The organism is Thalassovita gelatinovora, from assembly GCF_001458355.1.
GTDB lineage: Bacteria > Pseudomonadota > Alphaproteobacteria > Rhodobacterales > Rhodobacteraceae > Thalassobius > Thalassobius gelatinovorus.
In genome coordinates, this window is record NZ_CYSA01000015.1 from 5,001 (window position 1) to 118,494 (window position 113,494).

Genomic DNA, 113,494 nt, shown 5'->3' on the forward strand with positions numbered 1-113,494 from the left:
CAACTTGTCCGGTGTTTTCCATATATATGGTGACCGGGGTCATCCCGTCCCGCGCCGTTACCAGACCGCGTTCAATCGCAAAGGGGCCGACACCGGCAAGGATATTTCCGCAATTCTGCGCATCGGTGACGATCGGCTGATCGACGAAAACCTGCAAGAACAGATAATCAACATCGACGCCATCACGGTCCGATTTGCGCACCACCGCAACCTTTGAGGTCAGCGGATCGGCCCCGCCCATACCGTCGATCTGGCGCGGATCCGGCGATCCCATGATCCCCAGCAAGGCCGCGTCGCGTGCGGCGCTGTTTTCGGGCAGATCGGATGCCAGGAAATAGCCGCCCTTGGAGGTGCCGCCACGCATCCACATCACCGGTATTCCATTTGCCATGTCTTGCCCTTTCCAAACGTCCGGCAGCCCTCGATTCCGAGCGCTGCCGGTTGCCGATCCGATCCGGATCAGACGTATTTCAAGCCTTTGTCAGCCAAACGCCCGCGCATATCGTAGATGTCGAGACCCAGTTCGCCCGCCTTCAGCCGGGCGCGCTTGAGTTCTTCATTGGCTTCGCGGGCGCGGGATTTTTCCAGCACCGCTTCGGCTTCGTCGCGGCGGACGACACAAACGCCATCATCGTCGGCAACGATAATATCGCCCGGGTTGATCTGTTCATTTGCACAGATGATCGGCACATTAACCGATCCCAGCACTTCCTTAACGGTTCCTTGAGCAAAGACTGCCTTGGACCAGACCGGGAAATTCATTTCGGTCAGGTCGCACACGTCGCGCACACCCGCGTCGATGATCAAACCGCGGCAACCGCGCACCTGCGCCGAGGTCGCCAGCAGGTCACCGAAATACCCGGCGTTGGACGGCGAGGTCGGGGCCAGAACCAGAATGTCGCCCGCCTGTAACTGTTCGATGGCGGCATGGACCATCCAGTTGTCGCAGGGCGCGGTGGAAATCGTCACCGCCGACCCGGCAATGCGGGCCCCGGCATAGATCGGCCGCATGTAATCGGCCAGCAAACCCTTGCGGCCTTGCGCTTCGTGCACCGTGGCAACGCCACATTCGGCCAGACCGTCGATGACCGCCTGATCGGCACGGGCGATGTTCTGGACGACGACGCCCTGTGTTCCGATGGGATATTCGCTCATGACAGTTCATCCACGCAGGTCGGAAAGATCGATTCGAAGCCTTCGGCATATTCTGCCGTCCGTCCGCCCGCCATGCCGCCGGAATTGCGGCGGAAATGGTTGGCGCGGTTCTTGGCGACGTTGGTATAGAAATCCCACAAATGGTGCTGACCTTCCATGCATTCGATGGCGGCGCGTTTCTTGTCCCAGACATCGGTGATGTCGAGGAAGACATTGGGCTTCCAACCCATCTGTTCGGTCTGGTGCGGTTCAAACAGATACAGCTGCGGCGCACCCAGCACTTTTTCACCCGGATTGTGCCCCCAGGCTTGCGCGATCATCCGGCAGGTCAGGGCGAATTCGGTCGTTTTCATGTGGTCGGTGTTATAGGGATCCCACTTGGAATGCGAGAACATGAAATTCGGCTGCACCTTGCGGATGATGTCGACGACCTTTCCTTCCGCTTCTTCACCGAAGCGCAGCGGGTAATCGCCCATATCAAGGAATTGGATATCATGCACATCCAGCGCCTTGGCGGCATTTTCCGCTTCTTTCTTGCGGATCGATTTGACCTCGTCGAGCGTCTTGCCCTCTTTCCAAAGACGCGCACTTTCGCCGCGTTCGCCGAAAGACAAGCAAACAACGGTCACGTCATAGCCCAGTTTCTGATGCTTGGCGATGGCGCCACCGCAGCGCCAGACGAAGTCGGCGGCATGGGCGCTGATGACAAGAGCGGATTTCTGTTCGGACATGGCAGACCTCTGAGGTTTTGAATTGGCCTTACTATACGCTTAGCGCGGGCAAACTTGCTATTTCGTTTCATCGCAGCCACTATTGATTTTCGCTATAGCGTGTACGAACGGCTAAAAATGAACGGTCAGGATTTCAATTTGCGCCATCTGCGCGCCTTCACCTTGGTCTGCCGTTTGGGCGGGGTTACGGCGGCGGCGGGTGCCGTGCATATGTCGCAACCCGCGATCACTCAGGCGATTGCCAAGCTTGAAGCGATCCTTGCTGAGCGGCTGCTGGTACGTAGCAGTCGGGGTATGTACCCCACAGAGGCGGGTAACATTTTCGCCCGACGCAGCGAACGGGCGCTGAACATCCTCAAACAAGGCTGCCTCGACGCCGCCGGACGACAAAAATCGGGGACAACGGCGCAATTCGACACAAGGATCACCAGCACCCAGCTCCGCGCGCTGATCGCGGTGGCCACCTACGGCAATTTTTCCGTCGCGGCACGGGCCAATGGCGTATCGCAGCCCTCGTTGTATCGTACGGCGCGCGAACTGGAAAAAGTTTCCGGGCTGACGCTCTATCGTGAATCCGAAAGCGGTTATGAACCGACGGCGGCGGCCCGCATTCTGATCCGTGCGGCCAAGCTGGCGTTTTACGATCTGGATCAGGCGCTTGATGAACTGTCTTCTTGGCGCGGCGCAAAAAGCGGCCGGATCGTGGTCGGTGCCCTGCCGTTGTCGCGCAGTGCCCTGCTGCCGCAGGCGATCAACCGAATGACCCGGGTCTACCCCGATATCGACATTCATGTGATCGACGGACCTTATGGCGATTTGCTGAACGGGCTGCGCCATGGTGAAATTGACCTGATGCTGGGCGCGTTGCGCGATCCGACGCCCGCTGATGACGTGACACAGACCCGGCTTTTCGACGACCGGCTTGGGATTTTCTGTCATCCCGGCCATCCACTGGCCGACCACCACGATATCCCGCTGGCTCAACTGACCAAGTACCCTTGGGTCCTGCCGCGTCAGGGCACCCCCACCCGCGAACAGGCCACCGCGTTTTTCCGTACCCGGTCCCTGCCGAACCCGACCCGAGTGATCGAAACCAGTTCGATGGTGCTGGCGCGCGGGTTACTAAAGGGCAGCAACCGGCTGACCATGATGTCGGTTTCGCAGGCACAGGTCGAAATCGAACATGGCGCGATGCAGCAACTGCCGATTGAAATCGGAGATACGCCGCGCCCGATCGGCATCACCCGGCGTCTCGACTGGCAACCGACCGAGTTACAGGAACGGTTCTTGACTGTGCTGAAAGATGTGGCTGTGCCCAGCCCAAAGTAAGGCCCGCGTACATTGTGGCCAGCGAAGCCGGGAAAAGATCAAAGGCATTGGCCCGCCCGGTCTCAGAGCACACACAAGGAAACCGCCTTAATGCGGTTTTTGCATCTGCCGTTCAATTTCGTCCAACGCGTCCTCGGCCTCTTCGGGATCGTCGGCGGGGATCGCATATTTTCCGCTCATCCAACGGCCCAGATCGATATCGGCGCAGCGCTTGGAACAGAATGGGCGAAACTTGGGATCGGATTTTTCCGAACAGATCGGACAGCTCATTTCAGAACCTCTGCCAATGGCAACCGGTCGCGTTTGCGCTGCAATTCGAAATGGCCCAGCGGCGTCCAACCGGCCTGAACGGTTTCAATCGGATCCGTCTTGAACGCAGACCGCAGCGACATTTCGAATGCGCGGCGGTCCTTCTTTGGCATCGGAGCCAAATCCAGCGTGATCTGCCCGCCTAAACCGCGCAGCCGCAACTGCCGCGGCAAGTCCTTCACCGCAGCGATATTGGCCTTCATCCCCGCTGCCGGAGACGTATCGCTGCCGGTATTCACATCCACAGCGACCAGCGCACGGGTGGGTTCGACATACATGAAAGCCCCCCCGCTCAATTGCACATGCGGTTGTCGCGCGGCGTCGATCATATCCAGCACGCCATGTCGTTCGAACCCGCCCGGGTCGGTCACGATCTCGGCCGGATCAATCCATTCGCGCCAAGCCAATTGGTGCGGACCATAGCCTTCGGTCAAGGTTTCGAGGTCGCCATCCCGATCAGCGATCACATTCGCCGCAAGATCGACCATGTCGGCAATATCTTCGGCGATTTCCTCCGCTTCACCCTCCGCGCAGGAGGACCGCAGGATCAGCCCCATTTCAGTCTCGCCCATCACGTCATGGGCAATACCCATCAGCATGTCGCGAATATCATCATCCTTGATCCGGCGGCTTATATTCAGCCCGGGTGCGTCGGGGGTGACAATCGCATAGCGACTTTTGAACAGCAGTTTCTGAGTGACCGGCAGCGCCTTGCCATCTTCGGCATAGCCGGTGACCTGCACCAACAACCGTTCGCCCGGCGCGATGCCCTTGACCTGACGCAGGAACGCCTTGCCGTCGGGTGTTTTCACAAACAACCCGCCCTGCCCCTTCATCGGACGTTCAGCCACGGCGCGATAGATGGTACCGACGCGCGGCTGATCGGAATCAATCAGAATATCGTCCAGCTTGCCATCGACAACCAGGGCCGCAGCTTCGCGCCCGTCGATATGATCGAGGATGATTTGACGGCCTATCATGCCTGCCTCCATAGCGGATATCCCGCAGCCTGAAGCAACCCGGCGGTTTCCGCCAGGGGCAGCCCTACCACCGCGGTGAACGATCCCGAAATCCATGGAATCAATGCACCTGCAGGCCCCTGAATGCCATAAGCCCCAGCTTTGCCCTGCCAATCCCCGGTCGCCAGATAGGCGTTCAATTCTTCATCGGACAAGTTTTTCATCCGCACCGATGTCACCACGTCCTTTTCCCAAACCTTATCGCCCCGGCGCACCGCAACTGCCGTGATCACCCGATGCCGCCGCCCTGACATGGCCAATAGGAATTGCGCCGCTTCACCCGCATTTTCGGGCTTGCCAAGAATCCGCCGCCCCAAGGCAACGGTGGTATCGGCGCACAGCACGATATCGTCGGGATCGGCGGTGACCGCGCGCACCTTTTCAATCGCCATACGCGCGCAATAGGGGCGCGGAAGTTCGTTTTTCAAAGGGGTTTCATCGATATCGGGCGGGCGGATATCATCCGCCACCACCCCGATTTGCGCCAGCAGCTCTTTGCGCCGCGGGCTGCCTGACCCGAGGATCAGGCGCACTTATTTAAAGCGGTAATTGATCCGACCCTTGGTCAGATCGTAAGGGGTCATTTCGACCTGAACCCGGTCGCCAGCCAGAACCCGGATGCGGTTCTTGCGCATCTTGCCTGCCGTATGCGCGATGATTTCATGGCCATTCTCAAGCTCGACCCGAAACGTCGCATTAGGCAGGAGTTCCTTCACGACACCGGGAAATTCGAGCATCTCTTCCTTGGCCATGTTATCTCCTTGCTATTTCGACCCGTCATGTGCGGGACGCGCGTTAAATGATCCCATTCCACCAGATTTTCAAGAGGGAATCGCCCTTACAACAGAATGCTGACCGGTTTTTCGCTGCGCACGCATTGTTCGTCCCAATGGGTTTTGTTCAGCACATGGCCATCGGCCCTCACGGCGCGGATCTGGTCAAGGTCAATCTCGGCATAGCTCCAGCCCGGTTGCCCAAGCGTGCCTTCTGCCATCACCCCGGTTGCCGGAAAGCCCATATCGGGTGGGCCGAAAACACCGCCCATGCCGGTATTTTCTTCAACCGCATAGATTTCGGGACGTGCACCCACCAGCGATGCCATGACGGTAACGCATTGTCCTTCCAGCGCCCGCGCCATCGCCCCGATCCGAACCCGCCAATACCCTTCCAATGCCTCGGTACAGGACGGTACGAGGATCACCTCGACCCCGGCTTCGATCAATGCCCGGCCCAGCAGCGGGAATTCGCTATCATAACAGATCAGCACCCCGATACGCCCCAGCGTGGTGTCGAAAACCTTCAACGGGGCAGCCCCGACAAGACCCCAGTCATCGCGTTCAAACCGGGTCAGAATCTGTTTATCCTGATAATCCATCCCCCCGGACGGCGCGAAAAACGGTGCGCGGTTCATCACCTTGCCACCCTCTTCCACCGGGGCAGATCCACCCAGGATATAGACGCCGAATTCTTGCGCCAGCGCAGAAAGAAGCGCATTTGACGCCGCCAAGCGCTGCGAAACGGCGCGAACCGATCCGTGCAGATCGGCGGCATCTTCCGGCCCCGCCAGGGAGGCCAGTTCCATCGCTCCGAATTCAGGAAAAAGCAGAAGGTCCGCGCCCTGCCCCGCCGCCTCGGCCACCCAAAGCCGCATCTTGTCCTCGTACCCGGCCCAATCGGAAAACCAATCCAATGGATAAGCCGCCGTTGCAACTTTCATGATTTTTCCTTTCTGCGCCCCAACCTCTTGGGTGGGTCTTTCTGAAAAAGGCGGCGGTTTCACGCCTGCCGCGGTGGCCCCCAACGTTCGATCAGTCGCTCGACGATCTCGTCGCGGCTTCTGCGATAAGCTTGCAGTTTCGCTTCGCGGACTTCACCCTGACCACTGGGATCGAAAATCGGCCAGTATTCGACTTCGAGATGAAAAATCCGGGTCAGTTCTTCTGCCTGCTGCTTGCTGGCCGGGGTCAGCGCCACGATCAGATCGAAGGAAGACAGATCTTCACCACATTCACTCAACTCATCGAAGTTCCGCGCCTTGTGGCGCGACAGTTCGACCCCCAGTTCCTGACACACAGCAATGGCAAATCCGTCGATTTCCATATCGCCTTTGACGCCGACGGATTGCACATAGGTGCCGGAACCGTAGAACTTTTTCATGATCCCTTCGGCCATGGGCGAGCGGATCGAATTGTGGTCACAGCAGAACAGGACCGATTGAGGCAGGGTATCAACCATGCCATCAGCCTCCGAAATGCAAGACGCAGATCAGGGTGAACAACCGCCGCGCGGTGTCTGTATCGACAGCGGCCTTGCCCTCTAGCCGTTCCTGCAAGATGCGCGCGCCTTCGTTATGAATCCCACGCCGCGCCATATCGATGGTTTCGATCTGGCTCGGCGGCATGTTTTTCACCGCATCGAAATAGCTTTCACAAATCGCCCAGTAATCCTTGACCACCTGACGGAACGGGCTGAGGCTGAGATGAAATTCGGCCGCCTTCTGTTCATCCTCGGTGGCAATATCGAAAACCAGCCGCTTTTCCTTGATCGACAGGTCAACATGATATGGCCCGTCGGGCACCGCCCGGTCATCGCGCTTGGGCAAGTCGAAACTGTTGTTTTCCAACAGGTCGAACATCGCCACTTTGCGTTCCTGTTCGATCTCCGGTGTCGGCGGTGGCAGGTTGCGGTCATCCAGATCGATATGGCTGATATGGGACATGGGCTTTGGGTCCTCATTCATTCAAATGGGTCAGGCGGGCGCGAACAGACAGCCCATGGGCTTGCAGGCTTTCCGAATTTGCCAGCGTTTCAGCCGAAGGTCCAATAGCGCGCAGCGCGGCAGGGGTCATTTTGGCCAATGTGGTGCGTTTAACGAAATCCATCACGCTCAGCCCAGATGAAAACCGGGCCGACCGCGCGGTGGGCAGCACGTGATTGGGGCCGCCGACGTAATCGCCGATCGCTTCGGGCGTCCATCCGCCTAGAAAAATCGCACCGGCATGGGTGATTTTTTCCGCCAAAGCGTCCGGATCGGCAACGCAGAGCTCGAGATGCTCCGGCGCCACCCGGTTCGACAATGCTGCAGCGCGGTCAAGATCGTCGACCACGATCACCGCCCCGTAATCGCGCCAGCTCGCCGCGGCGATCGCGCGCCGTTCCAGCGTTTCAAGATGACGTTCCACCGCCGTAGTCACCGCCTCGGCCAGTACCGGGCTATCGGTGATCAGAATCGACTGGGCGCTTTCGTCATGCTCGGCCTGACTCAGCAGGTCCAGCGCGATCCAATCGGGATTGCCGTCACCATCGGCAATGACCAGGATTTCCGACGGACCGGCGATCATGTCGATACCAACCTTGCCAAACACCCGCCGCTTGGCCGCAGCGACAAAGGCATTACCGGGTCCGGTGATCTTGTCCACCGGCGGAATCGTTTCTGTGCCATAGGCCAGCGCCGCCACCGCCTGTGCCCCGCCAATGCGGTAAATCTCGTCCACCCCGGCGATCTGTGCCGCCAGCAACACCAGCGGATTGGCCACGCCGTCAGGCGTCGGCACCACGATGGCCAACCGCTCCACCCCGGCAACCTTGGCCGGGATCGCATTCATCAGCACCGATGACGGATAAGATGCCAATCCGCCCGGCACATAAAGCCCCGCCGCCGATACCGGCGTCCAGCGCCAGCCCAGTTCGGCGCCGCTTTCATCGGTCCAATAGGCATCTTCGGGCATTTGTCTTTCGTGATAGGCGCGGATACGATCAGCGGCCAGTTCCAACGCATCACGTTCGTCGCCGGGCACCTCGGCGATCAGCGCCTCGATCTCGCTTTTCGAAAACCGCAGCGTTTGCGGTGTCAGCTGCAGCCGGTCGAACTTGGCCGTCAGATCGATCAGCGCCGCGTCACCACGGGCGCGCACATCGGCGATGATCCCGGCCACGATGTCATCGACATCGGGGCTGTCTTCGCGCTTGGCCCCCAGCAGCTCGGCAAAGGCGGTTTCGAAATTGTCATCCGAGGCGTTCAGAAATACAGGCATGGTCCCTCCGGGTCTTGATCCGACATACAAGGCCCGCGCGACAGGCTCAAGCACCCGATGACAGCACGACAACGGGCTTTGCCCCTTTTGGGCTGCCTGCCAATTCACCTTATTTTTTTAGGACCGTGATGAAACATCAATGCCGCAAGCTTCAGCTTGCTGAAAATACTCCCGCGCAATGCACGAAAACCCGAATGAATTTGGCAAAGACAAATTCGTGAGATATCCAGCGCACCCGGAACAGGCGCGCAATCAGATCACGTCGCGTCGGGATGTCCCGGTGCCTTGCCCGAAGGCGCACGATAAGGCCGTGTCACATCCTTCAACGTCACTTCCAGCGCTTCAACCTGCAACCGGATCGCACCATCCCCCGCCAATGTCAGCTCCACCGTGCCACCCGGGGCTTCTGCAGGATGCCAGTCCAGCGTCAGCAACGACAGAATCATATCCTTATCGCCCCGCTCCACCCCTTGCGACGCGATTTTCTGAACGTTGTCAAAAACCAGCACCGACTGCACCCGTTCCGCGCCGTGCCGGTCGCGACCGCGATCTTCCCAACGGAAGCGGTTCAACAAAACGGCGAATCGGCGGTCCTGCCGCCGCCACGTCATTTCCGAAGCCGGAAACACCGCATCCTGCACCAGCGTCGAAATGACCTGCAGATCTTCGGGTTCCAGCGCCCCAAGATTCAGCGGTGCCTCGCGCCCGTCTTCAAATCGCGCATCTTCGCTCATGATCCGCTCACCCGTTCAATTTTGGCGCCAACATTGCGCAATTTCTCTTCGACCCGTTCATAGCCACGATCAAGATGGTAAACCCGGTTGACGATGGTTTCGCCTTCGGCTGCAAGCCCGGCGAGGATCAACGAAACGCTGGCGCGCAAATCGGTCGCCATCACCGGCGCCCCTTTCAGTCGTTCGACCCCGCTCACGGTAGCCGTTCCGCCCTGCACGTCAATCCGTGCCCCCATGCGCACCAGTTCGGGCGCATGCATGAAGCGGTTTTCGAAAATGCGTTCTTCCAGAACCGATGTACCCTCGGCGGTACACATCAGCGCCATCATCTGCGCCTGTAGATCGGTGGGAAAGCCCGGGAAGGGTTCGGTCACCACATCGACTGCCCGGACCCGCCCGTTCTTGCACGCGACCTTCAGTCCGGCCGCAGTTTCTTCCACCGCGATCCCGGCCTGATCCAGCTTTTCGCAAAAGGCTCCGACCAGATCGATACGTCCCCCCAGGAGCTCGACTTCGCCGCCGCAGATCGCCGGGGCCAGCATATAAGTGCCCAGTTCGATCCGGTCGGTCACGACCGGGTGGGTGGCGCCATGCAGCCGATCGACGCCCTGAATGGTGATGATGGAAGTGCCTTCACCTTCGATCTGGGCCCCCATCTTGCGCAGGCACTGGACCAGATCAACGATTTCGGGTTCGCGCGCTGCGTTCTTCAATACAGTGGTCCCCTTGGCCAGCGTCGCTGCCATCACCACGTTTTCGGTCGCCCCTACCGACGCAAAGCGCAACTCGTGCACTGCACCTTTCAACCCGCCGGGTGCCTTGGCGTGCAGATAACCGTCGCGCAGATCAATCTCGGCACCCATCGCTTCCAGCGCGGTGGTGTGGATATCCATCGGCCGCGCCCCGATGGCGCAGCCGCCGGGCAACGACACTTCGGCATGACCTTCACGTGCCAAAAGCGGCCCCAGCACCAGATTCGACGCGCGCATTTTGCGCACGATATCGTAATCAGCCCGCGTGGTGGTCAGGTTATGGCTCGACATTGCCTGTACCTGACCGTCTTGCATGCTGGTGACCTCGGCGCCCAGCGATTGCAGCAATTCGGTCATTGTCTTGATGTCGCTCAGCCGCGGCGCATTGGTCAGGGTCAGGGGTTCTTCGCTCAGCAATGTCGCCGGCATTAGCGCCAGACAGGCATTCTTGGCCCCGGCGATCGGGATTTGCCCCTTCACGGGACCGTTGCCCGTTACGATAATCGAATCCATCAATCCTGCCCCTTGTCGGCTTGTGTGCTGGCATCAACGGCACGCGCACGCGCCTGCGCTTTGCGTTTGGCCATATTTGCCTTCAACGCGGCCTTCAACCGGTCCTCGCGCGGATCGGACTTTTTTGGTTGTTTTTTGCTGGGATTATTCTGCTCCATAAACCTGTCTTACATGAGGCGGGAAAAACCGTCCAGATAACGCTTGCACCCGGAATCAATTCCCGTTAATCAGCCCCCCACGGTCGGACAGGACATAATCCTGCGACCGGAAAACGGCGCTGCTGTAGCTCAGTGGTAGAGCACTCCCTTGGTAAGGGAGAGGTCGACAGTTCAATCCTGTCCAGCAGCACCATATTCCAATTCAATCCGTCGTCGCACCGCACCGCCAAGCCGGTAGCGGTCAGTCATGGCTGGCAAGCTTTGCCAGACCAGCGATCAAGTCGTTGCTCATACCGCTTTGCTGCATGTGGTTGCGCAAGAGCTGATTATAGCCACCGGGTGTGTCGATCGCCCCGAGCATTGCAGCGCAATCAGAACCTTGCAGGCTGGATCCAACCAGGTGGCGCAGGAATGTCTCGGCCTGATCCGGGTCGGACACCCGCGCACCAAGCCATCGGGCGGCGTCGGACACCAGTGTCACCGCCGGTGACAAAACTGCCTGTGCCGCAAGGTAGGCGGCCATTTCCCCAGCGTCCCGTATTTCATAGACGGTATTGCGGCCCCCGAATATCGCATTCACCAGTCCGATCTCGCCCTGCGCCATGATCGGCGACCCGCCACCGACTATGCCGGGAAATGGCATCATGATCGCGACGGCATCGGCCGGAGCGACCATCGCTGCGACCTCGCCCAATGATGCACCGGCCATCAGGGTAATCACCTGCTGATCGGCGCGGAATGTCAGCCCAGGCAAAATTTCTGACGCCGCATCGGCCAACAGCCCGAGAATCACCACCTCGCTATCTTCCAACACCTGCTGATTATCAGCGACAGAAACATTGTCGAACCTGTTCGACAGCCGTTGCGCATGTGCGGCACTGCGCTTTGATACGGTGATGGTATGACCATCGCCCGCAATGCCTTCGACCACCGCCGACGCGATGGTTCCCAACCCCAAAACCCCGATTCTCATTCCACGCTCCTTACACCTTTGGACCAGCATTGCGTGTTGATGAACGGCAATCCAGCCCACCCTTACAATATTGATCGTGCCAGAACGCATTAAACAGAAGTCTTGGATCAATCGCGGCTGGGTGCTTTCTATCAGGGCCGGCACCCGAATTGGATTTCAGTACCACGCATCCGCCATGGATGCCTTTTTGCGCGCGATGAAGTCTTTTAGTGCCAAATCGGTATCCTCTGCCATTTCTGGTGGTTGATAAGTTTCCAATACCTGTTTCCAGCGCCGGTTGGCCCGAGTGGCCATGTCGATGCCGCCCTGTTCGGACCATGTTTCGAACGGCTGATCGTCATTCAGCGCACTATCCCAATAGGCGGTTTTATAGTGGCGCAACGTATGCTGCGTGCTGAACAGGTGCTGGCCCGGCCCCTGTTCGGCCAAGGCCTCGACAGCCAGCGCATCATCACTGACATCGATCCCGTGCAGATAGGAATGCAGCGCGCCGCACATGTCGCAATCCATCACGAACTTTTCATAAGACATCGACAGCAGACCATCGAGGAACCCGGCCGAATGCAGAATGAAATTGGCCCCGCCCTGCACTGCCGACATCATCGACATCATCGCCTGCTGCATCGCCTGCCCGTCCGGTAGTTTCGACGTTGCAAAATTGCCCGCACAACGCAGCGGCAGCTTGAACCGCCGCGCCATCTGGCCCATCACCAACGATCCCAGCGCCGGTTCCGGGGTGCCGAATGTGGGCGACCCCGAACGCAGCGCCATGGTGCTGAGAAACCCGCCCAACACCACCGGAACACCGGGGCGGACCAGTTGAGCCAGCGCACAGGCAGCCATCGATTCAGCCAGGCATTGCGCCACGCCCCCCGCCATGGTCAACGGTGCCACCGCGCCCCCCAGCAGGAACGGCACATGAATCGACCCCTGCCCGGCCCGGGCATAGGCGGTGATGCCCTGCGTTGTTACCCCGTCCAGAACCAAGGGCGATGTGGTGTTGAAATTACCCATGATCACGCAGTTCTGGTCGACGAAATCCGCGCCGAACAACAGGCGGCACATCTCGATCGAATCCTCTGCCCGTTCTGGCGCTGTGATCGACCCCAGAAAGCCGCGGTCGGAATAGCGCATATGAGCATAGACCATATCCAGGTGCCGCTTGTTCACCGCCACATCGGTCGGTTCGCAAATGGTGCCGCCGGAATGGTGCAGCCAAGGCGAAGATTGCCCCAATTTCACAAGGTTTTCGAAATCCTGAATCGTGCCATATCGGCGGCCCTGATCCAGATCCATCACAAAAGGCGATCCATAAGCCGGGGCAAAGACCATCGCATCGCCGCCGATTTCCACGGATTTCAGAGGGTTGCGCGCATGTTGAGTGAACCGTTCGGGCGCGGTCTTCACGATCTCGCGGATCATCCCGGGTTCAAATTTGATGTTCCAGACATCGTTACCGATGGCGCTCACCTGCCCGCCGGCGTGGCGGAACAGGTCGACCGCAGCAGGATCATCGCGAAATTCGATCCCGATCTCGGCCAGAATGCGATCCATCGCGGCCTCGATCCGGTCCAGGCTTTCGGGGCCCAGCAAGTCATAGCTGGGAATCTGGCGGGTAATGAAAGGTACCTGAAGATGCAGGTTCTGGCCGGCTTCATTCCTTCGCGTTGCCCGGTCTTTGCTGCGGCGATTGCGCCGCCCGCTCCGGGCCGGTTTGTTTGCCTCCATCAACATGGCGATCTCCCTCGTTGCGCTATCTGCGATGACAAACCCTGCGAATCCGGCGGTCGGTTGACAACCGCAATAAGACTCATCAAGACTTAGTTAAACTAATCCAAAAACACGGTATTTCCCTATTTCACTGGAGATTGAGATTAATCAGGACCAATCAATCTATGGCATTTCATCCCTATAACCTGCCCTCCCTCAGCGCGCTTATCAGCTTCGAAGCAGCCGCCCGCCATGTCAGTTTCAAAGCCGCAGCGCAGGAACTGAACGTCACTCCGGCGGCGGTCAGCCACCAGATCAAGGCGCTGGAAACCGAATTGCGTCAGGTGCTGTTTCGCCGCAATCACCGCGGGGTGGAATTGACCGAAACCGGGGCCTATCTGCTGGTTGCGCTGCAACGCGGGTTCGAAGAAATTTCCGATGCGGTGGCGCAATTGCGGTCGGACGCTTCTGGCGCAGGAGTTACGATCCGGGCCTCGAACGCGGTCAGTTCGCAATGGCTGGCCCCGAAACTGGCCGAATTCTGGCAAAGTCACCCGCATATCCCGGTATCGCAGAATGTCACCGATTTTCCCGATCATGCCCCAGCCTGCGATCTGAGCATCGAATACGGCCTGATCGACGATGACAAAGGCGATGTCAGGCTGTTGTTTCGGGACCGTATTGCGGCGCTTGGCAGTCCGAGTTTTGCGGCCCGGCACCGGATCGACACGGTTGCCGATTTCGCGCGCACACCGCTTATTCACATGGACATGCCCGCCACTGGCTGGACCCACTGGTCAGACTGGTGCCGGGCGCTTGGGTATGACGGGCCACTGGGCGGCGGATATCGGGTCAATAACTATGTTATCGCGTTGCAGGCCGCACAGGGCGATATGGGCGCGGTACTGGGCTGGGGTGGATTGACCGGGTCGCTATTGACGTCCGGTGCATTGGTTAAACTCTGGTCCGAAGACCTGCCATCGCCACGGGATTTTTATATCAAGCTGCATCCGGGCGCGACACGCCAAGCGGTGATCGTGCGCGACTGGCTGCTGAAATTTGCGGATCGGGGAAATCCGAACATGGCTCCGGCCTAACCTGTGGTCAGAACCGAAAAGGCCCCTGCAAGCAGGGGCCTTCGTGAACAATAGTGGCACTTATTCGGCCCAGTCCCACGGCCGGGTAAAGGCCCCCAGAACATGACCGACCTCGTCGTCATGCACCACACCGGTGCGTTCGACCCGTGCCACCAACCCGCGCTTCTTGTCGTCGAATACCTCGATCACCTTGGCGTTCAGCTTAGCTTCGTCCAGGGCCGCGTTGTAAACCCGGGTGATCGCACGTTTACGCAGATCGGGTTTGAACACTTTGCCGACGGCAGTTTTAGGCAATTCATCCAACACTTCGACGAATTTGGGTATCGCAGCGCGTTCATGCACGTGAACCTTGCAATGTTTCATCAGTTCTTCGCTGGTCACGCTGGCCCCTGCGACCAGTTCAACATAGGCGCAAGGCACTTCACCGGCATGGGCATCAGGCTGTCCGATCGCCCCGGCGAAAGCGACGTCGTGATGCACCAGCAGCGCTTCTTCGATCTCGGCCGGGTCGATATTGTGACCGCCACGAATGATCAGATCCTTGGCCCGCCCGGTAATCCAGATGTAATTGTCAGGATCGATCCGACCCAGATCGCCGGTGCGCAGATATTTGTCATAATGATATAGCTGCTTGTTCTTTTCCGCCTCGGTATAGGTATTTCCGGACCAGACGCCGGGGTTCGAGATGCAGATTTCGCCCACTTCGTCGGCAGCGCATTCAACCGGTTCGCCATTCACGTCCTTGAAAATACGGACATCGCTGTAGGGGAAGCGAATACCGACCGATCCGATCTTTTTCTCGCCACCGACCGGATTACACGACACAAGGCAGGTCGCCTCGGTCAAGCCATAGCCTTCGATGATCGTCACGCCGCTGGCTTTTTCAAAGCGGTTGAACAATTCCTGCGGCAACGGCGCGGACCCTGAAAAGGATGTTTTCACCGAAGACACATCGGCATCAACCGGGCGCTGCATCAGCGCCGAAATCGCCGTCGGCACGGTGATGATAAAGGTGATTTTCCAGCGTTCGATCAATTTCCAGAAATTATCGAACACGCCTTCGCCGCGATACCCGGCCGGTGTCGGGAAAACCACATGCGCACCGGACGTAACCACCGCCATCAGGATCACATGACAGGCGAAAACGTGGAACAGCGGCAACGGACAGATCACGTTGTCTTCGGATGTATAAAGCAGCGTTCCGCCCAGCCAACCGTTATAGATGATACCGGAATAGCGGTGCTGCGCCACTTTCGGCATGCCGGTGGTGCCGCCGGTATGGAAATAAGCTGCCACCCGGTCCCCGGTTGAATCGGCAAAAGCCAGCGATCGGGGATATTTCTTCATCGTCTTGTTGAAATCAAGAACATCCGCATGATGCTTGCCACCCTCGCTTTTGGGCCGCACCAACGGCACGATCCAGCTTTTCGGCGGGGTCAGATAACGGTTCAGATCAATTTCCAGAACCGTATGTACACCCGGCGCGTGGCGCACCGCTTCGGCGGTTTTCTGTGACACGTCGGATTTGGGGAAGGATTTCAGCGTAACAACAACCTTGGCGTCGGTTTCACGCAAAATCGCGCCGATCTGTTCGGGTTCCAGCAGCGGATTGATCGGGTTGACGATCCCGGCGATGGCGCCCCCTAGGATGGTCAGGACGGTTTCGTTGCAATTGGGCAGGATGCAGGCCACCACATCGGTTTCACCGATGCCCAGATCGCGGAACATGTTGGCCGTCTGGCAAGTGCGGGCATGCAATTCCGTCCAGCTCAGCGTTTCGGCCGGGTCCTTGGGGCCGCTCTGCAATTGAAAAGTGACCGCATTTCGTTTGCCATGCGCGTCTTTTGTGCGGGTCAGCAACTGATACAGCGTTTTGGGGACATCGCGGTCTTCCCAAGACATTTCCTGTTCGATGGCGATGGTATCTGCAATGGACGCAAACTGCATCTTGTTCTCCTCCCTCAATCGGCCTGCGCGGCCGTTATCCCCTAGCGCGCAATGTGAAAGGGTTTGTCGCGACAAACAAGACTGCGAAGCGCCCCTTTGCGCAACGTCAAAACACGAAAAAGGGCGCAAGATGCGCCCTTTTGCCTAAGTTTTCGGGTGACTTAAGGTCAAATCAGACTTCGGCCAGCGCCCCGTCGGTAAACTGCAACCGCGCCAACCGGGCGTAAAGCCCGCCTTCGGCAACCAGTTCATCATGGGTGCCCTGCGCCACGATCTGACCATCCTCCATTACAACGATCCGGTCCGCTTTCTTCACCGTCGCCAAACGGTGCGCCACGATGATCGTGGTGCGGGTTTTCGACAATTCGTCTACCGCTGCCTGTACCGCGCGTTCGCTTTCGGCGTCCAATGCGCTGGTGGCTTCATCCAGCAGCAGAACCGGCGCATCGCGCAGGATCGCGCGGGCGATGGCAATCCGCTGTTTCTGTCCACCCGACAGCATCACGCCGCGTTCACCGACCTGCGAATCGTACCCTTCGGGCAGCTTCACGATGAACTCATGCGCGGCGGCGGCTTGCGCGGCCGCCTCGACCTCGGCGTCGCTGGCATCGGGGCGGCCAAAGCGGATGTTTTCGCGCGCCGTAGTGGCGAAGATTACCGGGTCTTGCGGCACCAGAGCCAGATGTTTGCGGAATTCTCCGCGTGTCATATCCTTCAAATCTGTCCCGTCCAGCTCGATCCGGCCCGATTGCGGGTCATAGAACCGCAGGATGGTCTGAATGATCGTAGTCTTGCCTGCCCCCGAAGGCCCGACCAGAGCCACGGTTTCGCCCGCACGGATATCCAAATCGATCGCATCCAGCGCCGACACATCCGGGCGCGAAGGATAGCGGAAAGAAACCTTGTCGAACCGGATATGGCCGGTCACCGGGGCAGGCACCGGTACAGGTGCCGCCGCATCTTCAACACTGTCCTTGGCGTGCAGCAGTTCGACAAGACGTTCCGTCGCGCCCGCCGCGCGCTGCAATTCGCCCCAAACTTCGGACAGCGCCGCAACCGACCCGGCTACCATCACCGAATAGATCACGAATTGAACCAATGCGCCGGCACTCATCGTGCCCGACCGCACATCGTTGGCACCGATCCACAGCACACCAACCACCCCGGCGAAGACAAGGAAGATAACGATCACGGTCATCACCGCGCGGGTGGCGATCCGGCGGCGGGCAGAAACATAGCTGGCTTCGGTCACATGGGCGAAATCACGTTGTGCGCCGTGTTCATTGGTAAAGGCCTGAACCGTCTGCACGCTCAACAGAGCCTCGGAGGCATTGCCGGAGCTTTCCGCGATCCAGTCCTGATTTTCCCGGCTGAGCTTGCGCAACCTGCGCCCCAGCGTCAGGATCGGCACGATCACCAGCGGCACGATCAGCAACACCAGACCGGTCAGCTTGGCCGAAGTGAACAACATCAGTGCCATGCCGCCAACCACGATCAGCACGTTGCGCAGCGCCACCGAAATCGACGACCCGATCACCGACAGGATCAGCGTGGTGTCGGTGGTGATCCGGCTCAGTACCTCGCCGGTCATGATGTTTTCGAAAAACGCCGGGCTCATCCGGATGATGCGGTTGAACACCGCCTTGCGGATATCGGCCACCACCCGTTCGCCCAGCAGCGTCACCAGTGAATAGCGCAGTCCGGTGCCCAGTGCCAACAACGCCGCAAGCGCCAGCGCCGCGCCGAAATACTGATCCAGCAATGCGCCATCTGCACCATTGAAATTATCCACGACCCGGCGCACCGCCAAGGGCAGGGTCAGCGATACGCTGGCGGTCAGAGTCAACGCCAGAATAGCGCCGAAAACCATCCACTTATAAGGGCTTAAAAACGGCCAAAGATCGCTCAAAGCACCTACATGTTTGGATTTCTCGCGATCCTCATTGACCGTGGTCGGGGTCCGGGCCATCGACGTTCCTTTCCTGTCCTGCGCCGCCGGGTTTATGCGACACGGCCCGCGCGGGCAAGCGGCCCGACTGTCGCGGGTCCGACATCGAACCATAAATTTTTACAGTCGAATTTACGGCCAAAGCAACAATTAGCTGTATTTTTTGCCGTAAAATTATAGGAATCATTATTTTTTCTTGTGCTATTACGAATTAGCCATATTTATTACTGACTCATATTTGAATTCCGGGACCTTTTCTCATGCTCGACAGTACCGACCGAAAAATCTGTGCTTTGCTGCAAAACAACGCCCGCGCATCCAGTACAGAGGTGGCACAGGCGGTGGCGCTGTCAGTTTCGGCAGCCAATGAACGGATCCGCCGATTGGCCACGACCGGGGCGATTGCCGGTTGGCGTGCGGTGCTGGCACCGGATCAGTTTGACGCCAATCTTTGCGCCTTTGCGTTGATCGACTTGGATTATGACGGTGAAGCCGAAGCCGTCGCGGCGCTTTGCGCCCGCGACGAGGTGCAGGAACTGCATCACATCAGCGGTCCGCATTCCTATCTGATGAAGCTGCGACTGGCCGACACCAAAGCGCTGAATGACTTTCTCAATAATGTAGTGAAACCGCTGCCTGCCGTATCGCGGACCGAAACGATCATTACGCTCGACACCGCCAAGGAAACCTCGGCCATTGCGATATCAGAGGGTGCAAATGATTGACGTGTTTCTCAAGGGCCTTGGTGTCGGAGTGGCGATTGCCGCCCCAGTCGGCCCGATCGGATTGCTGTGTATCCGCCGCAGCGTTGCTCAGGGCCGTGCTGCGGGTTTGGCCACCGGTTTTGGTGCAGCGGCGGCGGATGGCACTTATGGGCTGCTGGTGGCTGCCGGTATTTCTGCGTCCGGCCTGCTGACCCGCTACAGCACACAGATGCAATTATTCGGCGGGGTGTTGATCGCCTGCTTGGGTCTGTTGACTCTGCGTGGCTTTTTCACCGCCCGTCCGGCAGAAATCTCTGGCCCGCCCGCCACATCAATCCTCGGCGCCTTTGGCACGACCTATCTGCTGACGCTATTGAACCCGGCGACGGTTCTAGCCTTTGCCGGAATGGTTGCCGGGCTTGGCGCAGCGGCGTCGGGGGCGTCGAACGCGGCCTATTGGCTGGTGATCGGGGTCTTTCTGGGGTCGGCCCTGTGGTGGCTGATCCTTGTTCATGCCGCGCTGTGGGCGCGGGCGCGAATCGCGCAGGATACTTTGCGCTGGCTTGACCTGATTGCGGGGGCGGTTCTAACCGTTTGGGGGATCGGTCTTACCTGGGGCGCAATCTGAGGGGCATGACACAACCTTTTTCGCTCCGGCTTTTGCCGCGATATCTCTGGGCCCGATTGCTTGGCCCCCATCAAAGCGGCAGACTCAATCGATTTGAATGGATTTGAAGAAAGCCCCTATTGCGACGTTGTCATTCCAATTGATATCGGGGGCATATCTCACATTGCTTTCACATCAAAAACAATGAATTAGATGGATAACTATTGGAGCGGGCGGCGGGAATCGAACCCGCGTCATTAGCTTGGAAGGCTAAGGTCTTACCATTACACAACGCCCGCTCAACAGGGTCACTTCCTATGTCATCGGCATTTTGACGTCAAGACCGCTCGCAGACAGTTTCATCTCTGTTTGATGGACCGGTGCGCCTAAAGAGCCGGGCAAACTTTCCAATCAACTGTTGCGCCGTCCCGCCGACGGGGAGTGGTTACCTAAACATGTCTGAAAATTGTCCGTTGTTTAGAATACAGACGATTGATCCACCACGCCCAAGCTTAGCGCGGTTTTTCCTCCTCCCTGGCTGCGCCGGATTGATCTCTCCCCGTACCCGACTGGCCGCGCGAGCAATCGCGCGGTCTTTTTCCGACCGCAACGGTGAAACGCAAAGACTAAAATGTTGCCGCTCATCCATCCTGCGGCATCGATTGGGTCCCGAAACGACGGCGGTATTCGCCCGCAGACAGACCCGTGATCGCCTTGAAAACCCGGGCAAAGGCCGAAGGGTCGCCATAGCCCACCTGCCAACCGATCTGCGACACCGGCAGACGACTGCGTTCGAGCAGGCCACGCGCCTTTTCCACCCTCACCTGCTGCAGATAGACTGAAGGCGACAAACCGGTCGCAACCTGAAAACGGCGCAAAAAGGTGCGCTCGCTCAGTTGTGCATGGCCGGCCATGGCTTCAACCGTCACGGCGTCGCCCGACCGCGATTCGAGCCAGGTTTGCACCTGCAGGATCGCCGCATCGCCATGCTGCCGCCGGGGCCGGAAGCTGCGGTAATTTCGCTGTTCGCGGCCCGACGGATCGATCAGCAGGTGCCGGGCCACCTGTGACACCAGATGCGGCCCGCCCCACAACCCGACCAGAAACAATCCCAGATCCAGCCACGCCATTATCCCACCCGCCGTGACGATATCGTGGTCATCGACAAGGATCCGTTCGGGGACCAGTCGCACCTCAGGGAATGTCGCGCAAAATTCTTCCTCAAGCGCCCAATGGGTTGTGGCGGGCCGGCCAGTCAACAACCCGGCATGCCCCAGCCAGAATGCCCCGGCACAGACCGAACAGACCCGGGCGCCGCGCCGGTGCTGATCCGCGACCCAATGGGTCAGCGGATGGTCGGCATCACCGCGAGCACCGTCCAGGCTGGGAGGAAAGATCACCACATCGAACAGTTTCGGTTCCGAGACCTTGATCTGAACGGCTTCGATCCGTCCCTGCCCGCCGGCATATCGGCTGGCCACCTTGAGCAGATCGCTCAGCCCATAAAGCGCGGCAGCCTGCGCACCGGGAAAGTCCACCAGCGCAACACTCAGATCGATATTTGGCGGATTTTGCATAGCATTGGTCATATACGCCAATCGTCCCCCTGATCAAGTGGGCGCATATAGCCCTCACATGATCGAGAGGAATCGAAAATGAGCAAAACCGCCCTGATCCTTGTGGATATCCAGAACGACTATTTCGCGTCCGGCACTTGGCCTGTGGCTCTGATGGACAAGGTGGCGGAAAATTCCGCCAAATTGCTGGCGCGGGCGCGCGATACCGGCATGACGGTGATCCATATCCGCCACGAAACTGCCCCCGGTGCCCCGTTTTTTCAACCCGGCTCTGAAGGGGCTGAAATCCATGACAGCGTCGCCCCGAACATCGGTGAAACGGTGGTGACAAAACACCGCCCCAATAGTTTTCACCAAACCGGGCTGCTGGACATGCTGCGCCGTGACGGGATCGAAACGCTGATCCTGTGCGGGGCGCAAAGCCAGATGTGCATCGATGCCACCACCCGGGCGGCGGTGGATCACGGTTTCAAGGTCGTGCTGCCGCATGACGCCTGTGGCGCGAAAGAAGCCACGTTCGGTGACGTTACCGTGCCGCCCGAAATGGTTCAGGCCGCCTTCATGGCACCGTTGGCGATGTCATATGCCAAGGTGGCGACGACGACAGAGGTTCTGTTGCTGATCTGACCGCAGCAATGCTGCCGCCAAGGAAAAACGCGCGCGGTCCCCCGCGCGCGTCTGTTCAATCTTGTGCCGAACCGCTTACTTCGCGACGATCCGGTCGTCCGTGTAGGGCTTGAACGGGCTGTGTTTGGCCAGATATTCGGCGGTCACATCGGCCAGGTCGGGACCGAAATCATAGACATTCATCGCATCACGGAACATCGCGTAGCCGTCGCCACCGTTGCGAACGAAGTTGTTCGATACCACGCCGTAAACCTTTGCCATGTCCAGCGGTTCGCCACCGACCATCACGTCTGAAATCCGGCTGCCTGCTGGCTGCGATTTATCGAAGGCAAATGTCATCCCCGCTACCTGCGGGAACCGCCCGGCGCCATCCTCGATCTGACTGACCCCGTTTTCCAATGCTTCAAGCATGGTTGCACCGGTGACCTGAAAGGTCGACAGCGTGTTTTGGAACGGCAGCACGGTCAGCACTTCGCCCATGGTCACAGGGCCCGCGTCGATCGAAGCGCGGATGCCGCCGCCATTCTGGATGGCGATCTGAATACCCTGTTTCTTCACCCGATCCAACATCGCATCGGCGATCAGATTGCCCATGGCGCATTCCACCGCGCGGCATTCGGTTTTCGCACCGATGATTTCGTCGGCGGTTTCGGCAACGACCTTGTTGCGGATTTCGTCCAACGGAATGGCCGCCTCGGCGATGCGCGACTTGGTCGCCTCTTCTTCGGCGACGGCGGCATCCATGATGATTGGTTCGCCGGTCGCTTCAACAATCGCACCAGCATCGTCGAAGGTGACGTTCAATTCGCCCAGAAACTTGCCATAGGCATAGGCCGACACAATGGCGGTATTACCGACCATGGTCGGGTACGGGCCTTCGGCGCGGTCCGAGGTGTTGGATAGCAAGGTGTTGGTATGACCGCCGACGATCACGTCGACACCGGTGGTTTCGGCGGCGACCTTCTTGTCGACATTATATCCAGAATGCGACAGCACTATGATCTTGTTGATGCCCATTTCGGTCAGCTTGTCGACCTCGTCCTGCACCGCGTCGACCGGATCGGTGAAGACGATGTTGGCGCCAGGGCTGGACAGTTCGGGAGTGTCGTGCGGGGTCAGGCCGATCAGGCCCAGCTTTTCGCCGCCACGTTCGATCACCGTGGATTTGGCCAGCTTACCAGCCAGCATGTCTTCTCCCGACACATCGGCATTGGACATCAGCACCGGGAAATCAACCGCATCCATGAAGCCGCGCAGAACTTCGGGGCCATCGTCGAATTCATGGTTGCCCACGGTCATCGCATCATAGCGCATCTTGTTCATCATCTCAGCCGCCAGCTTACCCTTGTAATAGGTGTAAAACAGGGTGCCCTGAAACTGGTCGCCACCATCGACAAGGATTGAATTGTTGGTCCGCGCCCGGGCCGAGTCGATCGCGGTCACCAAACGGGCCGAGCCGCCGAAACACTTACCTTCGGTATTGTCTTCTGACGAACAGCCCGAGTCATATTTTGAAATCGGTTCGAACCGGGCATGAAAATCATTGGTATGAAGAATGGTCAGCGCATAATCGGCGCTGGCTGCCCCTGCGGACAAAGCGACAGCGGCTGTGGTTGTGAAGATTTTTCTGAGCATGATCTGCCCCCCAAATTGGACTGATGATAAATACCCTGCAAAGCTTTGGTCAAAGAGTCAAAGCTATGATTCCAATCCTCCTTACTTGCCCGACGTCAACCACAGGTTACGCGGAATGAAGAGCCAGACCGTTCAGGGGCAACGATAGCCATACAAACCAACCCGAAAGCCACATGTTTTCGATTTTGATTGGCCCTGCCAGCGCTCTTGTCGTCCTCAGCCCGCAGCGCTATCTATTTCAATCAACGGCCCCGCTTTTCCGGGTCTTCAAGAGACAAGGCAAACCGTATGATCAGAACGATTGCCCACCTGATTTTCGCGGTCGTTATTGCGACCCTGCCGCAGACCCCCTCCGCCCAAGAGGTCCAATTCGGCGCCAACCTGCGATCATTGGATTTTGCCAAGGTGTTTGACACCGCAGCATCGCCCGAACGGATGAAACGCTGGGATGCGCTTTATGCCACAGGCGTCACCGATCTGGTCATTTCACAGGCCTTGGTTTCCCCCTACTCCCCGGCCCGGACCGCCCGCAAATCCGGCACCTATCTGTCCGACATGGATCTGGAAAACCTGTCTGGCGTATTGAGTGACGGGGGCAATCGGGATTTCGAACTGACCTATGTCAGCGGATACGGGCTTTCGAACGACGCCTGCGCGTCAAGCCCTGACCCGACCGAAGTGGGGAAAAACGCCGCCAACTGGGAATACAAAAACATCGTTTCCCGGCTACTGGATAAGGGCATCCCGATCCACGCGGTGAATGTCGACGGCCCCTTCCTGAGGGTCATTGCAGGATCAACCAAGGGGTTCAGCTGCGGTTTGGGGCGTCATGGCGGGTTCAACGCGGCCCAAAGTGCCCGGATCGTCATTGTCTACATGAAGCAACTGCGCAATCTGATCAACCTGCACCCGGCCAACCACGGTGTGGATGTCCAGATAGCGCTGCTGATCAATCTTCCGAACTGGGCAATCGCGGGCGATCCCGCGATTCCATCGGCGGGGCTGACCGGTGATCTGGTCCATGATGTTCTGGTCAAATTCGGTGCTGAACTGCGCGCGGACGCCACATCGGTCAAACCCTTGGTCGTGGACGGGGTGGTCTTTGATTATCCTTACACTCTGGTGACTGCGAACGAACCGGTCTTCAAGCGTAAAACCATGCATGTCCTGAACCGGCTCAAGACCTTTCCACCTCACGCCATAAATCCGGTTTTGACCTTCATCACAAACACCGCCTATCGCCATCCCCAAAGCATCCTACAGGGGGATTTGCAGGGCACTGCGCCATGCGTTTGGCAGACCAACAAGATCATATCGATCAAGCAGATTCCCTACCTGCCCTACGAAGGCAAAAACGGGGCTACAATGCCGTCGAGCTGCGTCGACGAACAGCAAGCGGTCGATCAGGGATATTGGAACGATTCCTTCGAATATGCCGATCGGTTGCGCCGGCCGTACACCGACCCCTCGAGCCTGCGCGCCCGCGATATGCAGGACAGCGATATCCGCGCGACGATGTTCCTGTCCTGGTTCGCTACCCCCGTCAGCACGCTTTCCTCGATCGAAAGGACCATCGGTTATGTTGACAGGTTGCATCCGAACTGATCCGGTCCCAGACACAAGCCCCTTGACCAAATGTCCGTCACGCGGCATCTCCCCGTCATGCTGATATTCAAGATTTTCCGTGCCGAAGAATGGCAATCACTGGTCGAAAACGGTGCAACCGATGGCGCACCCATCGATATTGCCGACGGGTTCGTTCATTTTTCCACCGCCGAACAAGTGGCCGAAACCGCTGCGAAGCATTTCGAAGCCGAAAACGGGCTGGTGCTGCTGGCGTTGGAAAGCGAAGCTTTGGGCGAAGACCTGCATTGGGACGTGTCGCGCGGCGACGCACTGTTCCCGCATCTTTACCGGCAATTGCGATTTGACGACGTGCTGTGGTCGAAACCATTGCCGTTTGTCGATGGCGAACATCTGTTCCCCGAGGGGGTGCTATGAAACTGATCGAAAAGCTAGGCCTGACGGCGATGCACCGGATCGACCCGGAAACCGCCCACGGGCTGGCGATCAAGGCGCTGCAGTTGGGGGCAGTACCGCTGTCGGGTCTGGTCACTTCGCCCCGGCTGCGCACCCAAGTGGCGGGGTTGAATATGGCCAACCCGGTCGGGATCGCCGCCGGGTTCGACAAGAACGCCAGCGTTTTACTGCCGCTGTCGCGGGCTGGTTTCGGTTTCGTCGAGGTTGGCGCCGCAACCCCGCGCCCGCAGCCGGGCAATCCAAAACCGCGACTGTTCCGGCTGACGCAAGACCGCGCCGCGATCAACCGGTTCGGGTTCAACAATGACGGGATGGAAGAGATCAGCGCACGGTTGTCGAAACGGCCGCGCGACATGGTTCTGGGGCTGAACCTTGGCGCCAATAAAGACAGCGAAGACCGGGCCGGCGATTTCGCCCGGGTGTTACGTCATTGCGGGGCGCATCTGGATTTCGCCACCGTCAACGTGTCGTCGCCCAATACCGAAAAGCTGCGCGATTTGCAGGGGGCTGCCGCCCTGACCGGGTTACTGACCGGGGTGATTGCCGCGCGCAACGCGCTTGACCGGCCGATCCCGGTTTTCCTAAAAATCGCTCCAGATCTGACCACGACGGAAATCGGCGATATTGCCGAAGTGGCTTTGTCCACCGGCATCGACGCGGTGATCGCCACCAATACAACATTGTCGCGCGACGGGCTGCACGGCCCGCACGCGTCCGAGGCGGGCGGGCTGTCCGGGGCACCGTTGTTCGACAAATCCACCCGCGTGTTGGCGCAGTTGTCAAAACGGCTTGACGGGCGGCTGCCGTTGATCGGTGTCGGCGGCATTTCCAGCACCGAAGACGCCTATGCCAAGATCCGCGCCGGGGCGTCGGCGGTCCAGCTATATACCGCGCTGATCTATCAAGGTTTCAGTCTGGGGGCCGAGATTGCCCGTGGCCTTGACCGGCTGCTGGAGCGTGACGGGTTTTCCAACGTGGCCGAGGCCGTGGCAACAAAAAGGGAAGACTGGCTATGATCACGATCTGGCACAATCCGCGTTGTTCGAAATCGCGCCAGACACTGGCGCTGATCGAAGAACGCGATATCACCATCCGCAAATACCTTGAAGACGCGCCAAGTGCGGATGAAATCCGCGCGGCGCGCGACGCCTTGGGTGTCGCAGCGATCGAAATGATGCGGACAAAGGAAAACCTGTTCAAGGAACTTGGCCTATCGAAGACCGACGCCGATGAGGTACTGATCGCAGCGATGGCGGACAACCCCGTCCTGATCGAACGGCCGATCGTTTTCAGCGACACCAAAGCCGCCATCGGCCGCCCGCCCGAAGCGGTATTGGATATCCTGCCCATCTGACACGTAGCCTGCCAAAAACGAGGCCTATTGCTGAATTTTCCACAGCTTATCCACAGGCCCTACGATGTGGACAAGATGGAATTATCCATAATTCACAGCATATTGCTGCTAGCGAATGCCTGCACGCCGTTCCAGCCCGGGATAGCGCAAGGCCAAAGTCACGCCACGGGCGATAAAGGATATCAACAGCGCCATCCACAAGCCGTGATTGCCAAACATCGGCAGCAAAGCGACCAGCGCAACAAGGTAAATCCCGAAGCTGACCACCATCATGTTGCGCATATCGCGGCCGCCGGTCGCCCCGATGAATATGCCGTCGAACATCCACGCCGCGACACCTGCCAGCGGTGCCAGAACCATGTAAATCAGATATATCCGCGCCTCGGATCGCACTGCATCGGACGTAGTCATGATGTCGATGATCATCCCGCCGAAAACCGCAAACAGCAGTGCCATCGCCAACACGATCACGATGGCCCAGCCCCCTGTCAGCAGGGCGGCGCGGCGCAGGTTTCGGCCGTCCCTCGCCCCCATATACTGCCCCACCAAGGCTTCGGCGGCAAAGGCGAACCCGTCCATGCCATAGGACGTGATATACAGGAACTGCAGCAAAACTTGGTTCGCCGCCAAAGTCACATCCCCGAAACGGGCCCCCAACAGCAGAAAGGACACGAAGACGACCTGCAACAGCAGCGACCGGATCAGAATATTGGAATTGAGCGCCATCATGTGACGCAGTCTTTCGCGGTCGAACACCCGCGGCCAGTCGCGCCAGGCCGGAACCGCAAAGGCATCCCGGCACAGCCACAGACCCAAGGCAACGGCGCTCCATTCCGACAGGAAGGTGGCCCAGGCCACCCCGGTCACGCCCCAGCCCAGCCCCAGAACGAACCACAGATCCAGCACGATGTTCAGCCCGTTCATCCAGAATTGGATCAGAAACATGCCGCGTGTGCGTTCCTGCGCGATCAACCAGCCGGTCAACCCGTAGATCGAAATCGCCGCCGGAGCACTGAAGACCCGGATCTGCATATAGTCCCGCGCCAGGGATTCGACCTCGGGCGTGGCGGGCGATACCCAGAAGGCGACGGAAAAAATCGGCATTTGCAGCAGGATGATCGCCATCCCTGCCCCCCCAGCGATCAATAGCGCCCGGGTCAGCAGCGCCGCCACTTCGCCGGTTTGCCCCGCACCATGCGCCTGACTGACCAAACCGGTCGTGCCCATGCGCAGGAACCCGAACATCCAGTAAATCGCGGTCAGCATGATCGCGCCGACCCCCACCGCAGCGATGGGTGCGGCTAGTCCCATCTGGCCCACAACGCCGGTATCCACCGCGCCCAGCAACGGCACGGTTGCATTCGACAAAACGACAGGCAGGGCGATTTTCAGCACCCTGCGATGCGTCACCGGGGCGGCAGCCAATCGCTTATTCCCCGGGTTGAGGCATCAAGAAATGCCCGGTGGCTTGGGCAAAGGGGCGTTGCCGGTTGTCCTGCCAGGCTTCGACATGGACGCTGGCATAGCGGCGACCGGACCGGTTCACCTGTGCCCGTGCATAGGCGTCGCGCGGCAGGCCCGAGCGTAGGTAATCCACGGTGAAATCGATGGTTTTGGGTAATGCGGGTAAATTCCCCCCCACCAACGCTTCGGCGTCGATTTCGCCGCTTTCGATCTTTTCCCAAAGAATTGACCAACTCAGCCCGATGATTGAGGTCACCTCGAGAAAGGCCGCCGTCGCGCCGCCGTGGATCGCTTGCAACAGCGGGTTGCCGATCAGCATTTCCTTGAACGGCATAACGGCGGTCAATTCATCGCCGCGTCGGTCGAATTCGATACCCAAGAATTGAATATAGGGCACGCCGTGGACCAGCGCATTGAGCGCGGCATCGCGGCGTTGCTTGACCACTTGCATCGGTTCTGGCGGTTTACGGCCCATCAGTTGCCCCCCACGGTAAAGGTTCCGGTGGCTGTTGCCACCGGATGTTCATCACTATCATCCAGCGCCTCGGCCCGCACAAAGGCGACCGACCGTGTCATCCGATAGCAGGTGGCGCGGGTGCGGATGGTTTGACCCGGTGTTGCCGGGCGCATGTAGTCGATGCGCAGATCTATGGTTGCGGTGTGGCCCTTCATCTTTGGATGGCTCATCACTGCCGCGCCACAGGTGGTATCGAGCAGCGCAAAAACCGCACCGCCATGGATGACCTTGGTCTGCGGGTCGCCGATAAAACGGGCGTCATAGGGCATCTGCATCGCGGCGAACCCTTCGTTCACCTCTGTATATTGCATCCCCAATTCGTTGGCATGAGGAATCGCAGCAATGAACTGCTGGGCCATTTTCATCTGATCGACCGCCATCAAAGACTCCTGATTTTTCACGTAACGTTTATGGGCTTCATTCGAATGAAATCGCAAGAGCACCTGTTGCCCTCGCCCGCGCTTGATCCTAACTTGCGCGGCAAGGGAGCTAAGAAATGTCCGAAACACGCCTGTCATTCAAAGAAATGTGCGCCAAGTTCGATGTGACGCCGCGTACCTTGCGTTACTACGAATATATCGAACTGCTGCAGCCGGAACGTGAAGGCCGGTCGCGATATTACGGGCCGCGCGAAGTGGCGAGGATGACATTGGTACTTCGGGGACGCCGTTGGGGATATTCATTGGAAGGAATTCGCCAGTGGCTGCAAATCTACGACAAGGAAGGCACCAAGGCGCAGATGGAAGCATGGGTCAAAAGCGCAACCCGTCAGCTGTCCGAGTTGGAAGAGCAACGCCGCCAACTGGATGAAGCTATCGATGAGCTAAGCCATTCCCGCGAAGAAACCGAAAATGCCCTGAAGTCCATATGACTTAGATCAAATCGACATTCAGACAGAGGCGGGATTTCCCGTCTCTTTTTGCGTTTTAGGGCCCTTCCCCGTCCGTCCCCAGGCACGGAAATTGGGTCAGCCTCCAGATTACCTTGATTGATCTTACGTCACCCTATAAAGTGACGCAGCGTCCCACTTACGTAAACGTCAATCCCTGTTGTAACCAAGGGTCACGGGTCGCATCCTTGGTCTGCTGACGACATTCGCGAGCGAAAAAATGACCGAAAAAACGATGACGATCCGAGAAATGTGTGATGCGTACGAGGTCACCCCGCGCACCTTGCGCTTCTATGAAGCCAAGGAACTGCTGTTCCCGATCCGCGAGGGTCAGAAACGGCTGTTCACCAAACGGGACCGGGCACGCCTGAAACTGATTTTACGGGGCAAGCGGTTTGGCTTCAGCCTCGAAGAGATCCGGCAGCTTCTGGATCTTTACAATATGGGGGATGCCCAGCTGACCCAGCTGAGCCGAACCTATGAAATTGCGCAGGATCGTCTGCGCGACATGGAAGCGCAGCGCGATGAGCTGAATGAAGCCATCGACGAGCTGAAGGAACAGATGAAGTGGGGGGCCGAAATGGTCGCATCACTTCAGACCAAGAAGAAAGCCGCCGAGTGATCGCGGCCTGAAAGGGAGAGAAACATGCCCAGCTATACCGCCCCCACCAAGGATATGCAGTTCGTGCTGCACGATCTTCTGAAGATCAGCCAGTCGGACATTCCCGGCTACAGCGATCTTGATGCCGATTTCACCTCGGCCGTACTAGAGGAAGCTGGCAAGATCACTTCCGAAGTTCTGGCCCCGCTGAACATGGTTGGCGACACCGAAGGCTGTGCGCTGGAAAATGGTGTGGTACGTGTTCCGACCGGGTTCCAGGAAGCGTTCGACCAAGTCCGCGAAGGCGGCTGGACCGGGCTCGACATGCCCGAGGAATTCGGCGGTCAGGGCCTGCCATATGTGATGGGCACGGCGATGGGCGAAATGTTCAGCTCGGCCAACCAGGCATTTACCATGTATCAGGGCCTGACCCATGGTGCGGCCTCGGCCATCTTGGCGCATGGTAGCGACGATCAGAAAACCACCTATCTGCCGAAAATGGTCAGCTGTGAATGGACCGGCACCATGAACCTGACGGAACCGCAATGCGGCACCGATCTGGGTCTGATGCGCACCAAGGCTGTGCCGCAGGATGATGGCAGCTATAAACTTTCGGGGCAGAAGATCTTCATCTCGGCCGGCGAACATGAAATGTCGTCCAACATCATTCATTTGGTTCTGGCCAAGATCCCCGGCGGCCCCGACGGGATCAAGGGCGTATCGTTGTTCATCGTGCCCAAGTTCATCGTCACCGAAGACGGCGCTCCCGGCGCACGCAACGGTGTCAGCTGTGGCAAGATCGAAGAAAAGATGGGCATCCACGGCAATTCCACCTGCGTCATGAATTATGACGATGCGACTGGCTATCTTCTGGGTGAGGAACACAAGGGCATGCGCGCCATGTTCACCATGATGAACGAAGCCCGCATCGGTGTCGGCATGCAGGGGCTTGCGCAGGCCGAAGCGGCCTATCAGAACGCGCTGATCTATGCCAAGGATCGGCTACAGGGCCGCGACGTGACTGGGGTGAAAAATCCCGAGGGCCCCGCTGACCCGCTGATCGTGCATCCCGATATCCGCCGCAGCCTGATGGATCAGAAAAGCTTCATCGAAGGAGCACGGGCCTTCATGCTTTGGGGGGCGCAGATGATCGATCGCTCGCACCGCATGGGCGATAGGGATGCCGATGGGCTGATCAGCCTGCTGACCCCGGTGGTCAAGGGGTTCCTGACCGATGAAGGCTATCAGGCCACGGTGCAGGCGCAGCAGGTCTATGGCGGTCACGGCTATATCGAAGAAACCGGCATGTCGCAATTCACCCGCGACGCCCGCATCGCGATGATCTACGAGGGTGCCAACGGCGTTCAGGCGCTTGACCTGGTAGGTCGCAAACTGGCGCAGGACGGCGGCAAACATGTGATGGCCTTCTTCGATCTGGTGAAAAATTTCATCAAGGACAACGGCGATAACGAGGCGCTGAAAGCCGATTTCCTAGAACCGCTGAAACAGGCGTCCAAGGATTTGCAATCGGCCGGCATGTTCTTCATGCAAAACGGCATGAAGAACCCCAATGCAGCGCTGTCGGGATCTTATGACTTCATGCATCTGTTCGGTCATGTCTGTCTCGGCCTGATGTGGGCGCAGATGGCCAAGGCGGCGCAGGAAGCGCTGGACGCGGGGGCCTCGGACACCGCGTTTTATGAAACCAAGTTGGCGACAGGTCGCTATTACATGGCGCGCCGCCTGCCCGCGACGGCGATGCATCTGGCGCGTATCAACAGCGGCGCCGATCCGGTGATGGCGCTGGACGTCGATCAGTTCTAAATGCGGTAAACCCGATGGTGGGACCGGCGCGCAGGATCTGCGCGCCGGTTGCCCCCGGCAAGGAGGATCAAATGCCCAAACGCTTCCGGCTGACCCGGCGCATGCCCATCGCGATGACCGAAGACGCCTATCGGCGGCTTAAGAAATTTGCGCGAGAGGCCGGGCTAGACGAGGGCGAGGCGATTTCTTTCATCTTTGAAAATTTCGACGGCGTGATTGATCACGAAAATTTTGACCACAAGCTGCGGCTGTTCAATGCGACACTGGATGCACGCAAACGCTGAGCAAAAGGAGACTTTGGACGCCGCGCTGTTCCCCAAGCTTTAGGCAGACGAAATGTCGTGTCATTTTGAGTATTTTCAGCAAGATGAAACCGGAAGGGGTGCCCCGCCCCGCAGGCCCGCAATCGGCAAGCAGGACGGGATTTCACCTTGTACGTCCATCGGCTCTCCAACCTGTAACGCGACGTAATGCTTAATGGATTAACCTTAACGGCGCGTTATTTGGAAAGGCATAGCTTTTCATCTTGCTAAAAATACTCACACTCAAATCTGACGACATGCACATGATCGGGAGGAAACGCGCATGACAATCAAACTCTATTGCTTCGGCGAAAGCGGTAATTCCTACAAGGCGGCACTGGCATTGCAGCTCAGCGGATTGGAGTGGGAACCTGTCTTTGTCGATTTCTTCAACGGTGAAAACCGCACCCCCGAATACCGCGAAATCAACGAAATGGGCGAAGCACCGGTGATGGTCGATGGCGACCTGAAGCTTAGCCAATCGGGGGTGATCCAGCAATATGTCAGTGACACATCGGGCAAATTCGCAGGTCAAACCCCGGCAGAGAAATACGAAGTGCTGCGCTGGGTGTTTTGGGACAATCACAAGCTCAGTTCACAGGCTGGCATGACCCGGTTTTTAATGAATTTCCTGCCCGACAAACACCGCAGCCCGGATGTTATCGGGTTCAATCTGGGCCGCCTGAAAGCCGCCTATCAGATACTTGAGCAGCATCTTGAGGGCCGCGACTGGATCGTCGGCGATGGCATCACCAATGCTGACATCTCTTGTTGCGGTTACCTCTATTATCCCGAACCGTTCGGATTCGACCGCGCCGACTGGCCCAATATTGACCGCTGGCTGAACAACATCAGCAAACAGCCCGGTTGGAAACACCCATACGACTTGATGCCCGGCTCGCCAGCCGACCGGGCCTGAACCAGAGAGGAAGGCAAAATGACCGAAGCCTATATCTATGACGCTGTGCGCACCCCGCGCGGCAAGGGCCGCCCGGACGGTAGCCTGCACGAAGTCACCTCGGTGCGGATGTCCGCGACCGTTCTGAACGCGCTGAAACACCGCAACGGCTTGGACGGCCACGCGGTCGAAGACGTGATCTGGGGCAATGTCACCCAAGTGATGGAACAGGGTGCCTGCCTGGCGCGGACCGCTGTTCTGGCCTCGGACCTCGATGAATCGATCCCCGGTCTGGCGATCAACCGCTTCTGCGCCAGCGGGATGGAAGCGGTGAACCTGGCCGCCAACCAGATTAAAGGCGGTGCGGGCGATGCCTATATCGCTGGCGGCGTGGAAATGATGAGCCGTGTGCCGATGGGCAGCGACGGCGCCGCCATGGCGATCGATCCAACCGTCGCTCTGGATCAATATTTCGTACCGCAGGGCATTTCAGCCGACATCATCGCCACCGAATATGGTTTCAGCCGGGATCAGGTCGACGCGCTGGCGGTTGAATCGCAACGCCGCGCCAAGGCGGCCTGGGACGCCAACCGGTTTGAAAAATCGGTGATCCCGGTCACCGACGTAAACGGGCTGACGATCCTTGACCATGACGAATTCATCCGCCCCGGCACCGACATGCAAACTTTGGGAGCGCTGAAAGCGTCCTTCAAGGACATGGGCGAAGTGATGCCGGGCTTCGACAAGGTGGCGATGCTGAAATACCCGCATCTAGAAAAGATCAACCACATCCACCATGCTGGCAACAGTTCAGGCATCGTTGATGGCTCTGCCGGGGTTCTGGTCGGCAACGCGGAATTCGGTAAGAAATACGGGTTGAAACCGCGGGCGCGCATCCGCGCCACCGCCAAGATCGGCACCGATCCGACCATCATGCTGACCGGCCCGGTTCCAGCGACGCAGAAGATCCTTGCCGATAGCGGGCTGAGCATTTCCGACATCGACCTGTTCGAAGTGAACGAAGCCTTCGCCGCCGTCGTGCTGCGGTTCCAACAGGCGTTCGATGTCGATCCCGCGCGGGTCAACGTCAATGGCGGTTCGATCGCGATGGGTCACCCGCTGGGCGCCACCGGCGCGATCATCATTGGTACGCTCTTGGACGAACTCGAGCGGACAGACAAGGAAATGGGTCTGGCCACGCTTTGCATCGCATCCGGCATGGGTGCGGCAACCATCATCGAACGCGTGTAACCCGGGCAGGAGTGAGAGATATGACTGATTTCACCATGGAAAAGGACGCCGACGGCGTCGCCATCGTCACCTGGGACTGCCCCGGCAAATCGATGAATGTAATGAGCGGCGAAGCTCTGATCGAGTTGGGCGACCTGATCGACACCGCCCTGACTGACGACACCGTCAAGGGTATCGTCATCACCTCCGGCAAGAAAGATTTCGCCGGCGGCATGGACCTGAACGTGCTGGCCGACATGAAAACCGGGGCTGGTGACAACCCGGCACAAGGCCTGTTTGATGGCATCATGCAGATGCATGGGCTGCTGCGCAAAATCGAACTGGCGGGGATGGATTTGAAGACCAAGAAAGGTGGCAAGCCGATCGCAGCCGCCCTGCCCGGTACCGCTGTGGGCATCGGGCTAGAACTGCCGCTGTCGACCCACCGCATCTTTGCCGCCGAGAATCCCAAGGCCAAGATCGGCCTGCCGGAAATCATGGTCGGCATTTTCCCCGGTGCCGGCGGCACCACCCGTCTGGTGCGCAAGCTGGGCGCGATGGCCGCGTCACCCTTCCTGCTGCAAGGTAAACTGGTCGATCCGAAGAAAGCCAAGGGCGCGGGTATTATCGACGAAGTGGTCGCTGATCCGGTCGCCGCAGCCAAAGACTGGGTACTGAATGCCAAGGATGCCGATCTGGTCAAACCGTGGGATGCCAAGGGCTACAAGATGCCCGGTGGTGCGCCTTATCATCCGGCCGGTTTCCCGACCTTTGTCGGCGCCTCGGCGATGGTCAACGCCAATACCAATGGTGCTTTCCCGGCGGCCAAGGCGCTGCTGAGCGCGGTTTATGAAGGTGCGATGGTGCCATTTGACACCGCACTGAAGATCGAAGCGCGTTGGTTCACCCATATCCTGATGAACCCGTCGTCATCGGCGATGATCCGGTCGTTGTTCCTGAACAAGGAAGCGCTGGAAAAAGGCGCGGTGCGGCCGCAAGACATCCCCGATCAGTCAGTCAAGAAACTGGGCGTATTGGGCGCAGGCATGATGGGCGCGGGCATCGCGCTGGTCTCGGCGCAGGCGGGCATGGAAGTCGTGCTGATCGACCGCGATCAGGCCGCAGCCGACAAGGGCAAAGCCTACTCCGAGACCTATCTCGACAAGGGCATCAAGCGCGGTAAGGTCACTGCCGAGAAGAAAGAAGCGATGCTGTCTCTGATCACGGCAACCCCGGATCTGGACGCGCTGAAAGGCTGCGATCTGATCATTGAAGCAGTGTTTGAAGACCCCGGCGTCAAGGCCGAGATGACCAAGAAGGTCGAGGCGATCATCCCCGAAGATTGCATCTTTGCCTCCAACACTTCGACTCTGCCGATCACCGAGTTGGCCAAGGCTTCCAAACGGTCCGAACAGTTCATCGGCATCCACTTCTTTTCGCCGGTCGAAAAAATGCTGCTGGTCGAGATCATCAAGGGCAAGGAAACCGGGGACCGTGCCGTCGCCAAGGCGCTGGATTACGTGCGCCAGATCCGCAAGACCCCGATCGTGGTCAATGATGCGCGGTTCTTCTACTGCAACCGTTGCATCATTCCCTACATGAACGAAGCGATGCGAATGGTGACCGAGGGCGTGTCGCCGGTGCTGATCGACCATGCGGCACAGCAGCTTGGTTTCCCGGTGGGACCAATCCAGCTGACCGACGAAACCTCGATCGATCTGGGAGCCAAGATCGCCCGCGCGACCAAGCTGGCGATGGGCAACGCCTATCCCGAAAGCCCGTCCGACGATCTGATCTTCTGGATGGAAGGCGAAGGACGTCTGGGCCGCAAATCCAAGGCCGGTTTCTTCGACTATGACGAAAGCGGCAAGCGGCAGGGTTATTGGAAGGGCATGGTGGACAAATACCCGCTGACCGATCCGCAACCCGACCTGATCGAGGTCCAGGAACGTCTGATGTTCGCACAGGTGCTGGAAGCGGTGCGCGCACTGGAAGAAGGCGTTCTGATGGACATCCGCGAAGGTGATGTCGGCGCTATTCTGGCTTGGGGCTTTGCCCCATGGTCGGGCGGCCCGCTGAGCTGGATCGATATCATCGGCACGCCCTATGCCGCTGAACGCTGTGACCAGTTGACCGAAGCCTATGGCGACCGCTTTGCCTGTCCGCCGCTGCTGCGCGAAATGGCCGAGAAAGGTCAGACTTTCTATGGCCGGTTCGGCAAGGAAGACAAAGCGGCGGCCTAACGGCCCCGCCCAGTATTACCGAGTGCGCGCGTCCCTTCGGGGGCGCGCTTTTTAGTCGTCATGAAGAGAGGACGGATAACAGTGCCCTTCGGGTGTATTGTCCCGGTCGTCGTCCTTACAGCACCACCGGCGTTTTTACCGGATCGAAGCTATAGCCGAACCGTTCGATATCCTCGGCGCAAATATCGGCCAGAAACGCCGCATCGGTGTCGCTATAGTAGCTGCGGTAATCTTTCAGGCGTCTCGATTCATTGACCCGAGGCAACCGCAGCGAAAACCCCAGATGTTCGACAAGCGGTTCGACATCCTCATCGACGTTTTCCAGTCGGATATAGCTATCGCAAATCTCGTTGCCGCGTGCATCTGTCATATAAAACCGCGCCGGGGTTTCCTGAAGTGTCCGCCAGGTCAAGGGATGGCTGAGAAAACCACTGAAGGCTTCGCCTTTGGCCAGCTTCACTGCCGGGTGATCGAAGGTTTGATCCCTGAGCCAATGATAATAGCTGACCACCCGATCCCACGGGTTGCGCACCATGGCAAAGGTGAAATAGCGCTCAATCTCGTCGGCACCGACCAAGCCTTCGATATCTGTCAGGGTGGAATGTTTCCACAGCCGCCCCTTGCAATCGGAACTTTGATACTTGCGCCGACGTTTGGCCGCCTTCGGCGTGTCGCCGATCAGGATATCGTCCTTCTTCGCACGGTCTTCCAGCGCCAGCGCCATCGAAGTGCCGCCGGTTTTGGGGATATGGATAAAGATATATTGTCGACCATGCGAAATGAACATGGCGCGATGCTAGCTCAAAGGAAGCATTGCCAAAAGGCCTAGCACACGCAAGACTCAGGAAATTTTCAAGCGGAAAGAAATTTGAGAGTAAAAGCATGACACAGCAAGGCGTACCTCCCGAAGACATGCCCGAACGCATTGACGCAGTTCAGTGGCCCACATCCTATGATACCTATCACACGGCCGCAGCACCACCGCTTCAGATCAGCTATAGTTTTCAGAATGACCGCCCCGATGATTTGCGCGAAACCAGTTGGACCGATGTCGGCGGCTGGGGCACGTATACCGACGCCGAACGCGATGCGGTGCGCGCCGGCCTGAGGGAATATGAACGTGTTCTGAACGTACAATTCGTCGAAACTCTGGACGAAACCGCAGTCGACATCACCTTCTTGCGCGCCTCTTCTGGGCTATCTGGCGGGCGGGGGCGGTTTCAATACGACAGTTGGCCCAGCCTCGAATATGACGGCTTTGTCGTGTTCAACAGCAATCGCGATCTGACCCAGCCCGGTGAAAGAAACCTGATCCTGCACGAGATCGGTCATGCCTTTTCGCTGAAACATCCGGGCAATTACGATGTGAATCCACTGAATGCGCCGCCCGGGCCATATTTGCCCGAAGAGGAGGACAATTACCAATTCACATTGATGTCCTATACTCCGAACCCGGATCTTGGTCAGGAACCGGAAAGCCTGATGCTTTACGACATCGCCGCGCTGCAGGAACGGTGGGGCACCAATACGGATTATAATGCCGGGAACAATGCTTATGGCATGCGCGACGACGGCAATCTTTACGTCATCTGGGACGGTGCAGGCACCGATACCCTGACCGCCGAGGGCAGTACCACCGCAGCGGTTTTGGATCTCAGGGGCGGCCGGTTTTCGGAACTTGGCCACGCATCGGGCGGGGCACAGGCCCGGATCGCGGTCGCGTATGGCGTCGAGATCGAAAATGCGGTCGGCACGGATCGAAACGATCTGATCGAAGGCAACGATCTGGCCAATCAGATCGAAGGGCTGGATGGCAACGACACCCTGAACGGGCGCGGTGGCGATGACAGCCTGACCGGGGGAGACGGTTTGGATTCGCTGATCGGTGGCGATGGCAATGACACCATCATTGGCGGTCTAACCGATGCAGACCGCCGTGATGCCGCCTTCGGCGGAACGGGCGACGATTATATCGATGGCGGTTACGGCAATGACGAATTGCGCGGGGATGACGGTCAAGACACCTTGATCGGTGGCTTTGGCGCCGACACGGTCATCGGCGCAAACGGGGATGACAACCTGACCGCGCAAGCTTGGGGCGACCTGCTGTATGGCGGCGCGGGCAATGATTTCCTGAACGGTGGTTTCGGATACGATCAAGCCAATGGCGGCGACGGGGCCGACCGGTTCTTTCACCTTGGGATCGCCGATCACGGGTCGGACTGGATTCAGGATTACAGCGCCTCAGACGGCGATATCCTGCAATTCGGAAACACCGGGATGCGCGAACAGTTTCAGGTCAATTTTGTTGAAACCGCAGGCGCAGGTGTCGCCGGAGTAGAAGAAGCCTTTGTCATCTACCGACCTAGCGGACAAATCCTTTGGGCCTTGGTGGATGGGGCGGCGCAATCGGAAATCACGCTGTGGCTGAACGGAACCGAACACGATCTTCTGACCTGACCGACCTGAACCGAGCGGGGCCGGGACAAAAGATCGTTTGGTGTTCTTACGGACTGTTCAAGCCCCTCTCTGCCGCGCAATATGCGCCTTGAAAATGGGAGGAAATCATCATGGGTTGGATGGCCGACGAAACCGGACTGGGCAAAACTGCGGCGAACTATGTGCCGTTGACCCCGCTCTCTTGGCTGGAGCGGGCCAAGACCGTATTTCCAGACCTCCCGGCGGTGGTCTATGGTACGCACCGCAAAACCTATGTCGAATACCATGACCGGGTGACCCGGCTGGCTTCGGCCCTGACCAAGCTGGGGGTCAATCCCGGCGATGTGGTCGCCACCGTCCTGCCCAACATTCCGGCCCAGGCCGAAGCGCATTTCGGCATACCCGCCAGCGGCGCGGTTTTGAACACGATCAACACACGACTGGAAGCCGACACCATCGCTTATATCCTTGATCACGGGCAAGCCAAGGTGGTGCTGGTCGACCCGCAATTCCTGCCGGCATTGGCGCAGGCGGTCGAAATCATGGACGGCCCCGCGCCGATCCTGATCGAAGTGGCCGACGATCAGGCCGGGGTCCATGCCCATGGCCATTACATGGAATACGAAGCCCTGCTGGAAACCGGTGACGCGAATTTCCAATGGATCATGCCCGAAGACGAATGGGAAAGTATCGCGCTGAATTACACCTCCGGCACCACAGGCCGGCCCAAGGGTGTGGTTTATCATCATCGCGGCGCCTATCTGAACGCGATGGGTCAGGTGATCAGTTGGCGGATGACATTGCACCCGCGCTATCTGACCATCGTGCCGCTGTTTCACTGCAACGGTTGGTGCCACACTTGGATGATGCCGGTTCTGGGCGGCACCGTGATCTGTTGCCGCGACATCACCGCCAAGGCCATCTTCGACGCCATCGCGGAGGAAGGCGTGACTCATTTCGGCGGTGCCCCGATCGTGTTGAACACGCTGGTCAATGCGCCCGCAGCCGACAAGCGCGATTTCGATCACGTGGTCGAGGTCTTCACCGCCGGGGCCCCGCCCGCTCCCGCGACCCTGGCCAAGATCGAACCGATGGGGTTCAACGTCACGCAGGTTTATGGCCTGACCGAAGTGTACGGCCCGGCCACCGAATGCACCTGGAAATCCAAATGGGACCCGTTGCAGGGTGATGACCGCGCCGCGATCAAGGCGCGGCAAGGCGTAGCAATGCCGATCTATGAACATATCACCGTGGTTGATGAAAAAATGCAGCAAATACCGATGGATGGTACCACCCAAGGCGAAATCATCATGCGCGGAAACGGGGTAATGAAGGGCTATCTGAAAAATCCCGACGCTACTGCCGAAGCCTTTGCCGGCGGCTATTTCCATACCGGCGACATCGCGTTGCAGCATCCCGACAGTTTCGTGCAGATCGCCGACCGGGCCAAGGACATCATCATTTCGGGCGGTGAAAACATCAGTTCGGTCGAGGTCGAAGGCGTGCTGATGGCACATCCCGATGTGTTGCTATGCGCGGTGGTGGCGAAACCGGATGAAAAATGGGGTGAAGTCCCCTGCGCCTTTGTCGAATTGAAGGACGGGCATCAGGCGGATGAGGCCGATCTGATCGGCTTTGCCCGCGAACGGCTGGCCGGGTTCAAAACGCCGAAAAAGGTGGTGTTTCAGGAATTGCCCAAGACCTCGACCGGCAAGATCCAGAAATTCGAATTGCGAACGCTGGCCAAGGAACTCTGACCGGTTCACCTCTTGCATCGAACTATAATATTCCATATATGGAATATCAACGCACCCACCGGGATTGGGCATATCGCCGTTTTGCGGTTTCTTCGCCGGATGTGCTTTATACAAGAGGATACAGAAATGACCATCAATCAAGCCGTCACCGCCTTTGCGGGCTTCATGGTTCTTCTTTCGTTGGTGCTGACCTACTGGGTTCACCCGGCCTTCGTCTGGTTTACCGTCTTCATAAGTATCAACCTGATTCAGTCGGCCTTCACCGGGATGTGTCCGGCCGCGTACATCTTTCGCAAAATCGGATTCAAAGCGGCATGATCTGCTTAAGGTAGGTTTTCCACTCCTCTGCTAGCCAATTGCCGCCCTGCCCCATGGCGTGCTATTCAGGTCTCGAAGAACGAGGCAGAGCAGCGCCCGCATGACAGCATTGACAAAATACCAGCGGATCGAGGCATCTGGCCTTTGGCGCGCCTCGCCCGAGGAACAGCGGCGCGAAGTGATCGTGTCGATCGGTGACGCGACGCTGATCATTTCCGACCTGCGGGACCGGGCCCTGACCCATTGGTCTCTCCCCGCCGTGATGCGCGCCAATCCGGGCGACTGGCCCGCAATCTATCATCCAGATGGCGACCCCGGCGAAACCTTGGAACTGACCGAAGGCGAAACCGAAATGGTCGCCGCAATCGAAAAGCTGCGCAATGCGATCGAACGGCGGCGGCCAAGGCCGGGGCGGCTCAGAACCGCGATGATGGCAGCTTCGCTGGCGTCGGTTCTGGCGGTCGGGGTATTCTGGTTGCCCGGTGCGATGGTCGACCACACGCTCAGCGTGGTACCCGCAGCCAAACGGCTGGATATTGGTCAGCGCCTATTGGCGGATATTCAGCGGTTGTCCGGTCCATCCTGCAATTCCGCCTCCGCGCGCCTTGCGCTGGATCACTTGGCAGAACGGCTGACCGACGACGATCTGCACCTTACCGTGGTGAAGACCGGTGTGCCCGACAGCGTCATGTTGCCGGGCAATATCATGGTCCTGAACAGCGCCTTGTTCGAAGATTACGAAGTTCCCGATATCGCTGCTGGCCACATCATTGCAGCAACCCTGCGCGCCCGTGCGTCGGACCCGCTGGATCGGTTGCTGCGCCACAGCGGCATGTTCAGCAGTCTCAGGCTGCTGACCACGGGAACGCTGCCTGACGAGACGCTCAAGGCCTATGCCGAAGCTCTGTTGACCCAGCCCGAAACCGAATTGCCCGTCGAAACTCTGTTGCAGGGGTTTCAGGAGGCCGGGGTGAAATCCAGCCCCTATGCTTATGCTTTGGACGTGTCGGGCGAAGCGACGCTGCCTTTGATCGAAGCCGATCCCTTTCCCGGCGCTGCGCCCAGCCCGGTTCTGTCCGATGGTGACTGGATCAGGCTGCAAAGCATCTGCGAAACTTAAAAGACCCCCACCGATATGGCAGGGGTCCATCATTCAAAGCCGTTCGAAATGTCAGCGGCGCAGGAATGCGTCGCTGAACCCGGAACGGCGCACCGCACCCAGCGCCTGTTGCGCCCCGGCATTGGACGGGAACGGACCCGCCACCACGATCTGATAGGCTTTGCCGTTGCGCTTGGCGCTCCAGATCCTCACCGGCAGGCCTGACTGTTTCAGCCGCAGGGCGGTTTTCTGAGCGTTCGATGGCACGCCGAACATGCCGACCTGCACAAAGCTCTGACCGCTGGGCTGCACCGTCGGTTTGTGCGCGGGCTTGGCGGGCACCGATTTCACCGGGGCACGGGATTTTGTCGACATCACGCCGGTCGTGCCACCTGCGGCATTGTCACGTTCGATCTGTGCCAAGGTCTGGGTCTGCGTCGTCAGGTCGGTGAACGGATAGAGCAGCCCCGGATTCATCCGAGTCACATTCTGCCCGGTCGCGCGATCAATCAGTTGACGCGGGATCGTGTCGGTCCAAACCAGCGCCATCTGCGCCTGCCCGGTCCGGGTCTGATGCGCCCGGTACGGATTGAGACGATCATCATCCCAAACCTGCCGGTATCCTTTGGGGATCGGGTTGGCCAACTTGGCGTTGAGTTGCTGTTCATAGACGTGACGGGGCACGATACGGGCATTGGGCGACAGCGTGGCCACCTGTGCCGATGCTGCGGGCGTAGCGGAGCGAACCTGTATCTTTCGGGTGTAGGTCTGCACAACCGGTGCGGGCGCGGCGATCCGACGTTTGCCACTGTTCCCCGTGGCGTAAGATACTGGCGATTCCGCCTGCGGACCACAGCGTACGCCCGACCCTGTCAGATATTTCTGACTGATCGCCGACGCCCCAGCACAGGCTGTTGCCATCGCCGCCGGGACCGGAACCGGAGCCGGCTTCATCTTCATCGCCCGCGTTTTCGGCGCCGGTTGCACCGGTTTGATCATTTTGGGCGGGGTCGCGATGGATGCGATCGTGGTCATCGGTTTGCGCACCGTCCGCGGCGCGGGCTTCGCCGCGGGGGCCTGAACCACTTGGCGCTGCCTGACCACCGCCTGCGGCTTGACCGCTACCGGCTCCGCTTTGGCCGTCGGAGCATCGGCAATCACCGGCAGTTTCTCTGCCGTCGCCTGCGCAAAGGTCGGCTTGGCGTTGCAAATATGATCCCGTCCACGCGTCACCCGCGGCACCCAAGTCACATTTCCATCGATCCCGGCGCGGATATAAACGCAGCCCCGGCTATCGACATATTGATTGCCTTTGTAGCTGGAGGGTGGAAATTCCGCCGGTTCATCCGCCCCCCGAAGGGTGGCGGCCTGAACCATTCCAAACCCCATCGAAAAAGCGACAGCGGCGCTTGCGGCTACTCTAAAAAACTTCATCTGTGCCCCCACACGAAATGTAGACGCACTGTGCACGAATTGTTTCCCTGAGTAAAGCGAATGACAGCCTATTTTGTGCCAAACATCCGGTCGCCCGCATCCCCTAGTCCCGGAAGGATATACCCTTTTTCATTCAACCGTTCGTCCAGAGACGCCGTGACGATCGGAACATCGGGATGCGCCTCTTTCATCCGTGCGACGCCTTCGGGGGCGGCCAACAGGCACATGAAGCTGATGTTATTAGCCCCTGCCTGCTTCAGCAGATCGACTGCCGCGACCGATGAATTGCCGGTCGCCAGCATCGGGTCGACGACGATCAGATGGCGATCTTCCAAGCCTTCGGGAACCTTGAAATAATACTGTACCGGTTGCAGCGTTTTTTCATCGCGGTATAGCCCGACAAACCCGACCCGGGCCGAAGGGATCAATTCCAAAACACCGTCCAGCAACCCGTTTCCGGCCCGCAGGATCGATATCAGCGCCAGCTTCTTGCCCTTGAGCACCGGTGCTTCCATTTCCTGCATCGGGGTTTCGATCCCGCGCGTGGTCAACTCCAGATCGCGGGTGATTTCATAGGCCAACAACTGACTGATTTCACGCAGCAGGCGACGGAATTCCCCGGTCGACGCTTTCTTGTCACGCATCAAAGTCAGTTTGTGCTGAACCAGTGGATGGGTAACGATGGTCAGATGCTCGGTCATGCGGCTTGCTCCAGTTTTTCCTTGATGCCTGTGCGGGTGCCTTCGTCGCAGAAGGCCGCGTCAATGGCAATCGCGTTCAATGCGGTAAAATCCTCTATTCCCCAGCGAAAGGCGCGTTCCAGTTCTTCGTATTCCCGCGTCATGGTAGTATTAAAAAAGGGCGGGTCGTCGGTAGATACCGTCACCTTGACCCCGGCCTCGCGCAGTCGCGCGATCGGGTGGGCCCCGTAGCTGGGATAGAGGCCCAGCGCCACATTCGAACCGGGGCACACTTCCAGTACGACGCCGGTTTCAGCCAGAATATCGACCAGTGCCGGGTCTTCAATCGCGCGCACGCCGTGGCCGATCCGTTCGACCTTCAGATCCTGCACCGCCTGCCGTATCGATTCCGGTCCGCCGAATTCCCCGGCATGGGTGGTTAGCCGCAATCCTGCTTCGCGGGCACAATCGAAGGCCCAGGCGAAATCGCCCTGCCGGCCTAATCCTTCGTCGCCGCCCATACCAAAGCCGGTGATCCAGCCCCCGGCGGTTTCAGCGGCGCAGATCGCGGTTTCCCGCGCCTTGTCCGGGCCAAAGTGACGAATGCAGGTGACAATGCCGCGCAGGGTGATGCCCATCTGCGCTTCGGCCTGTTGCGCGGCTTCCTTCATCGCGTGCAGATATTCCTTCCACGCGATCACGTCGCGGCCACCGCAGAAATCGGGGCTGAGAAAGGTTTCGGCATAGATCACGCCGTTTTCGGCGCACTGTTCCAACACAGCCAAGGTTAGCCGACGGTAATCCTCGGGCGTTTTCAAAACCTGCGTAGCGGCCTCATAGACCTGCAGAAAATGGGTGAAATCACGAAAAGCGTAATTGCCCCGCTCATCGAACACCCGATCAAGGTTGATCCCCTTTTCCTGTGCCAGCCCGCGCACGAATGCCGGCGGCGCGGCACCTTCGAGATGCAGATGCAATTCGACCTTGGGAAAATCTTTCCAACTCATAAAAAACTCCGTCCCGGCCCATGCGCGGGAATATCCAGATGAGCGGCCACGCTGGCCGCGATATCGACAAAATTGACCAAGCCACAGCTGCCCGCACCCTTGCCCGCGATCAGCACCGGCACCCGTTCGCGGGTGTGATCGGTGCCGCTCCAGCTGGGATCATTCCCGTGATCGGCGGTGACCAGTACCAAATCGTCGGGCCGCAAGCGCAGCAGAATTTTTCCCAATTCCGCGTCGAACCATTCCAATCCGCGGGCATAACCCGAAATATCCCGCCGATGACCATAAAGGCTGTCGAATTCGACGAAATTGGCAAAGGTTAGGCTTCCGTCTGCGGCGGCGTCGATTAGATCGTTGAGATCAGCCATCAACTGCGCATCACTGCCTTTGCGCACCTCGTCGATACCCTGCATCGAAAAGATATCCCCAATCTTGCCAATGGCATAGACGGCGCGTCCGGCCCCCTGCGCCCAGTCGCACAATGTCGGGCTTGGTGGCGCAATGGCATAATCATGCCGGTTAGTGGTGCGGGTAAACCCATCCGCCTCGGTGCCGACAAAGGGCCGTGCGATAACCCGGCCCACCTTCATTGCATGCACGATCGGCGCGATATCCTGACAAAGCTGCAACAAACGGTCGAGCCCGAAATGGGCTTCATGCGCAGCGATCTGCAACACGCTGTCCGCCGAGGTATAGCAAATCGGCCAACCGCTCCGGATATGTTCCGCCCCCAGATCCGCGATGATCTGGGTGCCGGAGGCATGGCAGTCGCCCAATATGCCGTCGGTCCCGGCCAGTTCGGCCACTTTGGCCGATAGGTCTGGTGGGAAGCTTGGTGTGGTATCCGGGAAGTAATGCCAATCCCAAGGCACCGGCACACCTGCCAGTTCCCAATGCCCCGACGGCGTATCCTTGCCAGGGCTGGTTTCCGTTGCCGCTCCCCAAATACCGGTCAGAGCCCCCACCCCCAACCCAGCAGCCGCCTCGCCCGAGGCCAGCTTGACCGCAGCCCCGAGCCCCAAGGCGTCAAGTGTGGGCAGATGCAATGGCCCGCTGCGGCCTTCTTCGGCCTGCCCTGCGGCACAGGCGCGGGCGATATGGCCGACCGTATTCGCCCCGGTGTCGGGCCGGTCGCCATTGAAGAACTTGTCGGCATCCGGTGCGCCGCCGATGCCGACGCTATCGATCACGATCAGGAAGGCGCGCGCCATCAGCCAATCCTTTCATGGATAAGCGGCGGCAGATCGGGGGCCTTGGACGACAGTGTTACGGCCCCCAGCACGGTTTTACAGGCGACATCCGCCGCTTCTTCGCGTGCCGCATGAACCCGCGCCACCGGCTGACCTTTTTGCACTTTGGTGCCAAGTGGCAGCATGTCGGAAATCCCGACCGCCGGGTCCACCACATCGCTTTCCACCTGACGTCCGCCACCCAGCCCAACCACGGCCAGTCCCAGCGCCTGACCGTCCATCGCGACGATGTACCCATCGGTCGGAGCAACCAATTCACGGATCACCGGGGCTTCGGGCAGAAACCGCTGCCAATTTTCGACGAATTGCACCGGCCCGCCCTGCGCCGCCACCATGCGGCCAAAACAGTCTGCCGCGCTGCCATCGGCGATTACCTTGGCGATCTGTTCCGCCCCAGCCTCGGCATCCCCGGCCAGTCCGGCATTGGCCAGTGCCACCCCACCCAATTGCGCCGTCAAATCCAGCAACCGGCCCTGAACCTGCCTGGTCAGAACCCGCATCGAACTTGCCACTTCCAGCGCATTGCCCAATTCCGGGGCAAGCGGTTGGTTCATATCGGTGATCAGAGCCGAAGTCTGACATCCCGCAGCATTCGCAGTATTGACCAAAGCCTGTGCCAAGGCGCGGGCGTCTTCGGCGCTTTTCATGAACGCGCCGGTTCCGACCTTCACATCCAGCACCAGCCCTTCCAGCCCGGCGGCCAGCTTCTTGGACAGGATCGACGCAGTGATCAGATCAAGGCTTTCCACTGTGCCGCTGATGTCACGCACCGCATAAAGCCGTTTATCCGCCGGGGCGATATCGCCGCTGGCCGACACGATGGCACAGCCCACCTGCCCGACCACTTTGCGAAACTGCGCCTCGTCCAGATCGGTGCGGTATCCGGGGATTGCTTCCAGCTTATCCAGCGTCCCACCGGTATGGCCCAACCCGCGGCCCGAAATCATCGGCACATACGCGCCGCACACCGCCAAAGCCGGGGCAAGTATTAGACTGACGCAATCGCCGACCCCGCCGGTGGAATGTTTGTCCAGAACCGGCCTGTCCATGTCCCAGCGCATCACATCACCGGAATCCCGCATCGCAAGGGTCAGACCGACCCGGCCTTTCTCCCCCAACCCATTCAGCAGCGCGGCCATCGCAAAGGCCCCAGCCTGCGCATCACTGACGCCGCGATCGGCCAGTCCTTGTGCGAACCAGTTCAGTTCTTCTTGCGTAACCGACTGATGGTCGCGGATTTTAACGATGATGGCGCGGGCATCCATAGCGGTTCAGCTCCGATCCATCTGGCTTTTGTGGAAGGCACCGGGCAGCAGTTCGGCCAGTGTCATGGTCAGTTCAGGCCCGTCAAGCGTCGCCATCCGCACTGTCACTTCGCCTTTGCCGAATTCGGCAAGCTTCTGACGGCAGCCGCCGCAGGGGGTGACCGGGGTTTCCGCATCCGCGACCACGCAAACCTCCACCAGTTCGGTTTCCCCCGAAGCAATCATTGCGGCAATTGCACCGGCTTCGGCGCAGGTGCCCTCGGGATAGGCGGCGTTTTCCACATTGCAGCCTTGAAAAATCGTTCCCGATTTCGACCGTATTGCCGCGCCGACCTTGAAATTGGAATAAGGCGCATAGGCCCGTTCGCGCACATCCCGCGCCGTATCCAGCAATGACATTGAAATACCTCCTGAACTCTATGCGATCCGGTTTCGGTCCGAAGACCGTTTTGACCGTTTTGAAAACTCTGACCCGACGCGGTGTCATTTGCAAGCATGCGCCCGCCACCAGCCTAAAAACAACGGCTTTCATCCTGCGAAAAATTAGTTTAGCATTAAACTAACTAGATCGGAGGAGTCGCATGGCGGATAATCAGAACCCATCGCTGCGCCAATCGGCGCTTGGTTACCACGAATTTCCCAAACCAGGTAAGCTTGAGGTCCGCGCCACCAAACCCTTGGCAAATGGCCGCGACCTCAGCTTGGCTTACAGTCCAGGCGTGGCCGAAGCCTGCCTGGAAATCAAGGCAGATCCGTCCAATGCTAGCCGCTATACCGCGCGCGGTAATCTGGTGGCGGTGGTGTCGAACGGCACTGCGGTGCTGGGCTTGGGCAATATCGGTGCGCTGGCGTCGAAACCGGTGATGGAAGGCAAGGCAGTTCTGTTCAAGAAATTCGCCAATATCGATTGTTTCGACATCGAACTGGACGAATCCGACCCGGAAAAGCTCGCCGATATTGTCTGTGCGCTGGGGCCGACCTTCGGCGCGATCAACCTTGAAGATATTAAAGCCCCCGATTGTTTCATCGTCGAAAAATTGTGCCGCGAACGGATGAACATCCCCGTTTTCCACGATGATCAGCATGGCACCGCCATCGTGGTCGGGGCCGCGGCCACCAATGCGCTCAGGGTGGCGGGCAAACGTTTCGAGGATATCAAAATCGTTTCCACCGGCGGCGGCGCGGCAGGGATTGCCTGCCTCAACATGCTGCTGAAATTGGGCGTGAAGCGGGAAAATGTCTGGCTTTGCGACATTCACGGGCTGATCTATCAGGGCCGGACCGAAGACATGACACCGCAGAAAGCGGATTATGCCCAGAGCAGCGACAAGCGCACGCTGGATGACGTGATCGAAGGTGCCGACATGTTCCTTGGCCTGTCCGGTCCCGGTGTATTGACACCCGCAATGGTCGCCAAGATGACGAAGCAACCGATCGTCTTTGCGCTGGCCAATCCGACGCCCGAAATCATGCCGGACGATGTCCGCGCGGTCGCCCCGGATGCGATCATCGCCACCGGCCGGTCGGATTTCCCCAATCAGGTCAATAACGTCCTGTGTTTCCCCTTCATTTTCCGCGGCGCGCTGGATGTCGGCGCAACCGAAATCAATGACGACATGTCATTGGCTTGCATCGCGGGCATCGCCGAACTGGCCCGCGCCACCACCAGCGCCGAAGCCGCCGAAGCCTATAAGGGGGAACAGTTGACCTTCGGGGCCGATTATCTGATCCCGAAACCCTTTGATCCGCGTCTGGTCGGGGTGGTGTCCGCATCCGTCGCCAAGGCGGCGATGGACAGCGGTGTCGCCACCAAGCCAATCGAAGATCTGGGTGCCTACAAACACCGGCTGAACCAGTCGGTGTTCAAATCCGCACTGCTAATGCGGCCGGTATTCGAAGCCGCCCGCGCCGCGTCGCGCCGCATCATTTTTGCCGAAGGCGAAGACGAACGCGTGCTGCGCACCGCCCAAGCAGTGCTGGAGGAAACCACCGAAACACCAATCCTGATCGGTCGCCCCGAGGTGATCGAAACTCGCTGCGAACGCGCCGGTCTGACCATCCGCCCGGATCGCGATTTCGAAGTGGTGAACCCGGAAAGCGATTCTCGCTACCGCGATTACTGGCAGTCGTATCACGAATTGATGCAACGCCGAGGCGTCACCCCGGATCTGGCCAAGGCCATCATGCGCACCAACACCACTGCCATTGGCGCGGTCGCGGTCCATCGTGGCGATGCCGACAGCCTGATTTGCGGAACTTTCGGTGAATATCGCTGGCACCTGAATTACATCACCCAGATCCTTGGCAGCGACACCCTGTCACCGCATGGGGCGCTGTCGCTGATGATTCTAGAAGATGGGCCGCTTTTCATCACCGATACCCAAGTGCATGAAATGCCCACCCCGGACAGTATCGCGCGGATTGCCGAAGGTGCAGCCCGCCATGTGCGCCGGTTCGGATTGGCCCCCAAGGTCGCGCTGTGTTCGCAATCGCAATTCGGCAATCAAAGCGGAGGGTCAGGCGAACGCCTGCGCGAAGCCTTGTCGATCCTCGACAGCAAACCGCGCGATTTCGCCTATGAAGGGGAAATGAACGTGGAATCGGCGCTGGACCCGGATCTGCGCCACCGGATTTTCCCCAATTCACGGCTGGAGGGGGCCGCCAATGTTTTGGTCTTTGCCCATGCCGACGCGGCGTCGGGCGTGCGCAACATTCTGAAAATGCGCGCGAACGGATTGGAAGTCGGGCCGATCCTGATGGGGATGGGAAACCGCGCCCATATCGTGGCCCCATCGATCACCGCGCGCGGGTTGCTGAACATGGCCGCCATCGCCGGAACCCCGGTGGCGCATTACGGCTGAGTCCGAAAAGGTCGGGCGCTCAACCGCCCGGCCAAAGTTTAAAAATTTGCAAATCCAAGCTCATTCCCTTTCTATTCGGAATATTTTCAATGATTTTGCAAATTTCTATTGGTGAATTTCGCTAATTCTGCAAACTTTCTGCGTAAAACGGTCGCTGTGACCGGTAACGCGCTTGCGAAGAATCTGGCCGCTCCGATACACCTGTTACATCAGTTCAGGAGGAGGCATGTGATGTCGTATAAAGACGTTTACCAAGGCTGGCAGAAAGACCCCGACGCATTCTGGCTCGAAGCCGCGCAGGCGATCGACTGGGACACCGCCCCGAACAAGGCGCTGTCGGATGAAAATGCCCCCCTCTATGAATGGTTCAAGGACACAAAGGTTAACACCTGCTGGAACGCCGTTGATCGTCATGTGGAAAACGGGCGCGGTGATCAGGTCGCAATCATCCATGACAGCCCGGTAACGGGATCGAAAAAATGGATCACCTTTGTCGAATTGCGCAATCGTGTTTCAAGCCTCGCCGGTGCCCTGCGCGCCAAGGGGGTCGAAAAAGGTGATCGCGTCATCATCTATATGCCGATGATCCCCGAAGCGCTTGAGGCGATGTTGGCCTGTTCCCGTCTGGGCGCGATCCATTCGGTCGTCTTTGGTGGGTTCGCCAGCAATGAGTTGGCGGTTCGGATTGATGACGCAAAGCCCAAATGCATCATCGCCGCGTCTTGTGGCATCGAACCAGGCCGCGTGGTCCATTACAAACCTCTGCTCGATGAAGCCATCGATCTGGCCCATCACAAGCCCGCCTTCAATGTGATCTTCCAACGTGAAAACGAAGTGGCGGAATTGAAAGAGGGGCGCGATTACAATTGGCACGGCTTCCAATATGGCACGGATCCCGCCGATTGTGTGCCGGTTGAAGGCGATCATCCCGCCTATATCCTTTACACCTCTGGCACCACCGGTCAGCCGAAGGGCGTCATCCGCCCCACTGCGGGCCATCTGGTCGCGCTAAACTGGACCATGAAGAACCTTTATAACGTCGATCCCGGCGACGTGTTCTGGGCCGCGTCGGATGTCGGTTGGGTCGTGGGACACAGCTATATTTGCTACGGGCCGCTGATCCATGGCAACACCACAATCGTTTTCGAAGGCAAACCGATCGGTACCCCCGATGCTGGCACGTTCTGGCGGGTGATTTCCGAACATAAGGTGAAAAGCTTCTTCACCGCCCCCACCGCGTTTCGTGCGGTAAAGCGCGAAGACCCCAAAGGGGAATTCGTCAAGAAATACGACCTGTCCTGCCTGAAACAGGTTTATCTGGCTGGCGAACGCGCCGATCCCGACACTATCGAATGGGCGCAGCAACAACTGAACGTGCCTATCATCGACCATTGGTGGCAGACCGAAACCGGTTGGGCCATCGCCGCCAACCCGCTGGGGATCGAAGAATTGCCGATCAAGCTGGGATCGCCGTCGCTACCGATGCCGGGCTATGATGTGCAGATCCTCGACGAAGGCGGCCATCCGGTCAAAAACGGTGAACTGGGTGCCATCGCAATCAAACTACCGCTGCCGCCGGGCACCCTGCCGACGCTCTGGAATGCTGAGGACAGGTATCGCAAATCCTACCTGAACACCTTCCCGGGCTATTACGAAACCGGCGATGCGGGGATGAAGGACGAAGACGGCTATCTTTACGTCATGGCGCGGACCGATGACGTGATCAACGTCGCCGGTCACCGGTTATCGACGGGCGGTATGGAAGAAGTGCTGGCCAGCCATCCCGACGTTGCCGAATGCGCCGTGATCGGGGTCAGCGACGATCTGAAGGGGCAATTGCCGGTCGGTTTCCTGTGCCTCAACGCCGGATCGAACCGCCCGCATGAAGACGTGGTCAAAGAAGTCGTGAAGCTGGTGCGCGAAAAAATCGGCCCGGTTGCAGCGTTCAAACTGGCCGTGGTGGTGGACAGGTTGCCCAAAACCCGGTCGGGCAAGATCCTGCGCGGCACCATGGTATCGATCGCCGACGGCAAGGAATTCAAGCTGCCCGCCACGATTGATGACCCTGCGATCCTTGATGAAATCAAGGGTGCTCTGAAAACCATCGGCTACGCCAAGGGCTGAGGCCCGCTTGGGAAGCGGGACCACTGGCGCCCCTTGCGCGCCAGTCCTTAGCCATTGATCAAATACCCCAACCCGCTTACGCTGGATGGGCGAGAGGGGCCGGTATGACTCAACTAATCCTGATACTGCATTTCCTTGCCATGGCGGTCGGTGTCGGTGGTAGCGTAGCGAGCATGATCACCGGGATAACGGCTGGTGGCTTGCCACCCGAAGCGCGCCCCTCGGTCGGGCTGGTCCAGCGACGGATCGGCATCGCCGCCGCGATTGCGCTGGCCCTGCTGTGGATCACCGGAATCTGGCTGCTGTTCCTGCTTTATGGCGGTATTTCCGGCTTATTTCTGCTGTTCGATCTGAAAATTCTGGCTGCCGCGGTGCTGACCGGTATTTCGATCCGGATGCAGTTGCTGTCGATCCGAGGCCGGAAAACCGGTATTCCGCCGCCGCCTGCCACTACCCGCAAACTTGGCATCGCAGGGTTGATCACGTCCCTGACCGTCGTCGTTCTGGCCGTGTTGAGCTTCAACTGACGCGCCGCAGCTGAGTTTTATGAACCTGTCGTCCTGCCTGCCCTCGATCGGGATGGATCAGTCGTGCCCATCTGATTTGAATCAATCCCATCCCCTGCCCGTTCGGATAGTCTGAGCTTATTTCGTACAATCAGAGGCCCCCAAGATGACCGAGGATTCCAAAGACAATAAAACCTGGAAAGAAGAAATCGAAATTTCCAGTGATGCCCTGATCGGCAAGATCAAGGATCTGGCCGCCGAAGCGCAAGTGCGCCGGGTGCGCATCATCGAACCGGATGGCGACGTTGCCGTCGATATACCGCTATCGGTGGGCGCGATTGCCGGTGGTGTTGTGGTGCTTGCCGCACCCGTTTTGGCCATCATCGGCGCGATTGCCGCCTTTGCAACCAAGGTAAAGATTGAAATCGTCCGCGAAGAAGAAAGCAAGGGAGAAGACGACACCGACTAGAGCGACACCGCCGCGCTACTTCGCCACCTCGTAGCGCTGCGCCTGATCCCCCCTGCCCGCACGTTCCAGTTCGGCGCGGAATTCTTCGCGCATCGATACCGCCGCAGGTTCAATGTCGAGTCCCGTCAGGTACGCCTTGATCGCAGCATCGGCATTACCCTGACGCGCCTCGATCCGGGCCAGAAGCCGCCATGCCTGCCAATGGGTGTGGTGCAGTTGCGTCACCCGTAGCACCTGTTCACGCGCCTGTTCCAAACGGTCCGTGCCGAAATAAAAGGCCGCAAGGTCATATTGGGCAAGGGTGTAATTAGGGTGATCAGCGATCAGCGCCTGCAACTGCGCAATCGCATCGGATTGCCGCCCCAAAGCATAAACAGAAACCGCTTTTTGCAATCGCAACTGCGCGATGTCCGGGGCCAGTTCCAAACCCCGCTCAGCCGCAGCCAAAGATTTGTCATATGCTTTTTGCGCGTAAAAGGCGCGCGAAAGCGATATCCAGGGTTCATACTGGGCAACCTCGCCCGACGCCATGACATCTGCCATCGCTTCGGCCGCATAATCCGCCTTGAAGTTCTGATTGAGCAGAACCCCATTGGCCTTGGCCAGCAGCTTTTCGGCAGCACTGAGCGGTGTGTCGGGATAGAGCAAGCTGACCCCGACAATCTCGGCCGGAACTTTGGCGATTGGTTGTTTCAGCGACTGGAGCGGCCCCGGATCGCGCACAATCCGGTGATCCGTCATGGTGACATGGATCACATCCTGCGTGCGGCGTTCGGGCATATGACAGGTGGTGCAATCAGCATCGGGCGCGATATCGGGGTGGATCAGGCCGCTTTGCATCGCGGGCAATCCCTGCCCGTTGCTTTCATGGCAAGACAGGCACGCCGCCCGGTAATGCGCGGCGCGCTCATCCGGTTTGATTTTCACATGCGGGTCGTGACAACTGAGACAACCAAGCTGTCCCTCGCTTTCGATAAAGCAGCGGCTTTGTTCCATCCGGAACGGATGGTGGTTGATGTCGAACCGGTCTTCGCGCATCCGCAACGCGTCATCGACATCCAAAAACACCTTGTAATCGCTCAAGCTTTGTCCGGGCCGGAAGGAATAAACCGAACGGCCCAGCCTCAGTTCTGGCGTCACCGCCACACTTGGCTGCATATGGCAGCCATAGCAAATGCCATAAAGCTGCGCCTGCGGCAGCTTGCCGGGATGCACGATGGCGGCGCGGATGTCTTTCAGATCGCTATCCCCGCCCAGCACCTTCTCGACATGATCCGCACCCGGCCCGTGACAGCGCTGACAACCGATCCCTTCAGGCAGATGCACCGGGAACAATTCGGGCATTCCCAGACGATCACTGCCCTCTGGAACGTCGGGAAACGCATTGTGACAAGCCATGCAGCGTTGCCGAACCGGCCGGTTGACCCCCAGATGATTGGAAAATTCAAACCCCGGCGCCATTTCCCATTTGCCGCCTTGCTGACTGTACCAGGCCAAGGGCAGCTGAAACAATTCGCCGCTGGTGGTCTGATACAGGTAGACCCGGGAGTGATGGCCCGATCCGAGGATCCAATCGACCTTCTGTTCGAACTTATGAATCCGGACACCCGCTTCATTCAACTGATAGCGGGTGAACCAATAGGCCCCATCGCGCTGTTGCATTTCATAATGCCGGTTCGAAGCCGCGTGAAAAAAATGTGCGTTGTCGAAATCTTCGATGACATTATCCGGCGATGGCCTATAGAAACTCTTCGCCATCCCCATTTCGCTGAAGCTTTCGGCCTTGTCTTGGTGGCATTCGGCGCAGGTAGTGTCGGGGATGTAACCGGCCGCCGCGCCTGTGGTGACGGGGATGCCGTATTCTTTCAGGATATCCGACGCCGCAGCGGGACGAACAGACAAAACGGCCACTCCGAAAGCCGCCAATAGAATAGTAAATCGGGTCAAAAACATGCTAGGCCCTGAAAATTGCAGCAATGAATTGACGCCATGCTAGGTCACCCCGGCAGCCGCGGCAAGAAAAGCCCACAAGCAGCGCGGTATCAGCGGAATCGCTGCCCCGATCAGACGAATTGTTCGCGGATCAGCCGTTCTTCCAGCCCGTGGCCCGGATCGAACAATATCCGATGTTCGATATCAGGTTCGGACTGGATTTCAACGCAGACGACGTTTTCCACCAGATGACTATCGGCTTCGGCCATCACCGGGCGTTTGTCGGCTTCCAGCACGTCAAAGCGCACATTTGCGGTCTTTGGCAACAGCGCCCCACGCCAGCGGCGAGGCCGGAACGGTGCAATCGCGGTCAGCGCCAATACGTCGGACCCGATCGGCAAAATCGGCCCGTGGGCGGAATAATTATACGCGGTCGACCCGGCTGGCGTGGCGAGCAAGGCACCGTCGCATACCAATTCTTCCATCCGCAACCGCCCGTCCACGGTAATTTTCAGCTTGGCGGCCTGCGGCCCGCTGCGCAGCACCGACACTTCGTTCAGCGCCAGCGCCTCGTGTTTGGTGCCGCCGGCACAGGTGGCGTGCATCGACAGTGGATTGATCACTTCTTCCTCCGCCGCCTTCAGCCGGTCCATCAGGTCAGTTTCGGAATACTCGTTCATCAGGAACCCGACAGTGCCACGATTCATGCCATAAACAGGAACATCCAGATGCTGGGTCCGGTGCAGCGTGGTCAGCATGAACCCGTCCCCGCCAAGGGCAACGATTACGTTCGCATCGCTTTCAGGAGCCTGACCATAGCGCCCGACAAGGGTCGCACGGGCGGTTTGCGCCGACGGGCTGTCGCTGGCGACAAAGGCGATACGAAGACTCATAGGCGACCTGTTTCCGATTGGGGTCATTTTGCGCCAATCGAACCACAAGTTACGGGGCGGCGCCACCCCTGCCGCGACTGTTCGCCGTTGCGTCGCAATAGGGCCTTCCCCATCTGCCCTATTTCCTTTACCTAGCGGCCAATCCAACATCCCATCACGGAGTCCCCGATGTCCGATACCGGTTTCTTCACCGAAGCACTGTCTTCCCGCGATCCCGAGCTGTTCCAGTCGATCACCGACGAGCTTGGCCGCCAGCGCAATGAGATCGAACTGATCGCCTCAGAGAACATTGTCTCGGCTGCCGTCATGGAAGCCCAAGGTTCGGTCATGACGAACAAATACGCCGAAGGCTATCCCGGCCGGCGTTATTATGGCGGTTGCCAATTCGTTGATGTGGCTGAAAATCTGGCCATCGAACGGGCCAAGGAACTGTTCGGTTGCGGCTTTGCCAATGTACAGCCCAATTCCGGCAGTCAGGCCAATCAGGGTGCCTTTATGGCGCTGATCAAACCCGGCGATACCATCCTCGGCATGAACCTGGCCTCGGGCGGGCACCTGACCCACGGCGCTGCCCCGAACCAGTCGGGCAAGTGGTTCAACGCCGTCCAGTACGGTGTACGCCAGCAAGACAACCTGATCGACTATGACGAAGTTGCAGCCTTGGCTCAGGAACACCAACCCAAGCTGATCATCGCCGGCGGCTCGGCCATCCCGCGCCAGATTGATTTCGCCAAGTTCCGCGAAATTGCCGACAGCGTCGGCGCCTACCTGATGGTCGACATGGCACACTTTGCCGGACTGGTTGCGGCGGGTGAACATCCTTCGCCTTTCCCCTATGCTGATATTGCCACCACCACCACTCACAAGACCCTGCGCGGTCCGCGCGGCGGCATGATCCTGACCAATGACGAAGCGATCGCCAAGAAGGTCAATTCCGCCATTTTCCCCGGTTTGCAGGGTGGTCCGTTGATGCATGTGATCGCCGCGAAGGCGGTCGCATTTGGTGAAGCGCTGCGGCCCGAATTCAAGACCTATCAGAAACAGGTGCGTGCCAATGCCGTGGCGCTGGCCGATCAACTGATGAAGGGCGGTCTGGACATGGTCACGGGTGGCACCGACACCCATGTGATGTTGGTCGATCTACGCCCCAAAGGGGTGAAGGGCAACGCCACCGAAAAGGCATTGGGCCGCGCCCATATCACCTGCAACAAGAACGGTATCCCGTTTGATCCGGAAAAACCGATGGTAACCTCGGGTATCCGTCTGGGCACGCCTGCAGGCACCACCCGTGGTTTCGGTGAAGCCGAATTCCGCCAGATCGCCGACTGGATCGTCGAAGTGGTCGACGGGCTGGCCGCCAATGGCGAAGAAGGCAATGCCGAGATCGAAGAAAAAGTGAAGGCCGAAGTCGAGGCGTTTTGCGCCAAATTCCCGATCTACCCGACCCTGTAAGGCCGGACCTGAAGCAAAGAAAACGCCGCCGTGGAATGGGTTCCGCGGCGGCGTTTCCTATTGCGGATTATGATCTTGTGGATTGGAAACCTTACAAAAATCCGCGCCACATCAGAAACGCCAGCAGCAGCGCCAGCACCAATAGCAGATTGAAGGACAGCCCACCCAGCAGGCCCAGCACCGCGCCTTTGCGCCGGTCGGCCACGTCGATGGTTTTCAGGTGATCGCGGATGTCCAGATAGGCCCGGTTTACCGCAGCGGCGTCGATGAATTGCCGCAGCTTGGGATGACCCGCCATTGCCTGCGCTTCGATAATCACCTTGGCCGCTGCATGAAGCCGCTTCGGCACCCGACGCCCGACTTTGCGCATACGGTGTTGCAGATCGCCCGAGGACGCGCCAAAAGTTTCGGCCAGAAGCTTTGTCAATTCGGCCTGTTTTTTTTCAAGCTCTTTCGGGTCGATCACCGATCTTGCTCCGTTCCGATCTCAAGGGTACTGGTCTGTTAACGCCGCCTGCTCTATCTAGACCCCATGCTGAACCAGATTGTCCACGGTGAAAAAACCGATCGTCCTTCGCTTTTGATCGTTCATGGCCTTTATGGGTCGGGGCGCAATTGGGGAGTGATTGCCAAACGTCTGTCCGACGGTCGTCAAGTGATTGCCGTGGATCAGCGCAATCATGGGTTCAGCCCTTGGCATGACAGTCACAGCTATGAAGACATGGCCGAGGATTTGGCGCGGGTGATCCGTGCCCAAGGCGGCCCTATGGACGTTCTGGGCCATTCCATGGGCGGCAAGGCAGCGATGGTGTTGGCGTTGAAATATCCCAATCTTGTCAATCGCTTGATCGTTGCCGACATTGCCCCTGTCGCCTATGGCCATTCCCAGTTGCAATATATCGAGGCGATGCGCGCGGTGGATCTGGACAAGGTGGAAAAACGGTCCGATGCCGAGGCGCAATTGCGCGATCTGGTCGACGATCCGATCCTGCCGACCTTTTTCACCCAATCGCTTGACGTGGCGCAGAAACGGTGGCGGCTGAACCATGACGCACTGGAACAAGATATGGAAAAAATCCTTTCTTTTCCGGATCTTGATGGTCAATTCGGCGGGCCTACCCTGTTTTTGTCGGGGGCGAAATCAGACTATGTCAAACGCGAAGACCGGCCCCACATCAAGGCCCTGTTTCCACAGGCAAAATTCGCCAAGATCCCCGATACGGGGCATTGGTTGCATGCCGAAAAACCGCGCGAATTCGAAGCCGCAGTGCGGGCCTATCTGACTTGAAATAACTGGTGGCAACGACACGCGGGGGACCCCTTCCCTTTGCGCCGTCACCACCATAGCCCGTTTGCAACGGGATTCTTACTGGCTGCTATACAACGCCCGCGTGACAAGATAAGTCACTGGAAACGCAACGATAAACCCAGCCAACGCCGCAAGCAGAAGCGGCTGCATCGTGTCCATCCCCATCACCAGCGCGGCGATCATGGCCGACCCTGCAAGGGTCGAGCCGATAAAGAGATGCAAAATAAAACCAAGTCTGAGCATGGGACCCTCCTGTGGTGATGTGCGATCCTTCCTGATTAATATAGCATATTTTGAATATCATACCTTTGATTTGCATCAATACGGTCGGAAATCCGGGCCGGAATGCCCTGCCTGCTGTAGCGTTAAGTGCTGATATTTGTAGCATTTGTAGCGCCAAAGACTGCATATGCCCCGGCCCATCGCGCGGCGGGTCAGCACGGCGTTAACCGACCCGCCCGAGGATGGGGCCGAAAGGATCGCCCATGGACCGACTTGCCCCCTATCGCATCGTTTCCGTCACCGAATTTCGCCGCGACGCCACCCGGCTTTCGAGTTGGGTGCAGCACCGCGGCGGCCGGGTCTGGATCACCAAACACGGGACCTCCACCTGCGCGGTGGTTCCGATGGAGCAATGTGAATTGCTGGAAAAATGGGAAGGCCGCAGCCTGGCCGAGGAACGCCGCAGGCTGGACCGGCTTTACGCCCAATGGAAAGCCGTCAAGGCGCGCGATCCGCGGGCAGATTTGCCGCTGCCTTGGGATTGGGACAAAACGCGATGAGCGGCGGGCTGCGCGGCCCGGTCGACCGTTCGCGATCGACGTCTGAGTCGAATTTCCGGGCCATCCGGGGTTGGATGTTTCAGGATGTAGGCCGGGCTTAAGCCCGGCTTACCCCGGCTCATTGCATTTACCATCGGCAATACCGACGGAGTGGAAATGGCGGTGTGCCGGGTGGGATTATGTCGATCCGTCGTGATCGGCAAGTTTCTGGCCGGTCTTGGCCGCTGTCAGCAGCCGCGGGCTGATGGCCCAGGCGACCGGGTCTTCGGGGATTAGCGCCTGCAACCGCTCAACAATATGCGCGGCGCCCAAGCTGTCGGCATAGCGCATCAAACCGCCGCGCGACGCGGGAAAGCCAAGCCGGTGGATCATCACCAGATCGATGTCGCGGGCGGTGGCCGCAGTGCCGTCATGCAGAAGATCGGCAGCTTCGTTGATCAGCGCCAGCAGCAACCGATCGCGGATCTGATCGGCGCTGTAATCGGTGCGGGTGCGGCGTTCGAAATGCGATTCTTCCAAGGCGAGGTCGGCGACGATGGGATCATCCACCTTGCCGCCGCCACCGGGATAGCGATACCAGCCCGCGCCGGTCTTGCGGCCCAGCTTGCCCAGTTCGATCATCCGGTCAAGGATGGGGATATGGCGGCGGTTTGGGGCGCGATTTGCATCCCGACGGCGGCGTTGGACAAATTCGATATCGAGGCCGGTCAGGTCCTGTGCTTCGTAAGGACCTAGGGCAAAGCCGAAATCGACCATCGCTTCGTCCACTTCCCACGGGGTGGACCCATCCATGAAGACGGTGTCGGCGGCTTCGTGATAGCGGGCCAGAAGGCGATCAAGGATAGCATCGCCGCCCTCTGCCACGGCAGGTTCACCATCGTCAGGGCCGGTCGGGGGGAGCAGTGCCGCCATTTTGCGTTCCAATCTTCTGCGCTATAATGCAAATGCCGGGCATTGACTTCGAACGTCATCGCCACCGCTCGGCATGATGCCGACTTTTCAGTCGATGAAGCCGTTATCGGAAATCAGCGCCAGCAATCGACCCAAAGCAGCGTCTTCGCTGACATCGGAGGTGTCCAGCATCGCTTCGGCCCGTTCATAGAGAACTTCGCGGCTTTGCAGGATCGACTTGAGTTGCGCCATCGCTTCGGGATTGCCGGCCATCGGGCGTTCATCGCCTTGGGCGCGGACCCGGTCCATATGGTCTTGCGGCGTTGCCTTGAGCCAGATCGTGTGGAACCGCGACAGCAGCTTGGCATAGGTGCCGGGTTCGGCCACGATACCGCCCGCAACGGCCAGAACGACCTTGTCATGGGTGGCCACGACCCGGTCCATCGCGTCGGATTCCAGCTTGCGATATCCCTCTTGGCCGTACAGCGCCATGATTTCCGACACCGGCATCCCGGCGTGATCTTCGATTTCGCGGTTCAGTTCGAGAAAGGGAATGCCCAATGCTTCGCCGATCCGCCGACCCATGGTGGATTTCCCGGCGCCGCGCAGACCGATCAGGCAAATCCGCGACGCGCGCAGGCTGCCTTCGGTTTCATAGCTCAGAAGCCGGGTCACCGCTTTGCGGGTTTCGCGGTCGGCAGAGCGGTAAAGTTCGGCCATCCGCTGCACGTCGGAATTCCACGGATCTTCGTCGCCGACCAGCCATTCGATCCGGTGATCCAGCGCGTCGGCCACCCGTTTCAGCAAACCGATCGAAATATTGCCTTCGCCGCTTTCCAGTTGCGCCAGATAGCGCGGTGACACGCCGGACAATTCGGACAGGACCCGGCGCGGAATGCCTTTGCGTTCGCGCACCCGGCGCACCCGCAGCCCGACCTGTGACAGCAGGTCGGCAACGGCGTCTTCAGCGCTTTGCGACCCGCCAATTTCGGTCACTTTTCCACTGAATGTGGTAATTTCCGCCATGCTGCCCCCGCGCTGCCCCGCGTATGTAATATAATGCATACCATACGGGATTACCGGTGTGAATCAATCGCCGAAGTCAATTATCCCCGTTCGGATCAGCGGCGCGTGGCGCGGTGGGAATCCGGGCCTGAACGATCTTGCGTATCGCGTCGGGAGGCGGGGATTTACGGAACTGGTCGGCGATGGTGAACACGTTGACGAAGCGGCCCGAAAAGCAAAGCGTGCCGTCCTGAAACCCGTCAACGCGAAATTCGACCGAAGTGTCGCCGAGCCGGGTCGGCCAGACCAGACAGATCAGCCGGTGGCGCGGAGTGATCGGCGCGAAGAAATCCAGCGACATATGCACGAAAGGCGTGCCCATGTTGCGATCCAGTTCCATCTGGAACCAGCCGTCACCGCCAAGGTTGAGTTCCCACCAGCCATTGATCGCATCCAACGCAAACCACGGGATGCGGGCGGTATAGGCGATCTTGGCCGGGTCGCAATCGCCCCATGTGACCCGGATGACATGTTCATACGCGTCATCGGGGCGATCTGATTCAGTAGGTTTCAACGTGGTATCTGCCTTCTTCGCGCATGGCGTCGCGCAGGGTTGTCCATTGTTGTCCGAGGCTTTCCGCGATCGACCCAAAGGCAAGGTCCACCCCTTCTTCCATGCCACGCAAGCCGCAGATGTAGATATGGGTTTTGGGATCGAGCAACAGATCGGCGACCTTGTCTTGTTCCTGCACGATGCGGTCTTGCACGTATTCGCGCGGCTGGCCTTCGACCCGGCTATAGACCAGATGCTGATCCAGCAAATCCTGCGGCACCTTTTTCAGCGGTCCGAAATAGGGCAAGGTTTCGGGGGTGCGGGCACCGAAAAACATTGTCATGCCGCCCGATTTGCCGCCCGCGCTGCGCTGTCGCCGCATGGTGAAGGCGCGCATTGGGGCCGATCCGGTGCCGGTGCAGATCATCAGCAGCCGTGCCTGTGGATCGTCGGGCATCAGGAAAGTGGCCCCGAACGGGCCGGTGATGCGGACTTCGTCGCCCGGTTTCAGATCGCAGACATAGTTGGAACACAGCCCGTTTTGTTCGCGTTTCACGGTCAGCGAAATGTTGTTGAAATTCGGCCGTTCGCCGTCGCGCGGGCTGGAAATCGAATAGAGCCGCGGCAGGTGCGGGTTGCCGTTTTCGTCGGTGCCTGGCGGGATGACCCCGATGGATTGCCCTTCCAGCACCGGAAACGGGGTCGCGCCCAGATCGAGGATGATGTGATGCACGTCGTGATCGGGATCCCGGGTCAGGCCGTAATTGCCCTGCACCCGCGCGGTCGCGGGTTTGCCGAGATTGTACATGTTGACGCTGGGCTTGGCGGCGGTGGCGGGGGCCTTGGCCTTGCCGCCTGCCCCTTTATGGGCTTCGGCCAGCAGTTGCGCGACGGAATCGTCCAACGCTTCGACCGAGGTGGCGGCTTCGTCGGCACCAAGGTCTTCCTGATCCGGCAATTCATCCCATGAATATTGATCGTCCATCGAATAGGGGGTTGTCACCACCCGCCATTCGTCGATCGACCCGGTCGGGCAGACCGGAATGCAATCCATGCAGAAATCGCAGGCTTCGGCATCGACGATGACGTTGTTGTCGTCGTGATGGATCGCCTCGACCGGGCAGGTCATTTCGCAGGTATAACAGCGGATGCAGATTTCGGGGTCGATCAGATGTTGTTTGATCGGCTTGTTCATGCCGTGGTCTCCCGGTGGAGCAGGATGTCGGGGATCGTCACCATATCGATCAGCACCCGGCACAGGCCCTGACATTCCGAACACCCGATGCAAGGCCCGTTCAGTTGGGTCAGTTGCTGGCCAAGCGCGGTGGTGCGCGGAGCGTGGCCGGAAAGTCGTTGTGCTTCCATTTCGGGTCTCCTGCTGTTGGTCTTCGGTTTGGACAAGGCGGCGTACCGCCTTGTCCGGAACGTTATGATCGGGCCTTAGGCCTGATGCAGCTTAACATATTCGAAATCGCCCGGCTTGTTATCGATACCGACCTTGGGGGCGGCGATCCAGCTGGCATATTGGCCCGGTTCCATCACCGGATTCATCAACGACTGAATATAATCGCCATCGGCATGGGTCGGCAGCCATTTAGTCACGCCTTCATCATATTCCGCACCGGAAACCAGAATGCCTTCGGGGTTGAAATTATGCCCCGAGAACACGCCGATCTGACGGTGGAAGGATTCATGCGGCAGCTTCAGTTCGAACTGAATGCCCGACTTTTCGATGATCTTGTTCCAGCGGCCAACCCCACCCGACGCGTCGCGGGTGTAATCGTCGCGCAGGCGCATGTTGATCGCGGTCAGGGCCGGGACATCCTTGCGCACCACTTTGCCGTCTTCCAGATCCCACACCGTGTAGGTATCGTTTTTCAGCATGTGATCGTCGTCGATCCGGTGTTCCTGATAGCGCCCCTTGATGCCGGCGTTGAACGCGTTGGCGGCGTTGGTCGAAACTTCCTGACCGAACAGATCAAGCGACAAGGTGTAATGCAGGTTCAGTTTCTTCTGGATCGTCGGCAGATCGATGACACCGTAAGAGCGGATTTTTTCCACATCATAAGGATCGTCGATGCCGTGTTCCTTCATCACTTCGCAGGTTTTCTGAATCGTGCGGCCGACGCCGGTTTCACCGACGAACATGTGATGCGCTTCTTCGGTCAGCATGAAGCGGCAGGTGCGCGACAGCGGGTCAAAGCCCGATTGTGCCAGGCTTTCGAGCTGCATCTTGCCATCACGGTCGGTGAAATAGGTGAACATGAAGAAAGACAGCCAATCGGGTGTTTCTTCGTTGAACGCGCCCAGCATCCGCGGCGCTTCTTCTGACCCGGACGACCGGCGCAGCAGATCATCGGCTTCTTCGCGGCCATCGCGACCAAAATATTTATGCAGCAGATAGACCATCGCCCAGAGGTGGCGGCCTTCTTCGACATTGACCTGAAACAGGTTGCGCATGTCGTAAAGCGACGGCGCCGACAGGGCGAGGAACCGCTGTTGTTCGACCGAAGCCGGTTCGGTATCGCCCTGAATCACGATCAGACGTTTCATCAGGTTGCGGTATTCGCCCGGCACTTCCTGCCAGACCGGTTCACCGGCATGTTCACCGCAGGGAATCCGGCGGTCTTCGACTTCCGGGGCCAGCAACACGCCCCAGCGGTATTCGGGCATTTTCACATAGTCGAATTTGGCCCAGCCTTTAGGATCGACCGAAACGGCGGTGCGCAGATAGACCAGCGATTGCTGAAAATTGTCGGGGATCAGGTCACTCCACCAGTTGATATAACCGGGGTGCCATTTTTCCAGCGCCTTGAGAACGCGCTTGTCTGAACTCAGGCCGACATTGTTCGGGATCTGGGTGTCGTAGCTGACATTGATGAGATCGATCATTTGATTCCTCCTCTGGGAGATGGGTTCAAAACCCACCCTGCGGGCTTGGGTAGGGTGGGGGTTTCACCCCACCATTCTGTTACACACGTTCCATGTTGTAATCGCCGCGAATGCCGGTGCCGTAGCGTTGCAGCGCACCGTCCGGGCCAACCGCGTTGGGGCGGTTGAAGATCCAGTTCTGCCACGCGGTCAGGCGACCGAAAATGCGGGTTTCCATGGTTTCCGGTCCGGCAAAACGCAGGTTGGCTTCCATTCCGGTCATCGCGTCGGGCGAGAAGCTGGCGCGTTCTTCCATGAAGACGCGGATTTCGTCTTCCCAGTCGATATCGTCGAGGATCATCGTCACCAGACCCAGTTCGTCGGCGTCTTCTGCTTCGAGCGCCTTGCCCTTGGCGGCTTCGGCTTCGGTTACCGACTCGGGTTCGCCGAGGAACCGGGTTTGCAGCCGGGTCAGATCGTTGCTCATCGGGAAGGGGCCGAAATTGGCATCGGTCAGGGTGACGGTGGCGAGAGGACGATTGTCGCCCTCGAATTCGTCTTCCATCATGTAGCTGCGATCGACCGAGAACAGGATTTCAGCCAGAATACCGGTGAAGCAGGAACCGTGTTCGACCAGCGCCACCATCGAGCGCGAGGTCACGTCGATCCGTTTCAGGATCCGTTTCCAGTATTTCAGTACCTCATTGGCAAGCCAGTGATCGGCGTTGGCCATCAGCATTGCTTCGTGTGCGGCCAGTTTCACCGGATCACCCTGAGTGCGGAACACCAGCAGGCCCAGTTCCATTTCGTTCAGCCGCAAATGCAAGATGGCGTCATCCAGTTCCCGCGCCATGCGCAGCATATAAGCCTGATCGCCCTGCGCGGTGAACGCCGCCATATCGGCCGGGGCGTCGGTATCGGGACCATGAATGGTGATCGTCGCCTTGCGACCGTTGCGATCCACCGCGACTTCGACCGTGGAATAGGTGACAGAGCCGTCTTCGCCGATGGCGCGGTTCAGCGGGGTCAGCGCGATGCCGGTTTCGACATCCGCCTTGGCCGAGGCTGCGGCGAATTCGCGGGCGCGTTCCTGCACGGTTTCGTTGAATTTGGAATTCGGGATGACTTCGTCGACCAGCCGCCAATCCTTGGCCCGCTTGCCGCGCACGCCTTCTTCGATCGAACAGAAGATATCGGCGCGGTCGCGGCGCACCTTGCGTTTGTCGGTGACGCGGGTCAGCCCGCCAGTGCCAGGCAGCACCGCCAACAGCGGCACTTCGGGCAGCGCAACGGCGGAGGTGCTGTCATCGGTTAGCATGATGTGATTGCAGGCCAAGGCCAGTTCATACCCGCCGCCAGCGCAGGAGCCTTTGACCGCTGCGATATATTTCTGGCCCGAATCCGCTTCGGCAGCTTCGAACGTGTTGCGGGTTTCGTTGGTGAATTTGCAGAAATTGACCTTGTGGCTGTGGGCAGCACCGCCCAGCATGCGGATATTGGCCCCGGCGCAGAACACTTTATCCTTGGCCGATTGCATCACCACGGTCTTGACCTCGGGATGTTCGAACCGCATCCGCTGCACGACATCGGCCAGTTCGATATCGACGCTCAGGTCATAGGAGTTGAGTTTCAGCTTGTAGCCGTCGAACAGGCCACCATCTTCGTCAACATCCATGAACAGGTTGGCGACGGGGCCATCATATTCAACCCGCCAGTGGCGGTATTTGCTGGGGTCGGTCTGGAAGTCGATGACCTTGGTCATGACGGTCTCCTTTTTGTCTCTTTGATTGCAATATAATGCTAATTTCATCTCAGTAAAGCATGATATTGCATATTGTAATTTATACCATTGTTTTTCATGACTTATTTCAGAAGTCAGCCACGGATTTTATGCATTTTATGCATTATATTGCACTTCTATTTACGCTTTGGGGCACCGATACGGTCTTGGCGATCCGGACTAGGTCATCCCGGCGCAGCCCGAGAATCACTTCGCCGCCGCGCCCGAAAGCGTCCTTGCCCAACCCTTCGGCCAGCCCCAGAAGCCGCGTCGCGGCAGCAGGCCGGTCCATTTTCCGTTTCAGACCGGCATTGGCGTATTGGATAATCGCCTGCACCAGCCGCCTTTCGGCACTGTTGGGCGGGCAGACCATCCAGACGGATTCAAGCAGTTCATGCGCTTCCCAGAAATAACCTTCGGTCAGGAAATCCAGCCCGACGCGCCAAGCCTGACTGTCCGGCAGCGCCGCGATGTCAGCTGGCACCGTTGCCTTGATCGGATCAAACAGGGTGTCGCCGTGGCGCGGCGTGCGGCCCGGCACATAGGCATGGGCCGGGCGCCACGAGGACGCGCCCCCTACCCCGTCCGCACCGGATATGGTGCGCGCCGGGGTCACGTGATTTCCACGCTTTCGCGTTCGATGCGGATCAGCCGGGCGGTGAAATCGGTGATCGCCGCCAAGGTTTGTTTCGGTTGATCGAAATGCGGGGAATGGCCGCAATCGTCAAGGATCGCGGTTTCAAGCGGCGAATAGATCCGGCTGTCGATTTCATCGATCTGGGCCAAGGTGCCGTATTGGTCCTGACGACCCTGAATGGCCAGAACCGGAATCCGCAGGTAATCGATCACTTCGCCCACGTTCCAGGATTTGAACCCCGGCGCCAGCCAGCTGTCATTCCAGCCGCGGAAGGTATTTTCCGGGTCGCGGTGATATTTCGCCATCTTCTGCTTCAGCTCGCCGGTTTCGAACACCGTTTTCGCCTTGGAAATTTCGGCCAGCCCCATGTCTTCGGTGAAGAAATGCGGCGCCATCAGGATCAGTCCACGAACCCGGAAATCTTCCACCGATCCGGCATAGATCGCGGCGATGGTCGCGCCGTCGGAATGGCCCATCAGGATACCGTTCTGGAACCCGAACCCATCGAGCACCTGCGGCAGCACATCGACCGCTTCGCGGGTCATGTAATCCAGCGGGCGCGGCAGATCGGCCAGATCGGATTGACCGTAGCCCGCGCGCGAATAGACGAAAACGCCGCAGCCGGTGGCCGCAGCCACCCGTTGCGGGAAATCGCGCCACAGCGCCAGGCATCCCAGCCCTTCATGCAGCATGACGATGGTCGGGGCCTGATCCGGCGCGGGGCCGAAACAGGCATATTCCAGCGACTTGCCCCCGGCGGTCAGAAACCCGGTTTTACCGTCTGTCCAATCCACCTGCATCACGCTGATTCCCGTAATTTGAAGCGCTGGATTTTACCCGTCGCAGTTTTCGGAAGATCGGAGACGAGTTCGACCCAGCGGGGATATTTCCACATACCGATCCGGTCCTTGACGAATTCCTTCAGGTCACCGATTTCGGCCTCGGACTGACCGTCCTTGAGCACCACATAGGCTTTGGGTTTTTCCAGTCCCTTTTCATCAGCCCACGGCACCACCGCCGCTTCGAGCACGGCGGGATGTTCGATCAGGGCCTGTTCGACTTCAAACGGCGACACCCAGATGCCCGACACCTTGAACATGTCATCGGTGCGACCACAGTAGACGAAGCGGCCTTCGGCGGTGCGTTCATATTTGTCGCCGGTGCGGGTCCAATGGCCCTGAAAGGTCGATTGGCTATTGTTGCGGCGGTTCCAGTAGCCATCGGCGGAAGAGGGGCCGCGCACCAGCAATTCACCGACTTCGCTCGTGCCGACCTCTTCGTCATGTTCATCGACCAGCCGGACTTCGTATCCCGGCACCGGCAGGCCCGAGGTGCCATAGGCGATATCGCCGGGCCGGTTGGACAGGAAGATATGCAACATTTCGGTCGAACCGACCCCGTCGATGATATCGACACCGAATAGCGACTTCCAGCGTTCGCCAACATCGCGCGGCAAGGCTTCGCCGGCAGAGGTGCAAAGCCGCAAGGGGCCTTTATTCGCCCCGCCGCGTTGTTCCTGCGCCGCGACCAATGCAGCGTAAAGCGTTGGCACACCGCAGAAAATCGTTGGTTTATGCGCTTCGAAAATGTCGAAAACCACGTCCGGCGTGGGACGACCGCCAAGCAGGATCGTGGTCGCGCCAACCGATAGCGGGAAGGACATCGCATTGCCCAACCCGTAGGCGAAGAAGATCTTGGCAACCGAATAGACAACGTCATCTTCGGTGATGCCAACCACGCCATGACCGAACAGTTCGGCGGTGGCGCGCATGCTGGAATGGACGTGACGCACCCCTTTGGGCAATCCGGTAGACCCCGAAGAATAGAGCCAGAAAGCCAATTCGTCTTCGTTGACATCAACCGCGTCGACCGGATCGGCCCCTGCGGTAAATGCGGTATAGCTTTCGGTGCCGCTGGGCGCGTCGCCGATGACCAGAACCGCGCGCAGATATTGATTGCCCTGAATGGCAGGTTCGACCACGTCCCACAGATCCTGTGACACAACGAGGATCGACGCGCGGCTGTCGGTCAGGATGGTTTCATAGACCTGACTGGACAGCAGCGTGTTGATCGGTACCGGGATTGCGCCCGCTTTCAGCGCGCCCCAGAACACCACCGGGAATTCGATCTGATCGCGCACGATCATAGCGATACGTTCTTCGCGGCGCACCCCGTGGCGATACAGCGCGCCAGCGAATTGCGACGTTTCGCGGGCCAGACGGCCATAGGTCAGATCGCGTTTGTCACCGTCTGCTTCGCGGAAGGCGACCTTGTCGGCACGACCTTCGGCGATATGGCGGTCAATGAACCAGACCGCTGCGTTTTTATTTTCTGTCATGAATGGCGTCCTCCCCCGCCCCGGCTATTGGCCGGTGAATTCGATTGCGCCCTCTGGCAACAGATACAGGATATAAGCGTCGCCGCCGGTGACGGTCGGGTGATGCTGTGATCCGGGGCCGTAGACATACCAGCCCGCGGCTTTGCCATCGAAACGCGGCGCCCCGTCAAGCGGCATGATTGCGCCGATTTCGCCTGTGGTATGGATGTGATGCGGGCCGCGCACGTCTTTCATGCGGACAACATCGACACTGAACGATCCGGCGGCCGATCCCGGCTTGACTGCGCGGCCGAATTTGATGCCGCCCGCTTCGCGCGCCATCAGCCAACCTTCGGCTTCGCCTTCGGCGCAAAGCCGCGACAGGGCTTGGAAATCATCGGACCCAACGGCGAAATCGGCGTTCAGCCGATCTTCGAGCGCTTGATCCAGCGGCAGCCCGGCGATGCTGTCGGCCAGTTTTCCCATCAATGTGTTGAATTGCTGCTGTGACACGCGATCCTCCCAAATACGAGTCGTATTGTGCGTTATCCTGCATCAATCGCGACGGTATTGCAATTATTTTGCGGAATTTTGTGCAGTTTAATGCACAATACAGTTCAGCTTCCAGCCGGAATGCCCGCCCCCGAGGTGCCAATCCCGAACCGCCCGACAAGGGTCGGGCACGGGTTTGCAATTTCCGGCAAAAACGCAAAAGGGCCGCGACGCTGAACGCCGCGGCCCTTCTTTCGCAACGACGTGCGATCAGTTGCCGGGATATTCGGCCATCAACTTGCGAGCATTGTCGATCAGCGCCTGACCGTCGATGCCTTTGGAGTCCATGTCGGCGACCCAATCCGCATAGATCGGTTGCGCCAACTTTCCCCATTCGGCAGCGTCTGCTTCGCTGACGGTGATGATGTTGTTGCCCAGACCCACCGCGATTTCACGCGCGGGGCCATCGGAATCCGACTGAGTGCCACCGGCGAAGACCGAGAAGTCCAGACCGGAATTGTCGTCGATCACCTTTTTCAGATCGTCGGGCAGGGATTCGTACTTGTCCTTGTTCATCGCCAGAACGAAGGTCAGGTTATACAGCGCCGGGCCGTCAAATTCGGTGTGGTTATGCACCAGTTCAGACACTTTCAGCGCGGTGGTCACTTCCCACGGGATGGTGGTGCCATCCAGAACGCCCTTGGACAGACCTTCGGGGATCGAAGGCACCGGCATGCCGACCGGGGTGGCGCCGACACGGGACAACAGATCGTTGGCCAGACGCGAACCGCCGCGGATTTTCATGCCCGCCAGATCGCCGGGCACGGTGACCGGCTTGTTGGTGTGCAGCAGACCGGGACCATGCACCCAAGTGCCGAGGATTTTCACATCCTTGAAATCGGTATCCTTCATGTCGGATTCGAACAGTTTCCAATAGGCGTAGGACGCTGCGCGGGCATCTGCGACAAAGAAGGGCAGTTCGAAGACTTCGGTACGCGGGAACCGACCCGGGGTATAGCCGACCACGGTCCAGACAACATCGGCGATGCCATCAATCGCCTGATCCATCAGCTCTGGCGGTTTGCCGCCCAGCGCCATCGACCCATAGCGTTCGACTTCGATCCGGCCGCCGGAGTCCGCTTCGACCTTATCGGCCCATACGTCCAGCACCAGCTTTGGCACATTCGCCTGCGGCGGCAAGAACTGATGCATTGTCAGGGTTACATCCGCCGCCTGAGCGGGGAGCGCGGCAAAACTGGCCGCTGCCGCAACCGCAGCCGCACCAACAAAGCCGAAAAGCTTTCTACGTGTAGTCATATTTCCTCCCGTTACTTCCTGTTGGAAGCATTGTATTGCCAGTATTGCACCGGACCATAGCGCGTCATTGCTGACTTGCTAAGATTCTTTTTTCACAACTCGCACTATAATGCAATTTTTTTCAAATTCATCGGCGGGGCTTGGGCGCTTTTGCCGCTAATCCGGTTTGTCTTTCCAAGCGGAGAGGGAAATCGAATTTGCTACCAGGGAGGGAATATCGACAAAAACACTGGCAATTCGCACCGTTACGGTTCATCCACCGACTGTGCTGTGACCGGCAGGGCCGACGTGCATTATTATGCATTTTCGACCCATGTTTTTGCCACGCTCCGCCCTGACCTTCGGCCAAAGGAAAGCCCCGTCATGTCGCCCGAAGATGTCTTGATGCCATAGAGGGGCATTTTCGCGCCAAACGCGGCAAAGCGATCACAGGTCAGGAATACCACACTGTTGCGGTATGTGCTTGGCAGATAAATTGCAATCAGCCCTGCTCGTAACCGAAGACCTAACTCCGAAAGGACGAACGATGCGATTTCTGCCGATCGTATTGGGCTGGATTGTTGCGGCCTCGGCCATGTCTGCGTTGACATGGATACCCGATTCCGAAGCAAGTTCGCTACCACAGGTGACTGTGGGATAAGCCCGAATCCTGACCCGGCGCCAGTTTATTTCAAGGCGCCGGGTTGTTTTGAAAAGTGAATTTGAAGATGCGTATGATTACCCTGATCCTGGGCGCAGCCGTGGCCATTACCGCGCTGTCGCTGCTGATGTAGACACCCGTTGCCCCGGTGGCTTGGTGCGGCCCGGTTTCCCAGACCTTAAGCAAATGCGGGAGCAAATACGGGCTGGACGAAGCACCGCGCGCCATGCCTAATCGGCCCATGCGTTTTGTTTGGGTTCTTTTGCTGTGTCTTGCCGCCTGCGGCCGTCCGCTGACGCCGGGGGAAGTGTCTTTTGCCTCTACGATTTACGGTGATCAGCTTGACCCGAGCCGGGTGCGACTGATCAATGGGCATTTCGCCCGTAGTTTCACCTTCCGCTATCCCAAGCGGCCCCGGGTGACCTGTCAGGAACGGGTATTCCCGCCGGTGGAAGATGAATTCGTGACCTCGTCACCCGCAGCGACGACACTGTTCAACCGGATATTTCTGCGCCAGGACCTGTTTTTGGAAGATTACACCGAAGAATTCGTTCCCGGCACCAATCTTTATGCGCTGATGCTGTTCGCGCATGAAATAGCGCATGTCTGGCAATGGCAGAACCGCAAGCGGACCCATTACAACCCGTTGAAAGCGGCGCAGGAACATGGCGGCGGCGCAGATCCCTACCTGTTCGATCTGCAAAGCGATGCGCGGTTCCTAGATTATCCCTACGAGCAGCAAGCCTCGATCGTGGAAGAATTCGTCTGTTGCCGGGCGCTGGCCCCCAAGGCGGCGCGCACCGGGCGGCTGCATGATCTATTGGCGCAGGAATTGCCGGTGGCGCTGTTGCAAAGCCGGGTCGATGCCTTGGCGGTGGTGCCATGGCGCGACGCGCAAACGCGCGGGATTTGCGACTAGGCCCTGGCCGCCGGTTGTCATTGCTGAATGGATTCGAGATAGACCAGCAGCGCGGCCAACGGACGCGGCACCGGAGAAAACGTACCATCGCCGATATCGACCGGCACGGTGTCGCCTTCCAGCAGCAGCCCGAATTCCGGCATGTCGTCACCGGGATTTTCCATCCTTGTATAACCGTCGATCACCGACAGCACATGGGCGCGGGGAAAGGTTCCATAGCGCCGGGTGATGGCAGTCAGATCAGAGGGCGCCGGGCGCAGCGATTTGGCCAATTCGCCGTCGCCGCGTCCTGTAGAACCATGACAGATGGCGCAATTATTGGCGTAAAGCGCCGCCCCTTCATCGGCTTCGGGCATGCTGTTTTCAACGCAGGCGGTCAGCAGGGCCGATGCGGCCAGTGCCGACAAGATCACTTTGGGTTTCATCCGCGACTCCCCTATCTGCTTCATTCCTGAATGGTTAGCAGATAAGCCACCAGATCGGCAATCGGTCGACTGGTCATAACCGGCTGTCCGGCCGGGGTTTTCAGCGCGGTATCGTCGCCTTCGAAAAATTCGCCGTAAACCGGCATCGAACTGCCATGGCTGACCAGCGGGTCGCGCCCGTCAACGCGCTGAATCATCCTGATCAACGGGAAATCGCCGCCGTTTTCCGCGCTCAGACTGGCCAGCGCCTTGGGTTGAATCAGTAAGACCGGTGCCATCGGCCCGGCACCATCAGCTTCGAGTCCGTGACAGGTGGCGCAATGGCGCATGTAAAGGTCGCGCCCCGATTCGACCGCATCGGACATGTCGATTTCCTGAGCCTGGCCACCGGTTGCGATCATCCCGATCAGCGTGGCGGTAAAAACTGTTCTATACATTCGCCGCTTCCTTTTTTGCGCAACATGCTCGCCCTTAGTTTGGCACAGGCCGGGGCGCACGACTTTGACACGTATCATATCACCTGCATCAGCGTTGTTGCAGGTTTTCAACATAGTCGGTCAGTTCGATCAACGCCTCGGGGGTTTCGATCAATGCGCCGCTTTGGCTGCGCACCATTCGGGTCGGGCCGGTCAGCAGCGGTCCGAATTCCGGCATTGCCGCCATGTGGAATTTGCCCGGATAGCCATAGACGGTTTCCATCACCAGATCGCGCGGGAACACGCCGCCATTGCGATCGGCCAGCAAAGACAGGTCGGCCGGCGGGATATCAAGATCGCCCGCCAGGCCGCCATCGCCCTGCCCCGCAGGCCCGTGACACATCACGCAATAGGCGTTGAACAGGTCTTGCCCCGCAGGGTCCGGCGCGTCGCTGCACGCGGCAAGAAACAGAACCGCGATCAGGCGCTTCATCGGGATATCCCTTTCGTTTCCACAGCTTTACCATTCCACAGGTCGGACGCCACCCCCTTGCGCGATTATCCCAAAACGGGTGACAACCGGGTGGGATTTGCGCATTGTCCCGGCAATTCGTCAGAAAGGATGCACCCAAGTGCCCCAGACCACCACCTATGCCCTGATCATGTTCGCCGCCGGTGTCGGTATTCCGATTCTCGCCGCGCTGAACGCATCGCTTGGCACCCGGATCGGGTCGCCGGTGGCCGCCGCCGCCATCCTGTTCACCGTGGCCTGGCTGGCATCCATATTGGTGCTTCTGGTGTACGGACCGGCCCCGTTGGTCAAAGCGTGGGATGCACCCAAACATCTGTTTCTGGCCGGATTTTTCGTCGTTTTCTACGTGTTGTCCGTCACCATGATCGCGCCGAAATTCGGGATCGGAAACGCGGTTTTCTTCGTGCTTCTGGGGCAGATGTTCTGTGCCGCGGCAATCGATCATTTCGGCTTGTTCGGTGCCGCGCTCAGCCCGTTGACGGTGAAACGCACGTTGGGGGTCGCGATGATGTGTCTTGGTCTGTACCTGGCGCGGAAGGTCTGAACAGATCGCCGCGGCGGATCAGCCCGCCACCAGCTTGCCCTTTTCCAGCCGCAACACCCGGTCCATCCGCTGTGCCAGGTCCATGTTATGGGTGGCGATCAGCGCCGACATGCCGGTGGAGCGCACCAATTCCATCAGGGTTTCAAACACCTGATCCGAGGTGCCCGGGTCCAGATTTCCGGTCGGTTCATCGGCCAGCAGCAGGCTGGGTTCATTGGCCAGCGCCCGGCAGAACGCCACCCGCTGTTGTTCGCCGCCCGATAATTCCGCCGGACGGTGATCGGCACGATCACCAATATCGACCCGGGACAACAGATCGCCCGCCCGCAATGTCGCTTCGTCCCGGTTGCAGCCATTGGCCAGCTGCGGCAGCACCACGTTTTCCAGCGCGGTGAATTCCGGCAGCAGGTGGTGGAATTGATAGATGAAGCCGACATCTTCGCGCCGCGCGGCGGTGCGTTTTCGGTCGGGCAGCCCGGTCATGTCCTTGCCGCAGATCTGCACCGTTCCGGTATCGGGCGTGTCCAGCAGCCCGGCAATATGCAACAGGGTCGATTTGCCCCCGCCCGACGGGGCGACCAGCGCGACCACTTCGCCATGCGCGATGGTCAGGTCGATCCCGCGCAGCACGTCGACCGCGCCGGGCAGGCCCTGATTATAGGTCTTGGTCAGGCCGGACAGGATCAGGGCGGGTTTATTCATAGCGCAGCGCCTCTACCGGGTTCATCCGCGCCGCGCGGCGGGCTGGAAAGATGGTGACGACAAAGCTTAACCCCAGCGACAGCGACACCGCGCTGAGCACGTCGCCCAGTTGCAGCTTCGCCGGCAAGTGGTAGATGCCGCGCACCGCCGGGTCCCAGACACCGCCACCGGAAACGTAATTCACCAGCGAAAAGATCGGGTCGATATAGACCGCGAACAGGCAGCCCAGCAACACGCCAAACACCGTGCCGATCAGCCCGGTAAAGGCACCGCAGATGAAAAACACCCGCAGCACCGAGGCTTCGGTCAGCCCCATCGTGCGCAATATGCCGATATCGCGGCCCTTGTTTTTCACCAGCATGATCAGGCCGGACACGATGTTCATCGCCGCGATCAGCACCAGGATCGACAGGATCACGAACATCACGTTATCTTCGATATCGAGCGCCCGCAGGAAGCCGCCCGAGGCGTCGCGCCAGGTCCAGACCTGGGTGCCCGCACCGCCCGCGCGCAGCAATTCAAGGGTCAGATTGTCGACCTTTTCGGGATCCGACAGCATCACTTCCATTTCATCGGCGGTGCCTTCGCGGTTGAAATAGCTTTGGGCCTGAACGAAGGGCATGTAGACCCGGACCCGGTCGATGTCATAGCGCCCGGCGGAGAAGATATAGACGACCTCGAACGCCTTGACCCGCGGCGAAGTGCCAAAGGCGGTCTTGACCCCGTTGGGCGAGATCAGCTTGACCTTGTCGCCCAGCGTGACCCCCAATTCGCGGGCCACGCCCGAGCCGATGGCGATGCCGTCGGCGAACCGGCTGATATCGCCGCGCCCGGTGTCTTCGGCCACAATGCGGGGGATGGTTTTGAGATCGTCAAGCGCGATGCCGTAGACTTCGATCCCGGCATTGCGGTCGCGGGCATTGGCCATCACCTGTCCCTTGACCAATGGTGCCACGCGGGTGACGCCGGGCACCTGGCGCAGCCGGTCGGCCATGCCGGTATAATCGGCGATGGTCTGATCGATCCGGCCTGTCACCGGATCGACGGTGCCGATGGTATAGACGGTGGCATGGGCGTTGGCGCCCAGAATGGTATCAACGAATTCGGCGCGAAACCCCGAGCGCACCGCCAGCGTGGCAATCAGCGCGAAGACCGCGAGCGTGATACCGATCAGCGAAATCCAGGTCATCACGCTGACCCCGCCTTCGGCGCGGCGTGCCCGCAGGTAACGCCAGGCGATCATCCATTCGAAAGGTGCAAAAGGTGCTGTGCTGCCCGCCATCATCCGGCCCTTGTTTTTTTGTTGTGTCAGAGGTGGCCCAGCGATGGCCGCAGGTCAAGTTTCAAGTTACGGACGGCGGCGGAACGGGGCGCGCAACAGCGCCAGCAGCCCGGCCAACAGCCCAAACCCGCTGAAAAACCCCGCCCCGGCGAAGATCCCGCCTTCCAGCGTCAGCGGCAGGGCGGGTTGATAGGCCTGCCAGGCCCGCGCGGCGATATCGCCATCGCGGATATGACCCAGATGATAGGCACGCATGAACGGCCCGGCCCCGTCCAGTGCGGCCAGATCGGCAGCGAGCCGCTGATGCCGGGCGATGGAGCGTTCCATATCGACGCGGCGGCGGGTGACGAAATCGCTGCCGGTCATCAGTTCGAGCGCCTTATCGCGGCTGAGCCCGGCGGCTTGGGCCGAGGTATCGAAATCGGCCACGACGCGGGACAGTTCATCCACCGCACCGCCCAGCCGTTGGGTATATTGTTGGGAATATTCGGGAAATTGCGACAGCGCCGCCGCCCCGGCAATTCCGCCCGCCACTGTAAGAATGCGTAGAACCATGCCGCCCTGCCCTTAGTCTTTGCCCCAGTTTAGCAGCATGCGCCAGTTTGTGGCACCCGTTTTGCCAGACGAAAACAGCCCGGCCATTTCCCAATTGGCCGGGCTGTTTTGAGTGTATGCGGAACAGGGAACGGGATCAGAGCCCGGTCACGCGATGCTTGGCGTAGATCTGAATGATCTTTTCCACCGCCTGTTCGGGCGGCAGTTCTTCGGATTCGCCGGTGCGGCGGCTGGTCAGTTCGACCACGCCGTTTTTCAGCCCGCGCGGGCCGACGGTGATGCGCCAGGGCAGGCCGATCAGGTCCATGGTGGCGAACTTGCCGCCGGCGCGTTCCTTGCGGTCGTCGTAAAGCGGGTCCAGACCGGCGGCGGTGAAGCTGTCATACAGCGCTTCGCAGGCGCTGTCGGCCTCTTCATCGCCTTGTTTCAGGTTGACGATGCCGACATGGAACGGGGTCACGCCTTCGGGCCAGATGATGCCGTTTTCGTCATGGCTGGCTTCGATGATCGCGCCCAGCAGACGCGACACACCGATGCCGTGGCTGCCCATATGGATCGAAACCGGCTTGCCGTCGGGGCCCTGCACGGCGGCGCCCATCGCGTCGGAATATTGAGTGCCGAAATAGAAGATCTGCCCGACTTCGATGCCGCGCGCGGTGCGGCGGCGGTCTTCGGGGACTTCGGCGAACAGGGCTTCGTCATGGGTTTCATCGGTGCGGGCATAGCGCGAGGTGAATTCTTCCAGAACCGCCTGACACTGTTCGACGCTGTCAAAATCAATGTCGCGGTCGCCGAAGGTCAGATCGGTGATTTCGCTGTCATAGAATACTTCGGATTCGCCAGTATCGGCCAGCACCAGGAATTCATGGGTGTAATCGCCGCCGATCGGGCCGCTGTCGGCGCGCATCGGGATCGCCTGCAGCCCCATCCGTTCATAGGTGCGCAGGTAGCTGACCAGGTGGCGGTTATAGGCGTGCAGCGCGTCTTCTTTGCTGAGGTCGAAATTATAACCGTCCTTCATCAGGAATTCACGGCCCCGCATCACGCCGAAACGCGGGCGGATTTCATCGCGGAATTTCCACTGGATCTGATACAGGGTCAGCGGCAGGTCCTTGTAGGAATTCACATTGGCGCGGAACACGTCGGTGAACATTTCTTCGGCGGTGGGCGAATACAGCATGTCACGGCCATGCCGGTCCTGCATCCGCAGCATTTCTTCGCCGTAGCCATCATAGCGGCCAGATTCGCGCCACAGGTCGGCCGATTGCAGCGTCGGCATCAGCATCGGGATGTGACCGGCGCGCACTTGTTCTTCGTGTACGATGTTTTCGAGCTTGCGCAGCACCTTGAAGCCCAAGGGCAGCCAGGCATAGATCCCGGCGCTGGCCTGTTTGATCATGCCGGCGCGCAACATCAGCCGGTGGCTGACGATCTGCGCTTCGGACGGGTTTTCTTTCAGAACGGGCAGGAAATAGCGCGACAGACGCATGGGGGACCCCTTTGGGCTTGAAAAATCGAGTTGACCGACGGTTTAGAAGGTGACGGGCCGGCAGACAAGCCCGTTGAACCGACCCGGCGGTCGGTATCGCATCGGCGCATATTAAGTTTTTGGCAAGTTGATTTTGCTACGCAGTCTGCATCATGACAGAAAACAACCGCCCCCCGCCCACAGATATGATCGATTGGTTCGGCCTGACTGATGCGCCACGCTGGAAACTGGCGCGTCCGCTTGGCCGGAGCATCGCGGGGATGCTGGCGCTGTTCGGGGGGATGGCGCTGATCGCTGCCACGGTCGTTTTAGGACGCGCCATTCTGGGCCGGACCGGGGCGGCCGCGGATGCGGGTATCGTGATCGCCGCCTGCATCGCAGCGCCGTACCTGATTTGGTCGATGTCGATCCGCAACCGGCTGTTCAAGTTTCAAAAAGAAGGCCAGATCACCGACCGCATTCTGCACGCACTGAACCAGTTGGGGGCGGAAAAAACCGTGCGGATTGCCGCGACGGATGCGCGGGGAAATCCGCAGACGGTTGAAACGACCATTCCGAACATCGAAATCCGAACCGGGGGATTGTTGACCCTGGAACGGATCGCGCAGGATTCGACGCTATATGACAAGGGCCGCGATCATGTCCGGGTGATGGAAATCCTGTGTGCCTATATCCGTCAGAACGCCCCGGCCAGCACGGCGCGGGATTTCCCTCTATCCGACTGGCCGGCATTGCCAGACGACGCCGAAAGCGCGGCGCGGCAGAACCATGAAATGTGGCGCCAGGCACGGTTTGCCGACACGCACAACGGCAATGCCCGCGATTGGGCCCGGTCGCTGCCGGTGCCGCGAGTGGATATCCAGATGGCGCTGAACATCGTGACCCAGCGCACCCCGGCCCAGCGTCAGGCCGAAGCGGATTGGGGCGATGGCGCCCCCGGCACGGCAGATTGGGTTTTCGACAGCGAACCCTTGCCGCTCTTGCCGCAGACTGCGTTGGAAGACGGGGTGACGGCCGAGGAATTCAAATCCTTCCAGCACCGATTGACCGGCTGGCGGGAAGTGATCTGGGCCTATGACGGGTACCGGCCGGACCTGAGCAACACCAACCTGCAAGGGGCCAACCTGTCGGCGGCGCTGTTATGCGGGGCGCGGCTGGAAGGGGCGCGGATGGAGGGGGCCAACCTGGCCGAAGCGCGGCTGGAAGGGGCCCGGTTAGCGACGGCGCGGATGACCGGGGCGAACCTCTACGCGGCCCGTCTGCAAGGCGCACGGCTGTTGGAAACGAAGATGGAAGGCGCTTACCTGAGGCGGGCGCGTTTGGAAGGCGCGCTGCTGACCGAGGCGCGGATGGAAGGCGCGTTGTTGTACCGGGCCCGGTTGGAAGGGGCCGATTTGCGGGCGGCGCGGCTGGACGGGGCCGATTTCGGCGAGGCGCGGATGTTGGGGGCAAACCTGACCCGGGCGCATATGGACGGGGCCAGCCTGTTCGGGACCCGGATGGCATGGGCCAACCTGTTCGAATCGCAGTTGCAGCGCGCCAGCCTGTTCGAAACCCAGATGGAAGGGGCCGATCTGCGCGGGGCGCGGATGGAGGGGGCCTATGTCATCCGCACCCGGATGGATGCGGGCACATCGCTGAATGCGGCAAGCATGATTGGTGCGGCGATGAAGGAAGTCGATTTCGCAGATGTGAAGATTTCGTCCGAACAGCTGCTGTCCACCTTTGGCGATGCCACCGTCACCTTGCCATGCAGCACCGGCCATGCCCGGATCAATCGGCCAGAACACTGGCCCAATTGGGCGCTGCCGGTCGCGGTCAGCGATGGCAACGATTTCCCCACCCAATGGAATGTCTGGCAGAACCGACCCGACGCCTACACCCCGCCACCGCCACCCGGCACTTGAGCCCGGCAAAACGACAAACAAGGCAATACCGGGCCGGTCAAGACCGCTGCCAAGGGATTTGCACACCGGCGGCGCACGGCCTGCGGTCTAAAACGGTCTTGCACAAAATGTCGCGACAGACGACATAGAGGGGGTCGAAACGAGGGAATTGCAATGGCTTTGCCGGTTCAGGAACAGGTGAAATACTGGGGCGTCGCGGCGGCGGTTTTCGCGCTGGTGCTTTGGGTCCTGGGCGATGTGATGCTGCCTTTTGTGCTGGGCGGGGCGGTGGCCTATTTCCTGGACCCGGTCGCGGACCGGTTGGAACGGATGGGCTGTTCGCGCGCGGTGGCGACCGCGATCATCACCATTTTCGCCATTTTGATTTTCGTGCTTCTGGTCCTGCTGGTGTTGCCATCGCTGATCCAGCAATCGATTTCGCTGTTCAACACGGTGCCCGATCTGTTCAACGATCTGCGCAGTTTCCTGACCGGTAAATTCCCCGATTTGATGGATGAAAATTCGACGCTGTATCAATCGTTGATCCAGGTAGGGGAAACGATCAAGTCGAAGGGCGGCGAATTGCTGAACACGCTGCTGAGTTCGGCAATGTCGATCATCAACGTGGTGATGTTGCTGGTGATCGTGCCGGTGGTGGCGTTTTACCTGCTGTATGACTGGGACAATATGGTGGCCAAGGTCGACGGGTTATTGCCGCGCGATCATGCCCCGGTGGTGCGACGGGTGGCCGGTGAAATCGATAAGACCCTTGCCAGCTTCATTCGCGGCATGGGCACTGTTTGCCTGATTTTGGGCAGCTATTACGCGGTTGCGCTGATGTTGGTGGGACTGCAATTCGGACTGGTGGTGGGATTTGTCGCCGGGGTGCTGACCTTTATTCCGTATGTCGGGGCCTTTGTCGGCGGCGTGCTGGCCATCGGGTTGGCGCTGTTTCAATTCTGGGGCGATTGGTTGTCGATCGGGTTGGTCGTCGGGATTTTCGTGCTTGGACAGGTAGCCGAGGGCAATATCCTGACCCCGAAACTGGTCGGGAGTTCGGTCGGGTTGCATCCGGTCTGGTTGATCTTTGCACTGTCGGTGTTCGGCACCTTGTTCGGTTTTGTCGGCATGTTGGTGGCGGTGCCGGTGGCCGCTGCATTGGGCGTCATCACCCGATTTGGCATCGAGAATTACAAGGATGGCCGACTTTATCGCGGCCATAGCGGGCCGGATAAGTGACCAGCCGACAGCTGATTTTCAACCTGCCGGTGCGGCCTGCGCTGGGGCGTGACGATTTTTTCGTTTCGCCCGCCAACGCGATGGCGGTGGTGCTGATCGAGGGCTGGCGTGACTGGGCCGGGCGCAAATTGGCGCTGATCGGCCCGGCCGGGGCGGGCAAAACCCACTTGGCCCATGTCTGGGCGGCCGCCAGCGGGGCGCGGATCGTGTCCGCCGCAGATCTGGCGGGGGCCGATATTCCGGCACTGGCGCAGGGTCCGGTGGTGGTCGAGGATGTCGACAAGATCTCCGGCAATCGCGCCGCGGAAGAAGCGCTGTTTCACCTGCATAATCTGGTTCTGGCCGAGGGGCATTTCCTGCTGGTCACCGCAGCGCGCGAACCGCATCTGTGGCGGTTGAGCCTGCCCGATCTGGCCAGCCGGATGATGGGCACCCAGGCGGTAACGCTGGATCAACCCGACGACCGGCTGCTGGCGGCGGTGGTGGCCAAGCTGTTTGCCGACCGCCAATTAATGCCGGGGCCGGAAACCGTTGCCTATCTGGTGGCGCGGATGGATCGATCGCTGGATGCCGCCCGCGATCTGGTGGCGCGGATCGACCGCGAAGCATTGGCCCAAAAACGCCCCGTCACCCGGCCGCTGGCGGCAGAGGTGATGGGGCAAAGCGAATTGCCCGACCTGCTGGACATGGGCCAATCGTGACCCCCCGGGGCCGAGGTTGAACTGCGGCGGCGATCTTGTGGCACAAGCAAGTTGATGCCTCAAATCGGATCGCGCGACGCGGTGGTTGGCACGCTGGACAATCAACCGTCACACGGGCAGAGTCTGTCACCACAGCGTCACATGATCCAAGCATAAGCACCCTATGAAACAAGCAGATTTTCTCAAGGCTCCATTTGATGAGCCCGTCACGCTTCCCGATCTGGATTTCACCGGACCGGGCCGCTTTTACAACCGCGAACTCAGCTGGCTGGGTTTCAATTGGCGGGTTCTGGAAGAAGCCAAAAACCCCCGCGTTCCGTTGCTGGAACGGGTCCGGTTCCTGTCGATTTCGGCCACCAATCTGGACGAATTTTATACCGTACGCGTGGCCGGCCTGCGCGAATTGAAACGCGAAGGCCATACGATCCCGGCGCAGGATGGTCTGACCCCGGCGGAACAGTTGGTATTGATCAACGAAGACGCCCGCAACCTGATGCAGGAACAGCAGCGCATTTTTGATCTGCTGCGCAAGGAATTGGCGACGGAAAACATTTTCCTGCTCGACCGCAACGATGTGCCAGCGGAAGACAAGCCCTTCTTGCGGGACGTGTTTTTGAACATGGTGTTCCCGGTCCTGTCGCCATTGGCGGTGGACCCGGCGCATCCGTTCCCGTTCATCCCCAATACCGGGTTTTCGCTGGCGCTGCAGATGGAACGGCGCAGCGACAAGCGGCAGCTGACCACGCTGCTGCCGATCCCGCAGCAAATCGACCGGTTCGTGCAATTGCCTGTCATTTCAGAAGGCGGGCATCGGTTCCTGCCGCTGGAAGAATTGTTGCTGCTGTTCGCGGACGAACTGTTTCCGGGCTATGCGATGAAGGGGCATTGTACCTTTCGGGTGCTGCGCGACAGCGATCTGGAAGTCGAAGATGAAGCCGAAGACCTGGTGCGCGAATTCGAAGTGGCGCTGAAACGCCGGCGTCGCGGCGAAGTGGTGCGGATGAAGATTTCAACCGACGCCCCGGACATGTTGAAATCGGTGATCATGGAAGAATTGCATGTCACCGAGGATGAAATCGTTGTCGTCGATGGCATGATCGGCATTGCCGATGTCAAGGAATTGGTGACCGATGACCGGCCCGATCTGCTGTGGCCCAGCTTCAACCCACGCGTCCCCGAACGGGTGCAGGACCACGATGGCGACATGTTCGAAGCGATCAAGCAAAAGGACATGTTGCTGCATCACCCTTATGAAACCTTCGACATGGTGGTGCGGTTCTTGCAACAGGCGGCGCGTGATCCCGATGTGGTCGCGATCAAGCAGACGCTGTACCGGACGTCGAAATATTCCCCGATCGTCGAGGCCCTGTGCGAAGCGGCCGAGGATGGCAAATCGGTGACCGCGCTGGTCGAATTGAAGGCACGGTTCGACGAGGCGGCCAATATCCGACAATCGCGGCGGTTGGAACGTGCGGGCGCGCATGTGGTCTACGGGTTCACCGACTGGAAAACCCATGCCAAGATTTCCACCGTGGTGCGCCGCGAAGACGACAAGCTGGTGACGTATACCCATTATGGCACCGGCAATTACCACCCGATCACCGCCAAGATTTACACCGATCTGAGTTTCTTCACCTGCGACGCCGCCCTGGGCCGCGATGCCACCAAGGTGTTCAATTACCTGTCGGGCTATATCGAACCGGAGGGTTTGGAAAATCTGGCGATTTCGCCCAGCGGTTTGAAACAGCGGCTGCTGGAAAGTTTCGAAACAGAGGCCGAACATGCCCGTGCCGGGCGGCCGGCGGAAATCTGGGCCAAGATGAATTCGATCATCGATCCCGAAATCATCGACGGGCTATACAAGGCCAGCCAAGCCGGGGTGAAGATCAGCCTGGTGATCCGCGGCATTTGTGGCATTCGTCCTGGCATCAAGGGATTGAGCGAAAACATCCGGGTCAAATCCATCGTCGGGCGGTTCTTGGAACATTCGCGCATTGCCTGTTTCGGCAACGGTCACGGATTGCCCAGCAAACAGGCACGGGTTTATATTTCTTCGGCCGACTGGATGGGACGCAACCTGAACCGGCGGGTTGAAACCCTGATCGAGATCAAGAATCCCACCGTCAAAGCCCAGATCGTCAGTCAGATCATGGCCGCCAATATGGCCGATGTGGCGCAAAGCTGGGTGATGAAACCGGACGGGCATTTTGACCGCGCCGAGTGGAACGAAGGTGAATTTGCGTTCAATTGCCACAGGTTCTTCATGGAAAACCCATCCCTGTCTGGACGTGGATCGGCCGGGGCCAAGGATGTACCGAAGCTGACCCACACCAACGATTGACCTCAGTCCCCGGCTTGGGCATGAAAGCCGGGGACCACAAGGAAGAACGCTATGGACGATCCCAGCGCCCCGGCAAACGAAAACTGGGGCCCGTTTGGCAGGCCCTTGTTCAACGATCCCGAATCACGGGCGTTGTCACGGGTTGGGGTGATCGATGTCGGATCGAATTCGGTCCGAATGGTGGTGTTCGACGGCGCGGCGCGATCGCCCGCCTATTTCTACAATGAAAAAATCATGTGTGCGCTTGGTGCCGGCCTGTCGGAAACCGGGCGGCTGAATCCAGAAGGCCGGGTGCGGGCGCTGGCGGCAATGCGGCGGTTCCAGCGATTGGCCGAGGGCATGGATATGCCGCAACTGACGGCGGTGGCAACGGCGGCGGTGCGAGAAGCCGAAGACGGGGCGGAATTCGTCGCCGAGGTGGAACGCGAAACCGGCATTCAGATCTATATCATCGATGGCAAGGAAGAAGCCCGGTTGTCGGCGCAAGGCGTGTTGCTGGGCTGGCCGGGGTCTTATGGGCTGGTCTGTGACATCGGCGGGTCGTCGATGGAATTGGCAGAAATATCCGGCGGCACCGTGATGCGCCGGGTGACCTCCGAACTGGGTCCGCTGAAGCTGACCGACGTGGCGGGCGGCAAGAAGGGGCGCAGGGCCTTTGTGTCCGAAACCGTTGCCGCGCTGGCCGACGAAATGGGGCAGCAACGCAACCGGCTGTTTCTGGTCGGTGGATCGTGGCGGGCGATTGCCCGGATCGATATGGAACGGCGCGGGTATCCTTTGCACGTGCTGCACGAATACCGAATGACCCGCAAATCGGTGAATGCCACGCTGGACTATGTGTCGAAAAACGATCCCGACGCTTTGCGCAAACGCTGTGGCGTGTCGAGCCAACGGATGGCGCTGGTACCGTTGGCGGGCGAAGTTCTGAAACAGGTGATCAAGACCTTTCAGCCGCATGACATCGCGGTGTCGAGCTATGGTATCCGCGAAGGGCTGCTGTATGAGCAGATGCCGACGAAACTGCGCGACCGCGATCCGCTGATCGAGGCAAGCTATTTTTCCGAAGCCAAAGATGCCCGCCTGCCCGGTTTTGGCAGCCGCCTGTATGAATTCGTACTGCCGTTGTTCAAATCCGCCCCGCTGGAACGCAAACGGCTGATCAAGGCCGCGTGCCTGCTGCATGATGTCAGTTGGCGCGCCCATCCCGATTACCGCGCCGAGGCCTGTTTCGACAACGTGACCCGGGCCAATCTGGGCGGGTTGCGCCATTCCGAACGGGTGTTTCTGGGCCTGTCGCTGATGCATCGCTATCGCAATTCACGGCAGGGAACGCGATTCGAGCCGATTTTCGGACTGCTGGACGACAAGTCATTGAAAGACGCCGAAATTCTGGGCAAGGCGATGCGTTTTGGCGCGATGCTGTGGCCCCAGAAGGAACTGCCGATCGGTGAATTGCGCTGGTTCCCGAAGAAGAAACATCTCAGCCTGATCCTGGCGCGGGATTCGGAACCTTTGTTCGGTGAAGTGGCGCAGGCGCGGTTCAAATCGCTGGCCAATTCGTTGCAGGCCGAAACCCAGGTCAAGATCCTGCGGTGATGCTGGCCGGTCTGGTTCAGGCCGGGCATCGGGCAAGATCACAGGTCGATTTCGCCCTCATTCGGGTCTGGCACGGGCAACGGTTCGGGCGGCATCGGTTGCTTGCGGCGCAGGATGATGTCGCCATTGGGCAGCAATTCGGGCGGATGGTAGAGCGTGATATCATCCACCTTTTCCATCAGATCGCGCAACGCCGGGCCCATTTCCTTGGCGAACTGGCGCAGGGCCGGTTCCATGTCTTCGGTCAGCTGCTGCAAATCGTCCAGCGCCGGTTCCATTTGCTGCATGATGCCTTTGAAGAACAGCTTGGCGCCTTCTTCCATCAACGAAAAACCGTCATCTTCCCCGGCAGCGGGCGGGGCCGGGTCTTCGGCCAGAACCGGCTGAGCCAAGAATGCGGCGGTCATGGTGGTGATCAGAATGTGTTTCATCGGTCTAATATAGCCGGTTTTTGCAAAAGTTTTTAGAGGTCGCAGGAATTTCCGGCCATTTGCAGCCGTTTCCAACCCGGCGGCGCATTTGCAGAGCTGCTAGGCCAGATCGATATCCAGCGTCACCGGGAAATGGTCCGATGCTGTCACCAACGCATCGCACAGTTCCGGCACCTTGAAACATCCTGCATCTTCGAACGGATGCCAGATCCGCCAGGACGGGTTGCGTTCGGTCAGGTCTGGCGACACCATGATGTAATCCAGCAGCGCCTGAAGATAGCGCTTTTCCGGTGCGATATAGAACCGCGCGGTGCTGATATTCGCCCAGCGATCCGTTAACGTCCGGTGGGCGTGCGGGTCATAAAGCTGCGGCCCGCCGGAATCGCCCAGCACGATTTCGACCGAAGACCGTCCGAACAGGTCTTCGTATTCGTCCAACCCCGGACCATCGTTCAGATCGCCCAGCACGATCAGCGGTTCACCGGCCTGAAGATGGGTTTCAATCCGACGGTGCAGCCAGATCGCCTGTGCCAGTTGTTTGCGCCGGTTGGAAATGGCCGCCCGCATGATCGCATCGCGGCCATGTGCGCCATGTGGGGCCTTGGATTTCAGATGCGCACCGATCATGCGGAATTCGAACCCGCCCGCCGTGCGCAGCCCCAGTTCGAGCGGCGGTTTGGAAAAACTGATCAGATCTTCGGTCGCGTCGATATCCAGATCGATACGAAACACGCCATCAAAGCGCGGTGCCCCTTCCGATCCTTTCTTGCCGGTGGTGTCGCCCAATGGATCATGCCACGCGGTCAACCGGTCGGGATCATATAGCAGCGCGATTTCCTGCTGGGTATGATTTGGAAAGCCGACAATCGCCTTGCGGCAGCGCAGATTGAAGGCGCGGGCGAAGTTTTCCAGCGCCGGAACCGTGGTGCGTTTGCCATTGTGATCGGGTGCTTCGATCACCATCACCGCATCGGCGTCAATCGCGGTGAACACGATACCCAGCGCCGCCAGTTGCTGAGTCCGGGTGACATCCTGGCGCCCCGACCAGCGGGTATCGTCCAGCAGGCCGCCGGATTCGTCGAACAGGTTGTTGAACCATTCGACGTTATAGGTGGCGATACGCATCAGGCCTCCTGCCGGTCGGCAATTTCTTCCCAAGCGTTATTGAAATCGATCATGCGTTTTTCCGCCAGCTTGACAGCCTCTGCCGGGACGCCACGCGCCAACATGGCATCGGGATGGGTGTCGCGGACCAGTTGTTTCCAATGTTTGCGAATATCGGCAACCGGCATGTCGTGGGTCACGCCCAGCACCGCGTAAGGATCGGGCGCGGCATCGGGCACGAAACGGCTGCGCAGCCCGCGAAATTCGGCTTCGCTCATGCCGAAAATTTCCGCCACTCGCAACAGGAAGGCGTCTTCGGCCGGGTGATAGGTGCCATCGGCTATGGCAATATGAAACAGGCCTTCCATCAGATCACACAGGCAGTCCTGACCGTCGCCGAACATCGCCCGGATGCGGCGGGCGTAATCTTCGAATCCGGCCACATCACGGCGGGCCAGGTTGAACACCCGCGCCGCGCCGGCTTCGTCTTCGCGGGCGATCTGGAACACTTCGCGTATGGCGCTGACTTCGTCGCGGGTGACCAACCCGTCGGCCTTGGCCATCTTGGCCGACAGGGCGATCACTGCGATGGTAAAGGCGACGCTGCGTTCCGGCGGGGTGCGCAAGCGGTCAAAGATTGCGCTCAGCCCCTCGCCACTGGCCAGGGCCGAAATCGCTTCGCCTATGCGTCTCCAAATCGACATGAAGCCATCCTAGTCTGCGCCTGCCTAAAAGTCATCGCGCATAAAACAGATGCAGCACCGGGATCATAGGATTTTCTGCATCAGCACAAGATCCATCCAGCGCTCGAATTTGCGCCCGACCTGCGGCAGCCGGGCGATTTCGCGGTAACCCAGCGCGGCATGAAAACCGACCCCACCGGGGTTGTCGCCGCTGACGCCCGCGAACAGCGAATGAACCCCGGTGGCGCGGGCGTGATCTTCGAGCGCGATCATCAAGTCACGGCCCAGCCCCTGCCCCTGTGCCTGCGGCGCGATATGGATGGTGTGTTCCATCGTGTGCCGATACCCCGGACCGCCCCGGAATTGGAAATAGGTGGCAAAGCCTGCCACCTGCCCGGCCTGTTCCACCACAAGGAAGGCTTTGCCTTCGGCCTGTTTGGCGGCGATATCAGCGATCAGATCCTGCGGTGTCTTTTCCAGTGTGGTAAAGGTCGCCGCAGTGTCGCGGATGATGTGGTTCCAGATATCGGCCACCGCATCGGCATCTTTGGGCCGTGCATCGCGGATCGTCATTGCAACATCACCTTGTCTTTGGGTCCAGCCGGGCTGAGCGCGGGCTTGCTGTCAATCCGGTCTCGACATGGGCGCCCCCCGCTGCCAGAGTTTGCGATGACACGACGATGTGATCCAATTGCAACATTTTGCCCGCTCCGCAGTTCCGCTCGCTTGAACCGATCTAAATATAACCCATTTCGTCAGGAAATCTGACTCCGTAAACAGGGAAACGCAATGCTGCTTAGAACCATCGACCGATTTTTCCGCCATGAAGCCTCTGGCGGCATCCTTCTGATGCTTTCGGCCGTTGCCGCGCTGATCGTGGCGAATTCTTCGCTTTCCGGATTTTACGACAGTTTCCTTGGGGCCAAACTGGCGGTCACGCTGAACGGTGAAGGTTTGGCAAAGCCGCTGATCTTGTGGATCAATGACGGGCTGATGGCGGTGTTCTTCTTCCTGATCGGGCTGGAACTGAAGCGCGAGATACTGGAAGGCAAACTGAAAAATCCCAAGGATGTGATGCTGCCCGGGATGGCGGCGGTGGGTGGCATGGCGGTGCCTGCGGTGATCTATGCCGCGCTGAACTGGGGTCAGCCAAGCCTGTCAGGCTGGGCCATTCCGGCGGCCACCGATATTGCCTTCGCGCTTGGCATCCTGGCCCTGATGGGCACCCGCGCGCCCGCCTCTCTCAAGGTGTTTCTGCTGACGCTGGCGATCCTTGACGATCTGGGCGCGATCGTGATCATCGCGCTGTTTTACACCGCCGATCTGAAAATCGAATACCTGTATCTGGCGCTGTTGCCGCTGGCGGCGCTGATTTGGCTGAACCTGCGCGGTCAGCACCGGGTCGCGCCGATGATCCTGCTGGGCACAATCCTGTGGGTTCTGGTGCTGAAATCGGGCGTTCATGCGACCTTGGCGGGCGTGATTACCGCCTTCTGTATCCCGCTGACCGACAAATGGGGCAAATCCCCGCTGCACGCGCTGGAACATGGGTTGGCGCCTTATGTGCTCTATCTGATCGTGCCGATCTTTGCCTTTGCCAATGCCGGGGTCGTGCTGACCGGGATCACCCTGGCCGATCTGGCGGCCCCCTTGCCGATGGGGATCGCGCTTGGCCTGATCGCGGGCAAACAGCTGGGTGTGTTCGGGGTGACGTTCATCATGGTCAAATCGGGACTGGCGCGGATGCCCAGCGAAGCCAACTGGATGCATATCTATGGCATTTCCTGTCTGGCCGGGATCGGGTTTACCATGTCGTTGTTCATCGGCGGGCTGAGCTTTGACGATGCCGCGCTGATGAACCAGGTCCGGCTGGGCGTGTTGTCGGGATCAGTGGTGTCTGCGGTGCTGGGATATGTCGCGCTGACGCTGGCCAGCCGCCGCAACGCCCCGGCCGCTGTGCCAATGGCAGACTGACAGCGCATATAAAGGGCCCGCGCGTCACAGAAACACCGGGCCCTTCTTCTGTTCAAAACTATCCTCGGGGGGAGGCCAGCAGGGCCGTGGGGGGCAGACAGCCCCCCTTCCCCATCGATCAGCCGCGCGCGGCGCGGATCAGGCGCAAAATATCCTGCGCAGCTTCGGGAATATTGGTGCCGGGTCCGAAGATCGCCTTGACCCCGGCCTTTTGCAGGAAGTCGTAATCCTGCTGCGGGATCACCCCGCCACAGATCACGATGATATCGCCAGCATCCTTGGCCTTCAGCGCCTCGATCAATTGCGGTGCCAGCGTTTTATGCCCTGCCGCCTGCGACGAGATGCCGACCACGTGCACGTCGTTGTCGACCGCATCCTGTGCGGCCTCGTCGGGGGTCTGAAACAGCGGGCCTACATCGACGTCAAAGCCGATATCGGCAAAGGCGGTGGCGATCACCTTGGCGCCGCGGTCATGACCGTCCTGGCCCATCTTGACCACCAGCATGCGCGGGCGGCGGCCTTCTTCTTCGGCGAAATCTTCGACCGATTTCTGGATCTTGGCAAAACCTTCGTCGCCTTCATAGGCCGCGCCGTAAACGCCGGCCAATGTCTTTACCTCGGCGCGGTGGCGGCCGAATTCCTTTTCCATAGCCATGCTGATTTCTCCGACGGTTGCCCGGGCGCGGGCGGCTTCGACCGCCGCTTCGAGCAGGTTGCCGCCCTGTTTGGCGCGGCGGGTGAGTTCCTCGAGCGCCGCTGTGCAGGCGGCATCGTCGCGGGTGCTGCGGATCTTTTCCAGTCGGGCGATCTGGCTTTCGCGCACCGCGACGTTGTCAACGTCGAGAATGTCGATCGGGTCTTCTTTTTCCTTGCGGTACTTGTTGACGCCGACGATCACTTCCTGACCGCGGTCGATCATTGCCTGACGGCGGGCAGCGGTTTCCTCGATCCGCAGCTTCGGCATGCCCGACGCCACCGCCTTGGTCATACCGCCCATTTCTTCGACTTCCTGCATCAGCGCCCAGGCCTTGTCAGCCAGTTCCGCAGTCAGGCTTTCGACGTAATAGGACCCGGCCAGCGGGTCGACCACGTTGGTCACGCCGGTTTCTTCCTGCAAGATCAGCTGCGTGTTCCGCGCGATCCGGGCGGAAAAATCGGTGGGCAGCGCGATGGCTTCGTCCAAAGCGTTGGTGTGCAGCGACTGGGTGCCGCCGAGAACCGCGCTCATCGCTTCATAGGCGGTGCGGATCACGTTGTTGTAGGGGTCTTGTTCCTGCAACGACACACCCGAGGTCTGGCAGTGGGTGCGCAGCATCTTGGACCGTTCGCTCTGCGCCCCGAATTCGGTCATCACCTTGTGCCACAAAAGACGCGCGGCGCGCAGCTTGGCGGCTTCCATGAAGAAATTCATCCCGATGGCAAAGAAGAACGACAGCCGCCCGGCGAATTTGTCCACGTCCATGCCCGCTTCGATCGCGGCACGCACATATTCGCGCCCGTCGGCCAGCGTGTAAGCCAGTTCCTGAACCAGGTTCGCGCCCGCTTCTTGCATGTGGTAGCCGGAGATCGAGATCGAATTGAATTTCGGCATTTCATTCGAGGTGTATTCGATGATGTCCGAAATGATCTTCATCGACGGTTCAGGCGGATAGATATAGGTGTTGCGGACCATGAATTCCTTCAGAATGTCATTCTGAATGGTGCCTGCCAGCAAGGCCTTGTCGTGGCCCTGTTCTTCGCCGGTGACGATGAAATTGGCCAGGATCGGGATCACCGCGCCGTTCATCGTCATCGACACTGACACCTTGTCCAACGGAATGCCGTCGAACAGGATCTTCATATCTTCGACGCTGTCGATGGCGACGCCCGCCTTGCCGACATCGCCGACCACGCGCGGGTGGTCGCTGTCATACCCGCGATGCGTGGCCAGATCGAAGGCGACCGAAACCCCCTGCTGACCGGCGGCCAGGTTGCGGCGGTAAAAGGCGTTGGATTCCTCTGCCGTGGAAAACCCCGCATATTGCCGGATGGTCCAGGGCCGCCCGGCATACATGGTGGCCTTAACGCCACGGGTGAACGGGCCAAACCCCGGCAGCGACCCCATATGCGGCAATGCGCCGGTATCGTCTTCGGTATAAAGCGGCTGAACCTTGATGCCTTCCAGGGTGTCCCAGGTCAGGTCGTCCAGCGGGCGGCCGCGCAGTTCCTTTTCCGCCAGTTCGCGCCAATCATCCTTGCTGTGGGTCATGGTCATGTCCTTCTGTCTGCGCGCCGCTTGGGGGCGACGCAATAGGGGGATGTAAGGGGATCGCCGCGAAACTGCGGGTCCGCCGTGAAATTGTCATTCGCATTTGGGGCCGGGATACCTATATCTTGATCAACAGGAGGCCCCATGATCACGCGAATATTTGGAATTGCTGCATTAATCGCCCTACCCGGCTGGGCCATGGCGACCGACGCCACCCTGCCCGAGACGCTTTCGGCACAGAGCGACGAGGTCACGCTGGAGCAATTCTTGTGGCTCAAGCGGCCCGTCGTGGTTTTCTCTGACAGCCCCGCCGACCCGCGTTTCGTCGAACAGATGCGGTATCTGGCGGCGGATGTGGACGGTTTGACCATCCGCGATGTGGTGGTTTTGACCGATACCGACCCGACCGGTAAAAGCGCGTTGCGCGAAAAACTGCGCCCGCGCGGGTTCATGTTGGCGCTGGTCGATAAGGACGGCCAGGTGAAGCTGCGCAAACCCGCCCCATGGACGGTGCGCGAAATCACCCGGTCGATCGACAAATGGCCAACGCGGCAACAGGAAATCCGCGAAGAGCTGGGCAAGGAATAGCCGGGATCAACCAAGATCGGGCGCCCGTCCCACTGCGTGGAACGTGCGGCCCCCGACCGGTCAAGCCGGGGGCTGCCAATGACGGCGGCCCCGGTCTTGTTTGAACCACAAGCCTTCATGCCCTCACTCGAACTCGATGATCACTTCGTCAACCGCCAAGCTATCCCCCGGCGCTGCGTTGATTTTCTTGACCACCGCTTTTTTCTCGGCGCGCAGGATGTTTTCCATTTTCATCGCCTCGACGGTGCAAAGCGCCTGCCCTTCTTGGACTTCTTCGCCTTCTTCGACGTTGATCTTGACGATCAGGCCGGGCATCGGGCAGAGCAGCATTTTCGAAGTATCGGGCGGTAGCTTTTCCGGCATCAACCGGGCCAGTTCGGCCTGACGGGCGCTGCGGACATGGACTTTCAGATCGGCCCCACGGCTGCGGATGCGGAACCCGCCCGAGATTTTGCCGACCTTGAGCACCAATCCTTCATGGCCGTCAAAGGTGATTTCTGCAAGTTGATCGCCCGGGGTCCAATCGCTGGCCACCCGCAAGGAACCGCCATCTTCGAATTTGACCGTCGATCCGTCGTGATCGGCATCGATATGCACCGGGAAATCCTGCCCCTGAAGCGTGACCACCCATTCGGTGCCGACACGGCGTTCGTGATTGTCCATCCGGCCCGACACCCGGGTGCGGCGGATTTCGGCGACCCGGTGCATGGCGGCGGCGGCGGCGGCGATCCGGCGCAGGGTATCGCCGGGCAATTCGACGCCGTCGAACCCATCAGGATATTGTTCGGCAATAAAGGCCGTGGTCATTTCGCCAGCCATGAAAATCGGATGATCCATCACCGCCGACAGGAACGGCAGGTTATGACCGATGCCTTCGACTTCGAACCCGTCCAGCGCGTTGCGCATTGCTTCGATCGCTTCGGCCCGGGTCGGGGCCCAAGTGCAAAGCTTGGCAATCATCGGGTCGTAATACATGCTGATTTCGCCGCCTTCATAGACGCCGGTATCGTTGCGCACGGCATGAGCGCCCGCAGCCGCTTCACCCTGCCATTTGTCATTGGTCAAAAGCGGACCTGCGGCCATTTCCACCGGCGGACGATACCGGGTCAGACGCCCGATCGAGGGCAGGAAGTTGCGATAGGGATCTTCGGCGTAAAGCCGGTTTTCGATTGCCCAGCCGGTCAGTTTCACATCGTCCTGGGTCATGGTCAGCTTTTCGCCTGCCGCGACGCGGATCATCTGTTCCACCAGATCGACACCGGTGATCAGTTCGGTCACCGGATGTTCCACCTGCAAACGGGTGTTCATTTCCAGAAAATAGAAATTCTTGTTGCCATCGACGATGAATTCCACCGTGCCGGCGCTGGCATAGCCGACCGCTTGTGCCAAGGCGACGGCCTGTTCGCCCATCGCCTTGCGGGTGGCTTCGTCCAGGAACGGGCTGGGGGCTTCTTCGACAACTTTCTGATTGCGGCGCTGGATCGAACATTCGCGTTCGCCCAGATAAACACCGTTGCCATGGGTATCGCAGAGCACCTGAATTTCGATATGGCGCGGCTGGGTCACGAATTTTTCGATGAAGATCCGGTCATCGCCGAAGCTGTTGGCGGCTTCGTTCTTGGAACTTTGGAAGCCTTCGCGGGCTTCTTCGTCATTCCACGCGATCCGCATGCCTTTCCCGCCACCACCGGCGGAAGCCTTGATCATCACCGGATAGCCGACCTGATTGGAAATCTTGACCGCGTCTTCGGCGTCTTCGATCAGGCCCATGTAACCGGGCACAGTGGAAACGCCGGCTTCCTGAGCGATCTTTTTCGAGGTGATCTTGTCACCCATCGCTTCGATCGCACCGACCGGCGGGCCGACAAAGGCGACGCCTGCGGCTTCCAGTTCCTGCGCGAATTTGCTGTTTTCCGACAAGAACCCATAGCCGGGATGCACCGCTTGTGCGCCCGAGGCGCGGATCGCCTCCATTACCTTGTCGATGACGATATAGGATTGGTTGGCGGGCGGTGGGCCGATATGCACCGCTTCGTCGGCCATCTGGACATGCAGCGCCTGCTTATCCGCATCCGAATAGATCGCGACGGTCTGGATGCCCATCTTGCGGGCGGTCTTGATCACACGGCAGGCGATTTCGCCCCGGTTCGCAATCAGGATCTTATTGAACATTTTTCGTCCCTTCCGGTACTTGGCCGCCGGGAAGGCCCGGGGCAATGGCAACAAAAAACCCACCACGGCACGGGGCCGCGATGGGGTTTACAATCTCAATCGGCCCGAAGGCCGTCCCTGGCTGCTCAGTTGCAGCGCGAAGGGTATCTTTCGCAATAGGCGACATTGGCCGCCGCGCCGACAAGCGCACCGGCGGCAAGGTTGCCGTCAAGCACGGCAGCGCCCGCAACGCCCGTGCCGGCGCCGATAAGCGCCCGTTCCCCGAACGTGTCACCACAGGCGGCAAGCCCGCCGCAAACGAGGAGTGCAATGATCCATTTTTTTGATCGCATGATGCTTGGCCTTTTTTTCCCAATGCTGAGTGTGGGATCAAATTGACCAAGTCAGGGACATTGTCCAAGCCCCGAATTCGGGCCGGGGATTTATGCGCAAAACTTTGCTTATAAACGTTTTTTTCGAACATCCACGCGCCGAAAAAAACGGGCGGTCGGCCATGACGCAGGCCGAACCGCCCAGAAGGGGAAGGGTAACAGTATAGAACACGAGTCACAGCCCACTTGCGATGAACTGTGGCTACGGATTCCACGCTGGCGCAGTTGTGCGACTGCGCCAAGCCGCCCTTATGCGGTGCGTCGATTTGGGCTGTTTCCCGCGCAAGTTGGTGAGGGTTGTGCAAATTCATGCCGATCAATCCTCGAATGCTTCGGGGAAAGACGCGCGCGCGCGGGCTTCGTCGATCACCAGCAGCGCGTCATAGCTGGCGGGATCGAACGGGTCTTCGGCGGGAATCACTTCGCGCCCGAACAGCCAGCTTAACCGGCCAGCATCAAGATTGCCGCGTTCGAACGGTTGATCGCCGAAATGTTCCCACAGGGCTTTTATAAAGGTGGCATCGACGCGCCGGTCCACCGATTTGCGGTCCCGGTAACGGTCCCGGCGGGTCAGCGGCGTGACGCCCTTGGGATTGGCGCGGCGGATGATGAATTGGAAATCGGTGCCGGGCATACGGCCCGGGAATCCGCGGTGTTTCAGCATGGTCTGCTCCCTCTGGTTCGGGGCGGGCAGACTGGAACAGGCCGTTTCCCGGCCTGTTCCTGCTTTACAAGGCCAGCGCCCCGATTATTTGTATTTGCCGGTGTAAACCGGTTCGACCGAAATAGGTTCGGGCGTGACCATAACGTATTCTTCGGGTTCCGGCTGTGAACAGGCCGCCACGACGGCGACCAGGCCCAACGCCAGAACAGTTTTGATAATGCTCGACATTTGTTTCTCCTGTCTGCTTGGAACGACAAATCAGGGCTTCTGAACCCTGGCTGCCCCCAATATGAACTTGGGGCCGTTCTGCGACGCCCCTTGAGAAACATAGTCGAAAAGGACCTAATTTGATACGTGGCGGCACCGATACGCGGGGGCTGTGGCGGCAAAGCCTCAAAACCCAAGTGACGTGAAGAAAACTGCGCAACATCTTGTGGGTACATCAAAAACCCTCCCAGATACAGCGGCCAGTTTCGACGTTGAAAGCTTCGAAAAACTGGATCACCTCGGGATCGGTACTGCCGAATTCCAACGCCTTGGAAGACATCGAAATAACGATCTGCGACACCGCTTTACCGGCCGTGTGCAATTGCGGCAGCGCGAATTCGGCGCAGAGATGGGGGAAATCGCTTTCGACCCGGTCATAGCGGACCCCGTCGGCCAGTTCCGGCACCACGAAGCGGAACCGCGCCCATGCGGTGCCGTCGGGCTGTGCTTCGATGAACTGATCCAGCAAGGTAAGCTGCAATCCGGAGGGCACGGCGGTCAGGGCCTCCTCTTGCCCTACCGCCGTGGCCGCGCTGGTCCAGCAAAGGACACCTCCGCACGCGGCGAATACCTTGATCAAGTCATGCATGGCGGCCTCCGCCAGCATAGGCGACCCAACGGGCCCGATACGCGGGATCACTGAGCAGCGCCGACAACATATCTTCGGATTTCTGTCGGGGAAATGCCCGGTCGACCTGCCCGCCTGCGCGAACCTGCAACCGATCCCCGGCCCGTTCGACCCGGATAACCGGGGCGAATCCGTTCAATGTCTGTAAGCTACGCCACATATCTTGCCGTATTTGCCGGGCCAGACGCAAGCGTCCACATACCGGAAACTGCGTATCGACGCAAAAATCGAACCGCACCGGCAGGCGACGGGCCAAAGTCAGCACCGGCCCGTCCCGCAAGATATGCCAGTTGTCGCGGGTCATCGTGCGCCCCCTATTGCGCCCGACCAAAAGCCGGGCAGCGCCCTGATATGTTGCAAACGGCTTCACCAGCGATCACAGCGGAATGTTGTCGTGTTTCTTCCACGGATTGCTGAGCTTCTTGTTGCGAAGCGACGCAAAGGCACGGCTGACCCGTTTACGGGTCGATTTGGGCTGAATCACCTCGTCGATGAAACCACGCTCGGCGGCGACGAAGGGATTGGCGAAACGGCTTTCGTAATCCGCCGTGTGCGCCGCGATCTTGTCGGCATCGCCCAGATCGGCGCGATGGATGATTTCGGTCGCGCCCTTGGCCCCCATCACCGCGATTTCTGCGGTCGGCCAGGCATAGTTGAAATCGCCGCGCAGGTGTTTCGAGGCCATCACGTCATAGGCACCGCCATAGGCTTTGCGAGTGATCACGGTGACTTTGGGAACGGTCGCTTCGCCATAGGCGAACAGCAGCTTTGCGCCATGTTTGATGACACCGCCGAATTCCTGGCTGGTTCCCGGCAGGAAACCCGGCACGTCGACCAAGGTGAGGATCGGGATTTCGAACGCATCGCAGAACCGCACGAACCGCGCTGCTTTGCGCGAACTGTCGATATCGAGGCAGCCAGCCAGAACCATTGGCTGGTTCGCCACCACACCGACGGTCTGACCTTCCAGACGGATGAAGCCGGTGATGATGTTCTTGGCGTATTCTTCCTGAATTTCGTAAAAGTCGCCTTCGTCAGCGATTTTCAGGATCAGTTCTTTCATATCGTAAGGCGTGTTGGCGTTTTCCGGCACCAGCGTGTCGAGGCTGGCTTCGACCCGGCCAGGTTCATCGAAGAACGGGCGTGTCGGCGGTTTTTCCTGATTGTTCAGCGGCAGGAAATCGACCAAGCGACGCACTTCGGCCATCGCTTCGACATCGTTTTCAAAGGCGCCGTCGGCAACGCTTGATTTTTTGGTATGGGTCGATGCGCCGCCCAGCTCTTCGGCGGTGACCTGTTCGTTGGTGACGGTTTTCACCACGTCGGGACCGGTGACGAACATGTAGGAACTGTCGCGGACCATGAAGATGAAATCGGTCATTGCAGGGCTATAGACCGCGCCACCGGCACAGGGGCCCATGATGACGGAAATCTGCGGCACCACACCCGACGCCATGATATTGCGCTGGAACACTTCGGCATAGCCGGCAAGCGATGCGACGCCTTCTTGGATCCGCGCCCCGCCGGAATCGTTCAACCCGATCACCGGCGCACCGTTTTGCACCGCCATATCCATGATCTTGCAGATTTTTTCCGCGTGGGTTTCGGACAAAGACCCACCGAAGACGGTGAAATCCTGGCTGAACACATAGACCATGCGGCCATTGATCGTGCCCCAGCCGGTGATCACGCCATCGCCCGCGGGTTTGTCTTTTTCCATGCCGAAATCGGTGCAGCGATGCGCCTTGAACATGTCGAATTCTTCGAAACTGTCCTCGTCGAGCAGCAGTTCGATCCGTTCGCGCGCGGTCAACTTGCCCTTTGAATGCTGGCTGTCGATACGGCGCTGACCGCCCCCGAGACGGGCTGCGGCGCGGCGTTCTTCCAATTCCTCAAGAATATCTTTCATGGCGGACCCCTTTTGATTTGCACTAGGGTATAGGGGCTGCGCCGACCAACTCAAAGCGGAATTCCGCAAATTTGCAAACAGTTGGCAGTCGCGGCATAGCTAATTGCAAATTTGCGAATTACGCTGCGTCAACTTTTTCGCGGTGCTGGACTTCGAATGAATTCAGACGATAACTCTTTCTCATGGATAATAATGCGCGGGTCCGATTTCTGGACTCCACGACCGCACCACATATCGTAACCCTGATTTCCCTGGCCAGCATATCTGCTTTGGCGATGAATATCTTTCTGCCATCGCTGCCCGGTATGGCCGACTATTTCGGGGTCGAATATGGGTTCATGCAATTGTCGGTCGCGCTGTATCTGGCGATCAATGCCGTAATGCAAATCTTCGTTGGTCCGCTGTCGGATAAATACGGCCGTCGTCCGGTGATCCTGTGGGGCACCGGGTTGTTCTGTCTGGCCACCCTTGGGTGCCTGTTGTCCACCAGCGGCATGATGTTCATGATATTTCGGATGCTTCAGGCGGTCATCGCGGTGGCCATCGTGCTGTCCCGCGCGGTGGTGCGCGACATGTTCCCGGCGGAACGGGCTGCTTCGATCATGGGCTATGTCACCATGGGGATGTCATTAGTTCCCATGCTGGGCCCGGCATTGGGCGGCTATCTGGAAACCCTGTTCAGCTGGCATGCGTCTTTTGTGCTGCTGCTGATCTGTGGCGTGGCGCTGTTCCTTTTGATCTATTTCGATCTGGGTGAAACGGCGCAGAAAAGCGGCAATTCGCTTGGTCAGCAATTCCGCGAATACCCCGAATTGCTGACGTCCCCCCGGTTCTGGGGCTACAGCATGGCCGCGGCGCTGAATGCGGGGGCATTTTTCGCCTATCTGGGTGGTGGTCCCTTTGTCGGCACCGAAGTGTTCCACCTGACGCCGGAAAACCTGGGCCTGTATTTCGCCACGCCGGGCATCGGGTATTTTCTGGGAAACTTCATTTCTGGCCAGCTTTCCGCCCGTATGGGGATCAACCGGATGATTTTGTTCGGCACCTCGATCACCTCGACCGGGTTGATCGTTTCGCTGTTGATCACGCTGGCCGGGTTCAGCCACCCGGTGCTGTTTTACGGCACCATGGTTTTTGTCGGTCTTGGCAATGGCATGACCATTCCCAACGCGACCTCCGGCATGTTGTCGGTGCGGCCACATTTGGCCGGCACCGCGTCGGGTCTGGGCGGCACCATGATGATCGGCGGCGGCGCGGCCTTGTCTGCACTGGCCGGGGTATTGCTGAGCCCAGGAACGACCGAATTGCCGTTGATCGGCCTGATGGCAACAACATCGATCGCGTCGGTTCTTTGCATCCGGCTTGTCATCCAGCGGGAACGCAAGATGGGGCTTTGATCCTTTTGCCGGTGGCGCTTGGCCTTGCGCTGACGGGTTTGCAAATCTACGATAGCTCAATCGCAAATCTGTAAACTCAACCGGGCGTCATCATGGCCACTCAAAAACTATATGCCGGTGCCAAACTGCGCGAAACCCGGTTGCGGCTGGAGCTGACGCAGAAGGAATTCGCCGCCAAGCTGGGCGTGTCGCTGCCCTATCTGAACCAGATGGAAAACAACAACCGGCCAGTATCGACCACGGTCGTTCTGGCGCTGGCGCAGGAATTCGGGTTCGACGTCACCGAATTGTCGACCGGCGACAGCGAACGGTTGGTCAGCGACATGCGCGAAGCGATCGCCGACCCGGTTTTCGCCGACAATATGCCGCCTCTGGCCGATCTGCGGCTGACCGCATCGAATGCGCCGGCGCTGGCGCGGGCGTTTCTGGACCTGCACCGGGCTTACCGGCAGACCCATGAACGGCTGGCCTCGTTGGACGAAGCGTTGGGCCGCGAAGACAGCCGGACCCAACCCAGCCCGTGGGATGAAGTGCGCGATTTCTTTCATTATTGCGACAATTACATCGATGCAGTGGACCGCGCGGCGGAACATTTTTCCGATCAGGCGGGGCCCGGCGGCATCCGGTTGCATGCGCTCAAAACGCTGAAATCGACTGGGATGACGATCCATTTCAACGATAAGGCCAAGGTGCGCAGCTTCGATCCCGACAACCGCACCCTGACGCTGTCGTCGCGAATGGCCCCGGAAACCCAGACCTTTCAGCTCCTGTTGCAGATTGCCTTGATGCAGCAGGATAAATTGCTGGAAGCGACGCTGGATTTTGCCCGGTTTCAGTCCGAAGAAGCCCGCGCCATCGCCAAGATCGGGCTGGCGAATTATTTCGCCGGGGCGGCCTTGATGCCTTACGGGGCCTTTCTGGCGGCGGCACAGGACACCCGGCACGATCTGGAATTGTTGTCGCATCGCTTCGGGGCTTCGATCGAACAGGTGGCGCATCGATTGTCGACTTTGCAGCGCCCCGGCGCCAAGGGCATCCCGTTTTTCTTTGTCCGGGTCGATCAGGCCGGCACCATCACAAAACGCCATTCCGCCACCCGGCTGCAATTCGCCCGTTTCGGCGGCGCCTGCCCATTGTGGAACGTGCATCGGGCATTCGAATCCCCCGGTCGTTTCCTGCGCCAGTTGGCCGAAACCCCCGATGGTGTGCGGTATATCAGCCTGGCGCGGGACGTGTCGAAATCGGGCGGATCGTTCGGCGCACCGGTGCGCCGCTTCGCGATTTCACTGGGCTGCGAGGTGCGCCATGCTGCTGATCTGGTCTATGGCGACGATCTGGATCTGAACAACCCGCTGGCCTATGAACCGATCGGCATTTCCTGCCGCATCTGCGACCGCACCGCATGTCATCAACGATCTGTCCCGCCGCTGGAACGACGGTTGAGCATTGACGCCAACGAACGCGATTTGTTGCCTTACAAGGTGGAATAAGCCGGCTGTCATCCCTGTGCGGGATTGATCCGGGCAGGAAATCCGCGTGACCCCATGAAAAAGGGGCGGCAAAACCTGCCGCCCCGTCTTCGTCTAGTCGTCAACGCTTAGTTGGCTTTGAGATAAGCGTAGATTTCGTCCTTCAGCGCCGCGCGACGCTTGCGCAAATCCATTTCGGACAGTTCTTCACGCGGTTCGACATTGGTTTCGGCGCGATGCACCTTGCCATTCAGTTCGTGATATTCCTCAGCCATTTTGACAAAATGCTGGTCGCTGACCTTGAGGGCGTGGATTTTTTCGCCGAATTCAGGGAATTCTTCGTGCAGTTCATGGGGGGTATTCGACATCGCGCTGTCTCCTTCATATATATCGCTGCGGACCGTAACCGGAGCGGATCGCGGCAACATTGACACGGATCAATTGGCCAAAAGGCCGGTCCACTTGTGGCCTGCCTTTTGGCGGCTTTGCGTAAGGCTTACAACCGGTAAATCCTGTTCGCGGTACCCGAAAACAACGCCTGCTGCGCCACGTCGTCATAGCGGGCGGCGATTTTTTTCATCGCGTTCCAGTAGCTGACATAACCGATCGACAGCTTGTCGACCGGGAAATTGCTTTCGAACATTGCGCGATCGGGGCCGAAAACGTCGATCATGTGGTGGTAATACTGCGCCTGCGCCGCGACCAATTCATCGGACGTGGCCGGGGTGATCCGCCCGTTCCAGCCAAAACCGTTGACCGGCATCGCCAACCCGCCCAGCTTGGCCACCACATTGGGGCATCGGGCGATGGCGGCCATTTCATCCTGCCATTCAGCAAAGCGGTCTTCGCGTTTGCCAGCAAAACGGTGGGTGCCGACAGGGGTGCCGAAATGGTTCAGGATGATTGTCGTGTCCGGGCAGGATTTGGCAAGGTCCAGGAATTCACCGTTTTGCGGATGAAAATGCCAGGTGTCATAGGTCAGCCCGCGCGCCCCCAAGGCCCGCACACCACGCTGAAAATCGGGATCGACATAGAGATGCGGGACCGGCTGACCCTGGAACATGAAACTTTCGCGTTCTTCGTCCCAGGCCCCGGCATGACGGATGCCGCGAAATAGCGGTGAAGCCGCTTCATGCGCTTCAAGCACTTGCGAAAGCAGGCCGGGATCGAGCCGCAGATCGGCATGGGCCACGATGCCCGCGATCTGCGCCTTGGCGGGCTGTTTTGCCGCTTCGGCGGCGATGGCGGCGACATAACGGGTTTCCCCAACCGGCGCGAAGGGTTTCGGCGCGTCGGGATCATAGCCCGAGCGGCATTCGATGAAGACCGTTCGCGTGACGTTATGCCCGGCCTGAGTGTCCCCCCACAAATCATCAAGTTCATAGCTGCTGCCCAACCTGTTGGACCAGAAGTGATGATGCGGGTCGGTGATTTCACGATCCGGGTCGATGATGTCTTCGCGGACCTGATCATGCCAGGCCTCAAGGTTTTCTGGATAACGCATTTTGGTCCTCTCCCTTTTGGGAAAAGACTATGAAGACAGATGCCTACGGGGCAACGATTCCGTAACGTTGCGGCGCGTTCAGCGCTGTTTCGTCTGCCAATCGGGATGCATCCAGGGGGTTTCGCCCGCCGGGGGTAACATGCCACGGCCCAGCAAGTGATCGCTGACCTTTTCGCCGACCATGATCGAGGGCGCGTTCAGGTTCCCATTGGTGATGCGTGGGAAAATCGAACTGTCGGCCACCCGCAACCCGTCTACCCCGATCACCCGCGCCTGCGGGTCGACCACGGCCATCGGATCGTCGGCAGCCCCCATCCGGCAGGTGCCGCAGGGATGATAGGCGCTTTCGGCATGTTCGCGGATGAACCCGTCCAGTTCGTCATCGCTTTGCAGTGTGGCGGCCGGCTGAATCGCGTGGCGCACATAGGGTTTGAACGCTTCCTGCCCGAAGATTTCCCGGGTCAGCCGGATACAGGTGCGAAAATCTTTCCAATCGCTTTCTTGGCTCATGTAATTGAACCGGATCTGCGGTTTGTCCTGCGGTTCGGTACTGTTGAGGGTGACAGTTCCGCGCGATTGCGACCGCATCGGCCCGACATGGGCCTGAAACCCATGCCCTTCTGCCGCCGCCTGCCCGTCATAGCGCACCGCCATTGGCAGGAAATGATATTGAATATCGGGATAATTCACCCCCGCCCTGGAGCGGATGAAAGCGGCGCTTTCGAACTGGTTCGAGGCCCCCAACCCAGTCTTGGTGAACAGCCATTGCGCCCCGATCACCCCTTTCCAGAACAGGGTCCAGTATTTGTACAGCGTGATCGGCTGGCTGGCTGCCATTTGAAAATAGAATTCCAGATGATCTTGGAGGTTTGCACCGACGCCGGGGCGGTCGGCCACCACGTCAATCCCATGTTCGGCCAGATGCCGGGCCGGGCCGACCCCCGACAGCATCAGCAATTTCGGCGAATTGATCGACGAGGCGGCGATGACCACTTCGCGGCGGGCGCGGATCACCTCGACCTTGTCGCCGCGTTCAATTTCAACCCCGGTGGCGCGACCGTTTTCGATGATCACCCGGCGGGCCAACCCGCGCAGCAATTCGCAATTGTCCCGCTGCAAGGCCGGTTTCAGATAGGCATTGGCCGCCGACCAGCGCCGCCCGCGCCACACGGTCTGTTCCATCGGGCCGAAGCCTTCTTGCTTTTCCCCGTTATAATCGGCGGTGGTCTGATACCCGGCCTGCTGCCCGGCTTCGACAAAGGCATGGTACAGCTTGTTGCGGCGCGGGCCGCGGGTCACATGCAGCGGCCCGTCCTTGCCGCGCCAAGCGGCGTCGCCGCCATGGCCGCCCGAATGCCAGCTTTCCATCCGTTTGAAATAGGGCAGCACATCGGCATAGGACCAGCCCGCCGCACCGCTGTCGCGCCAATGGTCGAAATCGCAGGCATGGCCGCGCACATAGACCATGCCGTTGATGCTGGACGATCCGCCGATCACCTTGCCGCGCGGGCAGACCAAGCGGCGGTTGCCCAGATGCGGTTCGGGTTCGGACTGGAAGCCCCAGTCATAAAGCCCCATATTCATCGGATAGCTCAGCGCTGCCGGCATCTGGATGAAAGGCCCGGCATCCGAGCCGCCATATTCGATGACCAGCACGCTGGCTCCGGCTTCGCTGAGCCGATAGGCCATGGCGCACCCGGCAGAGCCCGCGCCCACGATCACATAATCCGCTTCCATTTCAGTCCCTCAGGCTGCCCCCCAAGTCGGCTTGGCGGGTCGTACGGGCGCGCCGATGCGGCCCGGCATTACATTCTCAGAACGCTGCTTCGCAGGCGTCCATCCGCACGAAAACCGATTTCAATTGGCTGTAATGGTCGATCGCGGCCTTGGCGTTTTCACGCCCCACCCCGGACATTTTCACCCCGCCAAAGGGCATTTCGACCGGCGCGTCATTGTAGGAATTGATGAAACAGGTGCCCGCCTCGAAACCTTGCACCATGCGATGCGCCCGAGTCAGATCGGCGGTAAACACACCGGCCGCCAGACCGAATTCGGTATCATTGGCCCGCGCCAAGGCTTCGGCTTCATCGTCAAAATCCAGCACGCACATCACCGGACCAAAGATTTCTTCTTGCGCGATGATCATATCGTCGGTGACGTCGGCAAAAACCGTGGGTTCGATATAAAACCCGTCGCGGTCCACCCGTTTGCCGCCCGCCACAAGCCGCGCACCTTCTTCGATACCCTTGGCAATATAGCGTTCGACGATGCCCAACTGACCGGCGCTGACCATCGGGCCAAAATTCGTCGCCTGATCCAGCGGATCGCCGATGATCGCGCCCCGAAGCCGTTCGGCCAGACGGGCAAGGAACGCTTCCTTGATACCGTTTTGCACGAAAACACGGGTGCCGTTAGAACAGACCTGACCGGAAGAATAAAAATTGCCGTTGATCGCGCCGCTAACGGCGCTGTCCAAATCGGCATCGTCAAAGACCACCATGGGGGATTTGCCCCCCAGTTCCATCGTGACGTGTTTCATGCCTGCGGCGGCGGCGGCATAGACCTTGCGGCCCGTCGGCACCGATCCGGTCAGCGACACCTTGTCGACGCGCGGATCTGTGACCAGCGGCGCACCGACGCTGCCCGCGCCCTGCACCACGTTGAACAGCCCCGCCGGAAGCCCCGCTTCGACCAATATCTCGGCCACTTTCAGCGCCGACAAGGGCGTGGTTTCGGACGGTTTGAAGATCATCGCATTGCCGCAGGCCAATGCCGGCGCGGCTTTCCAGCAGGCGATCTGGGTCGGGTAATTCCACGCCCCGATGCCAACGCAAAGCCCCAGCGCTTCGCGGATCGTATAGGCCCAGTTGCCATCGCCCAGCGGAATGTGGTCGCCGGTCAGGCTGGCCGCCAACCCGCCGTAATATTCCAGCGCATCAGCGCCGCTGGTGGCATCGGCCACCAAGGTTTCCTGCAACGGTTTGCCGGTGTCATGGGTTTCCAGCACCGACAGGTCGTGATTGCGGTCGCGGATGATGTCGGCGGCCCGGCGCAGGATGCGGCCGCGTTCGGTGCCGCTGCGCGCGGCCCAGTCTTTTTGGGCGGCGCGGGCGGAGGTGATCGCCTGTTCGATCACCGCCGGGGTGGCTTCAAACAAATGCGCAATCACCTCGCCGGTGGCGGGATAGATCACATCGAGCGGCGTGCCGGTGGTATCTTCGAGATAGCGGCCATTGACGAAATGGCTGGCTTCGGGGTGCAGCGGATAGGTCATGGTTGAGTATTTCCGGAACAGTGAAAGGGTTATTCGCCACGCGGGAAGCGTTGGCTTTCTTCGACCTGATTAAGGTCCATGTGATTGCGCATGAAGCGTTCGCTGGCTTTTTGCAGCGGCTGGTAATCCCAAGGGTAATAGCCGCCCTGACGCAGCGCTTCGTAGACCACCCAGCGGCGGGCCTGGCTTTCGCGCACCTCGGCATCGAACCGGTCGAGATCCCAGCGCGCTTCGGATTTGGCGCGCAGGCTGGCCAATGTGCCCGCATGGGCCGGGTCGGTGGCCAGATTGGTCAACTCATGCGGATCGGCATCCAGATCGAACAGTTGATCGGGGTCGAGCGCGCAACGATTGTATTTCCATTTGCCATAGCGCAGCGACACCATCGGCGCATAGGACGCTTCGGCCGCGTATTCCATTGCCACCGGCGCGGTGCGTTCCCCGCCCTGCCCTAACGGCACCAGACTTTCACCGGTGGTCCACGGCATCACTTCGTCCATGCTGACACCGGCCAGATCGCACAACGTCGGGCAGATATCGATATTGGACACCGGCGCCGTGACAAGGCCCGGCTGCATCTGTGGCGCGGAAATCATGATCGGCACCCGCGACGAGCCTTCATAGAAGCTCATCTTGAACCACAGCCCGCGTTCGCCCAGCATGTCGCCGTGATCGGAGACGAACAGCACAATGGTGTCTTCGCCCTGCCGGGTGGTTTCCAGCGCGTCCAGAATGCCGCCGATCTTGTCGTCGAGATAGGACAGGTTGGCGAAATAGGCCCGGCGCGACCGGCGGATGTCGGCTTCGGTCAGGGTGAAACTGCGCCAATCATTGGCGTCGAAAATCCGCTGTGAATGCGGGTCCTGATCTTCGTAAGGGATCGGGCCGATTTCGGGCAGCAGGTGATCGCAATCCTGGTAGAGATCCCAGTATTTGCGCCGCGCCACATAAGGATCATGCGGATGGGTGAAACTGACGGTCAGGCACCACGGGCGCGCATCTGCGCCCCGCGCCAGATCATAAATCTTGCGGGTGGCGTGAAAGGCGACCTCGTCGTCATATTCCATCTGGTTGGTGATTTCCGCGACCCCCGCGCCGGTCACCGACCCCATATTGTGATACCACCAGTCGATCCGTTCACCCGGTTTGCGGTAATCCGGGGTCCAGCCGAAATCGGCCGGATAAATGTCGGTGGTCAGCCTTTCTTCGAACCCGTGCATCTGATCGGGGCCGACGAAATGCATCTTGCCCGACAGGCAGGTCTGATAGCCGGCGCGGCGCAGATGATGCGCATAGGTCGGCAAGGATGAAACAAATTCGGCGGCATTGTCATAGACCCGGCTGGCCGAGGGCAATTGCCCAGACATGAACGATGCCCGCCCCGGCGCGCACAGCGGCGACGCGGTATAACCGTTGCGGAACCGGGTCGACCGGTCGGCCAGTTTGCGCAGGTTGGGCAGGTGCAGCCAATCGGCCGGCCCGTCGGGAAACAGGGTGCCGTTCAACTGATCGACCATCAGGATCAGGATATTGGGTTTGCTCATGCCGCCCCCTTTGACACTTCCAGAGAGAGACAGCCCAGCACCTTGGCCACCGCGCGATCGCGGTCCGGTTGATCATGGCCCAATGTGTGTTTCAGATAGACCCCGTCGATCAGCGCCGCGATCCGTTCCGCCGCGTCTTCTGCCCGGTCGCCGATCAGAGGGCGCAGATTGTAGCGCAGGTTTGACCGCAACCGCATCTGATAGGCCCGAAGCAGCCGCTGCGCTTCGTCCGAAACCTGTGCCAGCACATAGAAATTCAGCCAGGCCGCCACCACTTCACGGCGGAAATTGGTTGGGCTGAAACTGACCCTGACGATTGCTTCGACCCGTTCGGCGGGTCCGTTGGCCATCGCCAAAGCGCCGCGTACTTCGGCGGCATACAGCATCAACGTATGACGCATTGCAGCAAGGAAAATCTGTTCCTTGCCACCGAAATAGTGATGCGCCAGCGCGCTGGACATGCCGGCGCGCTTGGCGATCTGGCTGACGGTGACGTCCAATGTCCCGCTTTCACCGATCTCCGCGATTGTCGCTTTCACAAGCGCGGCGCGGCGTATAGGCTCCATTCCAACCTTGGGCATGATCAAACTCCTTGCCATACAAGGCTAGATGTATTTTTATTGACTCGTCAATCAAGAAAAAAACCGGGAGGTCTCAATGACCATCAAATCATCTCTTTCCATTCTGGCCCTGCTGGCCGCCACCCCTGCACTGGCCGATTGCGGCGAGGTCGTCTTTTCCGATGTGGGTTGGACCGACATCACCGCAACCACCGCAGCCACAACGGTGGTACTGGAAGCCTTGGGCTATGACACCGATATCAAGGTGCTGTCGGTTCCGGTGACCTATACGTCGATCGCCGGTGGGGATGTGGACATCTTCCTTGGCAACTGGATGCCGACGATGGAGGCCGATATCGCGCCTTACCGCGATGCCGGCACCGTCGACACCGTGCGCGCCAACCTGGAAGGGGCGAAATACACCTTGGCCGTGAACAAGGTCGCCGCCGAACTGGGGATCAAGGATTTCGCCGATATCGCAGCGCAGAAAGACGCGCTGGAAGGCAAGATTTATGGTATCGAGGCGGGCAATGACGGCAACCGGCTGATCATGGACATGATCAATGACGACGCTTTTGGCCTTGATGGGTTCGAAGTGGTGGAAAGTTCCGAACAGGGGATGCTGGCACAGGTGGCCCGCGCCGACCGCAAAGGCGAAGCGGTGGTCTTCCTGGGCTGGGAACCGCACCCGATGAACGCCAATTTCGACATGTCCTACCTGACCGGTGGCGACGATTGGTTCGGGCCGAACCTGGGGGGTGCGACCGTTTATACCAATACCCGCGCCGGGTATGTCACCGAATGCCCCAATGTTGGCAAGCTGCTGACCAACCTTGATTTTTCGCTGGCGATGGAAAACGAAATCATGGGCGCGATCCTGAACGACGGCACCGATCCGGCCGAAGCGGCGGCGACTTGGCTGAAGGCCAACCCGGCACCGCTGGACGGTTGGCTTGACGGCGTGACCACCATGGATGGTGGCGACGCGATGGCCGCCGTCAAGGCTTCGCTGGGGCTGTAAGAACCGCTTTCCACACGGTCCTTCCCCCGTATCGGGGGGAGGACAAGTGAGGGACCGATGCGCGTGTCAGGGCAAACCCCCGAAAAAATGATGCCGCATTGCCCTTTGCAGTTTCTCTAAGCAGGCAGGATGCGAATGGACTGGATCACCGAAACGAAAATCCCGGTCGGCAAATGGGCTGCTGCCGTCTTCGACTGGCTGCAAGAGAATTTTGTCGTCTTTTTCGACGCACTGTCCGAAGCGCTTGAGGCGCTGATCAACGCGATCCTGTGGGTGCTGCAAGGCCCCAACCCGCTGATCGTCATTGCGATCTTCGCTGGTTTGACTTTCGCCCTGCACCGCAATTGGAAAACGTCGCTGATGGTGGCGCTGGGGTTCCTGTTCATTCTCAATCAGGACTATTGGGAAGAAACCACCGAATCCCTGACCTTGGTATTGTCGGCCTGCGTCGTCTGCATGGGGGTGGGGGTGCCGATCGGCATCGCCGCCGCGCACCGGCCGCGGCTTTATGCCTGGATGCGACCGGTTCTGGACCTGATGCAGACCCTGCCGACCTTTGTTTACCTGATCCCGGCGATCGTATTTTTCGGTATCGGCATGGTGCCCGGGCTGATCGCCACGGTGATTTTCGTGCTGCCCGCGCCGATCCGGCTGACCCATCTGGGTGTCACCTCGACGCCGCAAGCCTTGCTGGAAGCGGCGCAGGCTTTTGGCGCAACACCGCATCAGACATTGGTCAAGGTCGAATTGCCCTATGCGCTGCCGCAGATCATGACCGGGCTGAACCAGACCATCATGCTGTCGCTGTCGATGGTGGTGATCGCGGCGCTGGTCGGTGCGGACGGGTTGGGCGTGCCGGTGGTGCGGGCGCTCAATCAGGTCAACACCGCGCTTGGGTTCGAATCCGGGTTTGTCATTGTCGTTCTAGCCATTCTTCTGGACCGTATGTTGAGGGTTGATCGCTGATGACCACCGCTGTTTCCTTTAACAACGTTTCCATCGTCTTTGGCGACTATCCCGACAAGGCGCTGCCCTTGATGGATGCAGGTCAAAGCCGCACTGAAATTCAGGAAGAAACCAGCCAGGTTCTGGGTGTTCATGATTGTTCGATCGAGGTTGAAACCGGCGAAATCCTTGTTTTGATGGGGCTTTCAGGGTCGGGAAAATCCACCCTGCTGCGCGCGGTGAACGGGTTGAACCCGGTGGTGCGCGGCAATGTCGAGGTCGCCACCGAAACCGGTATGGAAGACGTCACCCATGCCGATGCCAAGACCCTGCGCCGCATTCGGCAGAAATCGGTCGCCATGGTGTTTCAGCAATTCGGCCTGTTGCCATGGCGCACGGTGCGCGAAAACGTCTGGCTGGGGCTGGAACTGGCCGGGATGTCCAAGCAGGACCGCGCCGCCAAGACCGATGAACAGCTCGACCTGGTGGGGCTGTCGGATTGGGCCGACCGCAAGGTGTCCGACCTGTCGGGCGGGATGCAGCAACGGGTGGGATTGGCCCGCGCCTTTGCCACCGATGCGCCGATCCTGTTGATGGACGAACCGTTTTCGGCGCTTGATCCGCTGATCCGCACAAGGTTGCAGGATGAATTGCTGGACCTGCAAAAGAAACTGAACCGCACCATCATCTTTGTCAGCCACGATCTGGACGAAGCGTTCAAGATCGGCAACCGGATCGCCATTATGGAAGGTGGCCGGATCGTGCAATGCGGCACCCCGCAGCAAATTTTCACCGCGCCCGCGACCGATTACGTCGCCGAATTCGTCGCTTATATGAACCCTTTGGGCGTGTTGTGCGCGCGCGATGTAATGGAACCGGCAAGCGGCACCCACGCGGTTCATGTCGCCCCGGATGCCGATATCCGCGACGTGATGGAACAGGTCTGCCAGGGCCCGGTGGGCGTGCTTGAACGGGGCCAGGTGATCGGTCAGATCACCCCGGAAACCGTGCTGAGGAATCTGCTCGATCCGCGCGGCGGCGGTTCCGCCTGAGCCCTCGGTGCGGGACTAACGGTCAGGGCCGCCGGAAGCGGAGCATGTTGCCTCGCCCGAA

General features: G+C 59.4%; 113 protein-coding genes and 2 tRNA genes (2 of these 115 only partly in view). 42 read left to right on the top strand and 73 right to left on the bottom strand.

Annotated elements, in window-relative coordinates; all coding sequences use genetic code 11:
* From TG4357_RS04820 to TG4357_RS04830, 3 genes are all read right to left on the bottom strand, one after another.
* A protein-coding gene (locus TG4357_RS04820; protein WP_139193653.1) for a 4-oxalomesaconate tautomerase crosses the window boundary here: on the bottom strand, positions 1-391 show its start. The gene continues 668 nt to the left of window position 1, outside the view; 391 of the gene's 1,059 nt are visible here — the first part of the coding sequence; it begins with the start codon at positions 389-391; its stop codon lies beyond the left edge, outside the window.
* A gap of 68 nt (positions 392-459) precedes the next feature.
* The gene (locus tag TG4357_RS04825; protein ID WP_058261743.1) at positions 460-1,155 is read right to left on the bottom strand and encodes a 4-carboxy-4-hydroxy-2-oxoadipate aldolase/oxaloacetate decarboxylase; all 696 of its coding nucleotides are present in this window, start codon (positions 1,153-1,155) and stop codon (positions 460-462) included.
* Entirely contained in the window at positions 1,152-1,886 is a 735-nt protein-coding gene (locus tag TG4357_RS04830) for a PIG-L deacetylase family protein (protein ID WP_058261744.1), read from the bottom strand. The genes TG4357_RS04825 and TG4357_RS04830 overlap by 4 nt, the downstream gene beginning before the upstream one ends.
* Before the next feature lie 54 nt (positions 1,887-1,940).
* Between TG4357_RS04830 and TG4357_RS04835 the strand changes: the two genes are divergently transcribed.
* The gene (locus tag TG4357_RS04835; protein ID WP_139193654.1) at positions 1,941-3,215 is read left to right on the top strand and encodes a LysR family transcriptional regulator; all 1,275 of its coding nucleotides are present in this window, start codon (positions 1,941-1,943) and stop codon (positions 3,213-3,215) included.
* A gap of 87 nt (positions 3,216-3,302) precedes the next feature.
* Here TG4357_RS04835 and TG4357_RS04840 read toward each other — a convergent pair whose 3' ends face one another.
* The 11 genes from TG4357_RS04840 to TG4357_RS19650 all read right to left on the bottom strand — a co-directional run bounded on the left by TG4357_RS04840 (position 3,303) and on the right by TG4357_RS19650 (position 10,734).
* Positions 3,303-3,485, bottom strand: a complete 183-nt coding sequence (locus TG4357_RS04840) for a DNA gyrase inhibitor YacG (protein ID WP_058261746.1) — start codon at positions 3,483-3,485, stop codon at positions 3,303-3,305.
* On the bottom strand, positions 3,482-4,504 hold the full coding sequence (locus TG4357_RS04845) for a ribonuclease E/G (protein ID WP_058261747.1): 1,023 nt from the start codon (positions 4,502-4,504) through the stop codon (positions 3,482-3,484). Before TG4357_RS04845 ends, TG4357_RS04840 begins: the two co-directional genes overlap by 4 nt.
* On the bottom strand, positions 4,501-5,076 hold the full coding sequence (locus tag TG4357_RS04850) for a Maf family protein (protein ID WP_058261748.1): 576 nt from the start codon (positions 5,074-5,076) through the stop codon (positions 4,501-4,503). The genes TG4357_RS04845 and TG4357_RS04850 overlap by 4 nt, the downstream gene beginning before the upstream one ends.
* Positions 5,077-5,295: a translation initiation factor IF-1 gene (infA, locus tag TG4357_RS04855; RefSeq protein WP_037209844.1), complete on the bottom strand. Its 219-nt coding sequence runs from the start codon at positions 5,293-5,295 to the stop codon at positions 5,077-5,079. It lies immediately after the preceding gene.
* Between the two features lie 86 nt (positions 5,296-5,381).
* Positions 5,382-6,260 carry a carbon-nitrogen hydrolase family protein gene (locus tag TG4357_RS04860; protein ID WP_058261749.1) on the bottom strand — a complete coding sequence of 293 codons (879 nt, stop codon included), beginning with the start codon at positions 6,258-6,260 and terminating at the stop codon, positions 5,382-5,384.
* 59 nt (positions 6,261-6,319) lie between these two features.
* The gene (locus tag TG4357_RS04865; protein ID WP_058261750.1) at positions 6,320-6,778 is read right to left on the bottom strand and encodes an arsenate-mycothiol transferase ArsC; all 459 of its coding nucleotides are present in this window, start codon (positions 6,776-6,778) and stop codon (positions 6,320-6,322) included.
* A gap of 4 nt (positions 6,779-6,782) precedes the next feature.
* Entirely contained in the window at positions 6,783-7,262 is a 480-nt protein-coding gene (locus TG4357_RS04870; protein WP_058261751.1) for a UPF0262 family protein, read from the bottom strand.
* A 13-nt stretch (positions 7,263-7,275) separates the two neighbouring features.
* Entirely contained in the window at positions 7,276-8,577 is a 1,302-nt protein-coding gene (gene hisD / locus TG4357_RS04875; protein WP_058261752.1) for a histidinol dehydrogenase, read from the bottom strand.
* A 257-nt stretch (positions 8,578-8,834) separates the two neighbouring features.
* On the bottom strand, positions 8,835-9,311 hold the full coding sequence (locus TG4357_RS04880) for a DUF2948 family protein (protein WP_058261753.1): 477 nt from the start codon (positions 9,309-9,311) through the stop codon (positions 8,835-8,837).
* A complete protein-coding gene (gene murA / locus TG4357_RS04885; RefSeq protein WP_058261754.1) occupies positions 9,308-10,576 on the bottom strand; it encodes a UDP-N-acetylglucosamine 1-carboxyvinyltransferase in 1,269 nt (422 codons plus the stop codon). Before murA ends, TG4357_RS04880 begins: the two co-directional genes overlap by 4 nt.
* Complete coding sequence (locus TG4357_RS19650) at positions 10,576-10,734, bottom strand: hypothetical protein (RefSeq protein ID WP_168370967.1); 159 nt, start codon at positions 10,732-10,734, stop codon at positions 10,576-10,578. The genes murA and TG4357_RS19650 overlap by 1 nt, the downstream gene beginning before the upstream one ends.
* A 118-nt stretch (positions 10,735-10,852) precedes the next feature.
* On the opposite strand from TG4357_RS19650, the gene TG4357_RS04890 reads away from it, so the two are divergent.
* Positions 10,853-10,927: transfer RNA gene (locus TG4357_RS04890), tRNA-Thr, on the top strand.
* Positions 10,928-10,975: 48 nt separating this feature from the next.
* Here the strand turns inward: TG4357_RS04890 and TG4357_RS04895 are convergent.
* Together TG4357_RS04895 and TG4357_RS04900 are read right to left on the bottom strand one after the other, a co-directional pair.
* Positions 10,976-11,707 carry an NAD(P)-binding domain-containing protein gene (locus tag TG4357_RS04895; RefSeq protein WP_058261755.1) on the bottom strand — a complete coding sequence of 244 codons (732 nt, stop codon included), beginning with the start codon at positions 11,705-11,707 and terminating at the stop codon, positions 10,976-10,978.
* Positions 11,708-11,863: 156 nt separating this feature from the next.
* Positions 11,864-13,435 (bottom strand): trimethylamine methyltransferase family protein, encoded by a 1,572-nt coding sequence (locus TG4357_RS04900; RefSeq protein WP_082644095.1) that lies wholly within the window; start codon positions 13,433-13,435, stop codon positions 11,864-11,866.
* Positions 13,436-13,602: 167 nt separating this feature from the next.
* On the opposite strand from TG4357_RS04900, the gene TG4357_RS04905 reads away from it, so the two are divergent.
* Positions 13,603-14,514, top strand: coding sequence for a LysR family transcriptional regulator (locus TG4357_RS04905; RefSeq protein ID WP_058261757.1), 912 nt, complete (start codon positions 13,603-13,605; stop codon positions 14,512-14,514).
* 60 nt (positions 14,515-14,574) lie between these two features.
* On the opposite strand, the gene TG4357_RS04910 is transcribed toward TG4357_RS04905, so the two are convergent.
* Entirely contained in the window at positions 14,575-16,461 is a 1,887-nt protein-coding gene (locus TG4357_RS04910) for an acyl-CoA synthetase (RefSeq protein WP_058261758.1), read from the bottom strand.
* 172 nt (positions 16,462-16,633) lie between these two features.
* The gene (locus TG4357_RS04915) at positions 16,634-18,430 is read right to left on the bottom strand and encodes an ABC transporter transmembrane domain-containing protein (protein ID WP_058261759.1); all 1,797 of its coding nucleotides are present in this window, start codon (positions 18,428-18,430) and stop codon (positions 16,634-16,636) included.
* 239 nt (positions 18,431-18,669) lie between these two features.
* Between TG4357_RS04915 and TG4357_RS04920 the strand changes: the two genes are divergently transcribed.
* Both TG4357_RS04920 and TG4357_RS04925 read left to right on the top strand, forming a co-directional pair.
* Positions 18,670-19,134, top strand: coding sequence for an Lrp/AsnC family transcriptional regulator (locus TG4357_RS04920; RefSeq protein ID WP_058261760.1), 465 nt, complete (start codon positions 18,670-18,672; stop codon positions 19,132-19,134).
* A complete protein-coding gene (locus tag TG4357_RS04925) occupies positions 19,127-19,741 on the top strand; it encodes a LysE family transporter (protein WP_058261761.1) in 615 nt (204 codons plus the stop codon). Before TG4357_RS04920 ends, TG4357_RS04925 begins: the two co-directional genes overlap by 8 nt.
* Positions 19,742-19,945: 204 nt before the next feature.
* Here TG4357_RS04925 and TG4357_RS04930 read toward each other — a convergent pair.
* Positions 19,946-20,019, bottom strand: a tRNA-Gly gene (locus TG4357_RS04930).
* A gap of 342 nt (positions 20,020-20,361) precedes the next feature.
* Positions 20,362-21,297 carry a GlxA family transcriptional regulator gene (locus tag TG4357_RS04935; RefSeq protein ID WP_074647013.1) on the bottom strand — a complete coding sequence of 312 codons (936 nt, stop codon included), beginning with the start codon at positions 21,295-21,297 and terminating at the stop codon, positions 20,362-20,364.
* Between the two features lie 78 nt (positions 21,298-21,375).
* Here TG4357_RS04935 and TG4357_RS04940 point away from each other — a divergent pair, with 78 nt between their 5' ends.
* On the top strand, positions 21,376-21,924 hold the full coding sequence (locus TG4357_RS04940) for a cysteine hydrolase family protein (RefSeq protein ID WP_058261763.1): 549 nt from the start codon (positions 21,376-21,378) through the stop codon (positions 21,922-21,924).
* 75 nt (positions 21,925-21,999) lie between these two features.
* On the opposite strand, the gene TG4357_RS04945 is transcribed toward TG4357_RS04940, so the two are convergent.
* Positions 22,000-23,559, bottom strand: a complete 1,560-nt coding sequence (locus TG4357_RS04945) for a bifunctional metallophosphatase/5'-nucleotidase (protein WP_058261764.1) — start codon at positions 23,557-23,559, stop codon at positions 22,000-22,002.
* Between the two features lie 288 nt (positions 23,560-23,847).
* Between TG4357_RS04945 and TG4357_RS04950 the strand changes: the two genes are divergently transcribed.
* The 4 genes from TG4357_RS04950 to arsC are packed head-to-tail and all read left to right on the top strand — an operon-like array spanning position 23,848 to position 26,953.
* Complete coding sequence (locus TG4357_RS04950) at positions 23,848-25,164, top strand: hypothetical protein (protein ID WP_058261765.1); 1,317 nt, start codon at positions 23,848-23,850, stop codon at positions 25,162-25,164.
* Positions 25,165-25,221: 57 nt separating this feature from the next.
* Complete coding sequence (locus TG4357_RS04955) at positions 25,222-25,560, top strand: DUF952 domain-containing protein (protein ID WP_058261766.1); 339 nt, start codon at positions 25,222-25,224, stop codon at positions 25,558-25,560.
* Positions 25,557-26,615 carry a quinone-dependent dihydroorotate dehydrogenase gene (locus tag TG4357_RS04960; protein WP_058261767.1) on the top strand — a complete coding sequence of 353 codons (1,059 nt, stop codon included), beginning with the start codon at positions 25,557-25,559 and terminating at the stop codon, positions 26,613-26,615. The genes TG4357_RS04955 and TG4357_RS04960 overlap by 4 nt, the downstream gene beginning before the upstream one ends.
* Positions 26,612-26,953, top strand: a complete 342-nt coding sequence (gene arsC, locus TG4357_RS04965) for an arsenate reductase (glutaredoxin) (protein ID WP_058261768.1) — start codon at positions 26,612-26,614, stop codon at positions 26,951-26,953. Before TG4357_RS04960 ends, arsC begins: the two co-directional genes overlap by 4 nt.
* 108 nt (positions 26,954-27,061) lie before the next feature.
* Here arsC and TG4357_RS04970 read toward each other — a convergent pair whose 3' ends face one another.
* The 3 genes from TG4357_RS04970 to TG4357_RS04980 are packed head-to-tail and all read right to left on the bottom strand — an operon-like array spanning position 27,062 to position 29,314.
* Positions 27,062-28,378: an MATE family efflux transporter gene (locus tag TG4357_RS04970; protein ID WP_058261769.1), complete on the bottom strand. Its 1,317-nt coding sequence runs from the start codon at positions 28,376-28,378 to the stop codon at positions 27,062-27,064.
* 4 nt (positions 28,379-28,382) lie between these two features.
* Positions 28,383-28,892, bottom strand: a complete 510-nt coding sequence (locus TG4357_RS04975; protein WP_058261770.1) for a PaaI family thioesterase — start codon at positions 28,890-28,892, stop codon at positions 28,383-28,385.
* On the bottom strand, positions 28,892-29,314 hold the full coding sequence (locus TG4357_RS04980; protein WP_058261771.1) for a PaaI family thioesterase: 423 nt from the start codon (positions 29,312-29,314) through the stop codon (positions 28,892-28,894). Before TG4357_RS04980 ends, TG4357_RS04975 begins: the two co-directional genes overlap by 1 nt.
* 116 nt (positions 29,315-29,430) lie before the next feature.
* Between TG4357_RS04980 and TG4357_RS04985 the strand changes: the two genes are divergently transcribed.
* The 7 genes from TG4357_RS04985 to TG4357_RS05015 all read left to right on the top strand — a co-directional run bounded on the left by TG4357_RS04985 (position 29,431) and on the right by TG4357_RS05015 (position 36,921).
* Positions 29,431-29,805: a MerR family transcriptional regulator gene (locus TG4357_RS04985; protein WP_058261772.1), complete on the top strand. Its 375-nt coding sequence runs from the start codon at positions 29,431-29,433 to the stop codon at positions 29,803-29,805.
* A gap of 238 nt (positions 29,806-30,043) precedes the next feature.
* Entirely contained in the window at positions 30,044-30,445 is a 402-nt protein-coding gene (locus TG4357_RS04990) for a MerR family transcriptional regulator (protein WP_058261773.1), read from the top strand.
* A gap of 24 nt (positions 30,446-30,469) precedes the next feature.
* Positions 30,470-32,248 carry an acyl-CoA dehydrogenase C-terminal domain-containing protein gene (locus tag TG4357_RS04995; RefSeq protein ID WP_058261774.1) on the top strand — a complete coding sequence of 593 codons (1,779 nt, stop codon included), beginning with the start codon at positions 30,470-30,472 and terminating at the stop codon, positions 32,246-32,248.
* Between the two features lie 71 nt (positions 32,249-32,319).
* Positions 32,320-32,532, top strand: coding sequence for a hypothetical protein (locus TG4357_RS05000; RefSeq protein ID WP_058262382.1), 213 nt, complete (start codon positions 32,320-32,322; stop codon positions 32,530-32,532).
* 301 nt (positions 32,533-32,833) lie between these two features.
* A complete protein-coding gene (locus tag TG4357_RS05005) occupies positions 32,834-33,469 on the top strand; it encodes a glutathione S-transferase family protein (protein WP_058261775.1) in 636 nt (211 codons plus the stop codon).
* Positions 33,470-33,487: 18 nt separating this feature from the next.
* Entirely contained in the window at positions 33,488-34,699 is a 1,212-nt protein-coding gene (locus tag TG4357_RS05010; protein ID WP_058261776.1) for an acetyl-CoA C-acetyltransferase, read from the top strand.
* Between the two features lie 20 nt (positions 34,700-34,719).
* Positions 34,720-36,921 carry a 3-hydroxyacyl-CoA dehydrogenase NAD-binding domain-containing protein gene (locus TG4357_RS05015; RefSeq protein ID WP_058261777.1) on the top strand — a complete coding sequence of 734 codons (2,202 nt, stop codon included), beginning with the start codon at positions 34,720-34,722 and terminating at the stop codon, positions 36,919-36,921.
* Between the two features lie 115 nt (positions 36,922-37,036).
* Here the strand turns inward: TG4357_RS05015 and TG4357_RS05020 are convergent, their stop codons facing one another.
* Entirely contained in the window at positions 37,037-37,708 is a 672-nt protein-coding gene (locus tag TG4357_RS05020) for a sulfotransferase family 2 domain-containing protein (protein ID WP_058261778.1), read from the bottom strand.
* 95 nt (positions 37,709-37,803) lie between these two features.
* On the opposite strand from TG4357_RS05020, the gene TG4357_RS05025 reads away from it, so the two are divergent.
* From TG4357_RS05025 to TG4357_RS05040, 4 genes are all read left to right on the top strand, one after another.
* Complete coding sequence (locus TG4357_RS05025) at positions 37,804-39,381, top strand: M10 family metallopeptidase C-terminal domain-containing protein (protein WP_058261779.1); 1,578 nt, start codon at positions 37,804-37,806, stop codon at positions 39,379-39,381.
* A gap of 110 nt (positions 39,382-39,491) precedes the next feature.
* The gene (locus tag TG4357_RS05030; RefSeq protein ID WP_058261780.1) at positions 39,492-41,117 is read left to right on the top strand and encodes an AMP-binding protein; all 1,626 of its coding nucleotides are present in this window, start codon (positions 39,492-39,494) and stop codon (positions 41,115-41,117) included.
* Between the two features lie 126 nt (positions 41,118-41,243).
* Positions 41,244-41,435 carry a YgaP family membrane protein gene (locus tag TG4357_RS05035; protein WP_058261781.1) on the top strand — a complete coding sequence of 64 codons (192 nt, stop codon included), beginning with the start codon at positions 41,244-41,246 and terminating at the stop codon, positions 41,433-41,435.
* 100 nt (positions 41,436-41,535) lie between these two features.
* Positions 41,536-42,555, top strand: a complete 1,020-nt coding sequence (locus tag TG4357_RS05040) for a hypothetical protein (protein WP_058261782.1) — start codon at positions 41,536-41,538, stop codon at positions 42,553-42,555.
* Between the two features lie 51 nt (positions 42,556-42,606).
* Here the strand turns inward: TG4357_RS05040 and TG4357_RS05045 are convergent, their stop codons facing one another.
* The 6 genes from TG4357_RS05045 to TG4357_RS05070 all read right to left on the bottom strand — a co-directional run bounded on the left by TG4357_RS05045 (position 42,607) and on the right by TG4357_RS05070 (position 48,569).
* Positions 42,607-43,968: an SPOR domain-containing protein gene (locus TG4357_RS05045; RefSeq protein ID WP_074647015.1), complete on the bottom strand. Its 1,362-nt coding sequence runs from the start codon at positions 43,966-43,968 to the stop codon at positions 42,607-42,609.
* A 68-nt stretch (positions 43,969-44,036) separates the two neighbouring features.
* Positions 44,037-44,669, bottom strand: coding sequence for a uracil phosphoribosyltransferase (gene upp, locus TG4357_RS05050; RefSeq protein WP_058261784.1), 633 nt, complete (start codon positions 44,667-44,669; stop codon positions 44,037-44,039).
* On the bottom strand, positions 44,666-45,655 hold the full coding sequence (locus tag TG4357_RS05055) for an adenosine deaminase (RefSeq protein ID WP_058261785.1): 990 nt from the start codon (positions 45,653-45,655) through the stop codon (positions 44,666-44,668). Before TG4357_RS05055 ends, upp begins: the two co-directional genes overlap by 4 nt.
* The gene (locus TG4357_RS05060) at positions 45,652-46,866 is read right to left on the bottom strand and encodes a phosphopentomutase (RefSeq protein ID WP_058261786.1); all 1,215 of its coding nucleotides are present in this window, start codon (positions 46,864-46,866) and stop codon (positions 45,652-45,654) included. Before TG4357_RS05060 ends, TG4357_RS05055 begins: the two co-directional genes overlap by 4 nt.
* Positions 46,866-48,170, bottom strand: coding sequence for a thymidine phosphorylase (locus TG4357_RS05065; RefSeq protein ID WP_058261787.1), 1,305 nt, complete (start codon positions 48,168-48,170; stop codon positions 46,866-46,868). The genes TG4357_RS05060 and TG4357_RS05065 overlap by 1 nt, the downstream gene beginning before the upstream one ends.
* 6 nt (positions 48,171-48,176) lie before the next feature.
* Positions 48,177-48,569 carry a cytidine deaminase gene (locus tag TG4357_RS05070; protein ID WP_058261788.1) on the bottom strand — a complete coding sequence of 131 codons (393 nt, stop codon included), beginning with the start codon at positions 48,567-48,569 and terminating at the stop codon, positions 48,177-48,179.
* Positions 48,570-48,751: 182 nt separating this feature from the next.
* Between TG4357_RS05070 and TG4357_RS05075 the strand changes: the two genes are divergently transcribed.
* From TG4357_RS05075 to TG4357_RS05090, 4 genes are all read left to right on the top strand, one after another.
* Positions 48,752-51,031, top strand: coding sequence for an NADP-dependent malic enzyme (locus TG4357_RS05075; RefSeq protein WP_058261789.1), 2,280 nt, complete (start codon positions 48,752-48,754; stop codon positions 51,029-51,031).
* A 231-nt stretch (positions 51,032-51,262) separates the two neighbouring features.
* Positions 51,263-53,155: a propionate-CoA ligase PrpE gene (gene prpE / locus TG4357_RS05080; RefSeq protein ID WP_058261790.1), complete on the top strand. Its 1,893-nt coding sequence runs from the start codon at positions 51,263-51,265 to the stop codon at positions 53,153-53,155.
* Between the two features lie 104 nt (positions 53,156-53,259).
* The gene (locus tag TG4357_RS05085; protein WP_074646998.1) at positions 53,260-53,682 is read left to right on the top strand and encodes a hypothetical protein; all 423 of its coding nucleotides are present in this window, start codon (positions 53,260-53,262) and stop codon (positions 53,680-53,682) included.
* A 145-nt stretch (positions 53,683-53,827) separates the two neighbouring features.
* Positions 53,828-54,130 carry a DUF4342 domain-containing protein gene (locus TG4357_RS05090; RefSeq protein WP_058261792.1) on the top strand — a complete coding sequence of 101 codons (303 nt, stop codon included), beginning with the start codon at positions 53,828-53,830 and terminating at the stop codon, positions 54,128-54,130.
* 15 nt (positions 54,131-54,145) lie between these two features.
* On the opposite strand, the gene TG4357_RS05095 is transcribed toward TG4357_RS05090, so the two are convergent.
* Positions 54,146-56,032, bottom strand: a complete 1,887-nt coding sequence (locus TG4357_RS05095) for a cytochrome c3 family protein (RefSeq protein WP_158509053.1) — start codon at positions 56,030-56,032, stop codon at positions 54,146-54,148.
* Positions 56,033-56,193: 161 nt separating this feature from the next.
* A complete protein-coding gene (locus TG4357_RS05100) occupies positions 56,194-56,955 on the bottom strand; it encodes an NAD kinase (RefSeq protein WP_058261794.1) in 762 nt (253 codons plus the stop codon).
* A 168-nt stretch (positions 56,956-57,123) separates the two neighbouring features.
* On the opposite strand from TG4357_RS05100, the gene glyA reads away from it, so the two are divergent.
* On the top strand, positions 57,124-58,407 hold the full coding sequence (gene glyA, locus TG4357_RS05105) for a serine hydroxymethyltransferase (protein ID WP_074647000.1): 1,284 nt from the start codon (positions 57,124-57,126) through the stop codon (positions 58,405-58,407).
* A 91-nt stretch (positions 58,408-58,498) separates the two neighbouring features.
* Here the strand turns inward: glyA and TG4357_RS05110 are convergent, their stop codons facing one another.
* On the bottom strand, positions 58,499-58,873 hold the full coding sequence (locus TG4357_RS05110; RefSeq protein ID WP_058261796.1) for a hypothetical protein: 375 nt from the start codon (positions 58,871-58,873) through the stop codon (positions 58,499-58,501).
* Between the two features lie 66 nt (positions 58,874-58,939).
* Here TG4357_RS05110 and TG4357_RS05115 point away from each other — a divergent pair, with 66 nt between their 5' ends.
* A complete protein-coding gene (locus TG4357_RS05115) occupies positions 58,940-59,695 on the top strand; it encodes an alpha/beta fold hydrolase (protein ID WP_058261797.1) in 756 nt (251 codons plus the stop codon).
* A gap of 78 nt (positions 59,696-59,773) precedes the next feature.
* On the opposite strand, the gene TG4357_RS05120 is transcribed toward TG4357_RS05115, so the two are convergent.
* The gene (locus tag TG4357_RS05120) at positions 59,774-59,959 is read right to left on the bottom strand and encodes a hypothetical protein (RefSeq protein WP_058261798.1); all 186 of its coding nucleotides are present in this window, start codon (positions 59,957-59,959) and stop codon (positions 59,774-59,776) included.
* Between the two features lie 242 nt (positions 59,960-60,201).
* Between TG4357_RS05120 and TG4357_RS05125 the strand changes: the two genes are divergently transcribed.
* Entirely contained in the window at positions 60,202-60,498 is a 297-nt protein-coding gene (locus tag TG4357_RS05125) for a type II toxin-antitoxin system Phd/YefM family antitoxin (protein ID WP_058261799.1), read from the top strand.
* 177 nt (positions 60,499-60,675) lie between these two features.
* On the opposite strand, the gene TG4357_RS05130 is transcribed toward TG4357_RS05125, so the two are convergent.
* The 12 genes from TG4357_RS05130 to TG4357_RS05180 form a co-directional block, all read right to left on the bottom strand.
* The gene (locus tag TG4357_RS05130) at positions 60,676-61,410 is read right to left on the bottom strand and encodes a 3-hydroxyacyl-CoA dehydrogenase family protein (protein WP_058261800.1); all 735 of its coding nucleotides are present in this window, start codon (positions 61,408-61,410) and stop codon (positions 60,676-60,678) included.
* 87 nt (positions 61,411-61,497) lie between these two features.
* Entirely contained in the window at positions 61,498-62,415 is a 918-nt protein-coding gene (locus tag TG4357_RS05135) for a helix-turn-helix transcriptional regulator (protein WP_058262383.1), read from the bottom strand.
* A 76-nt stretch (positions 62,416-62,491) separates the two neighbouring features.
* Complete coding sequence (locus tag TG4357_RS05140; RefSeq protein WP_058261801.1) at positions 62,492-62,968, bottom strand: acyl-CoA thioesterase; 477 nt, start codon at positions 62,966-62,968, stop codon at positions 62,492-62,494.
* The gene (boxA, locus tag TG4357_RS05145; protein ID WP_058261802.1) at positions 62,955-64,142 is read right to left on the bottom strand and encodes a benzoyl-CoA 2,3-epoxidase subunit BoxA; all 1,188 of its coding nucleotides are present in this window, start codon (positions 64,140-64,142) and stop codon (positions 62,955-62,957) included. The genes TG4357_RS05140 and boxA overlap by 14 nt, the downstream gene beginning before the upstream one ends.
* On the bottom strand, positions 64,139-64,312 hold the full coding sequence (locus TG4357_RS19655; protein ID WP_168370968.1) for a hypothetical protein: 174 nt from the start codon (positions 64,310-64,312) through the stop codon (positions 64,139-64,141). The genes boxA and TG4357_RS19655 overlap by 4 nt, the downstream gene beginning before the upstream one ends.
* Before the next feature lie 75 nt (positions 64,313-64,387).
* Positions 64,388-65,839: a benzoyl-CoA 2,3-epoxidase subunit BoxB gene (gene boxB / locus TG4357_RS05150; protein WP_058261803.1), complete on the bottom strand. Its 1,452-nt coding sequence runs from the start codon at positions 65,837-65,839 to the stop codon at positions 64,388-64,390.
* 79 nt (positions 65,840-65,918) lie between these two features.
* The gene (gene boxC / locus TG4357_RS05155) at positions 65,919-67,580 is read right to left on the bottom strand and encodes a 2,3-epoxybenzoyl-CoA dihydrolase (protein ID WP_058261804.1); all 1,662 of its coding nucleotides are present in this window, start codon (positions 67,578-67,580) and stop codon (positions 65,919-65,921) included.
* A gap of 142 nt (positions 67,581-67,722) precedes the next feature.
* Complete coding sequence (locus tag TG4357_RS05160) at positions 67,723-68,214, bottom strand: DUF309 domain-containing protein (RefSeq protein ID WP_233487432.1); 492 nt, start codon at positions 68,212-68,214, stop codon at positions 67,723-67,725.
* On the bottom strand, positions 68,211-69,035 hold the full coding sequence (locus TG4357_RS05165) for an alpha/beta fold hydrolase (protein ID WP_058261805.1): 825 nt from the start codon (positions 69,033-69,035) through the stop codon (positions 68,211-68,213). Before TG4357_RS05165 ends, TG4357_RS05160 begins: the two co-directional genes overlap by 4 nt.
* Positions 69,035-70,573, bottom strand: a complete 1,539-nt coding sequence (locus TG4357_RS05170; protein ID WP_058261806.1) for a benzoate-CoA ligase family protein — start codon at positions 70,571-70,573, stop codon at positions 69,035-69,037. The genes TG4357_RS05165 and TG4357_RS05170 overlap by 1 nt, the downstream gene beginning before the upstream one ends.
* A 24-nt stretch (positions 70,574-70,597) precedes the next feature.
* The gene (locus TG4357_RS05175; protein ID WP_175473937.1) at positions 70,598-71,065 is read right to left on the bottom strand and encodes a 4-hydroxylaminobenzoate lyase; all 468 of its coding nucleotides are present in this window, start codon (positions 71,063-71,065) and stop codon (positions 70,598-70,600) included.
* Positions 71,066-71,314: 249 nt separating this feature from the next.
* Complete coding sequence (locus tag TG4357_RS05180) at positions 71,315-72,361, bottom strand: TRAP transporter substrate-binding protein (RefSeq protein ID WP_058261808.1); 1,047 nt, start codon at positions 72,359-72,361, stop codon at positions 71,315-71,317.
* Positions 72,362-73,242: 881 nt separating this feature from the next.
* Here TG4357_RS05180 and TG4357_RS05190 point away from each other — a divergent pair.
* Positions 73,243-73,920 (top strand): hypothetical protein, encoded by a 678-nt coding sequence (locus tag TG4357_RS05190; RefSeq protein ID WP_058261810.1) that lies wholly within the window; start codon positions 73,243-73,245, stop codon positions 73,918-73,920.
* A 17-nt stretch (positions 73,921-73,937) separates the two neighbouring features.
* On the opposite strand, the gene TG4357_RS05195 is transcribed toward TG4357_RS05190, so the two are convergent.
* The 3 genes from TG4357_RS05195 to TG4357_RS05205 all read right to left on the bottom strand — a co-directional run bounded on the left by TG4357_RS05195 (position 73,938) and on the right by TG4357_RS05205 (position 75,254).
* Positions 73,938-74,345, bottom strand: coding sequence for a c-type cytochrome (locus TG4357_RS05195; protein ID WP_058261811.1), 408 nt, complete (start codon positions 74,343-74,345; stop codon positions 73,938-73,940).
* A 20-nt stretch (positions 74,346-74,365) separates the two neighbouring features.
* On the bottom strand, positions 74,366-74,782 hold the full coding sequence (locus TG4357_RS05200; protein ID WP_058261812.1) for a c-type cytochrome: 417 nt from the start codon (positions 74,780-74,782) through the stop codon (positions 74,366-74,368).
* An 88-nt stretch (positions 74,783-74,870) separates the two neighbouring features.
* Positions 74,871-75,254, bottom strand: a complete 384-nt coding sequence (locus tag TG4357_RS05205) for a c-type cytochrome (RefSeq protein ID WP_058261813.1) — start codon at positions 75,252-75,254, stop codon at positions 74,871-74,873.
* Between the two features lie 169 nt (positions 75,255-75,423).
* Here TG4357_RS05205 and TG4357_RS05210 point away from each other — a divergent pair, with 169 nt between their 5' ends.
* Positions 75,424-75,837 carry a DMT family transporter gene (locus TG4357_RS05210; protein ID WP_058262385.1) on the top strand — a complete coding sequence of 138 codons (414 nt, stop codon included), beginning with the start codon at positions 75,424-75,426 and terminating at the stop codon, positions 75,835-75,837.
* An 18-nt stretch (positions 75,838-75,855) separates the two neighbouring features.
* On the opposite strand, the gene TG4357_RS05215 is transcribed toward TG4357_RS05210, so the two are convergent.
* The 4 genes from TG4357_RS05215 to proS form a co-directional block, all read right to left on the bottom strand.
* Positions 75,856-76,539 carry an ABC transporter ATP-binding protein gene (locus TG4357_RS05215; protein ID WP_058261814.1) on the bottom strand — a complete coding sequence of 228 codons (684 nt, stop codon included), beginning with the start codon at positions 76,537-76,539 and terminating at the stop codon, positions 75,856-75,858.
* Positions 76,532-77,821, bottom strand: coding sequence for a lipoprotein-releasing ABC transporter permease subunit (locus TG4357_RS05220; protein ID WP_058262386.1), 1,290 nt, complete (start codon positions 77,819-77,821; stop codon positions 76,532-76,534). The genes TG4357_RS05215 and TG4357_RS05220 overlap by 8 nt, the downstream gene beginning before the upstream one ends.
* A 66-nt stretch (positions 77,822-77,887) precedes the next feature.
* On the bottom strand, positions 77,888-78,376 hold the full coding sequence (locus TG4357_RS05225) for a DUF2937 family protein (RefSeq protein ID WP_058261815.1): 489 nt from the start codon (positions 78,374-78,376) through the stop codon (positions 77,888-77,890).
* A gap of 136 nt (positions 78,377-78,512) precedes the next feature.
* On the bottom strand, positions 78,513-79,865 hold the full coding sequence (gene proS, locus TG4357_RS05230) for a proline--tRNA ligase (protein ID WP_058261816.1): 1,353 nt from the start codon (positions 79,863-79,865) through the stop codon (positions 78,513-78,515).
* A 152-nt stretch (positions 79,866-80,017) separates the two neighbouring features.
* Between proS and TG4357_RS05235 the strand changes: the two genes are divergently transcribed.
* The 5 genes from TG4357_RS05235 to TG4357_RS05255 all read left to right on the top strand — a co-directional run bounded on the left by TG4357_RS05235 (position 80,018) and on the right by TG4357_RS05255 (position 87,628).
* Positions 80,018-81,772 (top strand): pentapeptide repeat-containing protein, encoded by a 1,755-nt coding sequence (locus TG4357_RS05235; protein WP_058261817.1) that lies wholly within the window; start codon positions 80,018-80,020, stop codon positions 81,770-81,772.
* 153 nt (positions 81,773-81,925) lie between these two features.
* The gene (locus tag TG4357_RS05240) at positions 81,926-82,990 is read left to right on the top strand and encodes an AI-2E family transporter (RefSeq protein ID WP_058261818.1); all 1,065 of its coding nucleotides are present in this window, start codon (positions 81,926-81,928) and stop codon (positions 82,988-82,990) included.
* On the top strand, positions 82,987-83,691 hold the full coding sequence (locus tag TG4357_RS05245) for a P-loop NTPase family protein (RefSeq protein WP_058261819.1): 705 nt from the start codon (positions 82,987-82,989) through the stop codon (positions 83,689-83,691). The genes TG4357_RS05240 and TG4357_RS05245 overlap by 4 nt, the downstream gene beginning before the upstream one ends.
* Before the next feature lie 163 nt (positions 83,692-83,854).
* A complete protein-coding gene (locus TG4357_RS05250; protein WP_058261820.1) occupies positions 83,855-86,032 on the top strand; it encodes an RNA degradosome polyphosphate kinase in 2,178 nt (725 codons plus the stop codon).
* A gap of 51 nt (positions 86,033-86,083) precedes the next feature.
* Positions 86,084-87,628 (top strand): Ppx/GppA family phosphatase, encoded by a 1,545-nt coding sequence (locus TG4357_RS05255; RefSeq protein WP_058261821.1) that lies wholly within the window; start codon positions 86,084-86,086, stop codon positions 87,626-87,628.
* A gap of 38 nt (positions 87,629-87,666) precedes the next feature.
* On the opposite strand, the gene TG4357_RS05260 is transcribed toward TG4357_RS05255, so the two are convergent.
* From TG4357_RS05260 to TG4357_RS05275, 4 genes are all read right to left on the bottom strand, one after another.
* Positions 87,667-88,059 (bottom strand): hypothetical protein, encoded by a 393-nt coding sequence (locus TG4357_RS05260; protein ID WP_058261822.1) that lies wholly within the window; start codon positions 88,057-88,059, stop codon positions 87,667-87,669.
* 99 nt (positions 88,060-88,158) lie between these two features.
* The gene (locus TG4357_RS05265; protein ID WP_058261823.1) at positions 88,159-89,184 is read right to left on the bottom strand and encodes an endonuclease/exonuclease/phosphatase family protein; all 1,026 of its coding nucleotides are present in this window, start codon (positions 89,182-89,184) and stop codon (positions 88,159-88,161) included.
* Positions 89,184-89,867, bottom strand: a complete 684-nt coding sequence (locus TG4357_RS05270) for a molecular chaperone DjiA (RefSeq protein WP_058261824.1) — start codon at positions 89,865-89,867, stop codon at positions 89,184-89,186. Before TG4357_RS05270 ends, TG4357_RS05265 begins: the two co-directional genes overlap by 1 nt.
* 63 nt (positions 89,868-89,930) lie before the next feature.
* Positions 89,931-90,419 carry a GNAT family N-acetyltransferase gene (locus TG4357_RS05275; protein ID WP_058261825.1) on the bottom strand — a complete coding sequence of 163 codons (489 nt, stop codon included), beginning with the start codon at positions 90,417-90,419 and terminating at the stop codon, positions 89,931-89,933.
* Between the two features lie 216 nt (positions 90,420-90,635).
* Here TG4357_RS05275 and nhaA point away from each other — a divergent pair, with 216 nt between their 5' ends.
* On the top strand, positions 90,636-91,820 hold the full coding sequence (gene nhaA / locus TG4357_RS05280; RefSeq protein WP_058261826.1) for a Na+/H+ antiporter NhaA: 1,185 nt from the start codon (positions 90,636-90,638) through the stop codon (positions 91,818-91,820).
* 118 nt (positions 91,821-91,938) lie between these two features.
* On the opposite strand, the gene scpA is transcribed toward nhaA, so the two are convergent.
* Complete coding sequence (gene scpA, locus TG4357_RS05285; RefSeq protein WP_058261827.1) at positions 91,939-94,068, bottom strand: methylmalonyl-CoA mutase; 2,130 nt, start codon at positions 94,066-94,068, stop codon at positions 91,939-91,941.
* 144 nt (positions 94,069-94,212) lie between these two features.
* Between scpA and TG4357_RS05290 the strand changes: the two genes are divergently transcribed.
* On the top strand, positions 94,213-94,656 hold the full coding sequence (locus TG4357_RS05290; RefSeq protein ID WP_058261828.1) for a DUF4174 domain-containing protein: 444 nt from the start codon (positions 94,213-94,215) through the stop codon (positions 94,654-94,656).
* A 123-nt stretch (positions 94,657-94,779) separates the two neighbouring features.
* Here TG4357_RS05290 and TG4357_RS05295 read toward each other — a convergent pair whose 3' ends face one another.
* The 7 genes from TG4357_RS05295 to TG4357_RS05320 form a co-directional block, all read right to left on the bottom strand.
* Positions 94,780-96,828: an acetyl-CoA carboxylase biotin carboxylase subunit gene (locus tag TG4357_RS05295; protein WP_058261829.1), complete on the bottom strand. Its 2,049-nt coding sequence runs from the start codon at positions 96,826-96,828 to the stop codon at positions 94,780-94,782.
* Positions 96,829-96,953: 125 nt separating this feature from the next.
* The gene (locus tag TG4357_RS05300; protein WP_058261830.1) at positions 96,954-97,160 is read right to left on the bottom strand and encodes a hypothetical protein; all 207 of its coding nucleotides are present in this window, start codon (positions 97,158-97,160) and stop codon (positions 96,954-96,956) included.
* A gap of 355 nt (positions 97,161-97,515) precedes the next feature.
* Positions 97,516-97,863 carry a hypothetical protein gene (locus TG4357_RS05305; protein ID WP_058261831.1) on the bottom strand — a complete coding sequence of 116 codons (348 nt, stop codon included), beginning with the start codon at positions 97,861-97,863 and terminating at the stop codon, positions 97,516-97,518.
* An 84-nt stretch (positions 97,864-97,947) separates the two neighbouring features.
* Positions 97,948-98,091, bottom strand: a complete 144-nt coding sequence (locus TG4357_RS19660) for a hypothetical protein (protein ID WP_168370969.1) — start codon at positions 98,089-98,091, stop codon at positions 97,948-97,950.
* Between the two features lie 214 nt (positions 98,092-98,305).
* The gene (locus TG4357_RS05310) at positions 98,306-98,719 is read right to left on the bottom strand and encodes a DUF6497 family protein (protein ID WP_074647006.1); all 414 of its coding nucleotides are present in this window, start codon (positions 98,717-98,719) and stop codon (positions 98,306-98,308) included.
* Positions 98,712-99,062 carry a hypothetical protein gene (locus TG4357_RS05315; RefSeq protein WP_058262387.1) on the bottom strand — a complete coding sequence of 117 codons (351 nt, stop codon included), beginning with the start codon at positions 99,060-99,062 and terminating at the stop codon, positions 98,712-98,714. Before TG4357_RS05315 ends, TG4357_RS05310 begins: the two co-directional genes overlap by 8 nt.
* A 72-nt stretch (positions 99,063-99,134) precedes the next feature.
* Entirely contained in the window at positions 99,135-100,667 is a 1,533-nt protein-coding gene (locus TG4357_RS05320; protein ID WP_058261833.1) for an acyl-CoA carboxylase subunit beta, read from the bottom strand.
* A 182-nt stretch (positions 100,668-100,849) separates the two neighbouring features.
* Between TG4357_RS05320 and TG4357_RS05325 the strand changes: the two genes are divergently transcribed.
* Together TG4357_RS05325 and TG4357_RS05330 are read left to right on the top strand one after the other, a co-directional pair.
* Entirely contained in the window at positions 100,850-102,064 is a 1,215-nt protein-coding gene (locus TG4357_RS05325) for a multidrug effflux MFS transporter (protein WP_058261834.1), read from the top strand.
* A 92-nt stretch (positions 102,065-102,156) separates the two neighbouring features.
* Entirely contained in the window at positions 102,157-103,554 is a 1,398-nt protein-coding gene (locus TG4357_RS05330) for a helix-turn-helix domain-containing protein (protein WP_058261835.1), read from the top strand.
* Between the two features lie 107 nt (positions 103,555-103,661).
* Here the strand turns inward: TG4357_RS05330 and TG4357_RS05335 are convergent, their stop codons facing one another.
* The 6 genes from TG4357_RS05335 to betI form a co-directional block, all read right to left on the bottom strand.
* On the bottom strand, positions 103,662-103,901 hold the full coding sequence (locus TG4357_RS05335; RefSeq protein ID WP_058261836.1) for an HP1242/YdcH family protein: 240 nt from the start codon (positions 103,899-103,901) through the stop codon (positions 103,662-103,664).
* A 128-nt stretch (positions 103,902-104,029) separates the two neighbouring features.
* Entirely contained in the window at positions 104,030-105,037 is a 1,008-nt protein-coding gene (locus tag TG4357_RS05340) for an amidohydrolase family protein (RefSeq protein WP_058261837.1), read from the bottom strand.
* A gap of 78 nt (positions 105,038-105,115) precedes the next feature.
* Positions 105,116-106,774, bottom strand: a complete 1,659-nt coding sequence (betA, locus tag TG4357_RS05345; RefSeq protein ID WP_058261838.1) for a choline dehydrogenase — start codon at positions 106,772-106,774, stop codon at positions 105,116-105,118.
* 76 nt (positions 106,775-106,850) lie between these two features.
* The gene (betB, locus tag TG4357_RS05350) at positions 106,851-108,311 is read right to left on the bottom strand and encodes a betaine-aldehyde dehydrogenase (protein ID WP_058261839.1); all 1,461 of its coding nucleotides are present in this window, start codon (positions 108,309-108,311) and stop codon (positions 106,851-106,853) included.
* Positions 108,312-108,340: 29 nt separating this feature from the next.
* The gene (gene betC, locus TG4357_RS05355; protein WP_058261840.1) at positions 108,341-109,855 is read right to left on the bottom strand and encodes a choline-sulfatase; all 1,515 of its coding nucleotides are present in this window, start codon (positions 109,853-109,855) and stop codon (positions 108,341-108,343) included.
* The gene (betI, locus tag TG4357_RS05360; protein WP_139193655.1) at positions 109,852-110,436 is read right to left on the bottom strand and encodes a choline-binding transcriptional repressor BetI; all 585 of its coding nucleotides are present in this window, start codon (positions 110,434-110,436) and stop codon (positions 109,852-109,854) included. Before betI ends, betC begins: the two co-directional genes overlap by 4 nt.
* Before the next feature lie 76 nt (positions 110,437-110,512).
* Here betI and TG4357_RS05365 point away from each other — a divergent pair, with 76 nt between their 5' ends.
* The 3 genes from TG4357_RS05365 (at position 110,513) to choV (ending at position 113,433) form a co-directional block, all read left to right on the top strand.
* Entirely contained in the window at positions 110,513-111,436 is a 924-nt protein-coding gene (locus tag TG4357_RS05365; RefSeq protein ID WP_058261841.1) for a choline ABC transporter substrate-binding protein, read from the top strand.
* Between the two features lie 135 nt (positions 111,437-111,571).
* Positions 111,572-112,402 carry a choline ABC transporter permease subunit gene (gene choW / locus TG4357_RS05370; protein ID WP_058261842.1) on the top strand — a complete coding sequence of 277 codons (831 nt, stop codon included), beginning with the start codon at positions 111,572-111,574 and terminating at the stop codon, positions 112,400-112,402.
* A complete protein-coding gene (choV, locus tag TG4357_RS05375; protein ID WP_058261843.1) occupies positions 112,402-113,433 on the top strand; it encodes a choline ABC transporter ATP-binding protein in 1,032 nt (343 codons plus the stop codon). Before choW ends, choV begins: the two co-directional genes overlap by 1 nt.
* A 22-nt stretch (positions 113,434-113,455) precedes the next feature.
* Here the strand turns inward: choV and TG4357_RS05380 are convergent, their stop codons facing one another.
* On the bottom strand, positions 113,456-113,494 hold the 3' portion of the coding sequence (locus TG4357_RS05380; protein WP_058261844.1) for a DUF1036 domain-containing protein. Its footprint extends 981 nt past the window's final position; the window shows 39 of its 1,020 coding nt (coding positions 982-1,020); its start codon lies off the right edge, out of view — the gene reads right to left on this strand; its stop codon occupies positions 113,456-113,458.

Bases quoted from the DNA above. Each gene is read 5' to 3' on its own strand.
- TG4357_RS04825 (WP_058261743.1), bottom strand. From the start codon at position 1,155: ATGAGCGAATATCCCATCGGAACACAGGGCGTCGTCGTCCAGAACATC.
- TG4357_RS04830 (WP_058261744.1), bottom strand. From the start codon at position 1,886: ATGTCCGAACAGAAATCCGCTCTTGTCATCAGCGCCCATGCCGCCGAC.
- TG4357_RS04840 (WP_058261746.1), bottom strand. From the start codon at position 3,485: ATGAGCTGTCCGATCTGTTCGGAAAAATCCGATCCCAAGTTTCGCCCA.
- TG4357_RS04845 (WP_058261747.1), bottom strand. From the start codon at position 4,504: ATGATAGGCCGTCAAATCATCCTCGATCATATCGACGGGCGCGAAGCT.
- infA (WP_037209844.1), bottom strand. From the start codon at position 5,295: ATGGCCAAGGAAGAGATGCTCGAATTTCCCGGTGTCGTGAAGGAACTC.
- TG4357_RS04860 (WP_058261749.1), bottom strand. From the start codon at position 6,260: ATGAAAGTTGCAACGGCGGCTTATCCATTGGATTGGTTTTCCGATTGG.
- TG4357_RS04865 (WP_058261750.1), bottom strand. From the start codon at position 6,778: ATGGTTGATACCCTGCCTCAATCGGTCCTGTTCTGCTGTGACCACAAT.
- TG4357_RS04870 (WP_058261751.1), bottom strand. From the start codon at position 7,262: ATGTCCCATATCAGCCATATCGATCTGGATGACCGCAACCTGCCACCG.
- hisD (WP_058261752.1), bottom strand. From the start codon at position 8,577: ATGCCTGTATTTCTGAACGCCTCGGATGACAATTTCGAAACCGCCTTT.
- TG4357_RS04880 (WP_058261753.1), bottom strand. From the start codon at position 9,311: ATGAGCGAAGATGCGCGATTTGAAGACGGGCGCGAGGCACCGCTGAAT.
- murA (WP_058261754.1), bottom strand. From the start codon at position 10,576: ATGGATTCGATTATCGTAACGGGCAACGGTCCCGTGAAGGGGCAAATC.
- TG4357_RS19650 (WP_168370967.1), bottom strand. From the start codon at position 10,734: ATGGAGCAGAATAATCCCAGCAAAAAACAACCAAAAAAGTCCGATCCG.
- TG4357_RS04895 (WP_058261755.1), bottom strand. From the start codon at position 11,707: ATGAGAATCGGGGTTTTGGGGTTGGGAACCATCGCGTCGGCGGTGGTC.
- TG4357_RS04900 (WP_082644095.1), bottom strand. From the start codon at position 13,435: ATGGAGGCAAACAAACCGGCCCGGAGCGGGCGGCGCAATCGCCGCAGC.
- TG4357_RS04905 (WP_058261757.1), top strand. From the start codon at position 13,603: ATGGCATTTCATCCCTATAACCTGCCCTCCCTCAGCGCGCTTATCAGC.
- TG4357_RS04910 (WP_058261758.1), bottom strand. From the start codon at position 16,461: ATGCAGTTTGCGTCCATTGCAGATACCATCGCCATCGAACAGGAAATG.
- TG4357_RS04915 (WP_058261759.1), bottom strand. From the start codon at position 18,430: ATGGCCCGGACCCCGACCACGGTCAATGAGGATCGCGAGAAATCCAAA.
- TG4357_RS04920 (WP_058261760.1), top strand. From the start codon at position 18,670: ATGCTCGACAGTACCGACCGAAAAATCTGTGCTTTGCTGCAAAACAAC.
- TG4357_RS04925 (WP_058261761.1), top strand. From the start codon at position 19,127: ATGATTGACGTGTTTCTCAAGGGCCTTGGTGTCGGAGTGGCGATTGCC.
- TG4357_RS04935 (WP_074647013.1), bottom strand. From the start codon at position 21,297: ATGCAAAATCCGCCAAATATCGATCTGAGTGTTGCGCTGGTGGACTTT.
- TG4357_RS04940 (WP_058261763.1), top strand. From the start codon at position 21,376: ATGAGCAAAACCGCCCTGATCCTTGTGGATATCCAGAACGACTATTTC.
- TG4357_RS04945 (WP_058261764.1), bottom strand. From the start codon at position 23,559: ATGCTCAGAAAAATCTTCACAACCACAGCCGCTGTCGCTTTGTCCGCA.
- TG4357_RS04950 (WP_058261765.1), top strand. From the start codon at position 23,848: ATGATCAGAACGATTGCCCACCTGATTTTCGCGGTCGTTATTGCGACC.
- TG4357_RS04955 (WP_058261766.1), top strand. From the start codon at position 25,222: ATGCTGATATTCAAGATTTTCCGTGCCGAAGAATGGCAATCACTGGTC.
- TG4357_RS04960 (WP_058261767.1), top strand. From the start codon at position 25,557: ATGAAACTGATCGAAAAGCTAGGCCTGACGGCGATGCACCGGATCGAC.
- arsC (WP_058261768.1), top strand. From the start codon at position 26,612: ATGATCACGATCTGGCACAATCCGCGTTGTTCGAAATCGCGCCAGACA.
- TG4357_RS04975 (WP_058261770.1), bottom strand. From the start codon at position 28,892: ATGGGCCGTAAACCGCCAGAACCGATGCAAGTGGTCAAGCAACGCCGC.
- TG4357_RS04980 (WP_058261771.1), bottom strand. From the start codon at position 29,314: ATGGCGGTCGATCAGATGAAAATGGCCCAGCAGTTCATTGCTGCGATT.
- TG4357_RS04985 (WP_058261772.1), top strand. From the start codon at position 29,431: ATGTCCGAAACACGCCTGTCATTCAAAGAAATGTGCGCCAAGTTCGAT.
- TG4357_RS04990 (WP_058261773.1), top strand. From the start codon at position 30,044: ATGACCGAAAAAACGATGACGATCCGAGAAATGTGTGATGCGTACGAG.
- TG4357_RS04995 (WP_058261774.1), top strand. From the start codon at position 30,470: ATGCCCAGCTATACCGCCCCCACCAAGGATATGCAGTTCGTGCTGCAC.
- TG4357_RS05000 (WP_058262382.1), top strand. From the start codon at position 32,320: ATGCCCAAACGCTTCCGGCTGACCCGGCGCATGCCCATCGCGATGACC.
- TG4357_RS05005 (WP_058261775.1), top strand. From the start codon at position 32,834: ATGACAATCAAACTCTATTGCTTCGGCGAAAGCGGTAATTCCTACAAG.
- TG4357_RS05010 (WP_058261776.1), top strand. From the start codon at position 33,488: ATGACCGAAGCCTATATCTATGACGCTGTGCGCACCCCGCGCGGCAAG.
- TG4357_RS05015 (WP_058261777.1), top strand. From the start codon at position 34,720: ATGACTGATTTCACCATGGAAAAGGACGCCGACGGCGTCGCCATCGTC.
- TG4357_RS05020 (WP_058261778.1), bottom strand. From the start codon at position 37,708: ATGTTCATTTCGCATGGTCGACAATATATCTTTATCCATATCCCCAAA.
- TG4357_RS05025 (WP_058261779.1), top strand. From the start codon at position 37,804: ATGACACAGCAAGGCGTACCTCCCGAAGACATGCCCGAACGCATTGAC.
- TG4357_RS05030 (WP_058261780.1), top strand. From the start codon at position 39,492: ATGGGTTGGATGGCCGACGAAACCGGACTGGGCAAAACTGCGGCGAAC.
- TG4357_RS05035 (WP_058261781.1), top strand. From the start codon at position 41,244: ATGACCATCAATCAAGCCGTCACCGCCTTTGCGGGCTTCATGGTTCTT.
- TG4357_RS05040 (WP_058261782.1), top strand. From the start codon at position 41,536: ATGACAGCATTGACAAAATACCAGCGGATCGAGGCATCTGGCCTTTGG.
- TG4357_RS05045 (WP_074647015.1), bottom strand. From the start codon at position 43,968: ATGAAGTTTTTTAGAGTAGCCGCAAGCGCCGCTGTCGCTTTTTCGATG.
- upp (WP_058261784.1), bottom strand. From the start codon at position 44,669: ATGACCGAGCATCTGACCATCGTTACCCATCCACTGGTTCAGCACAAA.
- TG4357_RS05055 (WP_058261785.1), bottom strand. From the start codon at position 45,655: ATGAGTTGGAAAGATTTTCCCAAGGTCGAATTGCATCTGCATCTCGAA.
- TG4357_RS05060 (WP_058261786.1), bottom strand. From the start codon at position 46,866: ATGGCGCGCGCCTTCCTGATCGTGATCGATAGCGTCGGCATCGGCGGC.
- TG4357_RS05065 (WP_058261787.1), bottom strand. From the start codon at position 48,170: ATGGATGCCCGCGCCATCATCGTTAAAATCCGCGACCATCAGTCGGTT.
- TG4357_RS05070 (WP_058261788.1), bottom strand. From the start codon at position 48,569: ATGTCATTGCTGGATACGGCGCGGGATGTGCGCGAACGGGCCTATGCG.
- TG4357_RS05075 (WP_058261789.1), top strand. From the start codon at position 48,752: ATGGCGGATAATCAGAACCCATCGCTGCGCCAATCGGCGCTTGGTTAC.
- prpE (WP_058261790.1), top strand. From the start codon at position 51,263: ATGTCGTATAAAGACGTTTACCAAGGCTGGCAGAAAGACCCCGACGCA.
- TG4357_RS05085 (WP_074646998.1), top strand. From the start codon at position 53,260: ATGACTCAACTAATCCTGATACTGCATTTCCTTGCCATGGCGGTCGGT.
- TG4357_RS05090 (WP_058261792.1), top strand. From the start codon at position 53,828: ATGACCGAGGATTCCAAAGACAATAAAACCTGGAAAGAAGAAATCGAA.
- TG4357_RS05100 (WP_058261794.1), bottom strand. From the start codon at position 56,955: ATGAGTCTTCGTATCGCCTTTGTCGCCAGCGACAGCCCGTCGGCGCAA.
- glyA (WP_074647000.1), top strand. From the start codon at position 57,124: ATGTCCGATACCGGTTTCTTCACCGAAGCACTGTCTTCCCGCGATCCC.
- TG4357_RS05115 (WP_058261797.1), top strand. From the start codon at position 58,940: ATGCTGAACCAGATTGTCCACGGTGAAAAAACCGATCGTCCTTCGCTT.
- TG4357_RS05120 (WP_058261798.1), bottom strand. From the start codon at position 59,959: ATGCTCAGACTTGGTTTTATTTTGCATCTCTTTATCGGCTCGACCCTT.
- TG4357_RS05125 (WP_058261799.1), top strand. From the start codon at position 60,202: ATGGACCGACTTGCCCCCTATCGCATCGTTTCCGTCACCGAATTTCGC.
- TG4357_RS05130 (WP_058261800.1), bottom strand. From the start codon at position 61,410: ATGGCGGCACTGCTCCCCCCGACCGGCCCTGACGATGGTGAACCTGCC.
- TG4357_RS05135 (WP_058262383.1), bottom strand. From the start codon at position 62,415: ATGGCGGAAATTACCACATTCAGTGGAAAAGTGACCGAAATTGGCGGG.
- boxA (WP_058261802.1), bottom strand. From the start codon at position 64,142: ATGAACAAGCCGATCAAACAACATCTGATCGACCCCGAAATCTGCATC.
- TG4357_RS19655 (WP_168370968.1), bottom strand. From the start codon at position 64,312: ATGGAAGCACAACGACTTTCCGGCCACGCTCCGCGCACCACCGCGCTT.
- boxB (WP_058261803.1), bottom strand. From the start codon at position 65,839: ATGATCGATCTCATCAATGTCAGCTACGACACCCAGATCCCGAACAAT.
- boxC (WP_058261804.1), bottom strand. From the start codon at position 67,580: ATGACCAAGGTCATCGACTTCCAGACCGACCCCAGCAAATACCGCCAC.
- TG4357_RS05165 (WP_058261805.1), bottom strand. From the start codon at position 69,035: ATGCAGGTGGATTGGACAGACGGTAAAACCGGGTTTCTGACCGCCGGG.
- TG4357_RS05170 (WP_058261806.1), bottom strand. From the start codon at position 70,573: ATGACAGAAAATAAAAACGCAGCGGTCTGGTTCATTGACCGCCATATC.
- TG4357_RS05180 (WP_058261808.1), bottom strand. From the start codon at position 72,361: ATGACTACACGTAGAAAGCTTTTCGGCTTTGTTGGTGCGGCTGCGGTT.
- TG4357_RS05190 (WP_058261810.1), top strand. From the start codon at position 73,243: ATGCGTTTTGTTTGGGTTCTTTTGCTGTGTCTTGCCGCCTGCGGCCGT.
- TG4357_RS05195 (WP_058261811.1), bottom strand. From the start codon at position 74,345: ATGAAACCCAAAGTGATCTTGTCGGCACTGGCCGCATCGGCCCTGCTG.
- TG4357_RS05200 (WP_058261812.1), bottom strand. From the start codon at position 74,782: ATGTATAGAACAGTTTTTACCGCCACGCTGATCGGGATGATCGCAACC.
- TG4357_RS05205 (WP_058261813.1), bottom strand. From the start codon at position 75,254: ATGAAGCGCCTGATCGCGGTTCTGTTTCTTGCCGCGTGCAGCGACGCG.
- TG4357_RS05210 (WP_058262385.1), top strand. From the start codon at position 75,424: ATGTTCGCCGCCGGTGTCGGTATTCCGATTCTCGCCGCGCTGAACGCA.
- TG4357_RS05215 (WP_058261814.1), bottom strand. From the start codon at position 76,539: ATGAATAAACCCGCCCTGATCCTGTCCGGCCTGACCAAGACCTATAAT.
- TG4357_RS05220 (WP_058262386.1), bottom strand. From the start codon at position 77,821: ATGGCGGGCAGCACAGCACCTTTTGCACCTTTCGAATGGATGATCGCC.
- TG4357_RS05225 (WP_058261815.1), bottom strand. From the start codon at position 78,376: ATGGTTCTACGCATTCTTACAGTGGCGGGCGGAATTGCCGGGGCGGCG.
- proS (WP_058261816.1), bottom strand. From the start codon at position 79,865: ATGCGTCTGTCGCGCTATTTCCTGCCCGTTCTGAAAGAAAACCCGTCC.
- TG4357_RS05235 (WP_058261817.1), top strand. From the start codon at position 80,018: ATGACAGAAAACAACCGCCCCCCGCCCACAGATATGATCGATTGGTTC.
- TG4357_RS05240 (WP_058261818.1), top strand. From the start codon at position 81,926: ATGGCTTTGCCGGTTCAGGAACAGGTGAAATACTGGGGCGTCGCGGCG.
- TG4357_RS05250 (WP_058261820.1), top strand. From the start codon at position 83,855: ATGAAACAAGCAGATTTTCTCAAGGCTCCATTTGATGAGCCCGTCACG.
- TG4357_RS05255 (WP_058261821.1), top strand. From the start codon at position 86,084: ATGGACGATCCCAGCGCCCCGGCAAACGAAAACTGGGGCCCGTTTGGC.
- TG4357_RS05260 (WP_058261822.1), bottom strand. From the start codon at position 88,059: ATGAAACACATTCTGATCACCACCATGACCGCCGCATTCTTGGCTCAG.
- TG4357_RS05265 (WP_058261823.1), bottom strand. From the start codon at position 89,184: ATGCGTATCGCCACCTATAACGTCGAATGGTTCAACAACCTGTTCGAC.
- TG4357_RS05270 (WP_058261824.1), bottom strand. From the start codon at position 89,867: ATGTCGATTTGGAGACGCATAGGCGAAGCGATTTCGGCCCTGGCCAGT.
- TG4357_RS05275 (WP_058261825.1), bottom strand. From the start codon at position 90,419: ATGACGATCCGCGATGCACGGCCCAAAGATGCCGATGCGGTGGCCGAT.
- nhaA (WP_058261826.1), top strand. From the start codon at position 90,636: ATGCTGCTTAGAACCATCGACCGATTTTTCCGCCATGAAGCCTCTGGC.
- scpA (WP_058261827.1), bottom strand. From the start codon at position 94,068: ATGACCCACAGCAAGGATGATTGGCGCGAACTGGCGGAAAAGGAACTG.
- TG4357_RS05290 (WP_058261828.1), top strand. From the start codon at position 94,213: ATGATCACGCGAATATTTGGAATTGCTGCATTAATCGCCCTACCCGGC.
- TG4357_RS05295 (WP_058261829.1), bottom strand. From the start codon at position 96,828: ATGTTCAATAAGATCCTGATTGCGAACCGGGGCGAAATCGCCTGCCGT.
- TG4357_RS05300 (WP_058261830.1), bottom strand. From the start codon at position 97,160: ATGCGATCAAAAAAATGGATCATTGCACTCCTCGTTTGCGGCGGGCTT.
- TG4357_RS05305 (WP_058261831.1), bottom strand. From the start codon at position 97,863: ATGCTGAAACACCGCGGATTCCCGGGCCGTATGCCCGGCACCGATTTC.
- TG4357_RS19660 (WP_168370969.1), bottom strand. From the start codon at position 98,091: ATGTCGAGCATTATCAAAACTGTTCTGGCGTTGGGCCTGGTCGCCGTC.
- TG4357_RS05310 (WP_074647006.1), bottom strand. From the start codon at position 98,719: ATGCATGACTTGATCAAGGTATTCGCCGCGTGCGGAGGTGTCCTTTGC.
- TG4357_RS05315 (WP_058262387.1), bottom strand. From the start codon at position 99,062: ATGACCCGCGACAACTGGCATATCTTGCGGGACGGGCCGGTGCTGACT.
- TG4357_RS05320 (WP_058261833.1), bottom strand. From the start codon at position 100,667: ATGAAAGATATTCTTGAGGAATTGGAAGAACGCCGCGCCGCAGCCCGT.
- TG4357_RS05325 (WP_058261834.1), top strand. From the start codon at position 100,850: ATGGATAATAATGCGCGGGTCCGATTTCTGGACTCCACGACCGCACCA.
- TG4357_RS05330 (WP_058261835.1), top strand. From the start codon at position 102,157: ATGGCCACTCAAAAACTATATGCCGGTGCCAAACTGCGCGAAACCCGG.
- TG4357_RS05335 (WP_058261836.1), bottom strand. From the start codon at position 103,901: ATGTCGAATACCCCCCATGAACTGCACGAAGAATTCCCTGAATTCGGC.
- TG4357_RS05340 (WP_058261837.1), bottom strand. From the start codon at position 105,037: ATGCGTTATCCAGAAAACCTTGAGGCCTGGCATGATCAGGTCCGCGAA.
- betA (WP_058261838.1), bottom strand. From the start codon at position 106,774: ATGGAAGCGGATTATGTGATCGTGGGCGCGGGCTCTGCCGGGTGCGCC.
- betB (WP_058261839.1), bottom strand. From the start codon at position 108,311: ATGACCTATCCGCTGCACCCCGAAGCCAGCCATTTCGTCAATGGCCGC.
- betC (WP_058261840.1), bottom strand. From the start codon at position 109,855: ATGAGCAAACCCAATATCCTGATCCTGATGGTCGATCAGTTGAACGGC.
- betI (WP_139193655.1), bottom strand. From the start codon at position 110,436: ATGCCCAAGGTTGGAATGGAGCCTATACGCCGCGCCGCGCTTGTGAAA.
- TG4357_RS05365 (WP_058261841.1), top strand. From the start codon at position 110,513: ATGACCATCAAATCATCTCTTTCCATTCTGGCCCTGCTGGCCGCCACC.
- choW (WP_058261842.1), top strand. From the start codon at position 111,572: ATGGACTGGATCACCGAAACGAAAATCCCGGTCGGCAAATGGGCTGCT.
- choV (WP_058261843.1), top strand. From the start codon at position 112,402: ATGACCACCGCTGTTTCCTTTAACAACGTTTCCATCGTCTTTGGCGAC.